We start from the raw sequence: 115,343 nt of genomic DNA, 5'->3' as shown, positions 1-115,343 counted from the left end.
ATTTTTAGATTTGTTAATTTATTTTTCACCTGATGCATTTTTAACAAGTGTTTCATAAACAATTGTCCAATTTTCCCATTCATTGGTTTCGCTTAAAGATGAATTGTGCCATAAGGATACAAATGTGCCATTAACTTTTTTAATTGTGGTAATAATTGTATTTATTTTTTCTATTGCCTGTTCAGGATTTAAATTTTCATAATTATTTAAAGTTCCATCCATTATTTGAAAAGGAGTAATTAATAAATTTTCTTCCTTGTCTTTTGGGATGTTAAAAAAGGGGAAGGTTGTACAAATACCCGCTCGAAATCCAACTTTACTGGCGTAACCCATTGTATAGTCGTGTGTTATGTTGTTTTTTAATAAATTTTCATATGTGTTTGGGAAACTTAACATTAAAAAATGTTGTCTGCTACTAGTTATTCTTTGATTAGTTAATTTCTCCAATCGTTTTTTTTCAATTTCAATTTTTATAGAATTTTTGTTTGAAGCATAGGAAGGGTGAATTCCAATCTTATTTTTTTTATTTAAAGTAATCTTTTCTATTAATTGTTGAATTTCCTTAGATTTATAATGCACATTTTTGTCGAATTTGGCATAATCTCCTAAATTAATAAAGTAATAATTTGTGGTATTGTATTTTTCTTGAAGCTTAGTTATAAAATCATAAGAATTATAAATGTCTCGTTTTTTTAATACAAACTTAAATCGGTTTTTTAGTTCACTTTTGTTAAAAGTTATAACTGATTTTACAAAACTTGCAAATAACCTAAAAACCCCTTTTCCTTTATAAGCATATGCAACATCAATATCTATAGAATTTATATAGTTGTATTTTGTTTGAAGAAAATTATAATTAGGATATATTTTCGCTATTTCCTTTTTTAAGTCTAAAGCCCAAAGGTTTACTACCGGAAGGTTTAAAAAATTATTTTTATAAGCAGATGAATCTTCGGCTTTAAATCTATTGTGATTATCTAAATTTTCTGGAAAATATTCTTCGTATCTGGTAACCATAAAAAAGGTACTTGCAAAAATGTCAAAACCAAAAAGTGAATTACCGTTAGTTTTAAAGAAATAAGGGATGTCATTTTTCCATTCAGTACTAATTAACTGTTTATTTATATCTTTTTCAAAAAGGATAGTATGAGGAATAATAGAAATACAATCTTTTAATTTTTTAGAACTGTAATTTATACAAACCTGATTTTTAGAATTTTCAAAAGTTTGAAGATCTACAATTTTATAGCTAGTTTTTAAAATATATTTAAAAATTACATTAAAAGTATAAATTAAGCGGTTTGATATGTTTTCGCTATAAATAACAATCATTTTAAATTACTGTAAATGCTTTTAAGTTTAACACTTTCTTTTTCCCAATTGAATAATTGTGCTGCTGAGTTCAAATTTTTACACCAAATAGCATATTCTTTATCATTTTTAAAAATGGAAGAAATACAATTAGCGATTTGTTTTGGATTATGAGTATTAATTACCCTGCCAATATTGTTTTTGATTACTATTTTAGAAACAATTTTTCTGTCTGAAACAAGTAGAGGAGTGCCAGCGTGTATATAATCAAAAATTTTATTAGGAAGACTTAGTTCATAATTCAAACACGTATTCTTATCTAATGAAAGACCAAGATCAGCAATTTGCGTATATTTCATTAATTTTAGATAAGGCATTTTGTTTAAAATAATAATTTTTTCTTGAAGATTAAGTACTGATATTTTTTCTTTAAGAATTTCAAAAACATCACCAGAGCCAATGATATATAAAATTATATTATCCAAATATTGCATGGCATCAACCACTTCTTCTGCTCCTCTATCAATATTAATACCAGTTCCTTGAAGAATAAGCATTTTTTTTGTGCCTTTTATTTTCCTTGAAAAATCAGTTAAATCATCAATAGTTTTATATTTGGGAGCTATATTTCTAATTACTTTAACAGGTATATTATAGGTTGAACTATAAATTTGTGCAATTTCAGTGTTTACGGTATAACAATTTTTAATATTAGGTAAAATCCGTTTTTCAATAGCCAACCAAAAATTTCTTACAAAGGGTCTGTTTATTAATTCGGGAACCTCTGTAAATAACTCGTGACTATCATAGACCAGCTTCTTTTTAAAAAGTTTACTAATTAAATAATTTGGTAATAATGTGTCTAGATCATTACTTAATAAAATGTCTTTTTTTAAAAAAAGAAGTTTAAAAAAAATGCGAAGATTATATTCAGCATAAAATAAAAAACCTTTATTAAAAATCAATTTAATTCTATAAGTATTATAAGTTCTTTTTAAGTTTTCACTGTTTTTAAGTTTTCTTCCTATTAATAAAATTTCGTAATTCAATTCTAATAAAGAAGTGCAAACCTTATGAACTCTTTGGTCATTTACTAAATCATTTGTTACGGAAACAATTATACGTTTCAATAGACTGTTTTTAATTGTTAAATGTAAAGATAATGTATCTTTTCTGTAAAAATAAATACTTACGTAAATAGTAACATATAAATAGAAACTTAAACGGAATATAAGTTAAAAAAAAGGAATTGGTATAAAAAAGAAACCTCACTCGAGATGAGTGAGGAAAATTGCTATGAAAAAGATTGGTAAATCGTAAAGACTTACCATGGACAAATATACGAATTATTTAATAAATCAAATTTTTTTTTTGTTAAAATTTTCAAAAAATAATTTATTTTTAAATAATGGTGATTAATTTAATGTTAAGTTAATGAGATTCATTTGGTTTAAATTTTAAAATTAGATTTTTATCCTTTAAATATAGAAATTCCTTAAAAATTGTACGTATTTTAGTACTATAAAAAAAGGGGCTTTTTATAAGCTTATAAAATTTGAAATTATAAAATATTTTTAGAATGAATAAAATAAATTGGATTGTTTTTTTGTTAATTGGAGTAATGACTTTACAATTAAATGCTCAAACAAATAGTATAAATGGAAAAATTACAGCTTTTAATAAATACCCTTTGAAAGGAGTTTCGATAACTACAAAAAAATCTAAAAAAACAACCCAGACAGACTCATTAGGTTTTTTTAATATTTCTTGTAAAAAAAAGGATCTTGTAAGAATTGAGTTAAAAGGTTTTAATAGTCAGTTTATTAAAATTAGTACTACAGATTCGTTAAATGTAAACTTAGTTTATCGCAACGATGATAATTCATATAAAAGTATAATTGAAAATAATAACTTAGATAAAAACATACTTGATTACTGCATTGAAAACCTAATGGTTGAAAATAATAATTTTGAAATGATGACAACAATTTTTGAAGTAATTCAAAGTGTTTATCCTGGAGCTAATTTCACTTCAGAAACAGGTAGTGAACAAGTATTGTTAGATACTCGAGGTCCAAATTCCTTTTTAGCCGAACCTTATGCATTGTTAGTAGTTGACGGTATTGTTGTTGATGATATTTCAACTATACAACCAGGACAGGTAGAGTCGGTAAAAGTTTTAGTTGGAAATAATGCAGCACATTGGGGAGTTCGAGGAGCTAATGGTGCCGTTGAGATTAAATTAAAATCGAAGTAATAATTAAAAAAATGTTTTTAAAGAATAATTTTATTTGGTTTGTTTTTGTGTTAATGGCATTATGCGCTATTGAATTAAATGCGCAAACAAATTTTGTAAATGGTAAAGTTATAGCTTTTAATAAGTTTCCTTTAAAAGGAGTAAATTTAAAAGCAAAGAAATCAAAAAATAGTGTTAAAACCGATTCATTAGGTTTTTTTAAAATTTCGTGTAAAAAGAAAGATTTAATTAGAATAGAACTTGAAGGTTTTGAAAGTCAGTATATTAAATTAAAAAATTTGGACTCTTTGTTTGTAAATTTAATATATAGTAACAACAATAATTCATATGAAAGTGTTATTGCTAATAAAAGTTTGGATAAGAGTGTTTTAGACTATTGTGTTGAGAATTTATTGGTAGAAAACAATAACTTCGAAACAATGAATTCAATTTTTCAAAATATTTATCCTGGAGCAAATATCACTTCAGATACAGGAAGTGAAAAGATTTTGTTAGATTCTCAAGGTCCAAATTCCGCTTTTGCAGATCCTTATGCGTTATTGGTGGTTGATGGAATTATAGTAACTGAGATTTCATCAATTCTACCATTACAAGTAGCTGATGTTAAAGTTTTAATTGGAAATGAAGCTGCACATTGGGGATTGAGGGGCGCCAATGGAGTTATAGAAATAACATTAAAGAAAGGGATGTTATAAGCAATAATTTAAAATAGTGGAGACGCCGGGAATCGAACCCGGGTCCAAACAAGCAACCAAAGTAGTTTCTACATGCTTAGTTTTCTTTAAATTTTCGACAAAAGGCTGATCGAAAACAATCTACCTAAAGCTTAGTTTCTTAAGTTTCAAAATACTAGCGAAACAATAGTATTTCTATGTTAACTTTTACGATGCCCAAAAATTGATCGCCGCTAACCAAGGCTATCAGAGGGCATTTAGCTTGCACACCTTGTGTGCCGAGGCTCATCCTACTGTAATTCGGATTAAGCAGCTAAAGCGTAGTTATCTTCGCCGTTTAAAAAGTTGAAATAGAGATTTACGAGTGCAATTTCATAACTCGGCATGCTTCTAGTTTAATTGACCTTGCAGTCAAAACCAGTCGTCCCCAATAAATCAAAGATCTTATTCTTTTAAAGAACGCAAATGTATTAAAAATCTATTAGATTTATTATTTGTAAGTTCTTTTAATTCATAATACCTTAGTTGCAAAATTTATACCAATTTATATTATGAAGTTAGGAATTATAAAAGAACGCAAAAACCCGCCAGATCGTCGTGTAGTTTTGTCACCCGCTGCTTGCGAAAAATTGTTGAAAATATATCCGGAACTTTCTATAAAAGTTGAAAGTTCGAACAATCGTTTTTTTACTGATGAAGACTACGAGAATATTGGTTTAGAGGTTGTAAATGACGTTTCGGATTGTGATGTTTTACTTGGTGTAAAAGAGGTTCCAATTAATGATTTGATTCCTAATAAAAAATACTTTTTCTTTTCTCATACATATAAAAAGCAATCCTATAATCGAAAATTATTGAATGCAATTCTTTCAAAAAATATTGAACTATACGACCACGAAGTAATAGTAAATAAAAAAGGTACACGTTTGGTTGCATTTGGTAGATATGCCGGTATTGTTGGTGCTTATAATGGTTTTAGAACTTACGGATTAAAATACGATTTGTTTAAAATACCAAAAGCGGAAGAGTTACACGATCAATTAATGCTAATTCATGAACTTCAAAAAATAAAATTACCAAATATAAAAGTTGTTTTAACTGGTAAAGGAAGGGTTGGAAATGGAGCAAAGGAAATGTTGAAAGGAATGAGAATGAGAGAAGTTAATGTTTCAGAGTTTTTATCAAAAACTTTTAACGAACCCGTTTTTGTGCAAATTGATGTATTGGATTACAATAAAAGAATAGATGGAAAAATAATTAATGAACAAGATTTTTTTAAGAATCCGACAAAGTATGAAAGTGATTTTATGCGATTTGCCAAGGTGGCAGATATGTATATTGCTTGTCATTTTTATGGGGACGATTCTCCGTTTATTTTTACACGTGAAGATGCAAAATCTAAAGATTTTAATATAAGAGTAGTTGCAGATATAAGCTGTGATATTGATGGTCCCGTGGCTTCAACTATACGACCTTCAACAATTGCTGAACCTATTTATGGTTACAATCCATTAACCGAAGAGGAAGATTATTTTAGAAAAGAAAATGTAATTGCAGTTATGGCGGTTGATAATTTACCTTGTGAACTACCAAAAGACGCTTCAGAAGGGTTTGGTGAAAATTTTGTAAAGAAAGTTATTCCCGCTTTTTTTAATGAAGATAAAGATGGTATTTTACAACGAGCAAAAATGACCGAAAATGGAAAGTTAACAGAACGTTTTAGTTACTTACAAGATTATGTTGATGGAAAAGAATAATCAGCATTATTTGGAACAGGTTGCAAATACAAAAATGCCGTATGGTAAGTATAAAGGAAATTTTTTAATTGATTTACCAGAGCATTATATTGTTTGGTATAATAATAAAGGATTTCCAAAAGGAAAACTAGGCGATATGCTACGTTTGGTTTATGAAATTCAGTTAAATGGGTTAGAAGATTTAGTTCGAAAACTTAGAACAAGTTAATTTTTTAATTATTACTACATAAAATATTATTAGCCAAATATTTAAAGCTAAAGGTTATTTCAAAATACAGCAACTTTTTATGTTTTGACCTTATAATTGTTATTTTAGAATATTATTGAAAATATAAAATAAGGAGATTCTAATTATAAGAACCTCCTTATGTTTTAATTGCTAATTCCAATCAATTTTTCGAGAGATATACATTACAATTGCTAAAATTGTAAATAAACCAATGCTGCCAACTAGTAACGCGTAATTTTCAAGTTGAATTATTACATAAATAAAAGTATAAAGTGCAGCTAAGGAAATACAAATAAATATTGGAAATTTATTTGTTTTAAGAATGGATTTGGAATAAATTGTAATTAAGGTTATAACGGAAAAACTTGCAATTAAATAAGCTTTTAAAAAATTGCTATGTTCTGATATGGATATTAATAAAGTGTAAAACATGGTTAATGCTAAACCAATCATTAAATATTGAAATGGATGAATTGAAATTTTACTAATACTTTGAATTAAAAAGAAAACTAAAAATGTCAATGCTATTACCAAAAAACCATATTTTGCAGAGCGTTCACTTTTTTGATATTCATCTACCGGAATCATAAAATTTACACCAAATGCATATTCATTTAAATTAGGTAATAGTTTAAAATATTCTTGTGAGAAAGGTCTATTAATATGCAAAACTTTCCATTTTGCATCAAAACCATTTTCGGTTATTTTATTGGAATTTAAAGGAAGAAATTCGCCAATAAAATTGGCAGTTTTCCAATTAGACAAAACATTTAAATTGGTTTCTTTTCCAATTGGGATAATTGTAAATTGTTTACTACCACTTACAGTAATATTTATATTAAAGGTTTTATGCTGCTTATGTTGTAAATCGTCTTTTTTTATATAGGAGGTCTCTAATTTATGAAGTGATAAAGAATTGTTGTAATTTTTAGTTAGTTGTTCTTCGTATTTGGGCACAAATTTGTAATCATTATTATTTATTTGTATTTCAACTTGATTATTAATTCCTTTTAAATTTGAAGTTTTAATTATTACTGTAGCTTTTTCCCAAAGTATATCAGAGTCTTGTGTTTCATTTAATTTAAAATTTGGTTTACTAAAATTCCCATTTATTTGTAAGTTACTTTTGTAAACAGATGTTTTATATATACCTCTTTTCTTAACTTCGGGGTTTATTTCACTTTTTATATTTAAATCATTGGGAAAGAAATAGGCATAATTTAAATGTTCAATAGTTTCCTTACTAACTTTTTTGGTAGCATTGTTGGTTATTAATTTTTCGGTATAAGTCTTATATGGAATTTTTAAAATTGGACCATAAAGTAAAACTTCATTTCCCCATTTCGCATTTATTTCATTAACGACCGATTCTTGTCTTTTAGCACGTTCATTAATAAGACTTTTAATATAGGATAATGGAATAAGGAGTATAATTATTAAAAGTCCTACCATTAACATTCTAGCTGTAATTGAAGTTTTTAGCCAACTTCCAAATTTGTTTTGTTGTTTATTCATGATTTTAGTTTTAAAAGTACTTTGAAAATCAAAGTAAAAGTTTAAATTTTTTTAGGATTTATGTATTAATTTTTCTAACGCGGCAATGTGTTTTTTAAATTCAAGTGTTCCAAGTTTTGTAATACTATATTTTGTATTTGGTTTTTTACCAATAAATTGTTTTTCTATTTTTATATACTCAACTTTTTCCAAAGCTTTTATGTGGCTCGCTAAGTTTCCGTCAGTTACTCCTAATATTTCTTTTAATGAATTAAAATCGAGAAATTCATTAACCATTAGAGCAGACATTATTCCTAGTCTAATTCTATTATCAAAGGCTTTATTAATGTTTTTAAGTATATCTTTCATAAGTTATTACTTATCGTATTTAGTATACATTAAAAAACCATAAATTATATGCAAAACACCAAATCCTAAAGCCCAGAAATATAATCCATATCCAATAAACTGAGTTGAAATTAAACCAATAATTATATTCGATATACCTAAATAATAAATATCTCCCATTGTATATTTACTAGCATTTATACATGCCAAACCATAAAAAATTAAAGTAAACGGGGCAATTAAACCAATTAAGTTATATTGGTACAATACAATACATAATAATCCGCCTGTAATTAATGGTACAATAAAGCTTCTTAACATCCTTTTAGAAACAGAAGTCCATACTTTTTCGTTATTTTTTTTTGCTTTTTTTAAGGTAAATAGGTATGCAGTACATATAGAAAGTATTAAAACTAGTGCAGCAACTCCTACTAAAATGTATTCAAAAAAATTAATTGGTAAATAAGCAAAATTACTATCACCGTTTTGATACGAATTAATTAACATATTTCCAACCCAAGCACCAATTAAAGCATAGACACCTGCTAAAATTCCAGACATTCCGCTAAGTGAAATAAACCTGGTAGATTTATTCATTATGGATTTAATTTCTGTAAGGTCTTGTAAATAATCTTTTTCGGTCATGGTTAAAGTACTTTGAAATACAAAGTAAGTGTAAAAAAAATAGTTCAACAAACTTTTCAACAATAAAATGTAGATAACTAATTTCAATTAAAGATAAAATAGGTTTAATTATTATCTAATTTTATTTCTTGAAAAACAATAAAAAAATATATCAAGCTCATGATGACAGAAGAATTAGTATTTCCCAAAATTTATGATTATAAAGAAGTGTTAGAGAGTTGTTTAACTTACTTTAACGGAGATGAACTTGCAGCCACAACTTGGATGAATAAGTATGCTGTAAAGAATAAAAAGGGAGAATACTTAGAATGTGTGCCCGACCAAATGCATAAAAGAATGGCAGTTGAATTTGGGAGAATGGAAAAGAAGTACTTGGATAAAGAAAAGAGTACTGAAGGTCTTTCAGAATATGGGAAAACACGTGATTTTTTATCTGAAGATGGTATTTATGAGTTGTTCAAGGACTTTAAATATATTATTCCTCAAGGTAGTGTTATGTCTTCTTTAGGGAATGAAAATGTTATTGCTTCACTATCGAATTGTGTTGTAATTCCACCAGTATTGGATTCTTATGGAGGAATTTTTCATACAGATCAACAATTAGCACAATTATTTAAACGTAGATGTGGAGTAGGAGTAGATTTATCTGAATTAAGACCTCGAGGAGCACAGGTTTCAAATTCTGCTGGAACAACAACTGGAGCAGTATCTTTTATGGATCGTTTTTCAAATACAACAAGAGAAGTTGCTCAAAATGGAAGAAGAGGTGCTTTAATGCTTACTATGGATATCGCACATCCTGATATTGAAGAGTTTGTTACAGTAAAGCAAGATTTATCAAAAATAACTGGAGCAAATATTTCATTAAGATTATCAGATGAATTTATGCTAGCAGTTGTCAATGATGAAGATTTTACGTTGCGATGGCCAATTGAAAGCAAAACACCTAAATATACTAAAACAATTAGAGCTAAAGAATTATGGGATACAATAATAAAATGTGCTCATAATACAGCTGAACCAGGATTGATATTTTGGGATCGTCAACATTATTATTCTACTTCATCTATTTATCCAGGATTTAAAAATAGCTCAACAAACCCTTGTTCTGAAATTGCAATGCAAGGTGGAGATAGTTGTCGTTTAATAGCTGTTAATTTGTACAGCTTTGTTGATAATCCTTTTACAGAAGAAGCGTCTTTCGATTTCGATAAATTTTACAAAGTTGTATATGAATCTCAACGATTAATGGATGATTTAGTAGATTTAGAACTTGAGGCTGTTGATAAAATATTCAACAAAATAATGCACGATAAGGAACCTAATGATATTAAACAAGTTGAAATAGATACTTGGAAATTATTATATAAAACAGGTAAAAAGGGGAGAAGAACTGGTTTAGGTTTTACAGCTTTAGCAGATGCAATGGCGGCTTTAGGTAAGAAATTTGACACAGATGAAGCAATTGCTGTTGTTGATGAAATTATGAAAACCAAGCTTAAAGGAGAGTTTGATAGTAGTATTGATATGGCTATTACTCGTGGAAAGTTTGAAGTTTTTAACCCTGATATTGAAAAATTCTCTGAATTTGTACAAATGATGGAAAAAGATTTTCCAGATGTATATAAAAGAATGATGAAGTATGGAAGAAGAAATATTTCAATTAGTACTGTAGCACCAACAGGAAGTTTAAGTATGTTGGCGCAAACTTCATCTGGAATTGAGCCTGTATTCTTATTATCATATAAAAGAAGAAGAAAAGTAAACGATGGAGATGAAAATGCAACAATAGCATATGTTGATGATATGGGAGACGCATTTGAAGAGTTTGAGGTATATCATCCAAAAGTGAAAAAATGGATGGAAGTTACGGGTAAAACAGATATTGATGAGAGTCCTTATAAAGGTGCCACTGCTCCGGAAATTGATTGGGCAAAAAGAGTTGAAATGCAAGCTTTGGTTCAAAAGTACACAACACATTCAATAAGTTCAACAATAAATTTGGCAAGTGATGTTCCTGTTGAATTGGTAGGAGATATTTATATTGAATCTTGGAGAAAAGGATTAAAAGGTATAACAGTTTATAGAGATGGCTCTCGAAGTGGAATTTTAGTAGCCAGTGAAAAAGAAGAAAACAAAGAAAAAGCTAAAGCAAAAGGAGAATGCTACGCCGAAACTATTTTTCCAAAAAGACCAAAAAGAATTGAAGCGAAGGTTGTACGTTTTCAAAATGATTACGAAAAATGGGTTGCTGTTGTAGGTTTAATTAATAAAAAACCATACGAAGTATTTACAGGTAAAATTGAAGATGCCTTTTTATTACCAACTTGGTTAGAAGAAGGTTGGGTAATAAAAAATAAAGATGAACAAGGAAATACTCGCTACGATTTTCAATTTGCCGATAAACAAGGGTATAAAATAACAATGGAAGGTTTATCTAGAACCTTTGATAAAGAATATTGGAATTATGCTAAATTAATTTCAGGAGTACTGCGCCATGGTATGCCAATTCCATATGTTGTTGATTTAATTCAAAACCTGAATATGTACGATGAAAATATTAATACATGGAAAAATGGTATTGCGCGTACATTAAAACAATTTGTTGAAGATGGAACCCAAGCAATTGATAAAAAATGTCCAGATTGTGGCGACCCAGAAGGATTGATTTATGAAGAAGGTTGTCTAAAATGTAAAAGCTGTGGACATTCTAAATGTGGATAATTTATCTGAATAGTTCTTTTTAATATTAATTAAAAACACCAAGAATATTTTATATATTGTTGGTGTTTTTTTATGAATCCAATAGACGAATATTTTTATAACCAAAAAGAACCATACCAGTCAATTATGCTTTATGTTAGAAGTGTAATACTAAAAACGTTGCCTAATGTTCAAGAAAAATTGAGTTATAAAATTCCTTTCTTCAATATAACCAAAAAGCCAATGTTGTACTTAAACGTATTAAAAGGAACCAATTTTGTTGATATTGCGTTTGTTCAGGGAATTTTATTAGAAGAAAAATACCCACAACTTAAAAACCATAATAATAGAAAGCAAGTACGCTCACTTCAAATTAAAAAATTAGAAGATTTTGACGAATTAATGTTTGTTCAATTATTAAAAGACGCAGCAGCCTCTATAGAAAATAGTGAAAAGGTGTGGTTTGTATGATTATATTGAACAATTAAAAGATTAAAAACTAAAAGGTATGACATTCTGAGCATTAGCGAAGAATCTGACATAGTAATGGATTCTTCATTTCGTTTCACTACATTCAGAATAACAAAATGGAATAGGTTCAATAATTTTTTAAAAACCATTAATAGTTTTTCTAATAGCAACTAAATTACTCAATAAACCTTCTAAATATTGTAAATCAAGCATATTTGCTCCATCGCTTTTTGCATTTTTAGGATCAAAATGAGTTTCTAAAAATAAACCATCAACACCAACTGCAACACCAGCTCTAGCAATAGTTTCAATCATATCTGGTCTTCCACCCGTAACACCGCTAGTTTGGTTTGGCTGTTGTAAAGAATGAGTAATATCCAAAATAGTAGGCGCATATTTTTGCATTTCAGGAATACCTCTAAAATCAACAATCATATCTTGATAACCAAACATTGTACCTCTATCCGTAATCCAAGCTTTTTCATTTCCGCTATCTTTTACTTTTTGTACTGCGTGTTTCATTGCGTCTGGGCTCATAAATTGTCCTTTTTTCAAATTAACCACTTTTCCTGTTTTTGCAGCAGCCACAACCAAATCAGTTTGTCGAACTAAAAAAGCAGGAATTTGTAAAACATCTACATATTCAGCAGCCATTGCAGCATCTTCATTTGTATGAATATCCGTAACTGTTGGAACATTAAAAGTTTCTGAAACTTTTCTTAATATTTTTAATGCTTTTTCATCACCAATTCCTGTAAAACTATCGATTCTACTACGATTTGCTTTTTTAAAACTTCCCTTAAAAATAAAAGGAATTTCCAATTTGTCAGTTACCTTTAAAATATGTTCAGCAATTTGTAAAGCCATTTCTTCACCTTCAATAGCACACGGTCCGGCCAATAAAAAGAAGTTGTTGCTGTTTGTATGTTTTATATTCGGAATCAGATTTAAATCCATTTTTATATTTTTATGCAAATGTACAGTTAATATTTAAAGTTTTAAAAATTAAAAGATGGCATATAATCAACATTTAGCAGATAGAATAAATAGATGTTTAACAGATAAAAATGTTAATTTTTATGAAAAGAAAATGTTTGGAGGTTTATGCTTTATGGTTGAAGATAAAATGTGTGTTGGAATTATAAAAAATGAATTAATGGCTAGAATTGGAACCGAAAAGTATGCTGAAGCATTAACAAAAAAAGGTTGTAAAGAAATGACCTTTAAAGGTAGGCCAATGAAAGGTTATGTTTATTTGGATGATGATGCACTGGATTTGGATGCGGATCTAGAATATTGGATCCAAAAAGCATTAGACTTTAATCCTTTTGCAAAGTCTAGTAAAAAAAGTGTTAATTCTATTTTAAAAAATAAATAATTTGTTTATTTGTTTATTGTAAATAACACAAAGGAAATGATAAAAAAAACACTTTTAGTTTTAACTTTTGCATTTATTATTATTGGTTGTTCGATAAAAGAATCTCCAGAATTTAGAGGTGTAAATAATATTAAGGTTATAGAATCAACGAAAACCTATATAACTATAAAAGGCGATGCGCTTTTTAAAAATCCGAATGTTATTGGCGGTGAATTAAAAGCGGATGGAATTAAGGTTTTTGTAAATGGAAATGAAATGGCAACAGTTTCTTCTGAAAGTTTTGAGGTACCAGCAAAAGAAGAATTTACCATTCCTTTAAAAGTTAATATTCCAACAGATAGTATTTTTTCAAATAAAAATTTAGGAGGTTTAATTGGCAGTCTTTTTAGCAAAAAGATAGATGTAAAATACCAAGGTAAAATAATTTATAAAGTTTTTGGTTTTTCTAATTTTTATGATGTAGATGAAACTGAAACTATTAAGATTAAGCTGTAAAATGTAATTCTGAGCGATATCGAAGAATCTAAATTTTTAAAGAGCGTAAGATTCTTCATTTCACTGTGTTTCATTCAGAATGACAGGGTGTTATTATTACGTTGTCATTCTGAGCGATATCGAAGAATCTAAATTTTTAAAGAGTGTAAGATTCTTCATTTCACTGTGTTTCATTCAGAATGATAGGGTGTTATTAGTACGTTGTCATTCTGAGCGATATCGAAGAATCTAAATTTTTAAAGAGCGTAAGATTCTTCATTTCACTGTGTTTCATTCAGAATGATAAATTTTTATTTCAAAATCAAACATTAATTATTCTCCAACCTCAATTCTTACACCTTCGCTATGGCTACTAAATTCTGGAGCGTACATACTTTGTATCGTAGTAATTCCATTGCTAAAGTTTCCGGCGTTATTTACACGTAAATCGTATTCAAAAACATATACACCTTTTGGTAAACGTTCCATAAAAAAGTTATTTGAAGCATCTTTTGAACTTTCGTAATAGCCTAAACCATCTTGCCATTTATAACTAGAGATTACATTTATTGGTTCTAAACCACTTGCTCGCATATCTTTCATATGTACAAATTCCATTGGTCTGTCGGCTTTTAATTCAACTCTAACGGTAATTAAATCACCAACTTTTAAATTTGTGTTTTCAGTTATTTCAGTTAATTCTTTACCGGTATCAGTATTCTGTTTTAAGAATAATTTCTTACCTAATTTTAAAGGAGTTTCAGCCGAAGTAATTTTGTCTAAATCTTCAAAGTATTGCCAGTATAAACCTCCCCAAGCAATTCCTTCATCTTTTTTCGAAATTGTAACTTCTCCCATTTCAGGAGTAATTTCATTTCCATTCCACGAAGTTTTATAATAACCAGTTCCTGCTTCAATTTTTACGTTTTCTAATTTTGAAGGTTCTATTTTTTGAGTTCCAACAGTAACTTCAACAGATTCATTAACCGAAAGCCAATCACTTCCTTGTAATAATAGAGCATAAACAGCTTCAGCAGTTGCTTTGGTAGTTTTCCAACTGTTGGTTTGCTTGTTTTTTAATAACCAGATTTTTAAGTTATCAATTGCTTCTAGATTCTTCGTTTCACTCAGTATGACATTTCCAGCTTCAGCGAAAACTTCTATCATTAAAGCTTGTGTTTCAATTGGCGATTGATACCAGAACCAACTTGGTGCATTTTCTTTCCAATACATTCCTAATTCTTCGGAAGTTATGCTGTTTTCTTTTAACGATTTTAATATATCAGAAGTGATTGTTTTATTCTCATTTCTATATTGAACCAATGCAATCATTCCTTTTGAATAAAGATTAAAATCTGTCCAATAAGTTGCAGATTGTTTGGTGTAATAATCCACTGCTTTTTGAACTTTTGAAGAGATTTCAACTTCATTATAAAAACTTCTCATATACAAGTAATGAAGTTGTGTATGGCCTATATTATTTTTTTCTAAATATTCTTGTTCAGCTTTAATTCCTGTAGCTTTTGTTTTGGCTTTGTCTCTTATTTTTTTAGCATTTTCTAAAAGTTTGATGTAATCGACTAAAATTTCATCATCTAAAAATTTGACAGCTTTTGTCATCATTTTAGATTCTTCACTATCGTTCAGAATGACATTAAGCTTTTTAAGGTGACCGTAACTTGAAGCAATGTGCTGTGTAATATATCGGTTCGGATATTTACTTCCTTTAAACCAAGGAAAACCACCATTGCTAAATTGTAATTCTTTTAGTTTATTGATAGCAATTTCTTGCTCGTTTTTCATTTTATTCAAATCGAATAACAAACCTATTCGTTTCTTTTGCTCGGTTTCACTTTGTGCATCACGTAACCAAGGCGTTTCTTGAATAATAATTGATTTTAATTCTTCATTCTTCTCTAAATTAGAAACCAACGCATCACTTGTTTTCCAAAGATTAAATACTTCCTGAATACGTGGATTTGAATTTGCAATATGGCTTGCCAATTTATTTGCATAATAACGCGAGAATGTTTGCTCTGCACATTCATACGGATATTCCATTAAATACGGTAAACTTTGAATTGCATACCAAGCCGGATTGGAAGTAATCTCCAAAGTTAATTTATGATTCTTTAATGTAGGTGAATTATTGTTTCTTAATTTATCTAGCGTAAATGTTTTTGTTTGGTTGGTACGAACCCACATTGGTAAGGTTTCTGTAACTAACATTCGGTTAGATAAAACTGGTAATACATTTTGTTCTCCATCAGAAAATTCACCTGCTTTAGCAACAATTTTATATTGTACAGCTTGAATATTATCAGGAATAGTTAATGTCCAATTTACATTAGTATTTCCTTTAGCATCAACTATAAAGTTTTGTGTCGTTACTTCACTATCAATTAAGTGATTGATTTCTTTTCCTGAAATAGCATCTGTTAAAACTAGTTGAGCAACGCCATTTAACGCTTTGTTCGATAAATTTGAAATTTTACTCGAAAACTGTAAAACATCACCTTCACGTAAAAAACGAGGAGGGTTAGGTAATACCATTAACTCTTTTTGGGTAACGGTTGTTAATGTTTTTGTTCCTGTAGCCAGTTCTTTTGTATGCGCTATTAGTTGTAATTTCCAGCGCGTTAAAGCTTCTGGCATTGTAAAACTAAAACTTATGTTACCTTCTTTATCTGTTTTTAAATGTGGAAAAAAGAAAGCTGTTTCTTTAAAGTTTTTTCTTGCTTGTACTTTTCCTAATTCCTTTTCTAGCTTTTTTTGTCCACTTTTTGTTGAAATAATTATTACTCCATTTGCAGCTCTCGCGCCGTATAAAGATGTTGCGGCTTCATCTTTTAAAACATTAATACTTCCTATTTCGTTAGGGGTTAAATTAGGGTTTCCTTTAACTATAACACCATCAACTATATAAAGAACTTCGGCATTGTTTATTGCGGTATTTCCTCTAATCATAACTTTTTCCTGCATATCTGCTTCGGTAGTTTCAATCGCCATTTCTTCAACTTCTGCAAATTCTTCTACTATGACAATTTCATTGGATCTTTTGGCCATAGAAGCCATTCCTCGAATTCTAATATTTCTATTCCCAAAATGAAGTCCAAACCAATTTAATTCATCAAAATTTTGAGTAGGATTGTTATAATAATTTCTAGTTAAATTATGAACTCTAAAGTTGGTGTTTCCGTAAGAGTTTAAACTATTCCAATTATTATAACTATAATAAGAAGCATATTGAATGGGATTAAAACTCCAATTATGCGATTTAAATTCGTCTAAAGATGCATCATACATACTTGCCAATATTTCTGCAGTTACTTTGTCGGTATTTTTACCTTTTATATTAAAACTCCAAGTTTCTTCTGTTCCTGGTTGTAATTTATCTCTAAAAGTTTGAGTTTCAATTTGTAAATTATTTATGGCGTGTGGTACAGGAATTTGAACAGTTCCACTTTTAAATTCGTTGTAATTAGAAAAACTATATTTAATGGCAAAACCACCTAAATCTTCTTGTGTTATAGGAATTTTAATGAATTTAACTTCATTATTTAAATTAACAATTTGCTGACTTACAATTTTATGATTCTTTTCTATCGCAACAGTTACAGCCATATTATTAGATGCTGAACCCAGTTTTAGAGAAACAAACTCAGTTGGTTTATAACTGTTTTTATCTTTTCTAATTTCAAATAATTGATTGTCTGAAATTTGTGGTTTTTTAGAGTTAAAAACTATAAAACGTGCTTTATCTTCAATTTTTTGATTGAATTTATCATTCGCTTCAACTTCGATAATATAGTTACCAACTTTCCAATTTTTTATCTTTTTTAATAGAATTTCTTTGCTTTTTTCGGTGTCAAATTTTGTTTCAAAAACAAGTGTTCCTTTTTTCCAAATAATAATGTTATTTTCTTCATCGGTATAAGGTTCGTGAGGAAATAAGGTTTGATATTCCTCTTTTGAAATAATTTGATAATCTGGAGCTTTCCAAGGTCTTTTTCTTAACACGTTTTGGGGAGCTTGTAACTTAAAGATTTTTAATGTTCCTTTTGTAGGCGCATATTCACCATTAAGGTTTATAGATTCAATTGAAATTTTGTGATTTTTACTTTTGGCATCAATTTGCTCATTTATTGAGGTGTTTAAAGTTAGCGTGTGATACCCAACTTTTACTACAGTAGAAGCGCTTCTAGTTTCACCATTAATATCAGTTATATCAGCCTCAATTTCATAATTAAAAATAGGTTTGTCTTCTTTTTTTGAGCTTTTATCTGGTATAGCATTAAAAGTAATTTCAAAATTACCTTCATTATCTGTGAAAGTTTCTCCGTGTGTAATTTCCATAGGTTCGGACCCATTAAATAAAGGTCTGTACCAATAATACCAACGTGGATACACTACTTTTCTATGAACTCTGTAAGTTACTTTTGCTTCTGAAATTGAGCTTCCAGCAAAAGCTGTTGCATTTCCTTTTATGGTTACCGAATCGTTTACTTTAAAAGTTTCGGTTACCGGGTTAAATTCAGCTTCAAATTTTGGACGTTTGTATTCTTCAACGGAAAAATAAAAATTGTTTCTAAAATTCTTATTTGTTTCTAATTTTAGATAATGTTGGCCAAGTAGTCCATTATTTGGAATTATAAAACTACCACTTACCGAACCAAATTCATTTGTTTTTAAAGGAAGTTCTTTTACTTCTTCATTATTTACATTAAATAGAGTGGCGGTAACATCTTTATTACTATAAGGAATTGATTTATCGCCAGACTTTTCAATAAAAATAGCTTTAAAATGAACCGTTTGTCCTGGTCTATAGATACTTCTATCTGTAAAAATAAATGGTTTAACAGTTATTTGGTGATTTTTATTTTTTTCAATTTGTGGATTTCTGTTTTCATTAAAATAGTAATCGCCAAAGGAGGCTTTTTCGGTATCGGTTTTTACATAAATAATTACATTTCTATGGTACTTATTAGTTTTAAAACTAAACTCACCAAATTTATTAGTTGTAAATTTTTTTGAAATAGCTTTGTTATATCTACCTGTATTATAGTTGTTAACTGAAATTTTAGCGTCAATAATAGGTTCTCCTGTATTTCTGTTAATTACCTGAAATATATTTTTTTCTGGAGTATTTTTTTGAACCAATGAAATGTTTGTGCTTTGAATAATAGAAGTAGCAAAAATTGATTCTTTATTAATTTCTGAATTAGGAGAACAAACAATTAAAAACTTGCCATTTTTTAGAGGGGATAATACAATTTCTGTGCTATGCTGTTGGTAATCTTTTTCATTTTTTAAAGAGCTACTAAAAGTGTTAAACTTTGTAAGGTTATTTATAAAATTAGCTTTTTCAGAATCATTGTATATTTTATTAAAGGTTTTAATTTCCTTATCGGTAATATTATAAATAAAAGTTTTTAAGTTATTTATATTTTGATATGAAACTAAAAATTTACTTGGTAAATTAAATGGAATATGTTTTTCAGCGGTAATTCTTAATTCGGGCTGAATAATTGTGGATTTTAGGTTTTTACATTTTTCAGATCCTTTGCTGTTCGGGAATTTTTCAATTGCCAAATTACAAATATCTAACGCTTTGGCTTTTTTAAATTGAGCTTCTTTATTCGTTTTGGAGTTATATAGTATTCCTTCTTTAAAGTGAACTGTAGCAATTTCAAAATCAATAAGAGTTGATGCTTCGTGTAATTTAAATTCACTTTTAAGGTGTGTTAATTTTTCAAAATACAACTCATTTTTTTCTTCAAAATAAGCGTGTTCATTTAAAAAATGTAGGCGATCTAGTTCTGCTAAAACAAATGCATTTGAATCTTTTGTATTATGATGAAATGAAATTAAATCTTGGTGAATTTTTAACGCATTTAATTGAAGTGATTGTTGATCTTTATGTAAATTATAGTTGGTGTTTTTTTCGTAAAAACGATCAAAATCTTTTGGATTTACTTCAAATTTATTGGCGGGTTTTGTAATTGTGTTTTCGTTAGTTTTATAAAAGTCTAAAGCATTGTTGGCAATAAAATCAAATAACGATGGTCTGTAAATTTTTGAGTCTTTTTGTAAATGTAAAATAGCATTAAATTCTTCTAAATTAGTTTGTTGAAGAATAATTCCATTTTGTAATGAGTTTTGAAAATGAGTGTGAATTTCTGTAAACAAAGTTTCCAAATCCCAAGTTCTAAAATCTATAGTATCTACTTTTTCAGAAGTTTTTGTTCTGTTGTAAAACTTCCATCTATTTTGTTGAAAATATTGCCAGTACAAGTTTGCTAAAACACTTTCTAATATATTTTTAGTTGGAGTTTTGGCTTTTTCAATTTCTGTTTTAAATTGATTTACAATTGTTAATTGGGCGTTTTCTTCTAAAATTAATGCAAACTTAGATTTATATAATAATGATTTTATTAGTTGTGCAGAGTTATTATCCTTACTGGCTTTTTTATAAATTGTTTCAACCACTTTTAAAGCCGATTTTGGTAATGACTTTTCTTCAAGTTGTTGAACATCTTTCCATAACTTGCTAAAGTCTTCAAATTGTTGAGCTTTTGATATGTTTGAAAATAAAATTATTGTCATTATAGTTAAGGCAATTTTTTTCATAATTGTAATTTTAGATAGCTAATATACTTTTATAAAGTAATTTGCATATGTAATATTGAGTAAACTACCACTACTAATTAGTAAAGTAAGTTTGTCAATTAGTGTTTTCTAATTTAATAAAAATTTTAACAGGTATTTTGTACATTTACCCTACAAAATTTTTAGAATGAATATACATTTTATTGCTATTGGAGGAAGTGCTATGCACAACCTTGCTATTGCTCTACAACAAAAAGGATACCAAATTACGGGAAGTGATGATACTATTTTTGAACCTTCTAAATCGCGTTTAGATAAAAGAGGTTTATTACCAAAAGAATTTGGTTGGTTTCCAAATAAATTACACTCAAATATTGATGCTGTTATTTTAGGAATGCACGCAAAAGGTGATAACCCAGAGTTGTTAAAGGCAAAAGAGTTAGGTTTAAAAATATATTCGTATCCAGAATTTTTATATGAGCAAAGTAAGGATAAAACACGTGTGGTTATTGGTGGTTCTCACGGAAAAACTACCATAACTTCAATGATTTTACACGTATTAAATTACCATTCTGTGGAAGTTGATTATATGGTTGGAGCTCAGTTAGATGGCTTTGATACTATGGTTCATTTAACCGAAGAAAATGAATTTATGGTGTTAGAAGGTGATGAATATTTGAGTTCGCCAATAGATTTACGCCCAAAATTTCATTTATATAAACCAAATATTGCTTTAATTAGTGGAATTGCTTGGGATCACATAAACGTATTTCCAACCTTTGAAAACTATGTAGAACAGTTTTCCACTTTTACAGATTCGTTAACAAATGGAGGAATTATGGTGTATAATGAAGAAGATGATGAGGTGAAAAATGTAGTTGAGAATTCCGAAAGTCCAATAAAAAAATACCCGTATGCAACACCAGAACATAAAATTGTAAACGGAACAACTTTTATTGAAACACCTGAAGGAGAAATGCCTTTAGAAATTTTTGGAAAACACAATTTGCAGAATATGGCTGGTGCAAAATGGATTTGCCAACATATGGGAATTGGAGAGGAGGATTTTTATGAAGCAATTGCAACTTTTAAAGGCGCAAGTAAACGTTTGGAAAAAATTGTAGAGAATAATTCAACAGTAATTTTTAAAGATTTTGCACATTCACCAAGTAAAGTTGAAGCCACAACAAATGCGGTTAAAGATCAATATACAGAAAGAACTGTGTTGGCTTGTTTGGAATTACATACCTATAGTAGTTTAAATGCGGAGTTTTTAAATGAGTACGAGGGAGCACTAAATGCAGCGGATAAAGCTGTTGTGTTTTACTCTCCACACGCTATTGAAATTAAAAAACTAGAAGAAGTTTCTATAGACCAAATTAAAGAGGCTTTTAATAGAGAAGATTTAATTATTTACACAAATCCTGAGGAATTTAGAAATTATTTATTTTCTCAAAGTTTAGAGAATACAGCTTTATTATTAATGAGTTCGGGTAATTATGGAGGTTTAGATTTTGAAAAATTCAAAGAAATAGTTCGTTAATATGACAGCCGTCATATTAGCTTAAATTTATTGAGTCTAAATTATGATAGTTAATAATTTATAAGTAATTTTGATAAAGGATAAAATTGTCTTTTATTAAAGTTTAAAATATACAATTATGACTTCATTTTCTAAAAATAAAGATATAGTTACTTTAGATGTTCGGCCTATTTTAAGTGGAGGAACTGACCCTTTTAACGTAATTATGCAAACAGTTAAAACCTTAAAAGAAGGACAAACACTACAAATAATAAACACATTTCAACCACTTCCTTTAATTACCAAATTAGAACAAAATGGTTACAAATCTTGGACAAAACAGCCAGAATCTGGTGTTTATCATACATTTTTTAAAAAGGATGCAGCCTTAGAAAAAGCAATTGAACCAACTTTAACTGTGGAAAGTTTAAAGTTTGATGCACTTTACAAAACCTTTGCAGGGAAATTAAAAAGTATTGATGTTCGTCATTTAGAAATGCCAGAACCAATGACAACAATTTTGGAAGAATTAGAACAATTACCTAAAGGTTTTGCGTTGTTTGTAGATCATAAAAAAGTACCACAATTTTTACTGCCAGAACTGGAAGAAAGAAATTTTGAAATTCATTATAAGAAAAGAAGTTTAGACCATTTACAATTATTAATTTTTAAAAATAAGTAGTTTTGAACGGTTTAAAAACAAATAATGCTCCGCATATTAGTGTAATTACACCTCATTTTATATTTGGAGCAATAAGTTTACTGATTTTAGCTGTATTGTTAATTTTAGCAGATGAAAATTTGTTGCAGGCTTATTTCAATACAAAATTAATAGCAATAACACATATTGCTGTTTTGGGTTGGGCATCTATGATTGTTTTTGGAGCATTATATCAATTAATTCCAGTAGTTTTTGAAACAGCTTTGTATAGCGAAAAATTGGCTAAAGTTACCTTTTGGTTTTCAGCCTTTAGTGTTCTCTTTTTATCTTATTCGTTTTGGGTTGGTTCATATGTTTCATTATTACCATACGCATCGGTTTGTATGTTCTTATCGTTGTTATTATTTGTGGTAAATGTTGGATTAACTTATAGAAATGCAACTTTAAAAAACGTAAAATCAACTTTTGTAATTACATCGGTTTTCTGGTTGTTAATTACCGAATTAATTGGAACTGTAATTGCTTTAAATTTTAAATTTAATTTTCTTACTGAAATACATCTTCATTACCTAAAAATACACGCATCAATTGGATTAATTGGCTGGTTTGTATTGTTAATTATTGGTGTAGGTTCAACGTTAATTCCTATGTTTTTAATTTCGCACGAGTTAAAAGAAAAGAAATTAAATTATGCTTATTATTTAATAAATGGAGGCCTTTTAATTGCTGTAGTTAATTGGTTTTTAATTCAAAAAAGTGAAATAGATTACCTAATTCCGTTATTAATAATTGGTGGAGTTTTGTTTTTTATCTCTTTTATTTACGATTCATATAAAAAGAGATTGCGTAAAAAATTAGATGTTGGTATGCAGTATTCCATGTTAGCAATTGCTGCTATTTTTATGCCTTTTATAATAATTGGTTTTATAGTTTTAAGTACTTCTTTTGAAGTAGACTTTATGTTCAGAATTATTACTTTTTACGGATTTTCAATTATTTTTGGGTTGATAACAACCTTAATTTTAGGCCAAACTTACAAAACATTACCATTTATTATTTGGCTAGATAAATATAAAAAGTTAATTGGAAAAACAAAGACACCGTTGCCAAGAGAGTTGTATTCAGAAAAAATAGCCAATATTCAAATCATCATCTATTTTGTATTTATAGCTGCGTTTGTAATTGGACTTTTATTTAACCAATTAGTATTTATTAAAATTGGAAGTTACGCCTTGTTGGTTGTGGCATTTTTGTACAATGTGAATATATTTAAAATGATTACCCATAAAGTAAAATTTAAAGAAAATGACGAAACAGGAAATCACAGAATTTGAATTAGAAACGTTAGAGCTTCTAAAAAATGTAATGGATCCAGAAATTGAAATTAATATTGTTGATTTAGGATTAATTTATAAACTAAATTTTGATGGAAAAGATAACATAGATATTGACTTAACTTTTTCAACACCTTCTTGTCCATTGGGAGAAACAATTGTTACCAGTATTAAAGAAACTATTGTTCAAAAACATCCATCATTTTGTGTCAATATAAATGTTGTATTTGAACCAAAATGGTCAACAGCATTAGTTAGTGAAGAAGGTAAAAAACTGTTAGGATTGTAAAGCAAGTAAAGTTAACAGGTCGCCTAAATATTCTAAAAGAACTCTTTAACTACAAATAAAATTATACATTACTTAGTTTATTTGTAATCTTTCTTTTTGAAAATCAACAAACAAGTTGTAAATTTAAAGTACTACTAGTTAAAAAATCGATCATAATTGGATTAGTAACCCCATTATTAATTGATTATTTTAATTAGATAGTTATGAAAAAAACTACACCTTTTAAAAATTTTCATCTCTCCATTTTACTATTTATTTTGATGGTTTTTATTTCGGAGAATATTTTAGGGCAACTAGACCCCTATAAATGGAGTCGCTTGCCATCAAATTTGGAAATAAATGAAGCAGTAAAAGATTTAACAAATCAATTAAATAAAACCATTAGTGTTAATGGAAAAGTTGTGGATAATCAAACTCCAAGAATGTCCCAACCTATAAAGTTTCACAACAAGCGGCAGGCTGGAATTTTACCTCCTCAAGACATTTCTAGAACGATTATTTATGTTGAGGTTACCGGAATAATGGGTAGTTTTATTAACGAATATAATTTATTTCAGAATAAACAAACAGGAAAGTTTGGTTTTGCAAAACATGCTTCCGTTGAACCTGGTAAAAGTTTAAATGAAAAATACAACCAATTTATTGCCTATCTTAAATCATATCCAAATAATGATTCAGGACTTGCCTTAGGTTTTGCACCATCACTAAAAAGTAATAAAAGTTCGGTAAATAAAGATGCTAAAACAAATGAAGGTTCTTCCAATAACAATGATGATATTCCGTGGGAAGTTATTATTGCCGGGGCAGCTTTAGGTGCAGCTATTGTAGCAATAAGAAAGCGGTTAAAAAAATCTAAACAGTCTAAAAATAAAAAAGAAAATAAGAAAGAAAACGAAGAAAAAGCAGGCTACATTTTACAGCTAAGTACAGAAAAATTTGATTTTTCAGAAGAAAAACAAGGTAATTTAGAGGTTAGAGTGGTGAAAGTTACAGAAACATCTCAAAAAAGTATCAATGCAGCAATTCAGATAGTTAATTCAGAGCTTGCATTACTAATTCAGCCCACTAGCGGAACTACACCTTTTAACTGTCAATTATCACTTAAAGAACAACCTACAGAGAGTCAGTTTAAAATTACCATTGTTGCCAATGCAGAGGGACATCAATATCAAAAGGATGTTACCATAAATGCCGGAGGAGAACCAAAAATTGTTTTTGAAACTGCTCCTAACAACAAGCGAAGTTTACGTCCTGATATTAACAGACTTATTACATTATACGCTCAAGTAGTTGATGTCGCTAATAAACCGATAGATAATTTAACTAAAAGCATAGATTTTACTCCTTTAGGTGATTGGGCAGAAATCTCAGAACCAGTTTGGGACGATGGTTGGGCAGGTATTAATGTGGGAGCTTCCAATCCTAATCCCGTAGCAGCATCATCACACCCTCCAGCAACTATGGAAGTATTAATGAGTGTTGAGTTGGAAGATGAAGAAGAACCTTTACAAGAAAAACTCCTTATTCATTTACTAGATTGTTATTTAGAATCGGAAATTTATCACTGTACTTTTCCTGTTACGGATGAAAAAACACAAATCCGTTTCAAAGTTTGGATAGAAAATGCAGGTGAAGAAGAAAAATGGAAGTTCACAGGCATGTACCGTATTGGAGTAGATATAGAAGATGATCCACTAACAGAAATAAATTTTGAAAAAGAAAGTGAAACCGAAATGTGGGTAATACTAACTGGTCCAATTATGGAATTGCCAAAAGGAAATCGTAGTATAACCAAAACATTGGTAATTGGAGCCTCACAAGAAGAAGAAGAACCAATAGAAAGTCATATAAGTGTAACAATTTCTAAAGAAGGACTTTATTTAGAAAGAGGTTTCGACAAAAAAAAGAGTATTCAAATATATGCCGATAAGCCTGTTGAAAAACCTATAGAATTAAGTCTGTTTAGATATGATGAAAAATCGAACACGATCCTTCCTGATAAAATTGGATTGAGCAACTTAAAATTTGAATTACTCAATAACGAAAAAGCCATTAAAAACTTAGTAAGTATACTGCAACCCGAAATCACGTTCGACCAATTGGTTTCTACCGTACCATATGCAAGATATACATTGAAAACTGCTGAGGAAATTCCTGGAGCTGGAGAAACTTACGAGCTTAATTACAGCATTTCTGCAGAAACAAGCGGAGATGAAAACCCTGAAGATTTTTATCATGAAATTACTGTCAAGGTAAAAACCAAAGATGTTGGAAAAAAAATAAAAACTTGGGAAGAGGCTTACAGAGAATGTAAGTATATGATCGATAACTATGTGCCACATAGTAATGCTCGTGAAAAACTAACTCAGATTCTTGAGATACAAAAACATTTTTTGGATACTGAAGGATTAGTGGAGCTGCGAAATAGAATAGGCCATATTGCTGCACAACTTGTGCTTGCTGAAGGAGCCGAAGGTTATAAAGAAGTTGATAAATGGGCAAATAGAATAGTAACCACTTTAGAATGGACGCAATGGGCAGGAGATCTCTGTTTTGCAGCATTGGCTAGTTATTACTTGAAAGGATTAGGAGCAACAGCTGCCGGTATGATTAAAGCCGAAATGATTGATGCAATTAATTTCTTTATATATGAAAAAGATACGGGTTGGGAAGCTTTTAAAAATCGTCAAATAGATAAGTTAATGCCTTATTTAATGTCGACAACGAAAGGAAGACTATTAAATATAGAAAATATTGAAAAGCTAGTTGGAAAAAACAAAGCACTCTGTTGGGCGGTTTATGTAAGTACTCAGTTTCTGTTTCATTTGTATCAAACTAAATCTATGATTCAGGCAGCTAAAAATACAGGAAGAGAAGTTAGAGATGAGCTACTAGTTCAATTTTTAGGGAAACAGTTAAAAAGTAGACATGGAGCCAACGACCAAAAACCTCAGAAAGAAAATTCACAGAAAGAAAATCCTCAAAAAGATAAAGTTCAAAATGAAAAAAATAAGCAACAAAAGCTTCCAAATTCTACAGAATCTGCTGCAGTAAAAAAGAAACTTGCAGAATTAGAAAGTGAAATTAGAACAAATAGAATTGGTGGTAAATTTATGGATAAACAAAAGGTTTTAGAGATAATGGAAGATCCAGCTGTTGTTCGTACTATTAAGAATCATGGAAGTCCAGAGTTGAAAAAAGCATTTGACGGGCCTCGAAAGAAGATTTATCAAGAACACGACAGAATATTAATTAACGATTTGGCACGTGAATTAAAAATGAATCCAAAAGATTTAGAAGTGGATGATTTTAGGACCCCAGGAGATACAAGTGATAATTTAAATACAGATAGAGATTACCGAGTAGTAAGAAAAGTAAAACTAAAAAATGGTAAAATAGCGAAAGTTGAAGTGTCTCGAAAAGTATTTGAAGCCAAATCAAATCGAATTTTTGGAGAATTGACAAATAAACCTCCTCATATTTCAGATGCCGACTGGGCTGCTCGCAAACAACAGCTCGCAACAGACTTCACTTGTGAAGAAGCTAACATTGATTATTCAGATCAAAAGATTGATCCTAATACAGGTAAAAGAACTCAAGGAAAAGCTAATATCATAAATGTTAAGGATGGGAAATCAGTCTTAAAAAACCCTGAAAGTATGGGAGATATGTACAAAAATAAGGTCAAAAATGCAGGTGAACGACCAGAGAAATATGCCCAAGCACAAAAAGCCACTAAAACAATTAAAAAAGTAAAACAAGGTTACGAAAAACAAAATTATAAAACCAAGCCTACAAGTGATAAACTTGAAAAAGCTATGAAAGTAATAGACGAGCAACCTACTGATGTAGATATGACTTCAGAAAAAATGGCTGAAACACATAAGAAATTACAAGATTTGGGATACGATAAAGGGTTAGAGGATGTAATGAAAGACATAGATGGCGAATTCAAATCATTAAAAAATGTAACTAAAAAAGGAATGTTTGAAAGATTATTTGGTTAAAAAAAGAACTATGGAATTATTATCGACAGAATTTAGAGATATAGCAAAAGCAGCAGGTTTAACTGATGAAAGAATAAAAAATTTGATTGGTGAAGATTTCTATGAAATGGAATTAGCTTTAGATCAAGATTTGTCTTGGCGTAAATTACCAACTTCAGAAGAACTTTTTGAGTATTTACAAATTCTAAATAAACCAGCTTTTACTGTTGAGTTTAATAAAATAAGAAGAAGAACTGTTGTTCAAACCTATAAAATGTATCTTAATAGTGTAGGTGAAAAATTAGCTCTTTTGGGTACAACTTTTAATAACACATTGCGTTTTGAGCCTTTTAAAAGTTATTTAGATTTTGAGCATTTTGCCACAAATGCTTTGGTTGATTATTCAGCTATGGATTTTAAGAATAGTTCTATAAGACATTTGTCCGCAGATGCTTTTCAAGTATTTACTCTGTTAATTGAACTTTTTATCGAAAAGTATCCTTCACCAACACAAGATTGGGCACCTGATGAGTTATTGACCTTTACCAGTAAAAGTTTAATGCGGATTATGCAAGATAGTAACCACCGAACTAATGAAAAAACCTGGTGGCAACATTGGAAAAAATTATTGCATCAAACAGAACCTTCTCAAGAAAATTTTGATATGGGTATAGCGCAACTAGCTCATAAGGAACTGATTGGGTATATGGATGAGATAGCAGGAGAAGAAGTATTTTTTATTGGAAAAAATTTGACTTGGTATTTAAGAGGAATTGTTTGGTGGGATAAAGGATTAATGCTTAAAAACACAGAAAATAATACACAATTTATTGTTATAGCAGCATCTGCTTTATTTGTTGTTGTAACAGAAGGCGATAACGATTTTAGTATTTTTAATGTAGATGGTAGAACATTACAAAAGTACTTAAAAAAGTATGTTGAAATTGCTTTAAATCCGATTCAAGAGCAAAATGTTATTCAAGGTGAAACCATTGCCAATACTCAACCTATTTTTTGTTCTCAATGTGGTAATAAATTAGAAGCAAATGCTAAGTTTTGTTCAAATTGTGGTAATAAAATAACTTAAATAAAAAAACTATGGCTTTTTGTACACATTGCGGAACAGAGATTATTAAAGGTGCTAAATTTTGCCCAGCTTGTGGAGCGAATATTTCAATAATAAAAATAGATAGTGAATCAGACACGAAAAAAGATGCTACTTATAAAGAAAAAATGCATAAAAGAGTTTCAAAATCCTTAAAAGACAACCTTAAAAGTTCATTAGAAGAGCGGCCTTCAGCAGGAACAGAAGCTAAGAAACTTATAGAAAATGAAACTAAAAAAATTATAGAAGAAGGCTTTACTAAATCTAACAGCAATACATTTAAATCTTCAGCTTCAATAGAGGATAAAGAGAATAACCAAGCAACAAGTGACACTTCTACCAAAAGTCAAAAGTGGATGCTTTTTTATATTATTGTGAATATACTTTTTGTTCTTTTTAATTCTGGAAGTGAAGAAATTACAGGGATTCTTATTTTTTCGGTAATAGTTGGTGTTATTTATTTTATCCGTAAGAAAAAGAAAAAACCAATTAATATAATCGCAAAGATAGTTTTGGTGTTGCAAGCAATTCTAGCCTTTTCAATTATAATGCAGTTGATTGAATTTATAGGATCGGATGTGTTTTATTTAATTATTATTCTATGTCTTGTGTTGTTAATTATTATAAATGCGAAACTTATTATTAGTGGAAATAAAAAAAGTTAAGAATTATGAAATCAAAAATTTGTCCAAATTGTGGAACTAAACTTTCTAAAGAAACAAAATTTTGCACGAATTGTGGTGCTACATTAAAAAGTAATAACAAACAAATTAATACTAAAATTAATGATGAAGTAAGCCTTGTAGAGGATAGTTTAAACCAGCCTAATAAAGGTAGACGACTTTCAATTGCAATAATAGGAATACTTGTTTTAACAGTATTGTTTTTTATTGGGAATTTTTTTTTAAAGGATGTAGATCCTTTAGAAAAACCATTTTCACCAATTGATGAGTTGGCTAAATTGGAAGGTAAATGGTACGATCCAACAGGAATTATTTTAGGAGAAAAAGATGCAATAATTGTTTTAACTAGAAAAGATAATATTGTTGAAGGTAAAGATGAAAATGGTTTGTTCGAAGCCAAAATAACTCCTTTCGGATCAAATAATTATCAAGCAATAGTTAATTTAAGAGGTGTAAAAGGTGATTTTGAATTGCATTTTTATGAAGATGAAAACAAATTGGTGTTTTTTAGCACCTTAACAAAAAGTAGCTGGAATATTAAAAAACTAAAGAAATAAACTTATGAAGTTTTGTACAAATTGCGGACAAGAATTAAGTGAAAACTCAAAATTTTGCACAAATTGTGGCGAAAAGATTATTAGTGTTAAAAAGATAATAGAAACACCCAAACCAATTAAGCTAAAATTAGAGAAGCAAAAATATGTTGATATAAACAAAAGTGAGTTAAATAAAATAAATCAAACTATAAAGCTTCAAAACAATCAAACATCTATTGTTAAAAAGTCATGGATTGCTGCAGGTTTTTTTGCATTTATTGTGGTATTGGCTATAATGGATTTAGATAGTTTACCAATTCATCCGGCTATTGTTATGCTTTCAATTTTCTTTTGTTTATCGGCTGTAGTAATTGGATTTATGTTTAGAAGTAGAGAGAAAAAATTACAATCTTTAATATCAGGTGAAAAATTATTAGCAGCTTGGACCTTATCTGATTTCGAAAAACAAAACTATGTTAATTTTTTATTTGAAAACGAAAAATCCAAAAATAGAGGTCTTTTAATGGTTATTTCTGTAATTTCAGTGGTAGTTTTTGGAGTCTTTATTTTAATTATTGATGAAGGAAAATTGGCTATGTTTTTTGTTTTAATAGGACTTATTGTTTTTTTATCTTTTTTCGCCTTTGGATTGCCATTTTATTACAGAAATAGGAATTTAAAAAATGATGGAAAAATATTAATTGGAAAAAACTTCGCATACATTAACGGATTTTTTCATAATTGGGATTTTCCGTTGTCGGGAATTAAAAAAGCAAAGATTATTAAACAACCTTTTTATGGGTTGTATATTAAGTATTATTACACAGATAGAACTTTAACAAATACCGAAGAATTAAATATTCCAGCATCAGAATATATTGATTTAAGGCCTCTTGTAGACGAGTTAAATATAAAGTAATACCTAAAACAAATGGCTTATTCATTAAAAATACATGATCCAGCTTTTAAGCAACATATAAAAAACACAAAAAATTATCGTTATCAATTTGGTTTTGGGTTGGCTATTGTCGCGGTTGCTGGTTTTTATTTATATGGCGAAACCAGTTCTGAAATGGATAACCCAGAAGCATTGTATATTGGTTTAGGAATTGGAGGAATGTTTTTTTTAATTGGTATTTATGCAATGTTATCAGTTAAAAAAACTCCTTCTTGGGATGGAGAAGTAGTAGAAAAAGAAATTATTGAAAAAGGAAAAAGTACTGATTTTGTTGTGTATATAGCGGATCAAAGAAATAAAAAACATGAGATACGATCAGAAAATGATGCAACAATATATAACTATTATAAAGTAGGAGAAAAAGTTAGGTTTCACGGAGAATTACAATCTTATGAAAAATTTGATAAATCAAAAGATGATATTATTTTTTGTAACGCATGTAGTTTTATGCATGAAATAGACGAGCACATTTGTAGAAATTGTGGCTGCCCATTATTGAAATAAAATTATATAGTTGGCGTTTATAATTAACATTTTTTCCAGAAAAACGGTGTAAACAGTATTAAAACAGTAAACAATTCTAATCTACCAATTAACATTAAAAACGAACACATCCATTTAGCAGGAATTGATAAATGCGCAAAATTATCAACAGGACTTACGCTACCTATTGCCGGACCAATATTACCTAATGACGATGCTGTTGCACCTAAGGCCGATAAAAAATCTAATCCAAAGAATGTTAGTATAATTGAGCTCGTTATAAATATTCCCATATACAACACAAAAAAAGATAGAATATTAAATACAATATTTTGTTGAATTCCTACACCGTCATATCTTACAGGTAAAATAGCATTAGGGTGTAGCAATTTTTTAAATTCTAAGATACTGTTTTTTATAATTACAATATGTCTAACTATTTTAACACCTCCACTTGTTGAACCAGCAGAGCCACCTATAAAAAACAAAGAAAACATAATCATTGTTGCTAAAGAATTCCACATTGTAAAATCTGCAGAAACAAATCCAGTGGTAGTTAAAACAGATACTATTTGAAACGCAGCATGTCTAAAATTACTCTCAATTTCTCCAAGAGGTTTTGGATGTGATATGGTAGAAACTAGGTTTGGATCTTGAAAATTAGAAATTAATAAAGTCATTACTAATGTTAGTCCTATAACTCCAAAAAAGTAATATTTAAATTCTTCACTTTTAAAAACTTTTTGAATTTTACCTTTCAATGCAAAATAAGTTAATACAAAATTGGCACCAGCAACAAACATAAATGCGATGATAATGTATTGAATTGCAGGAAAAGCATTGTAATGTGCTACACTTGCATTTTTTGTTGAAAAACCACCAGTACTCATAGTTGCCATTGCATGGTTAATTGCATCAAACCATGTCATTCCAGCAATTTTAAGAAGAAAAAATTCAGTAAAGGTTAATGAAAAATATATAAACCACAATCTTTTGGCTGTCTCGGTTATTCTTGGATGCATTTTGTCGGCAGAAGGTCCTGGAGCTTCAGCCATAAATAGCTGCATTCCTCCAATTCCTAATAAAGGTAAAATAGCAACTGTTAATACAATAATACCCATTCCTCCAATCCAATGAGTGGCACTTCGCCAAAATAATATTCCCTTTGGCATAGATTCAATGTCTGTTAAAATTGAAGAACCCGTAGTTGAATAACCAGAAATTGTTTCGAAAAAAGCATTTGTGTAATTTGGAATTGCTCCTGTAAAAACATAGGGTAGTGTACCTGTAAAAGAAAGCATTAACCAACCAAGAGTTACAATTATGTATCCTTCTTTTTTACCAAGGTTTTTGTTGGCGTTTCGATTAAAAAACCATAATACAAATCCAATTATTATAGTTGTTAAACCTGCTTGTAAAATTCCCCATTTTTCGGGTTCGTTATAATACAAACTAAAAGGAACAGCAATTAACATAAACAATCCATTAAGCATTGATGTTAATCCTAAAAAACTAACTATAATTTTAAAGTTGAGATGTTTCATTGTTTAATTAAAAAGTTTTTCAACTTTATGAATAGCTTCCGGTAAACAGAAGACAACAGCTTTGTCACCTGCCATAATTTGAAAATCACCAAAAGTCATCATAGCAACACCTTTTCTAATAACACCTCCAAATACTGCTTTTTTAGTAATTTTAATATCTCTAACAATATTTTTTGTTACTGGTGAGTTTTCCTTAACTAAAAATTCTAAAACCTCAGCATCTACGTTGTGTAAGTTTGCAAGTTTTAAAACTACACCTTTTCTTACATGTTTAAAAATAGCACTTGCAGCTAGTAATTTTTTATTAATTAAAGTATCTATTCCAATAGTTTGAGAAATATTGATGTAATCCATATTTTCAACTAATGCAATTGTTTTTTTTACGCCTTTTGATTTTGCAACCAAACACGACATAATATTGGTTTCTGAATGACCAGTTACCGCAACAAATGCATCCATTTCAGAGATATTTTCTTCTTCCAAAAGCTCAACATCTCTACCATCACCTTTTATTACAAGTGCCGCAGGTATTTTTTCGGCAACCTCAAAAGCACGGTCTTTATCTATTTCTATTAATTTAATATTAAAATTGTCGCAAAGGTTTCTTGCGGCTTTTACTCCAATTTTTCCGCCACCTAAAATCATAACATCTTTTACACCAAATTGAGTTTTTCCCATTAATTGGTATAATTTTTTTATACTTTCTTTTGGAGTAGAAAAGTAAATTTGGTCATTTGCTCTATATACGGTGTTACCTCTTGGAATAATAGTTTCATTACTTTTTTCGGGCTTTATAGCAATTGTAATAAAGTCTATATCTTTAAATCTATTTCGTGCTTCTTGTACTGTTAAATTAATTAAAGGAGAATTATAATCTAAAGTGCTTCCTAAAATATTTAAGGTTCCATTTTCAAATTGTATGGTATCGTTAAATGCGGATTGATTTAATAGCATTTTAATTTCATCCGAAGCTAATTCACCCGGAGAAATCATAAAATCAATTCCAATTTCAGCAAAATCTATTTCCGAATTTTGGGTAAACTCATGATTAGAAATTCGAGCGATTGTTTTTTTTGCACCTAACTTTTTTGCTAGAACAGAAATTGTAAAATTAGTGTTTTGAGATTCTGTTACAGCTAAAAAAATATCAGCTTGAGCTATTCCAACTTCTTTTAAAAGTTTTAGAGAAGTTGCATCTCCTTTTTTGGTAATAACATCTATATGGCTACTGGCATATTCCAATTTTTCACTATCAGAATCTATTAGATAAATATCTTGAGATTCAAATGAAAGTAATTTGGCTAAATGAAAACCTACGTCTCCAGCGCCAGCAATAATAATTTTCATATACTTAATATATTTACAACAAAGATATTACTCTTATCTTTGAAAAAAAAATTGATATGGATTATACTAAGAAAACCCTTTCGATAAAATCTTGGGCTGAAGATGATAGGCCTCGCGAAAAATTAGTTTTAAAAGGAAAATCTTCTTTGTCGGATGCTGAGTTGATTGCGATTTTAATAGGATCGGGTAATAGAAATGAAAGTGCAGTTGATTTGGCAAAGAGAATTTTAAATTCAATAAATAATAATTTAAATAAGTTGGGTAAACTTTCTGTTTCCGAATTACAAAAATTTAAAGGTATTGGAGAAGCTAAAGCAATTTCAATAATAACCGCTTTAGAGTTAGGAAGACGTAGAAGGTTAGAAGAAGCATTAGAAATTCCTAAAATTGGAAGTAGTAAGGATGTTTTTAATTTAATGCAGCCAATTATTGGTGAATTACAACATGAAGAGTTTTGGATTGTTTTTTTAAACAATTCAAACAAAGTTTTATATAAAGAACAATTGAGTAAAGGAGGTTTAACAGGTACTTTGGTAGATGTTAGATTGGTTTTTAAAAAAGCAATTGAATTGTATGCAACAGCAATTATTTTATGCCATAATCATCCATCAGGAAAGTTACAGCCTAGCAATGCAGATAAAATAATTACAAAAAAATTAAAGCAAGCAGGAGAAACACTTGACGTTAAAGTTTTAGACCATCTAATTATTACTGAAAATGCGTACTTTAGCTTTGCCGATGAAAGTTTAATGTAAATTTATTTGAAGCACGTAACAAATTAAAAATTGAACAGTTTAATAATAAGTAACCATTAACTAAAAATGCTATTAGTTTATACCCAAAAAATTACACCACGACTGAATTATATTTTTAAGCATTTTTTTGTTAGAATATTGCAAATTCCAGTTACTTTTTCAACTAAAGTAGACGAGTTTGTTGCTCACAATGGTCCAAAAATGACTTATGCAAAAAATCCTTTAGCTTCGGAGTTTTTTATTAGAAGTCATGATTTATTATTTGAGCAAGGAATAAATGATATTGATATAAATATTTCTAATTGGGACGAAATACCTTGCTTTTTTCCCGCAGGAGAAGCCTCAAGTATTCCGTACGATATTTTTGCAGCTAGCTTTTATTTAATTAGCAGGTACGAAGAGTATTTACCACACGTGCAAGATAAACATGAACGTTTTCCGGCTGAAGAAAGTGTAGCCTTTAAAAATGGTTTTTTAGAAAAGCCAGTAGTTGACATTTGGGCTTATAAATTTTTAGAGTTATTGAAAGCTAAATTCCCAAATTATGAGTTTAAAAATAGAAGTTTTAATATGATATCAACTATTGACGTTGATATGGCTTACGCATATAAACACAAAGGGATAGTTCGTTCTATTGGTGGATATTTAAATGATTTGGCCCATTTAAGATTTGTTAACTTGTGGTATAGGTTATTAACAAACTTAAATTTAAAACAGGACCCTTTTAATACTTTTTCGCAATTAATTACCTTTAAAAAAGAGCATAATATAAAAACATTGTTTTTCTTTTTATTGGCAGATTATACTACCTACGATAAAAATATATCGTTTTCAACAACAAAATTTATATCACTTATAAAATCGGTAGCTGATTATGCAAAAGTTGGTTTAAAACCATCTTACTATGCTGTTAGAAATGAAGAGAAACTTAAAAAAGAAAAACTTAGATTAGAAGGAATTATCAATACACCTGTCACGTTTTCTAGACAGCATTATTTAAGATTAATTATTCCAGAAACATATCAAAATTTAATAGATCTTGATATTGAAGAAGATTATTCAATGGGATATGCCAAACATATTGGTTTTAGAGCGAGTACTTGTACACCATTTTATTTTTACGATTTAGATTTTGAAATTCAAACTCCGCTAAAGTTATTTCCTATTGCAATTATGGATACCAGTTTAAAAGATGGAATGAAATTTTCAAATGAAGAAAGTTTAAATAAAATTACACAGTTAAAAAATGAAGTAATAGAAGTTGATGGTACATTTATAAGTTCATTTCATAATGATGCCTTAAGTGAAAATGATAAATGGATTGGCTGGAGTGCTATTTATAAAGAAATGTTAACGGCTAATAAATGATTCATTACTTAAAACGAAATAAAGTTAATGTTGAAAAATACGACTTTTGTATTAAGAACGCTTTAAACTCAAGAATTTATGCATATAGTTGGTATTTAGATATAGTGGCGGATAATTGGGATGTATTAGTTTTAAATGATTATGAAGCGGTGATGCCGTTACCTTGGCGACAAAAATATTTTATAAAATATATCTATCCACCAGCTTGGACACAGCAGTTAGGTGTTTTTTCTTCAAATACTATTTCAGAAGAATTAATTGTTAGTTTTATTAAAGCAATTCCAAGAAAATTTAAGAAGATTACAATTCAGTTTAATTCAGGAAATGTTTTTAAACATAAAAATATTACAGAAAGAGTAAATTATATTTTGCCTTTAAATAGGAGTTATGAGGAGGTTTATAAAGAATATAGAGCTGATAGAAAAAATCGCGTAAAACAAGGTTATAGAAATAATCTTTCAATTAAAGAAGTTAATATTCAATCATTAATTGAAATAGGCAAAAGATATTATTCATATTTAAATATTAATAATGATGATTATTTAAAGTTGAAAAAACTAGCTTTTTATGCTTTAAAGAAAAAGAACGGATTTATAACTGGAATTGAAAGAAATGATGGAAGTATTTTGGGAGGAGTATTGTTTTTAGAAAGTAAAAGTAGAATTACATATCTGTTTTCTGTTGTAACAGATGAAGGGAAAAACAAACAAGTTACTAGCTCAATTATAGATAGTTTGATTAAAGATAAAATTTCTTCAAATAAAACTTTAGATTTTGAAGGTTCAATGATTGATGGTATAGCCGATTTTTATAAGAGTTTTGGCGGAAAGAAAGAATTGTATTATTTATATAAACAAAAAAGAATTTAAAATTTAGATGTTTCAATTTGAACTTTAAACTTTAATATTGGTTTAACTGGTGATTCAAATGAAGTTGCTTTCAAATTTTCATTAATATAAATAGCGCACATTGTATTTGAAACATGATATAAGTTATTTTTATTTTGATTAGGAATACCATCAAGAATACCGCATAATACTTCAGGCCTTATCATTTCTGGATGATAAGCATAGTCATGCCAAACCACTATTGAGTTTTCATGAATTAGGTGTTTAAATATATTTTTGGTGTCATTCTTTATATATTCGTAAGTGTGATTTCCATCAATGAAAACTAGGTCAAATTTTTTGTTAAGTTTTTTAAAATCAAAATTTAAAGAGTTACCATAAAGATGTTTTATACCTTTATTCTTCTTTGATAAAACCCCATGCAAATTGGCATATTTTATTGAAAGATTATTATTTAAAATTTCTTCTTTAGATAAATTCAACGTGTAGCACTCTTTAGCCACATCAGCAACATTTATAACACTTTCTCCCCTCCAAGTACCAATTTCAAAATAGGAGCAGTTTTTAAATCGTTTAGCCAATCCTTTTAGTAATAAAATATCAGTAGGCATTGATCCTCCTCCTAAAAAAGTCACCGTATTGAGAACTTCATTGTTTAATGTAATTAAATCATTTATTTTAATTATAGGTAGCGTTTTCGGTTGAGAATTTTTCTTTAATTTTCCTTCCCACTTATAGTCACTATTAAGTATTAAATTTATTAGACTTGGTTTTTTTAGAAGTAATAATAAAGCTTTTTGTATTTTTTGAAGTTTGTTCATAGGAATCTTTTTAAATAAAATCTCTTTGGTATAAAAAAGATTAATTTAACTTTATAAACTGTTTTTAAGTCTTTATATGAACAAAATTAATGTTTTATTTATTAATTCTTGGTATCCAAACAAAGTACTCCCATTTAATGGAAATTTTGTTCAACAACATGCCAAGGCTGTTTCTAAGTATTGTAATGTGTTTTGTTTGCAAACACAGAGTAGAAATCAGAATAGTAGCTTTATTGTTTCAAAGAATAATAATGAAGGTTTAAAAGAAATTACAGTCTATTATAAGAAAATAAATTCTTCTTCAATTGTTTCTACATATAGAAAAAAGCAGCGCCAACATAAAGCTTTTCTTAAAGGTTTTGAAGCAATTATTTCTGAAAGAATAAATATAGATATTCTTCATTTGAATGTGATTTTTCCTGCTGGATTATTTGCAGTTTATTTAAATAAAAAGTACAATATTCCAATTGTAATTACAGAGCATAGCACATCATATTTATCAACTAGTTCATCGAATTTTAGTTTTATTGAAAAAATCATAATAAATAGAATTTCAAAAAAGGCTGAGATTATTTGCCCAGTATCAAAAGACTTAGAAAACTCGATGAAGAGACTTGGACTTAAGGGGAGTTATAGAGTTGTACCTAACGTTATAAATACTAATTATTTTAAATTTAAGGAGTCAAAAAACAATAATAAGATAAATATTGTCCATATTTCTTCATTGAAAGAGGAGCATAAAAATGTAAAGGGAATAATTAATGTTATTGGTAAACTGAGTAAAATTAGACAAGATTTTATATTGAACATAGTTACTGATGGTAAAATTGAATCTATAGTTCAATACGCGATAAATATAAATTTGAGTGATAGTTTTTATTCAATAGAGCAAAATAAATCAGCAGAAGAGATAGCATTAATACTTCAAAGAAATCATTTGTTTTTATTGTTTAGTAATTTCGAAAACTTACCTTGTGTAATTATTGAAGCTTTAGCTTGTGGACTGCCTGTTTTGTCTTCCGATGTTGGAGGGATAAATGAAATGATTTCTAAAAAAAATGGAGTTTTGGTTGAACAAGGGAACGAAAAACAATTACTTTATGAATTGGAAAGAATGATAAATAATTTATCTTTTTATGATAGAGAAAGTATTTCTGCAAGTGCAATTAAAAGATATAGTTATGAAAGTGTTGGCTTTCAGTTTTTTAAAATTTATAAAGAAGTTTTAAATAAACGTAAAAATCTTAATAAAATTAAATAAAATACCCTTGAAGTGTTAATTATTAAATCAGCAATTATAACGGGAAATAATTTAAGAAAGAACCATGATAGTTTTTGTAATATGTTGAGTTCTTTGGAATAATAATAAGTAATCAATTTAGGCTTTAATTCTCTTAATTTAATCAAGCGGTCATGTCTGTTAAAATTACTTCTTTTATCATATATACCTATAATTAGGTTCGTTAAGTAATGAGTATTTTTTTGATTAATAAAATGTAAATATGAATTTGAAGGAAAATAAAATGAATTAATTGGTTTTTTTCTCAATAAATTTAATTCTTTAAAAAAATTGAATCTTTCTTCATATGAGATATATTTTTTAGATAATGAATTATTTTTTCTTTGGGCATATATGTAATTGACTTTGTCAATAATGTAGATAGATGAAATGAACATTAAATAATTTAAGACAAAAATATAATCTTCGCCATAAGAAATATTAGAGTTGAACTTAATATTATTATCCTTAATAATACTTGTCTTAAAGAGCTTTATCCATGGGCTTCTTATTAATTCATTTCTTTCGGCAATTTCTATAACTTCAATTATTTGAGAATTTTTATATAATTTTTGTTTTGAGAATTTAACATCTTTAATTCTATTATCAATTTCATGCCAAATTCTTACACTTTGAATTTGTAAATCAATATCAATTTTTAGGTTAAAATGGCTTAAATAGTTTTTGGTAACCCAATCATCAGCATCCACAAAGCAAATATATTCTCCTTTTGCTTCATTAATTCCAATATTTCTGGCTGAAGAAACTCCTTTATTTTTTTGAGAAGTAATTTTAATTCGTTTATCTAGTTTCTCAAAATTATTGCATATTAAGCTTGAGTTATCAGTTGAGCCGTCGTTTACTAATATTAATTCAAAATTATCATAAGTTTGATTTAAAACACTTGAAATACATTTCTTTAGATGTTTTTCTGCGTTGTAAATAGGAATTATTATTGATATTAATGGTGTAAGATTATTCATTTAAAGCTTCTTTTATAAAATTAAAAGATTTTAATCTTTGATCTTCTAGAATTTTATTAACAGAAGTAAAATCTATATTAGATTTTAATAATTTTTCATCTAATTGATTGGTCGTTGAAACAAATCGGTTTTCTAAATTAAATAGTTTTAAAAGTGATGTAAATCTAGTGAGTCCTCTATTAGAATTTCCAATAGCAATAAAGGGTTTATTAAATAATATAGAGAAAATTGTACCATGGTAAGAATCAGTAATTACAAAATCACATTGATAAAAACCTTTAATCCAATCCTCAACAGAAGAGTGTTGGTATTTAATCATCTCGTTTTTTGGTAATGTTTTATATTTATTACCAAAATTGACTGAAAATGATTTTAAACCTAAATTTTGTTCTGCCAAATGTATGATTTCGTTTTTACATTGTGTATCATCTAATATATATGTATAAATATTTCCAAATTTTAAAGATGGTTGAGTTTTATTGATAATATTTATATAGTCTTCTTTTTTTAGTAATAGAGCTGGGTCTAGATTTAATTCTGAATAAACAGAGAAAATATCCTTACAAATTTTAACCGCTGAATCTTCCCTAACAGAAATTTTGTTAAATTTATTCAATAAGTTTTTTATTTCTACTGTATAATTATGGTTTACCCATTCATTATTGCCGAATGAAGCGGCATATGCTATTTTTTTTATTTTTTTATTTTTAATAAAATCAAGAAAAAAAGTTTTTTTGAAATTTTTAGAATATTCGAATCTCCAAACTTGATCACTTCCAACTATAAAAGCAGAATAATTGTATTGATTTATATTATTTAATTTCTCAATTGAACTAATTACAGAAGTTTTTGGGTTTATATTTTCATCTTTAAATTTTTGAATAGGTAATTCAACAGTTGTTTTTATTCGATCAATATAGAACTTGTTAAAATAAACTTTGTACAAAAAATTTCTTAGTTTATAAGGAAATGAAAAAGAAGGTCTTATTTTTAAATTAATAAATTCAACATTATGCCCTAAAGAAGATATATAGGTGAGTAGGGCATAGGCTTGAATAATTCCTCCATAATTTAGATTTAATGGAAGTGTTAAAATACCAATTTTTTTTATTGCTGATTTATTTTTCATTTTTCAATAAAAACCTTATTGAGTTCTTTATTAATGTTTTTTCTTCTTTATTAATGCCAATTGCATTAATAGTTAGGACAATACAAATTATTGAAGATACCGTAACTATAGCGAACCTCATAAATCCTTCATCAAGATTTAACTTTAAAAATAATGGTAAAATAACTGAAAAAATAATAATGTAAAGTATTTTTAACAATACTTGTGATATGAATTTTTTAATTGAAATATTTATAAGATTCTTTAAAATAATTAGTCTTAAAAATAGTGCTACAATTGATGTGAAAATTCCAATATATAACGTTATTTCGGGCTTATATCCTAGTTTTAAAAAAAGGTATGAAATAGGCAAACTTAAAATAAGGCTGCTTCCAACAATTATTTGATAATTTTTTATTCTTCCAGAAGCATGCGCCGCTGTTATTAATGATCCAGAAATACTGTCAACCAAAATATTTATAATCCCTAAAAAAGTAAAAATAACAGCAAATTCAGGAACGATTCCTAGCCATAATTTAAGAATATAATTTGTTTCAATTAGTACAGGAAGAGATAAGAGAAATAATAATAAAAAAGAAAATTTGGAGCTTCTATAAATTAAATTCATCATAAAATCTATTTCCTTAGAAGCATAAGATTTTATAATTTGAGGATTAGCTGCCATTTGAAAATTTAAAAAAAATGAATTAATTGCATTGCTAACTTGGTTGGCAATACCCATAGCTGCATTCAAAATTGGCCCATAAAATAGATTGAGTAAAATATTAACGGCATGACCTTTGGCTATAACTGAAATATTTCCAAATAAACTCCATCCAGAATATGAAATTAGTTGTTTGTATAATTCCTTATTAAAATAAAATTTGTAATGACATTCACTAAACGATTTTTTACAATATACTCTATAGCCATAGGCAACCCCAAGTTTTAATAGAAAAACAAGAATTGCATATAGTTTAAGTTTATCATATTCAATTAAAGTAAGTATATAAACAAGTATTAAGTTTAACGAAACCTCTATTATACTAAAATATGCTATAACCCCCATTTTTTCATGTGATTTTATTGAAGCATTATATGGAACTTGAATAATTGCTATTAAAGCAGAGAATACTGAAAATTGATATACCCAAAGAGAAGCAGATAATCTATCATTTGGAATATTTAATTTATTATATAGAAACCAAAGACCTAAGGTTTCTGCTAAAATTAAAATTAATAATGCAATTACAATATGTATATTTAAAACAGAACTAAATAACTGAATTAGTTTTTCATGATTTCCTTTACCTAATTCAAAAGACAAAAAGCGCTGAGTAGTTGCGGCCATTGACATGTTGATAAAGAGAAAAGTTGAAATTACACTTCCAACAACATTAAATAACCCAAAATCTATTACTCCTAAAGTATTTAAAATAATTCGAGAGGTAAATAATGAAACAGCCAAAGTAAAGAACATCCTTACATATAGAAGCCCTGTATTTTTAATAATAGTGTTGTTTTTATATGTGGCTGAGGGCATTTATTTTGTTAGAATTAATTATTGAAAAGATTCCTAATTTTGGTAGTTTTTCAAATTCAAATATAAGACAATAATAAAATTCGAACTTTGAAAACTGTTTAATTTTATAGTATTTTTACAAGATGAATAATATCAACCACATTTTTTTCGATTTAGATCATACCTTATGGGATTTTGAAACAAATTCCGATTTAGCATTTAAGTCTATATTTCAAAAACACAAACTAAACATAGATTTCCAAAAATTTGCTAATTACTACAGGCCAATTAATCAAAAATATTGGAAAATGTATAGAGAAGAACGTGTTTCAAAAGAAGACTTACGCTATGGACGTTTAAAAGAAACATTTACCAAAATAAAATTTGAAGTCAGTAATCAAACCATCAATAGTTTAGCAATCGATTATATTGATCATTTACCTCTAAATAATTATTTGTTTGATGGTACGTTTGAAATTTTAGATTATTTAATGCCTAATTATTCAATGCATATAATTACAAATGGCTTTAATGAAGTTCAACATGAAAAAATTAAAAAGTCGGGTTTACAAAAGTATTTTAGTAAAATAATTACTTCCGAAGAAGTAGGTGTTAAAAAACCAAACCCTATAATTTTTAATCAAGCATTAAAAATAGCAAATGCGCAATCTAAGGAGTCAATTATGATTGGCGATAATTGGGAGGCCGATATAATGGGAGCAAAAAATGTTGGTCTCGATGTTATTTTTTGTAATTTTAGCAACCATCCAGTTTCCGAAAACATTAAATCGGTAAACAATTTATATGAAATTAAAAAATATTTATAAAAATAATCAAATGAAAAAATCATTTTTAGTAGTATCCTTTTTATTATTAACTATTAGCGCATTATTTGCTCAAAAAAATATTAATAATTACAAATACGTGTTAGTTCCAAAACAATTTGAATTCCAAAATGAAGAGGATAGTTATCAAGTAAATTCATTAACTAAATTTTTATTTGAAAGAGCAGGTTTTACAGCATTATTTACGGACGAATCTTATCCTGAAGATTTAGCATTGGATAGGTGTTTAGCCTTAAAAGTTAAAATAAAAACAATTCCGGCTTTTTTAAGTACTCGAATTGTTATTCAATTACTTGATTGTACAAATACAGCGGTATTCGTTACAAAAGAAGCAAAAACAAAAGACAAAGATTTTAAAAAGGCTTATCACGGTGTTATTAGAAAAGCATTTGAAGATATTGAGGCTTTAAATTACAAGTACGAACCACTTCAAAAAACAATTGTTAAACAAGAAGTTGAACAAATTAAAGAAAGTCCGAAAAAGGTTGTAAAAGTAGTTGAAGCAGAAAGTAAAGCAATTGTTGAAAAAGCTCCTAAAAAGGAAATTGAAAAAGCAAAAGAAAAACCGGTTAAAATTAAAAAAGAGGCAACCGCTGTGTTAAAAAAGAAAGAACTAGAAGTTAAAAATATAAATGTTAATTTAGAAGGTAGTTATACTTTTGGAAATTGGGGGAGAAGCACCATAACTAAAGATGGTGATGAATATTCTGTTATTGGAGGTGACGAAAACTTTCAATTCGCAACAATTTATAAAACATCAAAATCTAGTATATATATTATAAAATGGGCGGCTTTTAAACAACCACAATTATTACAAGTTGATGCTCAAGGAAATTTAAATGTTGACTCAAAAAACGGAACAGAAGTATTTAAAAGAGTTAATTAATATTAATACTTATATTTAGTTTTCCATCGCTTTTTTAGAAATTCTCTAAGGCTATTTTCGCGCGGATTATTTCCAGGATTAAACAACTGTGTGTTTTTTAATTCATCGGGCATAAATTCTTGTTCTATAAAGTTGTTTTCATAGCTATGCGCATATTTGTATTCTTTTCCATAATCTAGTTCCTTCATTAATTTTGTAGGAGCATTTCGCAAATGTAATGGAACTGATAAATCACCTGTTTTTCTAACCAATTCTTGCGCTTTTCCTATAGCTTCATAACTTGCATTACTTTTTGGAGAACTTGCTAAATATACAGCACACTGACTTAAAATAATGCGTGATTCGGGAAAACCAATAGTATTTACTGCCTGAAATGTGTTATTTGCCATTATCAATGCTGTAGGATTTGCATTTCCAATATCTTCTGAAGCTAAAATAAGAAGCCTCCTAGCAATAAATTTAGCATCTTCTCCACCTTCAATCATTCTAGCTAACCAATAAACTGCCGCATTGGGATCACTTCCTCTTATCGATTTTATAAAAGCAGATACAATATCGTAATGTTGTTCCCCTGTTTTATCGTATAAAACAGTGTTTTTTTGAATTTTTGAAAGCACTAATTCATCAGTAATATGGATGGGTTCGTCTTCGGAATTTACAACCAATTCAAAAATATTCAAAAGTTTACGAGCATCACCACCTGATACTCTTAGCAAAGCCTCGGTTTCTTCAATTTTAATTTCTTTTTTAGAAATATGAATATCTTTTTGTAGTGCTCTTTCTAATAAATCCTCCAAATCTATTTTACTAAAAGAATTTAAAATATAAACCTGACACCGAGATAGGAGGGCAGGAATAACCTCAAAACTTGGATTTTCTGTTGTAGCACCAATTAAGGTTACCCAACCTTTTTCAACAGCTCCCAAAAGAGAGTCTTGTTGAGATTTACTAAATCTATGTATTTCATCTATAAAAAGAATTGGATTTTTATCGGTAAACAAACCACCACTTTGTTTTGCTTTAGCAATAACATCTCTTACGTCCTTTACTCCAGAACTAATTGCACTTAAAGTGTAAAATGGTCTTTTAGATTCTTTGGCTATAATGTTAGCTAATGTTGTTTTACCAATTCCTGGAGGTCCCCAAAATATAAGAGAAGGAATAATGCCTCTTTTTATATGTTGCGTTAATGCACCATTTTTACCAACTAAATGTTGTTGGCTAATATAGTCGTCTAAATTTTTTGGACGTATTCTTTCAGCTAATGGCTCATTCATAGGGTAAAAATAATAAATAAATGAAAGTAACTTTATAGTAACTGACATTATTTCAATTTAGAATTATTGGGCTTATATTTGATATAACGTTTATTATATGGAAGATGGTAATTTTAAATACAAAAGAAGCATTGTAACAATCCCAATTTTAGTGATTTTTATCCTTTGGGTTATTTATTTTATTGAAATTAAATTTGGTTATAATTTTAATAAGTATGGTATTTACCCAAAAAGAATAGTGGGTTTAAGAGGAATTATTTTTTCACCTTTTATTCATGGAGATGCAAAACATTTATTTAATAACTCTGTACCTTTACTAGTTATGCTTATAAGCTTATTCTATTTTTACAGAAAAATTGCGTTAAAAGTATTGCTTTATGGCGCATTTTTAAGCGGATTGGTAACTTGGGTTATTGCAAGGCCATCATATCATATTGGAGCAAGTGGTGTCGTTTATTTATTAGTAAGTTTTGTTTTTTTTAGTGGAATAATAAGGAAATATTATAGGTTAGTAGCTTTGTCTTTCGCTGTTGTTTTTTTATATGGGAGTATGATATGGTATATTTTCCCAACTACTGACAGAATTTCTTGGGAAGGTCACTTATCTGGTTTTTTAACAGGATTACTGTTTGCTGTAATATTCAGAAAAATGGGGCCTCAACCAGAGTCCTTTCAATTTTCGGAAAATGAAGAGTTTGATAATTATTTTGATGAAGACGGTAATTTTAACCCTCCAGAGGAGGAATCTGAACCTTTGGGTGAGGGAACTGATAAATTTTAATTCTCAATGTCATTCTGAACGATAGTGAAGAATCTCACGATTTACTAGCGGCAGATTCTTTATTCCGTTACACTTCTTTCAGAATGACAAGGTTTTAGAATAAAAAAATTACAATCGTTGTCTTGTTGCTTCATACAAAAATGCACCACAAGCAACACCAACATTAAGCGATTCAATTTCTCCTAATAATGGTAATTTAGCTTTAACGTCAACAATTTTTAAAATTGAAGGATTAATACCTCTATCTTCAGATCCCATAATAATAGCAGTTGGTAAAGTTAAATCAACATTATAAATAAGATTATCTGTTTTTTCTGTTGCAGCTACAATTTGAACTTCCGCTGCTTGAAATTGAAAAATAGCATCTTTAATATGGTCAACCTTGCAAATAGGCAATTTAAATGCTGCTCCTGCAGAGGTTTTAATAGTATCGGCGCTTATAGGAGCATTTCCTTGTTTTTGAATAATTATGCCATCAACTCCAGTACATTCAGCAGTTCTAATAATAGCACCAAAGTTTCTTACATCCGAAACTTGATCTAATAATAAAAATAATGGTGCTTTAGACTTCTCTAAGGTTGAAGTAATAAGTGCATCTAAATCGGCAAAGTCAATTGCTGAGGTTTGCGCAACAACACCTTGATGATTACTATTTTTAGATAACCTGTTTAGTTTTTCAACCGGAACAAAACTAGTAGCAATATTATTTCTTTTAATAAGAATGTTTAATTCGGAAAATAATTGACCGCTTAAACCTTTTTGAAGGTATACTTTACTTATTGTTTTTCCAGAGTCTATAGCTTCTATAACAGCTCTAATACCAAATATTTTTGAAACTTCGTTTTCCATGCTGCAAATGTAATAAATTTTGTTGCCAGCATAACGTATAATTTAATTCAACTTTATAAAATAAAAAAACCTGCAAAGTTATTTGCAGGTTTTTTAACTAAATATTTATTAATATTATCTCGATTCTTTTTTATAAAGTATCATATCGTCATAATAAACTTTACAAACTCCAACCGGTATAGGTTGAATTCTTAAAATATCATCAACAGATCCACCAGTATAGGTAAATTCATATGAAACTTCTTCCCATACTCCAGTTGCTGCTCCACCATATTGTTCTGGGTCTGGTTTAATTTGCGTACCTCCTAAGTATATTTTTGCAAATGCTGTAGTGTGCTCAGCAAAAAGGTATCTTTTGAATTTTAAGATATAAGTTACACCTGATTCGTAAGAAAATGTACCAGTAGATCTTAAATCTGCCTTTTTCCCGTCAATAGCTTCAATAAACATAACAGTTCCTGTGTCAGGCGAATTAGGTACTGAAGGTGTTACAACCGATATGTTCGAATCAACACCTGGAGTATTACCTGCATTAGTCCACTGTGCACCATCATTAAAACTTCCATCTCCATTTAAAATATCAATGATGTTCATTTTTACTGGTAAATTTGAAAATGGTGTTACTGCTCCATCTCCTACGGCGTAAATTGATCCTGAACCGTCATATGAAACGAAAATTTCATCTGTATTAATAATAGGATTAGTTAATTTAATGTTTATTGTTTTTGGATTTCCTGCATCTAATGTTACAGTTGAAATAGCAAAAGCTGATCCATTTACCAATACTTCAAACCCTGTTACTGCATCACCAAATGAAGCTGCATCAATGGCATCTTGGAAAGATATTTGAATAGTTTCATTTTCTAACTCAATAACATCTCCAGTTTGGAATGTTGGAGTTGGAACATAAACATCTATTGGTAAATTAGTAAATGCTTCTAATAAACGTTCGTCATATGATCTTAAATCTGCATTTCCTCCATCATATGAAACGGTAACTGTTTTGGTTGCATCTTGCGGAACTATTGGGTCAACTAAAGCTATCAATAATTTTGTACCATTGCTATTTCTAGAAACAGATTCGATAGTTTTTGCAACACCATCCACTTTAACACTAAAGTTACCAGCAACATTTTCTGTTATCGGTCTTATTTTATGACTTAAGTCTATTTGAATAATATCTGCATTGGACTCAACAACATCACCAATATATGTAAATGGTTCGTTTAAAGGAACTACCGTAAATACAGTTGGAATATCGTAAACTTCAAAGTTTTGTTTAAGTCTTTCAGTTCTTTCTCTTGTTGCTCTTAATTCTACTTGATATTCACCAAGATCATCAAAAGTTATGGTGTCTATAACTCTATCTCTTAACTCAACTCTAGTAATTGTATTATTATATACGTTTGTTTGATTTGTAGTATCAGTTTCACGAGTATGAACACGCCATTTGGTAGTTTCAGGACGAGCATTATTATCTAGTTGTAAACCACTTAAATCTTCAAAGATTAGTTTGTCTCCAAAAGTTAAAGTAACGGCATCTGTATTTTCATGATCAAGTACTGTTCCATCCATATATCTTACTTCAGGAACTGCAACAACTGTATCATAAACATCAATTATAAATGTGTAATCAGCTATCCATTTACCATTAATGTTAACAGTTTTAATGGTATCTTCAACATCACTTTTTAGTTCGGTATCGTAGTATAAATTAAATCTAAACGAAGTAGAATCATTAAATATACCGTAATATTTCACTTCTGTAAGTGAATCTCCTTTTTTCCATAATACGTGAACCGTTTTCTCACTTGATACTGTATCTCCTGGATTTACAATATAGGCATCATGATTATCTAAATTATTAGGTATTGGACCTTGTAAAAAGAAAGCATTTGATGGTATTCGCCATTCGCTGTATTCTGCTCCTGCAGAAATATCACTGAAAGAGAAGAATCTATTAACCTCTGATTCTCTCGCCGAGGAAGCACCTGAAGTCCAGGTAATAGATAAATCTGTAAAAGATCCTGGAGCTACATATTCATCATCATCACAACTAATAAATAAAAGTGTTAAGAGTGATAATGAAAACATTGTTTTTATTAGTTTATTTATGTTTTTCATATTTTAATATTTTAGTTTAAAATCTCAGTTTTTACTCTGATTTTTTAAATTATTGATTCCAGTTTAAGTTAGCATTAATTTCATCTTGCGGTATTGGTAGATAACTATGTAAATCTTCAATAAAGTTTTGAGAACCAGTTAATACATCTCTTAAATGCGGTTCTTTTGCTCTTCTGTTTCCGTTAACAAAAAGATCAGCTGGATTTTCTTTAGGTTGTCTAAATGCATAAGGAGGAAGATTCGGATCTGAATATGTTGGAATCTCTCCAGTTGGCATTGGAAAACATCTCCATCTAGTTGGGTTTTTTCCCATGGCGTTATTTTTATAATTCCAACTATCATATTCAAATGATGCAAGATGTATTAATTGATCTTTCCACACACCCCAACGTCTTAAATCAATGGTTCTATCACCTTCTAAAGATAATTCTAATGGTTTTTCTGTAAATCTTAAGTGCTCCATTAAATTACTTAATGTTACAGGTTGTGCTCCGTTTGAAGTATCTAAATCAATATCGTCCATATAAGTTGTAGTTCCACTTGCAAATTCTGCACTCGATTCAGTAGATTTACCTAACAAAATAAGATGAGAACGTTTTCTAATACGGTTAATATATCTTAAAGCTTCCGATAAATCTCCTTTTTCAATCATACATTCAGCATATAAAAGATAAACTTCGGCTAAACGCATAATAGGAATGTTTATATCCGATCTGTCATTTTTTTCAGGGCTTTCATCTTCTCCGGCTCCACCATTATTAACATTCCAACCAGTAAACTTTTTAATAAAGTTAGGATATTGCCTTGCGTGCACTGCGGCGCTCACTGCAGTTCCATATATTGCATTGTTTTCGCCATACATTGTACCATCTCTATCATCAACAGAAGACATAGAGTTATTCATACGATGACTATAATATCTTACAACATTTTCTTGAATGCTATCTAGTTCTCCATTAGATTGGTAAATATTTCTATTTACTAAATTTGCTGGATCTAAAGGATCGGCTCTTTCATTTCTGTATTTAAGTGTAAGCCAAGTAGAAAATTGTACAACATTTCCATCATTTAATCTATGAGAAATTCTTTGAGAAAGATTTTGCTCTCCTAATCCAAGCGGGTTCGCATCATATGAATAATTGATTTCAAAAATAGATTCTTCATTAAATTCGGCCATTCCAGTTAAACATTCCGCTAAATCAGAAGTTAGGTTGTAACCGTAATTATCTATTACGTTTTTTAAGTAAATTTCTGCTGTAGCAAAATCATTTTCGTTGATATAACTTTTAGCAAATAATGCTTCGCAAAAACCACCAGTTATACGTCCTAAATTACCATTACCAACTTCAGATTGCCAAGCGTTATAGGTTCCAGGTAAATTTTCCATTCCAAATTGTAAATCGGCTCTGTAAAAAGCTAGCACTTCTTCTGAAGTAGAAAAAGCTTTTTGAAAATCAGCAAGATCTACAGGAACTGAATCAAATAAAGGTAGAGAACCATTGTTAAATGAATGGTGTAAAACATAGTAAAAGTAACCTCTTAAAGCTCTAGCCTGAGCAACAATTAAAAGAGCTGATACTTTAGCGTCTTCTGATACAAATGTAGATTCTATTTTTTTATATCCATCAATTACTTGATTTGCTCTAAAGATTCCTTTGTAACAAGCATCCCATTTATTTTGAACTTGATTTGTAGTTAAATCAAATGTTTGCTCGTAAATAGGGTTACCCGTAGATTTACTTCTTTGAGAAGCCGGTACCGCAATATCTGTACGTGTATATTCCCATTCTATTCCTAAAATGTTTTCGTCTCTTAGTGAGGCATAAACAGCATTTAAACCACTATTTAAATCACCTGCATTTTGCCAAAATGTACCAAGTGTTAGCGCATTTGGATTCAGTTGTTCCAATTCATCAGAACAGGATTGAAACGAAAAGGCGATTACAACTAGTGTAATAAATCCTTTATAAAATGTCTTATTAATCATTGATATATTTTTTTTATATTTTCTGTGTATATTTTTCATCTTCAGTCTGATTTAAATTAAAATTGAAGTTGTATACCTGCTTTGAATTGAGAAGATATTGGATATCTTCCTTGGTCAATTCCACGCGTACTTAATCCGTTACCACCTACTTCTGGATCAAATCCTGTATAGTCGGTAATAGTAATTATATTTTGAGCTTGAGCGTAAATTCTAAATTTACTAAACCCTAATGTTTCAATCACCTTTTTAGGTAATGAATAACCCAAAGATATATTTCTTAATCTAATAAAATCACCATCTTCTAAGAAATAGTCAGAACCACCTCTATAAGATCTTGTTCCACCACCGTCGTACCAAGGCACATCTGAAGTAGTGTTGTGTTCTGTCCAAGAATAAAATAAATCTTTATGAACACCAGCTTGGTATGCATAAGCTTTACTTCCATTCATAATTTCAGCTCCAAACGACCCATACCATTGCATTGAAAAATCGAATCCTTTGTATTTTGCTGAGAAATTTAAACCTCCTTCAAAATCTGGAGAACCACTTCCTTGATATATTCTATCAGCGTCATCTATTTTTCCATCCGCAGCGTCAGGAATGCCATCGCCGTTTGTATCAACTGTTAATTGATCTACATACATCAATTCTCCTAGTTTAGCACTTGGATCTATAACTTTATATTGGTCTAATTGCTCTTGAGTTTTTATAACACCTGCCGTTTCTCGTAAAAAGAAAGCTGCGGCTTCATATCCTTCAGTAATAACAGTTACAATTTCTCTGGTACCTTTAGTAGAAATATAACCGTTGTTTAAATAAATAATTGGGTTATTTTCACTTGTTCTTGTTACCATATTTGTATTTTGTGTAAAAGTACCAGAAACATTCCAGCTTAAAGGGCCTTTACTTTTGTGGCGGTAATTAACACCTAGTTCAACCCCAGAGTTTTCCATATTACCTACATTAAATACAGTACTACGATTTCCTCCTGAAACACCTGTTGATGGTGGGTTTACAATTTGGTATAATAAATCTTTCTTTTCATTTTTATAGAAATCTCCAGAAATGGTTAATTTGTTTTTAAGTAAACCAAGGTCGAAACCAAAGTTTTGTTCAATGTTTGTTTCCCATTTTAAGTTTGCATTTGAATATGCTAATTGAGTTGTACCAAGTGCTCCTGATTCTGTGGATGGATTATTAACGTCTCCAGAAGGACTATTACTTCCAAAAACATAGTCGTTTCCTGGTTCTACAACTGCTTGGTTGCTGTAAGGTGTAAATCTATCATTACCTGTAGTACCATAACTAGCTCTAATTTTTAAGGAGTTAGCCACACCTTTTAATGAATTCCAAAAGTTTTCATCAGATACATTCCATCCAACAGAAACTGAAGGGAAGAATCCCCATCTATTGTCTTTTCCAAATTGCGATGATCCATCGTAACGTCCACTAGCACTTAATAAGTACTTTCCATCATAATTATATTGTATCCTGGCTAAGTTACCAATCAATGTTTTAGTAAAATCAAATCCTCCAGATTCAATATCCCAAAGCAATTCATAATTATCTAAAACCGTAATTGCCGGGTTTAAGTTATTTCTAACTTCTAAGCTGTAACGCTCACTTTTTGATTCCTCAAAAGAGGTCATTGCTAAAACTCTTAAACTATGCAATCCAAATGTTTTACTATAATTAGCAAAAAACTCAGAAGTTAGTTTAGAAGTAGTGATATCTGTTACTTGTTGTGATGTAATATTTGCAGGGTTTGTAATTAGATTTCCCTCTGTATTATAAATGTCATATCTAGGCACTGTTCTTACCCATTTGTTGTCTCCATATTGAGCTCCAAATCTACCAGTTAATTTAATTGATTCTGTTAAATCAAAATCTATTTGAATATTACCTGTGTGGCTATTACCAGCTCTTTTATCCTCTGTTTTAATAGTTCTTAAAGAATTAGCCAAATTTCTAGCTTCATTAAGTCTCCAGTCAGATAAAGGGTCTTCAGTACTTACCTCGGAAATGTTTTCAAGTACATTAGCATCTAGATTAACAGCAGGTTTAAAAGCTTGGTATTCATAAATTCTATTCATCATTCCACTCCAAGGCTTTAATTGATCATCTCTTTTAAAAGTTAATGCAGTGTTTATTTTCCATTTACCTTTTGTAAACATAGTGTTTGCACGCACATTAAATCTTTTGTAGTCTGAGTTGTAAAAAGATCCTTCTTGTTGAAAATAGTTGGCATTAAAGTTAAAAGTTAACCCGTCTTTACCACCAGAAACATTAATACGGTGGTTTTGGATTGGTGCGTTGTCATTTAATAATACATCTCCAATGTTAGTATCATTTGTAAAGTAGCTCGAGTTTCTGTGAATATCACCATCAACTCCACCTTGAGCTTTATCAGAATTTAAAGCTCCTCTTAATAAGTGAAGGTATGTATATTCTTCTTTATTCATTTGATCAAAATTCGAAGTAATATGTTGCACTCCATATTCAGAATCAACAGAAATTTTCATTTGACCAACTTTACCTTGTTTAGTAGTAATTAAAATTACCCCACCTGCACCACGAGTACCGTAGATAGAAGCAGAAGCTGCATCTTTTAATACATCAACAGATTCAATTTCACTAATACTTAATTGAGGGTCAGAATCGTAAGGAATACCATCTACAACGTATAATGGGCCACTTTGTCCGTCCATTAACGAACTAAATCCACGAATTAAGATATTTGCCTCTTCTCCCGGAGCACCAGAACTTGATGCTACGTTAACCCCAGCTATTTGACCTTGTAAGGCTGTACCAATATCTGAAGTCGTAGTCTTGGCAAGTTCTTCAGCTTTTACCTGAACAACGGCACCAGTTAATTCTTTCTTTTTCTGAGTACCATAACCAATTACAACTACTTCTTCAAGAGCAGCTACATCTGGTTTTAATACAATATTAATGGAGGTTCTAGAATTTATTCTTGCCTCTTGAGCAGCAAAACCCATAAAACTATACTGTAATACATCTGTCGGTTTTGCTTGAATTACATAATTCCCATCAAAATCGGTTGAGACTCCATTTGAAGTTCCTTTAACAAGAACTGTTACACCTGGCAGTGGTTGCCCATCTCCAGTAACTGTACCTTTTACGGTAACTGTCTGCGCTTGAATTGCACTAAAACTTAGAAATAACATACATGTTATAAAATAAGTTTTGAGATTCCAATTAACAAGTAAATTGAATTTCATATTAAATTTGTTTTAAGTTTAGATGTTACAAATGTTTAAATAAATTAAGGTTTACGGGATAACATATGTTTTTTAAGGTGTAACATATGTGCTTATTCTTAAAATAATGTTAAAATACCCAAAGTATGGTTAAATAAGGTGTTTAGAAATTTTTAGAAAAGTTTTGTAAAGTGTAGAAAAGTTTTTTTTTGAGAAGTATAATGCTATCCAATTTTTTGAATGATTGGATTAAGTGCTTTTGCAGAAACTACAATTTTATCTCCTGCTTTTAAATGTTCTCCTTCGGTTTCATCTGCAACAACTTTAACTAAATCTTTTCCAATTCTTATACTTAGAATGTAAAGGAAGTCTTGTTTGCTAATTTCTATAATGGTGCCTGTAAACTGAAATTTGGCACTTAAACCTGTATAGTTAAAAACCTCATTAGGCTTCCCTTGTCTAGTTATTTTTCCATGTTCAATTTGAAGAACCTTATCTGACATTCGAATTATTTCAGAAATATCATGGCTTATTAGTAAGGTGGTAAGTTTATATTCTTTATGAACATTTAAAATGTATTGTTGTAATTTAAAACGAATTTCAGAATCTAAAGCGGAAAGAGGTTCGTCCAACATAAGTATAGATGGTTTTTGAACCAAAGCGCGAGCCAATGCAACCCGTTGTTTTTGTCCTCCAGAAAGCGTTTGTGGTTTTCTGTTTTGTAATTCTCCTAATTCAATAATTTCAACCAAATGGTTTACAATGCTATTATCTTCACCTTTATTTAATGCAAATAGTAGATTTTCTTTAACTGTCATATTTGGAAAAAGTGCATAATCCTGAAAAACAAAGCCTACTTTTCTTTTTTGAGGTTTTAAATTAATTTTTTTTGCTGTGTTTAGCCAAGTTTTACCATTAACGTTTATTTTTCCAGAATCGGGTTGTAACAATCCGGCAACTATTCTTAATATAGAAGTTTTTCCAGCACCTGAATTACCATAAAGTGTAACAAGATCTCCTTTTTTAATAGTGGTTTGAATGTTTAATAACATTTCACCTTGAGAAGATTTTAATTTTTTATGTATATCAATTTCAATCATCACTTTTGCTGTTTTAAGTAACCGCCATTAATTACATATACCATTAATAAAATAACAAAGGTTAACGCAAATAATATTAAAGAATAGGTGTTAGCGGCGGCATAATCTAAAGATTCAACTTTATCATAAACGGCTATTGATGCTACTTTTGTTTTACCTGGAATATTACCGCCAATCATTAAAACAACGCCAAATTCACCAATAGTATGCGCAAAGGCAAGTACAATTCCGGTTAATAACGATGTTTTTATATTTGGTATTAATACCTTAAACAAGGTTGTAGTTTTTGATTTTCCTAAAACATATGACATGTCAATCAACGATGTTGGTAAATTAGAAAAACCTGCTTGTATAGGATGTACCATAAAAGGCAAACTATAAATTATAGATGCAATTAACAATCCTTCAAAAGAAAATACCAGTTGCAATCCAAGCCAGTTATTTAACCAATCTCCAAATGCGTTTGAAGGACTAAATGCCACCAACAAATAAAACCCTATTACAGTTGGAGGTAACACCAATGGCATACTAACAAACGTTTCGAAGATGGGTTTAAGTTTAGATTTGGAATATGCCAACCAATATGCTAATGGAATTGAAATTACCAACAGCAATATTGTTGTAATAAATGCCAATTTAAATGTTAGTATAAGCGGCTCCCAATCAATCATTCCGATAACATTATTTCGTTTGTTTTAACCATAGCAGTAACTTCGATATTTTTTTTTAACTGCAATTGATTTACAGCATTTGTTGTAATAATCGATTTTATTTTTCCCACGGAAGTATTGATAGTTAATTTAGATAATATTTCATTGGTTTCAATTTTATCAATTGTTCCATAAAATTTATTTCTAAGACTTATTTGGTCTGTATTACCAGTTGCCATAATTACTTCTGTTTCCTTAAATAATACTGTAATTTCATTTCCGGTTTTTAAATAAGGAGCGGTATCGGGAGTGTCTATAACAATTGCCGACATTAAGACGTCTTTAACCTTTAAATTAATTAAGGTTAATTTTCCATGAATTGTCAATTTTTCAATAATACCTTTTAATATATTCATTTAGAAGTCAGTTGAATAGCCAAAATTATTTAAAATAGCTTTTCCTTTGTTTGAAAAAAGAAATTTATAAAATAATTCTTTCTTTTTATTGGAACTTGGTCCTTTTTTTAAAATTACAACACCTTGTTCAATTGGTGTATATGCGTTTTCATTAATATCTATCCAATTTCCTTTTCCTTTCATATTAGGTGATAACACAACGGATTTTGCAGTAAAACCAATTTCTGCCGCCATTGTGGTTATAAATTGGTTTGTTTGGGCGATACTTTCGCCGTAAACAAGTTTGTGTTCAATTTTATTAAATAGCTTATAATATTTTAAAACTTGTTCGGTAGGGATTCCATATGGTGCTATTTTAGGATTTGCTGAAGCAATATGTTTTACGTTTTTATTAAGTAATAAATTTATTGATGGTTTTAGGCTGTCAATCATTGTCCATAAAACAAGTTTACCTAGGGCATAAACTTTTGGCTTTTTTGAACTGAACCCGGAAATATTTAACTCGTTGGGGTATTTCATATTTGCTGAAACAAAAATATCATACGGAGCGCCTTCTTTTATTTGGGCAGTTAATTTTCCTGATGAACTAATTATAGATTCACATTTTATTCCTGTTTCATTTGTAAAAACGGTTATCAATTCTTTCATTGCAAATTGCATATTAGCAGCCGTGGCAATATATAGTTTTTGTTCTTTAGGTTTATTACAACCAAAAAGAAGTATTAAAATTAAAAAAATAAATATCTTTTTAAACAGAAACTTTCTATTAACTACCATAAAATAATATGTAATGTTTCAAAATTAAGCTAATATAATACCTCAAAAATTAATAGTATGATTTTAATCATAATAATTTAGCTTCATTTTTTCGAACTTTAATGGAATCGAAAATATAAAATTATGAAACGTCTTGAGCCGGTATCTAAAATAATGACTAAGGACCTTATTACGTTAAGCTTGAATGATGATTTATATAAAGCTGAAAAAATGTTTAAAGAAAATCACATTCACCATATTCCTATTGTTAAAGATGAACATATTGTTGGTATGCTAAGTTTAAATGATTTGAAAAGAATTAGTTTTTTGGATTCTTATGATGCAAAAGAAATTAAAATAGACAACGCAATTTATGATATGTTAAGTATTGAACAAATAATGGTTAAAAATCCAATTAAGATTAATTCTTCAATAACAGTAAAATCTGTTGTTGAAATTTTATCGAAAAATGAATTTCATGCGCTTCCTGTTGTAGAAAACGATATTTTAGTAGGAATTGTAACTACTACAGATATTTTAAAATACTTATTAACTCAATATGAGTTAGATGAGGTTTAACTTGGGGAAACCAAATCTTTTAAATTGGCAATTGTATTGGTTGGGTTTTCACTTTTAAATACAAAACTTCCAGCTACAAATGCATCAACACCAGCTTCAGAAAGTTGCTCAATATTCTGATCTGTAACACCACCATCAACTTCAATTAAGGCTTTTGAGCCGCTAAACTCAATCAATGCTTTTAATTGTTGCACTTTTTTATAGGTGTTTTCAATAAAACTTTGTCCGCCAAACCCTGGATTAACACTCATAATTAATACCAAATCCAGATCTTCAATAATATCTTCCAAAACAGCAATAGGAGTATGGGGATTTAAAGAAACTCCTGCTTTCATTCCTTCTGCTTTTATAGCCTGCACAGTTCTATGTAAATGGGGACAAGCTTCATAGTGAACTGTTAAAATATCAGCTCCAACTTTTTTAAAAGTAGAAATATATCTATCTGGATCAACAATCATTAAATGAACGTCCATTGTTTTGGTTGCATGTTTTTTAATTGTACTAATTACAGGCATTCCAAATGAAATATTAGGAACAAACATTCCATCCATAACATCAATATGAAACCAATCGGCTTTACTGTTGTTAATCATTTCTATGTCGCGTTGTAAGTTGGCAAAATCTGCAGCTAAAACGGAAGGAGCAATAAGTTTAGTCATTTTAATATTTGTGTTGTTTTTTGCAAAAGTATCATTTAAAAAAGAAAAACGCTCGATAATTCGAGCGTTTTTTATTCAGTATTAAAAAGTTAACTTTAAAAATAAAGATTAACCTAAATAAGTTTTTAATATTTTACTTCTAGAAGTGTGTTTTAATCTTCTAATTGCTTTTTCTTTAATTTGACGAACACGTTCACGTGTTAAATCAAAAGTTTCACCAATTTCTTCAAGAGTCATTGGGTGTGCATCGCCTAAACCAAAGTATAATTGAACAACATCAGCCTCTCTTGGAGTTAATGTTTCCAAAGCACGTTCAATTTCAACTTTTAAAGATTCGTGTAATAATGATTTATCTGGGTTTGGAGACTCATCAGTATTAAGTACATCATAAAGGTTTGAATCTTCACCTTCAATTAATGGAGCATCCATTGATACATGACGACCAGAGTTTTTCATAGACTCTTTTACGTCATTTACGGTCATATCTAATTTTTTTGCAATTTCTTCAGCAGAAGGAGGTCTTTCGTTCTCTTGCTCCAAAAATGCATACATTTTATTAATTTTATTGATAGAACCAATTTTATTTAAAGGTAAACGAACAATACGAGATTGTTCTGCCAACGCTTGTAAAATAGATTGACGAATCCACCAAACTGCGTAAGAAATAAATTTAAATCCACGAGTTTCATCAAAACGTTTTGCAGCTTTAATTAAACCTAAGTTACCTTCGTTAATTAAATCTGGAAGTGTTAATCCTTGATTTTGATATTGTTTAGCAACCGAAACAACAAAACGTAAATTTGCTTTTGTTAAGCGTTCCAATGCAACTTGATCTCCTGCTTTAATTCGTTGAGCTAATTCAACCTCCATTTCGGCGGTAATTAAATCAACTTTTCCTATTTCTTGTAAATATTTATCTAATGATGCGGTTTCTCTATTAGTAACCTGTTTTGTTATTTTAAGCTGTCTCATTTAAAAACTGAAAATTTTTGTGTTTATTTATAGCGTACATAATATATACGTAGTATTTTTGTAAATGTTACAAAATAAATCATAAATTAATCTTTTGTGACTAAATATGTATTTAAGTGTCTTAAACAATATTAACCCAAAGTAATTTTTTGAAACAACAAAAAGAAATATCGTTATTATCGGATAACGAACTTATTAATAAAATAGTGCAAACTAACAATACACAATTGTTTGCAGTATTGTATGATAGGTATGCGGGTGTTGTTTATAATAAGTGTTATGGGTTTGCGTCTTCAAAAGAAGAAGCACAAGATTTAACTCATGACGTTTTTATTAAGCTTTTTGTTAAGCTTAGGACATTTAAAGGAAATGCGAAGTTTTCTACTTGGCTGTATTCTTTTACTTATAATTTTTGTGTTAATTATGTAACACGAAATAATTATAAGAAAAATGAAAAGAATTTTGAAGGAGAATTACAAGATTCTGAAGAATTAGACTCAAGTGATGAAACTATTTTTAGTATGAAATCCGATAAGCTAAAAAAAGCATTAGAGATAATTGATCCAAATGAAAAAATGATTTTATTGTTAAAATATCAAGATGATTTTTCAATAAAAGAAATTCAGGAGGCGATGGATATTGGAGAAAGCGCAGTAAAAATGCGATTAAAGAGAGCAAAAGAAAAATTAATAAGTGTATATAAAAATCTTAATTAATGGATAATCCGTTTAAGAAAATATTACATAACGAAGAAGTTCCTAAAATATTGAAGGAGAAGATAATTAATGATATATCATTAATTAAACTTTCTATTGATATGGCAGACCTATTTGTTGTGAAATACCCTAATACAATAGGGGAATTTTTAGATACAGATAATAAAAATACCAAAAAGAAAAAAGAATAATTACTAACCCAAAATTAATAAAATGAAATTTTTTATTCAATCAAGTCAAATGAATTTATCGTTCGCAGAAGATTTATGGAATAGGTTTTTAGGAGTATTGCCAAAAATATTATTAGGAATAGGATTAATAATATTAGCAATTATTATTTTAAAAGTTGTGAACGTAATTCTGAAAAAATTATTAAAACTATCAAATATTGATAGCTTAACAACAAAATTAAATGAAGCTGAATTATTTGGTAAAAACGATTATGATGTAGTACCATCAAAAATTTTATTAAAGTTTGTAAAATATTTACTTATTTTAATTTTTGTTGTTATTGCCTCAGATATGTTAGGCTTAACTATGGTTTCTAAAGGAATTGGTAGTTTTATAGCTTATTTGCCAGTTTTAATTAGTTCTTTATTAATTTTTGTTATTGGAGTTTATGTTGGGTCAATGATTAAAAAGGCCATTCATAATTCATTTAAATCAATGGAAATTACTGGGGGGAACTTAGTAGGTAACATTGTTTTTTATTTAATAGTTATTTTTATTTCAATAACATCATTAAACCTTGCGGGTGTAGATACAGACATTATAACTAGTAATATTACATTAATATTAGGATCTATTTTAGTTTCTTTTACAATAGCATTTGGATTAGGAGCTAGAGATGTTGTAACTAGATTACTGTTTGGTTTTTATTCAAGAAAAAACTTTGAAATAGGGCAGCATATTAAAACAAAAAATATTGAAGGAGAAATTCAGCAAATAGATAATATTTGTATTACAATAAAAACAAAGGAAGGAATTGTTGTGCTTCCTATCAAAAAATTTGTAGATCAAAAAGTTGAAATAAGCTAGTTGTTTTATTAAATATAATGTTAGAATATTATGGGTTAGTATTTCTAATATAAAAAAAGCGTCTCATTTCTGAGACGCTTTTTAATTTTATAATAGTTGAGAATTAATAAATTAATCTCTAGATCTAGGTTTTCTATCTCTATCACCACCACGGTTATCTCTTCCTCTATTGTCACGTCCTCTATTATTATCTCTTGGAGGTCTTTCAACAAATCCTTCAGGTTTAGGTAATAATGCTTTTCTAGACACTTTGTCTTTACGAGTTTTAGGATCTTTTCCAAAGTATTTTACATCAAATACATCACCCATATTTACAACATCTGTAACGTTATTTGTGCGTTCCCAAGCTAATTCAGAAATGTGTAATAAAACTTCATTTCCTGGAGCTTCAACATATTCAACAACAGCACCAAAATCAAGCATTTTAATTACTTTAACTTCGTAAACACTACCAACTTGAGGTTTAAACATTAACGAGTCAATTTTAGCTAATACAGCATCAATACCATCTTGGTTTGTTCCTAAAATTTCAACAATACCTTCTTCAGTAACTGGATCTTCGTTAATAACAATAGTACATCCAGTTTCTTTTTGCATTTCTTGAATTACTTTTCCTCCAGGCCCAATTAAAGCACCAATAAAATCATTAGGAATTACTCTAGTAACCATTTTAGGTGAATGCGCTTTTACATCTGCATTTGGCTGTGCAATTGTATCTGTAATTTTCCCTAAAATATGTAAACGGCCGTCACGAGCTTGTTTTAATGCATTTACTAAGATTTCATATGATAAACCTTTGATTTTAATATCCATTTGGCAAGCAGTAATACCATCTGCAGTACCAGTTACTTTAAAGTCCATATCTCCTAAATGATCTTCATCACCTAAAATATCACTTAAAACAGCATAACGATCACCATCAGAAATTAATCCCATTGCAATACCTGAAACTGGTTTTGTCATTTGAACACCAGCATCCATTAATGCCATTGTACCAGCACAAACTGTTGCCATTGAAGATGAACCATTAGATTCTAATACTTCAGATACAACTCTTACAGTATAAGGGCAATCTGCCGGAACCATTCCTTTTAAAGCACGTTGTGCTAAATTTCCATGTCCAACTTCTCTTCTAGAAGTTCCTCTTAACGGACGAGCTTCACCTGTTGAAAAAGGAGGAAAGTTATAGTGTAAGTAAAATCTTTCTTCACCTTCATAAGTTGCCGAATCTAAAATGTTAGCATCTCTTGAAGTTCCAAGAGTAACTGTTGCTAATGCTTGAGTTTCTCCACGTGTAAAAATTGAAGATCCGTGTGTAGATGGTAAGTAATCAACTTCACACCAAATTGGACGAATCTCTGTAGTTTTTCTTCCGTCTAAACGTAAACCTTCTTCAAGGGTTAAGTTACGAATAGCACTTTTTTCAGCTTTAGAATAATATGTAGATATTAAAGCTCCTTTTTCTTCCAATTCTTCTTCTGAAAAAGTAGCTTTAAATGCTTCTTTAATTTCGGCAAATGCAGCACTACGTTCATGTTTAGAACTTCCTGCTTTTGCAATGTCATAAACTTTTTGGTATGCAAAGTCGTGCGCTAATTTTTCTAAAGCTTCATCAGTAACAGCTTTTTCATATTCACGTGTTTCTTTTTTTCCAAAAGATTCTGCCAATGCAATTTGAGCTGCACATTGAATTTTAATAGCTTCGTGAGCAAATTTAATTGCATCAGCCATTTCCTCTTCACTACATTCATCCATTTCACCCTCAACCATCATTACGGAGTCTGCAGATGCACCAACCATCATATCAATATCAGCATCGGCTAATTGAGCTCTACTTGGGTTAATTACAAATTCACCATTAATTCTTGCAACACGTACTTCTGAAATTGGAGTTTCAAAAGGAAGGTCGCTCAATTGAATGGCAGCTGAAGCGGCTAAACCTGCTAATGCATCAGGCATAACATTTGCATCATGAGACATTAATTGAATCATAACTTGTGTTTCGGCGTGGTAATCTTTTGGGAATAATGGACGTAAAACACGATCTACTAAACGCATTGTTAATACTTCATCATCGCTTGGTCTTGCTTCTCTTTTAAAGAAACCTCCAGGATATTTTCCCGCAGCTGCAAATTTTTCTCTGTAATCAACAGTTAGTGGTAAAAAATCAATTCCTGGGCTAGCAGAATAGTTTGATACTACTGTACAAAGCAACATTGCGTTACCCATTCTTACAACAACCGATCCGTGCGCTTGTTTTGCTAGTTTTCCTGTTTCTAAAGAAATGGTTCTTCCATCTCCTAAATCAATAGTTTGTGTATGTACCTTCGGTATCATAAATAATTTTTTAAAATTTAATTAAACAATTGGTCGTTGTTGTGTTGTTGTTTACCAATGAAAAGTTTAATTTAAGCTTTCTTTGAAATAAGAAATTACAAAAAAAAAGAGGCAAAATTTGCCTCTTAATTTGTTGAAATTATTTTCTTATTCCTAATTCTTTAATTATCTCACGGTATCTTACGATATCCTTTTTAATAAGATAATCAAGTAGGTTTCTTCTTTTTCCTACTAATTTTACTAACGAACGCTCAGTATTATAATCTTTACGATTATTTTTTAAGTGTTCAGTTAAGTGGTTAATTCTAAAAGTGAATAAGGCAATTTGTCCTTCTGAAGACCCAGTGTCTGTTGCTGATTCTCCGTGTTTAGCAAAAATTTCTGCTTTTTTTTCTTTTGTTAAGTACATGCTAACATTAATTTATTTAATAATTTTTATGTATTGTTAGTGCAATTGCAAGCTAACAGGCGGCAAATATACTACTATTATTTTGAATAACAATTGATTGGTGTTATTCTTATTGCAAGTATTTTATAAATAACTTTATTTTTTTGTAAAAAAAAGGGAAGTAATAGTTTTATTTATGCGATTATTAAAAGATAAAAAAAAGCGAGCATAATGCTCGCTTTTTTATTAGTTTCTAATTGGTAAATTTTGAATTAAATCTATATATAGATTTATTTGGTGCTTTAAGTTTTTTCGTTCTATAATTTTATCTAAAAAGCCATGTTCAAGCACAAATTCAGATTTTTGAAACCCAGGAGGTAAATCTTTTCCCGTTGTGTCTTTTACAACTCTTGGTCCGGCAAATGCTACTAATGCATTAGGTTCTGCAAAGTTTACGTCGCCTAACATCGCATAAGAAGCTGTTGTTCCACCAGTTGTTGGATCTGTGCATAAAGATATATATGGTATTCCAGCATCAGATAATTGAGCTAATTTTACAGATGTTTTTGCCAATTGCATTAAAGAATAAGAAGCTTCCATCATTCTCGCTCCTCCAGATTTTGATATCATTAAAAAAGGAACCTTATTTTTGATAGAGTAATCAATAGCTCTACAAATTTTTTCTCCAACTACAGCTCCCATAGAACCTCCAATAAAAGCAAAATCCATGGCAGCCACTACTAAATCTTTACCATTAGATTTACCTACAGCTGTTCTAACAGCATCGTTAAGTTGTGTTTTTGCTGTTGCTTGTTTTAATCTTTCGGTATATTTTTTAGTGTCGGTAAATTTTAACGGGTCTTTAGAGACCATATCTTTATCGAATTCTTTAAATTTATTATCATCAAAAAGAATTTCAAAATATTCTTTACTACCAATTCTAACATGGTAACCATCTTCTGGGCTCACATAATAGTTTTCTTTAAGCTCGTCTGTGTCAACAACTTTACCACTAGGAGTTTTATACCATAAGCCTTTTGGTACGTCTTTTTTGTCTTCAGTAGGGGTTTGGATTCCCTTATCTTTTCTTTTAAACCAAGATGACATATATATATTGTTTTAGTTGAAAATTGGAGTGCAAATTACTAAAAAAAATAAAGAGAACATATAAAAATATGTTCTCTTTATCCTTTTTTGAATTATTATAGTATAAATTATAAAGTATCTACACAGTTTAAATCTTTAAAAGCTTCAATTAAACGAGTTTTTAAAGTAGCTTCACCTTTACGTAACCATCCGCGTGGATCGTAGTATTTTTTATTAGGTTGGTCAGCACCATCAGGGTTACCAATTTGAGTTCTTAAATACTCAATTTTTTCGTTCATATAATCTCTAATTCCTTCAGTAAAAGCAAATTGTAAATCTGTATCAATGTTCATTTTTATAACACCGTAACCAATTGCTTCTCTAATTTCTTCTAATGAAGAACCTGAACCACCATGGAATACAAAATTAACTGGATTTGGTTCTGTTCCGTTTTTTTCTTCAATATATTTTTGAGAATTATCTAAGATTTTTGGAGTTAATTTTACATTTCCTGGTTTGTATACACCATGAACATTACCAAAAGATGCTGCAATTGTAAAATTGTCACTTACTTTTTTTAGTTCGTCATAAGCATAAGCAACTTCTTCAGGTTGTGTATAAAGTTTAGATGCATCAACGTCTGAATTGTCTACACCATCTTCTTCACCACCTGTAATACCTAACTCAATTTCTAAAGTCATACCCATTTTAGCCATACGAGCTAAATAAGTTTTACAAATTTCAATATTTTCTTCTAATGGTTCTTCAGATAAATCAATCATATGTGAAGAGAATAGAGGAGAACCTGTTTCTGCAAAGTGTTTTTCACTAGCGTCTAATAAACCATCTATCCAAGGTAATAATTTTTTTGCAGCGTGGTCTGTATGTAAAATTACTGGAACACCATAAGCTTCTGCTAAAGTGTGAACATGTTTAGCACCTGCAACTGCGCCAGCAATAGCAGCTTTTTGTCCATCGTTAGATAATCCTTTACCTGCATTAAATTGTGCACCTCCATTAGAAAATTGAATAATTACTGGAGAGTTTAATTCTTTTGCTGTTTCTAAAACGGTGTTCATACCGTTTGAGCCTATAACATTTACAGCTGGTAATGCAAACCCTTTAGATTTTGCTAATTTAAAGATTTCTTGAACCTGGCTTCCTGTTGCTACTCCGGGTTTAATTGTGTGACTCATAATATTTTATTTGTGTTAATTGTGTTTAATATGATAAAACAAAATTAATGAATAATAAGTGTTTATTTGTTTTTTGGCTAAAAAAAAACGAAAACGAAATAGTATAAAATAGATTTTAAAAAGGATAACTTATACCAAAATTGTATACATTATTTTTAAAGTTTGCATGTTGAAACCATTTATTATTATCTAAATATGGTTCGTAAGTTTTAAAACCAAGGTCTAAGCGAAGTAAAATAAAGCTTAGGTCGTAACGTAATCCAAATCCTGTTCCTACGGCAATATCTTTTAATGAATTAAAACCGTTAAATTTTGAATCGCTAGAAGTTAATTTGGAGTTTGAAATATCCCAAATATTTCCTGCATCAATAAATAAAGCTCCTTTTACACTATTTATAATTTTAAATCGGTATTCTAAACTGCTTAAAAATTTAAGGTTACCCACATTGTATTCTAGTCCGGTTTTTGAGGTTCCTGGACCTAAATCATAAATTTTCCAAGCTCTTAAATCGTTTGGTCCTCCAATAAAATAACTTCTACTAAAAGGTATTGTGTTTGAATTGCTGTAAGGAAAGGCAATTCCTATAAAAGTTCTAAAGGCAACAACATTTTCAAATGAAGGATTCCAGAATTTTTTATATTCTAAGTCGGTTCTTACGTATTGGGCAATTGGTGTGTTAAATAAAAGTTTAGTGCCGTCTTTATCTTTTTTAGAAGTTAATAAAGTTGTTAAATTACCAGAAGAAACAAAGCGTGCTCTAAAAAACGAAAAATCGGTATCCTTGTAATTTTCACTATTATTATAGGTAAATGTATAAGTAGATGATGGAATTAAAACATCTTCTGTAATAATATCGTATCTACTTTTAATATTTTGGGCTGTATTATATTCTGTTGGATTTGAGCTTTCGAAGGTAGCGTTAATATTTGAATTTATAAAGTCAATTACATTGGAAGAAGAAATATCCTCACTAAAATAGGTTGATGCAATATTTTTAATATCTTCAAATTCTGAATTGTAAATATCAAAGTAAGAATTTACATTTAAATTTTGAATAAATTGTGCGCTTAAAAGCTGAAAACTATGTTTTTTTTTAGGTGTTGATTCCCAAGTATAATCTATAATTCCTGTAAATTTTTGTTTATCTAGCCCTATATTTTTTTGTAAGCTTGTACCAACAGAAAAAGTTGTTTTTGGAGACATACTTTTTGAAATAATATTGTCCGGTTTAAAAGGAAATAAAATTCGGGGTAATTCAAGAGCTACTTCACCTCCAATTTCCCAGGCATTAAGTAGTTTTTCGTTGTCTGCAGCATCTTTGGAATCTAAAAACGATCCTTGAACTGAAAATTTTAATATTTCGGATCCTTTAAAAATATTACGATTTAAAAATGAAAGTTTTGTAGAAACTCCAAGTTGTCTAATATTAGAGTGGGTGAGTTCTGAACTAATTGAAATTGAATATTTTTTAAGAGGTGTAAGATAGATGGAAGCCTCTAAATAGTCATCCTCCAATTCGTTATATTTTATATCAACTGTTCTAAAATTATTTAATCTTCTTAAATTTTTACGAGTTAGCTCTCTGGTTTTGTCTTGGTATATTGAGTTTGGCTCAATAAAAACTGCATTCAGTAATAGTTTAGGATTGTATTTTAGGTTTGTTTGCGAAAGAAATTGAAACCCTTTAAAATTTAAACTATCTTTAATTGGGTTGTCTTTTGTGTTGTAAGAATAATCTGTGTAAATATTTATGTTTTTAATTTTTTGAATTTTAAATGGTACATTGGCAATACTATCATTTATAATTAAATCAATGTCCGATTTATAGTTAGCAGTATCTGCATCTACTAAAATGGCGTTTTTATTGAAACGATATATGCCAGAGTTTCTAAACAATTCTGTTATTCTATCTTGCTCTTCAATAAATGTAGAATACTTAAATTGTGCACCTTTTTTTAATAAAGATTCACTTTTTTTAGCGGTGTAAATAGAATCTAAAATAGCTGATTCTATGCTGCTTTTAATAGAATCTAGTTTGTATGGTTTACCGGTGTTAACAGTATAGTTTACAACGGCTTTATTGTTTTTTAAATAATCAACTGTATAGTTTGTTTTAACATTAAAATATCCTTCATTATGAAAATGACTGGTTAAATTATTTGCAGTTTGTTTTGCTTTTTTATTATCGAAAATAACAGGTTCTTCTCCGTTTGTTAACCACCATTTGTGTGTATTTTTTTTAAAGTTGTATAATCCTAAAGTTTGTTTTTTAGAGAAAACTTTGGTTGTAAAATTATAAGATTTTGGATGATTTTGTTTCCATTCTTCAAAACTAGATTCAAATTTAGTATTACCAATATTGTAAAAATATAAAGGAAAAGGAATTCCAAAAACCAATTGATTAGGTCTTTGAACTATATAATCAGTAATTTCATCATCAACATTTTTCTTGTCATTAAGAATTATATTGTTTTTAGTAAGTAAATAGTCATTTTCAGAAACATACTTAACAGAATTACACGAGGAAAAACTAAAAGTTATACTTAATAAGATTATTAATATTATAAAATTGTTTTTCAAATAATAAGAGTTTAAATTTGTTTCAAATGTAAAACTTTTCAAGGTATTACCCAATTACTATTTTTATAATTGAAATAATGAGTCTAAGCAAGAATCAATTAAAATTAATAACGAGTTTAAGACAAAAAAAGTACAGAGTAAAGTATAATTTATTTATTGTTGAAGGAACAAAAGTTGTTAATGAATTTTTAAACTCTAATATAGAATTAGAGCATCTTTACTATACCGAGAATAGTACATTTAATAATGTTGAAAATCGAACGTTAATTTCGGCGAGTGAATTAAAAAAAGTAAGTTCATTAAAAACACCAAATAATGTATTGGCAATTTTTAAGATTCCACAATTTAAGATTCAAGAAAATGATGGTCTTGAACTTGTACTAGACGCGATAAACGATCCTGGAAATTTAGGAACAATAATTAGATTATGCGATTGGTTTGGAATTAAGCAATTGGTGTGTTCTTTGGATACTGTAGATTGTTTTAATCAAAAAGTTGTGCAAGCTTCAATGGGCTCTTTAACCAGAATTAATATTTTATATACCAATTTAGAACTTTATCTAAGTAAATCAAAAAAACCGAAATTTGCGTCATTAATGGATGGTGTAAATGTTTACAAATCAAATTTGCCACAAAATGCAATTTTGGTTATGGGGAATGAAGCAAACGGAATTAGCAATAAAATTTTAGATTTATTAGATAACACTGTTTCAATTCCACGATTTGGAGATTTACAACAAACAGAAAGCTTAAATGTAGCTACTGCAACTGCAATTTTATTAAGTGAATTTAAACGGGGAAGTTAGTGAAATGCAAGTTTTATAAAAATACCACGAGTTCCAAAATAATCTATATTACCAGTCCACGGACTATTGGGATCATTATCATTTACTAACTCTTTATTTATTGCAAAAACACCTCTTATAGATGGTGAGAAAATAAAATAAGGTAAATAAAAATCAACACCAACACCAAATTCATAAGTAAAATTATTCTTTTTCATTCTAAATTCACCATCATAATTATCATCTGGATTGTCTTGATTACTAGAAAAGTTATAGTCATATGAAACGCCTCCAATAAGGTAAGGGCGTAAATTGTTTAATCTATCTGTACTTAATTTAACCAATAGTGGTATTCTTAAGTACGTTCCATTTACATCTCTAATGCTATCTTTTGCGCCATTTAAATGTGTAAATGTTAGTTCTTTAGTGTTACTAGAAAGACCAGGTTCCAATCTAAGATTAACGTTTTTATGAATTCTTAAATCACCTATTAAACCAACATTAAAACCTGTAGATTCTTTTACTTGTATAAAAGTATTTGGGTTGTATTGGTTATAGCTAATTTTAAAACTTTTTTGGTTTAAACCTAAATAATATCCCCAAAAAATAGTTTGTTTATCCCAATTTTGCTTATACCGAACAACATCTCTCTTTTGAGCGCTTAGTGTAGATACTATAAATATTAGAATTATTGCTGTAATTATTTTTTTCATAAACTATTTCTTACCTATATAAATAGATGCCACTCCAAAAGTTTGTGGTCTATTTTCAATATCTATAAACCCAATTTTAGCTAAAATATTGTTGAAAGCTTTACCATAAGGAAAAGAAGCAGCAGAATCGGATAAATATTTATATGCCGATTTATCTTTTGAAAATAGTTTTCCAATAGTTGGCATTATAGATTTAGTGTAAATATTATAGCCCTGTTTGTAGGGAGTTTTAGTAGGTACAGATGTTTCTAAAACAACAAAGGTTCCATTAGGTTTAAGTACACGATAAATTTCAGACAGGCCTAATTCTAAGTTTTCAAAATTTCTTACACCAAAAGCAACTGTAATTGCATCGAAGTAATTATCAGTAAATGGAATTTTTTCTGAATCGGCCAAAACCATTTCAATTTTATTGTTTAACCTAAGTTTATCAATTTTTTGTTTACCTACTTCTAACATTCCTTTTGAAATATCTAAACCGATTATTTTTGAAGCATTTGTTTTTGCTAAATTTATAGCTAAATCTCCAGTTCCAGTTGCTATATCAAGTACAGTTTTAGGGTTTGATTCCGCAACTATTTTTACAACCTTTTGCCTCCACTTTACATCAATTCCAAAAGAAATAACACGGTTTAATCCGTCGTATTCTTTTGAAATAGTATCAAACATTTTAGCAACTTGTTCCTTTTTTCCTAGATTGGAATCTTTATAAGGTTTTACTTTTTCAGACATAAAATAGTTTAGTAATTAACAGCAACAACTTCTTCAATTTTACCAGGAATTAATTGTTTTAACATATTTTCAATTCCATTTTTTAAAGTTATTGTTGAGGAAGGACAACCACTACAAGCTCCTTGTAAAATAACACTTACAATTTTTTCTTCAGAATTGTATGATTGAAACAAAATGTTTCCACCATCAGCAGCAACTGCAGGTCTTATATATTCATCTAAAATTCCAATAATTTGTTTAGAAACATCATCTAAATCATCTGTGTTGTTATTTTCAATATCTTTTTTATCAACTGCCGAAGTTTGTGTGCTTTTTTCCACAATTGTTTTACCTTCAGCAATAAATTGCTTTATAAAACCTCTTATTTCGTTTGTAATTTCGCTCCACTCTACAATGTCAAACTTAGTTATTGAAACATAGTTTTCCGAAATAAATACCTCTTTTATAAATGGGAATTTAAATAATTCTGTAGCTAAAGGAGCGTTTTTGGCTTCTTCTATGTTTTTAAATTCAAAATCTTGATCAACTATTTTTTTGTTAGAAACAAACTTTAATACCGCTGGGTTTGGAGTTACTTCAGAATAAACTTCAACAGGAATTATTTTTTTAGGTTGTTCCTCAATTAATAACTCACCACCATTGTTTAAATAACTTTCAATTTGTTCTTTAACTTCCTCTTGCACATCTGCCCATTCTACAATTGAAAATCGTTCTAAAGCAATAAAATTAGCAGATATTAAAACGCGTTTAATAAATGGTAAATGAAATAGTTGTTGTGCTAAAGGTGAATTTTTTGCTTCGTCTACATTATTATATTCGTAGCTACCACTAGTTAAAACACTAGTAGAAGTAAGCTTAATAATAGTTTCAGATGTTGTTGTATTTATTGTTAAAGAAATTGGTTTCATTTTTTTTATTTATTTGTGCAAAAGTACTAAAACAAATTTAGGTTTTTCATAAAAATGAAAAAACGTCTCTTTTTACGGAGACGTTCTTATTTATGTGTAAATAAATTTAAATATTTAAAACTAAGGTGGCTGTAATTTTCGAATTATCAATGTTTAATTCTGCAGCATCTATTGTGTTGTATTGTGGGTAAAAATTGTATGGGGCAGTATATGAGCTGTTTTGATAAGAAATATCAATTTTTCCTCCTCTAAATTTATAACCTGCTCCCAGTGAAAACCCTTCTAAATTATCCGTTTCTAATGCGTTTTTATAAGGGGAAGTTTCTAAATAATAACCACCTCTAAGTGAAATGTTGTCAAAACGCCATTCGGTTCCAATTCTAAATTCACCAGTACTTTCTAAATCTGTTTTAAAGCTATTATTTTCGTTTGAAAATTCGGCATTTGTTAATTTAATATTGCTATAATTTTTATAAATATAATCAATACTTATTAAACCTTGTTTTTCAAAAATGTAAGCGAAACTACCCGTAAGTTTACTAGGTGTTTTTAATTTGTAGTCAAAAGCACTAATACCTGAGAAATCCGAAATTAATTCATTTGTATTACTGTAGTAAACTTCAACATCATAGTCTAAATAATCTTCTGATAAATTATACCAAACTGGAGATTGGTATGCTAAACCTAAACGAACATTATCACTTGGTTTAGAAATTAAACCAAGATTAAACGAAACACCATCTCCAAAGGTATATAATTCCTGAATTAAAGATGCATCTAAATTATTTCCGTTTCCATCATTATTATTTTCTTCTAGCAAAGTTCTTTGATAATGTTCAATATCGTAAGTAGTAATAGAAGCTCCCAGGTATAAATTATTGTTATATTCTGAAGCAAAAGTAAATGAGTACTTATTGTTTTTTCCATTGGTCAAATTTTCGAAATACTGGCCTGTTGAATTTAAATAAGCAATATTTATATCATTTGCATCATCAATCCAAGTAGGGTAGTTGCTATTTCCGTTAGCAATCCAGAAATCTTCAAAATCGTTAGCAATTCCAAAATTAAACCCTAATGCAATTTTTCCCCAATCAGATCCTCTATTGTTGGTTTTAAAAACAAATACACCTCCAGCTTGTGTAATATCAGAATTACTATTGTCTGTTAATACGCTATTACCGTAATAATTAGATGAAGTTTCGCTATCATTAATACCAAATGATAGAGAAAACTCACTTTTCATAAAAACAGCTGCTCCCGCAGGGTTTGCTTCCATTGCAGATAAATCTCCACCTAATGCACCAAATGCTCCACTCATAGCATTGTAGCGTGCTGTTCCATTAATTTTTTCCTTTGAAAACAGAACACCAATATCATTATATCCTAATGTTTGAGCGTTTGAAATAAACGCAATGCAACATATTATTGCAGCTAAAAATATTTTTTTCATAATGCTAAGTATTTTATATACGTTTTTTAATTATTGCCTTCTTGATGTTCCTCGTGAAGACGATCCAGAAGACGAACTTCTAGAATAGGATGAACTAGATGAGCTCGATGAACTATAAGTTGATGAACTAGGAGTAGAATATGATCTAGAATTACTGCTAGAAGAATAACTACTCGATCTTGGCTGAGAATAACTTCTTGTTGCACGCGAATTAGACGATCTTGAAGCTGTTCTACTCGAATTTGCAGAAACACTTCTTGAATTTGATGTAGACCTACTTTTAGGTACATAATTTACATTAACATTTCTATTTCTTACATTATTAGAAGAATATCTAACTGTTGATGGACTAAAATTATAAGATGTATTTCTTCTTGATGAAGATGATTGTCTTGTTGGATACGAACGACTTGGAGTGTAACTTCTTTGAGAAGCGCCATTTGTTGACCTCGAAGGAGTTCTGTTGTAATTTCTACTGCTAGAATTTATATTTTGGTTGCTAGATCTAGTTCTTCTTGCTGTTGAAGATGATCTTCTTGTTGATGTAGAATTAAGGTTTTTGTTAGCACTAGATGTACTAGATCTTCTACTTATGGTTGAGTTATTTGAAGTTCCTCTTCTAGAGTTTGTATTGTAAGATGATCTTTTACCATACGAATCATATCTATTAAAACTGTTTCGAGCATAATTATATGGGTAATAATTATTGTAGCCATAATATCCAAAAGGAGAATATCTATAAGGATAATAATTGCCATAAAAACCACCATAAAAAGGATAATCATAAAAGCCATTTCCAAATCCAAACCCGTTTCCAAATCCAAATCCATATCCATAACCCCAAGGACGATAATTTCTCCAAGGGCTGTAATAATTGTAATAAAATGGGAAATAATTATATGAATAATCGTAATAAAAAGGATTATGCCAATAGTAACCCATACTTCCAAATCCAGAGTCAACATTAATAGTTACATTATTTGTATGTTCCCAAGGTTCATAATAATTAGAATTTATCGAGTCATTTTCATAAGTGTCATCATAATAATACTCTTCTATGTCTGTAAAAATGTCCTCTTCACCTACATTCTGAATTTCTTCAAGTTTATATGAAAAATAATTTTTATCAAACTCTTGCTTATCTACTACAACTATATCTTCATTATTGTATTGTTGATTACTAGAAGCATAAATACCGTCATCATCATAGTTATAAGCACTTTGATAGGTACCACAAGAATACAAACTAACAAACAGCAATAAAAGCAAAGCTATTTGTGAGCCTTTTCGATTTAAGATTTTTGAAACTTCCATAATCAATTAAAATTTTTATTGTTAACTATTTAAAAAAAACTAATTTTGTCGAAATTAGCATTTTCCATTAGAAAAGATGCAATATTTATGCCAAACTTTTATTATGAGTAAGAATTTAACAAAGAGAGAAATAGATTATTCCAAATGGTACAACGAGTTAGTTGTTAAAGCTGATTTAGCTGAAAATTCGGCCGTTAGAGGATGTATGGTAATTAAGCCATACGGATATGCAATTTGGGAAAAAATGCAAGCAGAATTGGATAGGATGTTTAAAGAAACTGGTCATGAAAATGCCTATTTTCCATTGTTTGTGCCAAAAAGTTTATTTGAAGCAGAAGAAAAAAATGCAGAAGGATTTGCCAAGGAATGCGCAGTTGTTACACATTATAGATTGCAAAATGATCCTGATAATGAGGGAAAGCTTCGTGTTGATCCTGCAGCTAAGTTAGAAGAAGAATTAGTTGTACGTCCTACTTCCGAAGCAATTATTTGGAATACTTATAAAGGATGGATTCAATCGTATAGAGATTTACCTTTACTTATTAATCAATGGGCAAATGTAGTTCGTTGGGAAATGCGTACACGTCTGTTTTTGCGGACAGCTGAATTTTTATGGCAAGAAGGCCATACAGCACATGCAACCAAAAAAGAAGCGCTTAAAGAAGCAATGCTAATGCAAAAGGTTTATGCTGAATTTGCAGAGAACTTTATGGCTATGCCCGTTATTAAAGGAGCAAAATCTGAAAGTGAACGTTTTGCAGGCGCAGATGAAACTTTTACCATTGAAGCCTTAATGCAAGATGGAAAAGCGTTGCAAGCAGGTACTTCTCACTTTTTAGGGCAAAACTTTGCTAAAGCTTTTGATGTAAAATATACTTCAAAAGAAGGAAAACAAGAATATGTTTGGGCAACTTCTTGGGGTGTTTCAACCCGATTGATAGGAGGTTTGATTATGACGCATTCGGATGATTTCGGATTGGTATTACCTCCAAAATTGGCACCAATACAAGTTGTTATTGTTCCAATTTATAAAGGAGAAGAGCAATTAGAAGCCATTTCGGAAAAAGTTGATGTATTTGTAAAAGAACTTAGGTCCAAAGGAGTTTCAGTTAAATTTGATGATAGGGATACCTACAGACCAGGAGCGAAGTTTGCAGAATATGAGTTAAAAGGAGTTCCAGTTAGAATTGCTATTGGAAAAAGAGACTTAGAAAATAATACAGTAGAGATTGCAAGAAGAGATACTTTAGAGAAACAAACTGTATCTCAAGATGATGTAGTTGAGTTTGTAACAGGTTTGTTAAATGATATTCAGGAGAATTTATTTAATAAAGCCATTGCTTACAGGACTGAACATACAACAGTAGTTGATACTTTTGATGAATTTAAGGATGTTATTGAAAATAAAGGAGGTTTTGTTTCTGCACACTGGGATGGCACAATAGAAACAGAGGATAAAATCAAAGAATTAACAAAAGCAACTATAAGATGTATTCCTTTAGATAATAAAATTGAAGAAGGAAAGTGTGTATTTTCGGGGGCTAAGTCAATGCAAAGAGTATTATTTGCAAAATCTTATTAAATTTTTCGAAAAAAGTTTTGCGAATTGAAAAATAGTTGTATTTTTGCATCCGCAATGACGAAATAATGTCATCGAAAAACAATAATGGTCCGTTCGTCTAGGGGTTAGGACGCCAGGTTTTCATCCTGGTAACAGGGGTTCGATTCCCCTACGGACTACAAAAAATTAAACAAAGAATTAATAATGGCAAATCACAAGTCAGCTTTAAAAAGAATTAGAAGTAATCGCGCTAAGCAATTAAGAAACAAGTATCAGCATAAAACTACACGTAATGCTGTAAGAGACTTACGTGCTACAACTGAAAAGAAGGAAGCTGAAGAGTTATTTCCAAAAGTTGTTGCTATGGTAGATAAATTAGCTAAGAATAATATTATTCACAAGAATAAAGCTAGTAATTTAAAATCTAAATTAGCAAAACAAGTTGCGGCATTATAAGTTTTTTAATTAAAAACTATAAAAGAAAGCATCCATTTTTATGGATGCTTTTTTTTTGTAAAACGTTTTTTATTTATATCAAAGCAAATAGTTTACAATTACGATTAATTAGATTGGTTGTTATCTAAACTTGATAAAAAAGGGATATGAGCGCAAAAAGTACCTATAAGGCAAACCCAACTTAATAGGTACGGCAAATGAATGCAGATTTGATGTAATATTTTTAAAGGTATTCTTAAGTTGTTAGCAAAACAAGTTGAAGTATTATAAGATCTTTAGTTAAGCACAAAAAAGGCATTCATTTTTACGATTTACAAATGCTTTTTTTTAAAACAAATTAAAAACTGTACTATTACCATTCGTAGGAGCGGTTGGCATCTAATCTAATAAAAAGAAATAAAAGCACGGTAAAACCCCATAAAGCGGAGCCTCCATAACTAAAAAAAGGTAAAGGAATTCCTATTGTTGGCAATATTCCTATTACCATACCTATGTTTATAGTGAAATGAGTAAAAAATATAGCTGCGATGCTGTATCCATAAACTCGGCTAAATTTGGATTTTTGACGCTCTGCAACTTGAAGAATTCTAAGTAAGAAAATTACAAACAATAGTATTACAACCACGCTACCTATAAACCCCCATTCCTCACCAACTATGGTAAAAATATAATCTGTTTGATTTTCAGGAACAAAATTTCCTTGAGTTCGTTCTCCTTCCAAAAATCCTCTACCTGTCATTCCTCCAGAAGCAATTGTAATAACAGATTGATTTGTATTATAACCAATACTTTTAACATCCGTAGTTTTTCCTAGCAGAATATTAAATCGATCTCTGTGTCTTTGTTCAAAAACATTATTAAAAACAAAGTTAACACTAAAAATAAATAAAGCTGAAATTAAAAATATACCAGAAATTTTCATCCAACCTTTTTTAAGTGCCTTTTTTCTGTATAAAACAAAATATAATAGAATTACTAAAAACAGTAAAAAAGAGCCCAATAATGTATATAAGAAACCAAAATATAGGGTGGCAACAAATAAGAATGCAGCAATAAATCCAATAGTAATATAATAAAAAGGAAGTCCTTCTCTATATAAAACAAATACAAATGCCGAATAGACTAAAGCAGATCCAGGATCTGGTTGTAATGTTATTAAAGTGGCTGGAATAAATAAAATTAATAGGGCCTGTGCTTGATTTGTTATTTTATTTAAGTTAAATTGTTTTTCACTTACTAATTTAGCAATTGCTAATGCCACAGCGGCTTTCACAAATTCTGAAGGTTGTAGGCTAAAAACTCCAAAATCGTACCAAGAAGTGGCTCCATTTATATTCTTTCCAACAACAAACAATCCCACTAAAAATAGTAAGCTCACTAAATAAATAAGCGAAGCGTATTTTTCATAAAATTTTGCTTCAAAAAGTAGTATTAATAGTATTATTGGGATGCTTAGACAAATCCAAACAAGTTGTTTTCCATATTCGGTTGAGAAATTTATAATACTTATATCTTCATTTGTAATAGTTGCAGAATATATGTTAAGCCAACCCACAAAAATGAGTAAGAAATAACATAAAACTAATAGCCAATCTATTCCATAAAATATGTTAGTTTTTCTACTCCTCAATTTCAGTTGTTTCTTTTAGTTGTTTATTATATTCTTCTTGTAAACTACCATTAAACATTTCTTGCTCTTTCCAAGGTCTAATAGTTTCTCCTTTTAAATATTTCTCTATCATTAAACTAGCAATAGGACCTGCCCATCGTGATCCCCAATAGCCATTTTCAACAAAAACTGAAATGGCTATTTTTGGGTTGTCTTTTGGTGCAAATGCTATAAATATGGAATGGTCTTGTCCGTGAGGGTTCTCTGCTGTACCTGTTTTTCCGCAAATTTCAATTCCTTTAACTTTTGACCAGCTTGCTGTTCCTCTTGGGTTCTCAAATACATTAAACAAACCTTCGATTACGGGTTCAAAATATTTTTCATCTATAGAAGTATATTTTGGAGTTGTATATTTTTCGTCTAATTTTTTATCTTTAATTTGTTTTACAATATGTGGCGTGAAATAAAACCCTCTGTTAGCTACAGCTGCAGTCATATTAGCAAGTTGTATAGGTGTTGTTAATACTTCGCCCTGGCCAATGGCATTTGAAATACTGTACGTTGCTGTCCACCGCGAATTAGGATACCATTTATTGTAAAAATTAGCATCAGGAACAAGTCCTTTTTTTCCAACTGATAAATCATTGTTTAAATAGTTTCCTAGTCCAAAACTTTTTACATGATTACTCCATACATCCATACCTTCACGAGCTGTTGGATATTTTTCAATAGTTTTTCTATAAGCATTTGAAAAATAGCTATTGCACGATCTGTATATAGCCTTATTTAATTCTACAGGACTGCCGTGCGTTCCGCAATGACATTCCATAAATGCTCCTTTTCCCGAACCATAACGGTAACCTCCAAAACATTTTATGGTACTGGTAGTAGTAATAACATTCTCTTGCAGTGCAGCCAGTGCCGTAATTACTTTGAATGGTGAGCCTGGAGGGTATTCTCCTTGTAATCCTCTGTCTAATAATGGATTACTTATGGTGTCTAAAAATAATTTAGAAAATTGTTTAGATCTTTCTCTTCCTACTAATAAATTAGGGTCAAAAGTAGGAGTGGAAACAAGTGCTAAAATTTCTCCAGAAGATGGTTCTATAGCGACAATTCCACCTCGCTTATTAATCATTAAGGCTTCTCCATATTGTTGTAGTTTGCTATCTAAGGTTAAAGTAATATCATTTCCTGGCACTGGAAGAGTATCGTAGATTCCGTTTTTATAGGGTCCAATTTCTTTATTAAACCTATCTCTTTGTATGTATTTTACACCTTTTGTCCCTCTTAAAGTTTCTTCATAAGTTACTTCAACTCCTGCAGTTCCAATTAATTCTCCTAATTGATAATTAGGATTGTTTTTTATCATTCTTTCATTTACCTCACTAATATATCCAAGTACATTTGGGGCTGAATTTAAGGGGTATTCTCTTAAAGATCTTTTAATAATGTAAAAGCCTTTGAACTTATGCATTTTTTCTTGTAAATAGGCATAATCACTTTTAGATAATTGAGGTAAAAATGTGGATGGAATTCTTGTTGAATAGCGTTTTGCCCTTTCAAATTTTTTTATAAAATCTTCTTTTGTGATTTTCAATAATTTACAAAAATCTAAAGTGTCTAAAGGTTTCACCTCTCGCGGAATTATCATAATATCATATGAAAGCTGATTGGCAACTAAAAGCACTCCATTTCTATCGTATATATAGCCTCTTTCAGGGTAATCGTAGGTTACTTTTACTGCTGAACTATTTAAGGTGGGAATTGTATATGAATTATTTAGTATTTGTAAATAAAACAATCGACTTATAAATATTATTGCAATAAGAATAATTAAAAAGGCTAATAATCCTGATCTTTTCATTTATTTCTTTTTTGTAAATAATATAATACCTAAAATACTTAAAATTATTGTAAAAATACTTGTTAAAATTGTGTTAGAAATTATTGTTTGATACGAATTGATACTAAAATATTCTAAACTAAAAACCGTGACGTGATGAATTAAGGTTAAGATACTTATAAATAAAAAGGCTTTTCCAAAGGAAATGGTTCTTAAATTAAATAATAAAAAATCGAAATCATATTTTTTTAATACAGCTCTTAATATTGGAAGTCTTAAATATGCAATTAAAAGAGTTGCACCAGCATTTATACCACCTGAATTTGAGAAAAAATCTACGGTTAAACCTAATAAAAAGCTTAAAATTAAAAAAGTACTTTGATTTTTTCTTATTGGAAATAAAATAACCCAAATTATGTAAACCATTGGATTTATAAATCCAAACAAGTTTAAATTATTGAGTATTAGAACTTGTAAAAGCACTAACCCCAGAAAGCGAACTGAATTATTTAGTACTAAATTAGTCATTTGTATTTTCTTTTTCTAAGAGTAACTGTTCGGTTCTTTCAAGGTTTTTAATTATTTGAACATAACCCAAATTACTCATATCATTAAATAATTCAATATTTATAGTTTTGTATTGGTTATTTTCAAAGGAGAAATCTTTTATTGTTCCTATATTAATTCCTTCAGGAAAAATAGCCGATTTTCCACCAGTTATAATTGTATCTCCTACTTTTAGTTTTGCTTGTCTAGGAATATCAATTAATTGAAGAATATTAAAATCATTTCCATTCCAAATTAATGTTCCAAAGTGATTACTGCTTTTTAAACGTGCATTAATTTTAGAATTGTTATTTAAAATTGAAAGAACAGTTGTATAATTATTTGAGGTGTTTTTGGTAACGCCAATAATTCCCTTACTATTTATTACACCTAAATCAGATGTTATTCCTTGTTTTATTCCTTTATCAATAGTTAAAACATTATTTCTTTTGGTATAATTATTATTAATAATTTTGGCAAAAGTATATTGGTATTTTTGTCTAAATTTTTCCGATTTATTTATATTAAAACTGTCTTTTTCAATAGATAAATTATTTATAATTACAGTGTTTTTTAAATTAGTAATTTCTTCAATTAACTGTCGATTATCTTTTTTTAATTGAAAAAATTCATTTATTGAATTAGTAGTATTATATATCCCTCCAGTAATGGAGTTTGCCGAATTTACAAACTTACTTTTGTGATAAGAGTGATGTTGAATTGTAAAAAAAAACGCAACTACTTCTAGTAGAATAAATAGCAGAAAATATCTAAATTTTCTAATGAAATAAATTAATTGCTGCATATATTAAATAGAACTCTAGTAGGTGTTATTTCATTAAAACGTTTTTGTATTTTTCAAGATCTTTTAAAGCAATTCCTGTACCTCTTACTACTGCTCTTAATGGATCTTCGGCAACATATACAGGTAAGTCTGTTTTTCTTGATAATCTTTTATCCAATCCACGCAACATAGATCCACCACCAGCTAAATAAATTCCTGTGTTATAAATATCTGCCGCTAATTCTGGTGGAGTTTTAGATAAAGTTTCCATAACTGCATCTTCAATACGTAAAATTGATTTATCTAAGGCTTTAGAAATTTCTCTAAACGAAACTTGAACCTGTTTTGGTTTTCCACTTAATAAATCCCTACCTTGGACCAGCATATCTTCTGGAGGAGTTTCTAGATCTTCTGTAGCAGCACCAATTTGAATTTTTATTTTTTCTGCAGTACGTTCTCCTACATATAAGTTATGTTGAGTTCGCATATAATATGCTATATCAGCGGTAAATACATCACCAGCTACTTTTACAGATTTGTCACATACAATACCTCCTAAAGCAATAACAGCAATTTCAGTTGTACCACCTCCAATATCAATTATCATATTACCTTTTGGCTGCATAGTATCAATACCAATACCAATAGCTGCTGCCATTGGTTCATGAATTAAGTATATTTCTTTGGCATTCATATGTTCTGCAGAGTCTATTACGGCACGTTTCTCAACTTCAGTAATTCCAGAAGGAATACAAATAACCATTCTTAAAGACGGAGTGAAAAAACGTTTTTTTATACTTGGAATATTTTTGATAAATTCTTTTATCATTTGTTCCGAAGCTTCAAAATCTGCAATTACACCGTCTTTAAGTGGCCTTATTGTTTTTATATTTTCATGAGTTTTTCCTTGCATTAAACTGGCCTTTTTACCAACTGCAATTATTTTTCCTGTTGATCTATCTCGAGCAACTATTGAAGGAGCATCAACTATGACTTTACCATCATGAATTATTAATGTGTTGGCCGTTCCCAAATCAATGGCAATGTCTTCGGTCATAAAGTCGAAAAAACCCATATTTTTTTATTTTTTTTAAATTTTTATATGTAACCTTTCAAAGTTACTAAAATTAGTGTTTGAAATGACGTGTTCCTGTAAAAACCATTCCAATATTATTTTCATCACAATAATCAATTGATAATTGATCTTTAATTGAACCTCCCGGCTGAATTACAGCTTCTATTCCAACTTTTCCTGCTATTTCTACACAATCTGGAAAAGGGAAAAAAGCATCACTAGCCATTACAGCTCCTTTTAAATCAAAATTAAAAGTTTTTGCTTTTGTAATTGCTTGTTCTAAAGCATCAACTCTACTTGTTTGGCCAGTTCCTCCAGCACACAATTGTTTATTTTTTACTAAAATTATAGTATTTGATTTTGTGTGTTTACAAATTTTTGATGCAAATAATAGATCTTCAATTTCGGAATCAGAAACAATTCTTTTTGTAACGTTTTTTAAACCTTCTTTAGTATCTGTAATATTATTTGGCTCTTGAGCTAAAACTCCATTAAGTGCTGTTCGATAACTAATATTTGGAAATTCAACTTCTTTTTGAACTAAAAGAATTCTATTTTTCTTTCCTTTTAAAATTTGCAAAGCCGCTTCAGAGTATGAAGGAGCAATTACAACTTCGCAAAATAAGCTATGAATTTCTTTAGCAGTTGCCTCATCAATTTCTTTATTTGCAATTAATACACCTCCAAATGCCGAAGTTGGATCACCAGCTAAAGCATCTAAATAAGCTTGTGCTAATGTCTCTCTTTGAGCAAACCCACAAGCATTGTTATGTTTTAAAATTGCAAAAGTTGGTGCTTCTCCTTTAAACTCTTTAATTAAATTTACCGCTGCATCAACATCTAATAAATTATTGAACGAAAGTTCTTTACCGTGTAGTTGATCAAATAATTCATTTAGATTTCCATAGAAAAATCCTTTTTGATGTGGGTTTTCTCCATAACGCAATTGTTTAGAAACATTAAAACTTTGTCTAAAAACGGGTTCGTCATCATTTAAATAATTAAAAATTGCAGTATCGTAATGACTTGAAACTGCAAACGATTTTGCCGCAAATGATTTTCGTTGCGCTAAAGTTGTTGCTCCATTATTTTCTGAAATAATAGATAAAAACTCGTCGTACTGTTCCATTGATGAAACACATATTACATCCTTAAAGTTTTTTGCAGCAGCTCTAATTAAAGAAATTCCTCCAATATCAATTTTTTCTATAATATCTTGTTCAGAGGCACCACTTGCAACTGTTTTTTCAAAAGGGTATAAATCAACAATTACAATATCCATTTCAGGAATCTCAAACTCTTTTAATTGTGCTTGATCACCTTCATTATCACGTCTATTTAAAATTCCACCAAATACTTTTGGGTGTAAAGTTTTAACACGTCCACCTAAAATTGAAGGATACGAAGTTAAATCTTCAACAGGAACCACTTCAATTCCTAAATTTTTTATAAAAGTTTCAGTTCCACCTGTAGAATAAATAGTTACACCAAGGTCATTTAATTTTTCTACAATAGGACCTAATCCATCCTTGTGAAATACAGAAATTAATGCCGATTTTGCTCTTTTCATTATGTTTATAAGTTGATTTATTGCTGTGGCGCAAAGCTAATAATAATCAACAGTTTAAACAATATAATTTACATTGAATTTTAAGGGAGTTTTTTAACAATTGAATAAAATATTTCAACAAATTCGTAATTGTTTTTGAAAGAAATTTTATTTTATTGAAGTTTATATAATAAAAAGTTGTTTTTTTATGAAAAACGAAGTGTTTTTAGTACCTAAAAAAGGTGGTTGTTAACTATTTTTAATACAACCTTTTTTTTAGCTTCTTTTAAACTAATACAATGTGAAATGTTATAATAATTGTGCAACTCCAGCACAAATAAATTCTAGTAATTTCTCATCTTCATTAGAAAATGGATTAATAGAGTGCGAATCTATATCTATTTGACCAACGTTTTCATTATTTACAAAAATGGGTATAACTATTTCACTTTTTACTTTCCAACCACAAGAAATATAATTGTCCTGGCTACTTACATCTTGCACAACAAAATTTTTATTGCTTACCGCTACCTGTCCGCAAATTCCTTTGCCAAAAGGAATAATAGTATGTTCTGTTGGTTCTCCTGCAAACTGGGCTAATTTTAATTCGTTTTTATCACCATTTTTAAAATAGAATCCAACCCAATCATAATAGGGTATTTCTAATTTTAATAAATCACATATTTGTTGAAGTGTATTTTCAATATTTGTATTTTTTTCAAGAATACTATTTATGGACTTTTTTAGTTGAGTGGTGTTCATTTTAATTTGTAATTTTAGGCAAAAATAAAATTCTTTCGGTGCAAAATAATAAAACAGTTATAATTTTTTTAGTTAAGTTTTTTGGAACTTATAGTTTGTTATTTTTGTTATACTCGTTTTATTTAACAAAAAATCAAAAAGCTATTGAGGTGTTTTCATGTGCGCCAATTACTCAATTAGTAGCGGAACAGTCAAACAGTTTGTTAAATGTTTTTGGTTTTGAAGGCAAAATTGAACAATCCCAATCAGAATTATCAATAAATTTATTTGTAGATAATGTTGTTGTGGCAAAAATTATAGAAGGATGTAATTCCATAAGCATTATTATTTTATTTATTTCTTTTATTGTCTCCTTTGCTTCGGGAGTAAAAAAAACATTGATTTATTTAGTCTTCGGAAGTTTGTTAATTTACGCCGTAAATATTTTAAGAATAGTGGTAATTGTTATTGCTATTTATAAATATCCACAATATCAAAATGTGCTGCATTCAATAATTTTTCCTAGTATTATTTATGGAATTACTTTTTTACTTTGGTTTTTGTGGGTCCAAAAATTTTCAAATATAAAAAGATGAAAAAACAGGTTAGAATTATATTAATTTTAATATTAGTTTCTCTTTTAATTGGGGTAAGAGCTTTTCTAGAACCCTTATTTTACGACCCTTTAATTGAGTATTTTAAATCTAGTGTAGCTTCAAATCAAATACCAGAATTAGATTTTTCGATATATTTTTTTAATATTTTTTTAAGATATTTTATAAATACCGTTATTTCAATAGCAATTATTTATTTGGTTTTTAAAAAACTGAATACTTTAATTTTTGTATTAAAGTTTTATGTTGGTTCCTTCTTTGTTTTATCAATTTTACTTTTTTGCTTATTGTATTTTAAAAGCCTTCATAATGATCTTTTTATATTTTATGTAAGAAGATTTTTAATACAACCATTATTTTTATTTGTTCTATTACCAGCATTATATTACCAAAAATTAAAAATAAAAAAATAGAAATCCGTAATTTTTATTATTTTAGGCGACAAAGCTTATTAAACAAATTAAAAACATTAAAAATGAAGAAAGGAATTTTAATTTTAACTACAATATTTTCGTTTGCTGTTTTATTTGCATCTTGTAAGGATGCAAAAAAAGAGGGTGAGAAAATGGAAAAACATGAAGGTCACGATCATTCTATGGAGGAAAGTGCTTCAAATGCAAATTTTCAATGTCCTATGGATTGTGAAAAAGGAAAAACTTATGCAGAAAAAGGATCTTGTCCAGTATGCAAAATGGATTTAAAGAAAAAATCGGGAGAAAGTGATACTATTCATGCTGATGGATGTAAATGTAAAGAAGGAGGAGAGTGCAAATGTGAAGCAGGAAAATGCGAGTGTCAAAAAGAAATGGCCTGCGCAAAATGTGAACCTGGTAATTGTACTTGTAAAAAAGAAACTGCAATAATGGAAAAAGAATGTTCACATTGTGAGCCAGGAAGCTGTGAATGCAAAGCGTAATTTGAATTTAAATATAAAAAAAGAGCCTTTTTATTTTTAAAAAGGCTCTTTTTTTATGCTTAAAAAGTTAACAGAGCTTTTATTTTATGGTCATCAACATATTTTTGAAGTACTTTTCTTCCTGGTAAAAAGGATAAATCCATTATAAAATTAAAGCCTGCTATTTCTGCGCCACATTTTAAAATGATTTCTGCTGCAGCTCCGGCTGTTCCTCCTGTTGCTAATAAATCATCATGAATTATAATTTTATCTCCTGGTTGTATTAATCCTTCTTGAACTTGAATTTCATCAAAACCATACTCTTTTTCAAACCTTTGGGTAATAACTTTCCCTGGAAGCTTTCCTGGTTTTCGTGCTAAAATCATTGGAGAATTTGAAGCTTTGGCTAAATCAAATCCAAATAGAAATCCCCTAGCATCAAAACACAAAATTTTATTAAATGAGAAATTAGACGAACCTTCTCTAGGAAGCATTTCTTTTAAAAATTTTGATGTTAATATGGCAAGTTCAGGTTTAAATAAAATACTTTGAACATCTTTAAAATTCACTCCTTTTTCTGGCCAATCTGGAAATGTTTTAATTTCCTTTTTTAAAAGGTTTCTACATTCTTCAATAGTTGTAATCGCTTCAATCTTCATTTTTTCTATTTAAATAAAATTATTTTCAAAAGTACTTAAAATTTATATTTTGCTATATGATAATTTGTAAAATCATTACTGTTTTAACAAAAAAAACCACCTGAATTTAATCAAGTGGTTTTAGAAAATATAGTTATAATTTTTTACATCATTCCTGGCATTCCACCACCCATTGGAGGCATTCCCGCTGCAGGAGCATCTTCTTTAATATCAACTAAAGTACAAGCAGTAGTTAAGATCATACCTGCAACTGAAGCGGCATTTTCTAATGCAACTCTAGTCACTTTTGTAGGATCGATAATACCAGCTTTTAGCATTTGTGTATATTCATCTGTTTTTGCGTTGTAACCAAAATCATCTTTACCTTCAATTACTTTTGCAACAACTACAGATCCTTCACCACCAGCATTTTCAACAATTTGACGTAGTGGTTCTTCAATAGCTCTAGCTAAAATTTTAATACCAGTTACTTCATCTAAATTATCTGTAGTAATTGATTTCAATACTTCAATAGTTCTTACCAAAGCAACTCCACCACCAGCAACAATTCCTTCTTCAACAGCTGCTCGTGTTGCGTGTAAGGCATCATCAACTCTGTCTTTTTTCTCCTTCATTTCAATTTCACTTGCAGCACCAACATATAATACGGCAACACCACCAGCTAATTTAGCCAATCGTTCTTGAAGTTTTTCTTTATCGTAATCAGAAGTAGTTGTTTCGATTTGAGTTTTAATTTGAGCAACTCTAGCTTTAATCATTTCAACATCACCAGCTCCATTAACAATAGTTGTGTTATCCTTGTCTATAGTAACTCTCTCGGCAGTTCCAAGCATTTCTAAAGTAGTTTTTTCTAGAGTTAAACCTCTTTCTTCAGAAATAACAGTTCCACCTGTTAAAATTGCAACATCTTCTAACATTGCTTTTCTACGATCACCAAAACCAGGAGCTTTTACAGCTGCAATTTTTAATGCGCCACGTAATTTATTCATTACTAAAGTTGCTAAAGCTTCACCTTCAACATCTTCAGCAATAATTAATAAAGGTTTACCACTTTGAGCTACTGGCTCTAAAATTGGTAATAAGTCTTTAAGGTTTGTAATTTTCTTTTCGAATAATAAAATGTAAGGATTTTCTAAATCGGTTAACATTTTGTCAGCATTTGTTACAAAATAAGGAGATAAATACCCTCTGTCAAATTGCATTCCTTCAACAATATCTACATATGTAGATGTTCCTTTTGCTTCTTCAACAGTAATTACACCTTCTTTTCCAACTTTTTCAAAAGCTTGAGCAATTAAATCTCCAATAGTTTCATCGTTATTTGCTGAAATAGAAGCTACTTGTTTTATTTGATCAGATTTGTTACCAACTTCATGCGATTGCTCTTGTAAATTTTTAACAATTGATTCAACTGCTTTGTCAATACCACGTTTTAAATCTAATGGGTTTGCGCCAGCAGCAACATTTTTTAATCCTTCTTTTACAATTGCTTGGGCTAAAACGGTTGCAGTAGTTGTTCCGTCACCAGCTAAATCATTTGTTTTTGAAGCCACTTCTTTTACCATTTGAGCTCCCATATTTTCTAAAGGATCCTCTAATTCAATCTCTTTGGCTACAGTTACTCCATCTTTTGTAATTACGGGTCCTCCAAAAGCTTTACCAATTACAACATTTCTTCCTTTTGGTCCTAGCGTTACTTTAACTGCATTTGCCAATGCATCAACTCCACGTTTTAATCCGTCACGAGCTTCAATATCAAAAATTATATCTTTTGCCATTTTTTCTTATATTTTTTAACAATAAGTGTTTAGACATAAGCCCTTTCACTTATTACGTTATTAAATTTTTTATAAATATTTACTATTAGTTTAAACTATTAGTTTTTTTAAACAATTGCTAAAATGTCACTTTCTCTCATAATTAAATATTCCGTACCATCTAAAACAAGTTCAGTACCTGCGTATTTACCATATAAAACAGTATCTCCAACTTTAACAGTCATAGGTTCATCTTTTGTTCCATTACCTACTGCTAAAACAGTTCCTTTTTGTTGTTTTTCTTTTGCTGAATCTGGAATAATTAATCCTGAAGCTGTAGTTGTTTCTGCTTCAACAGCTTTAATTAAAACTCTATCGGCTAAGGGTTTAATATTAATTTTACTCATTTTTATAATTGGTTTAAAATTATTAATTCGGTGAATTAACTTGCTAAAAGTGTGCCAATTCAATAAAACTGACAAATGTACTTTTTGAAGAAAAAAAACTAAAAAAAAATGCCAATGTGAGTGACACGTTGGCATTTTTTTTTAGATGTTGTAATTATTATTGAACACTATCTTGTGTAGTAGGAGCAACAGGTTCTGCTGGAGTATCCTGAACTTCACGATTTTCAATTGTGTTTTCAATTTCTGAACTTGTATCAACTGCATTTATTTTTGGAGCAGCGAAGTTAGATAATAATATAAGCGCTAATAAAACTATTGAAAGTGTCCAAGTACTTTTATCTAAAAAATTAGTGGTGTTTTGCACACCTCCTAATGATTGTGAACCACCACCACCAAATGATGAAGATAATCCTCCTCCTTTAGGGTTTTGAACCATAATAATTAATATTAGCAAAAATGCTACTATCATAATCAGAACTAAAAATAATGTATATGTCATGACTTACTTTTTTTGTAATTTTTTTATTGCTTTAATTTGGTCTGCAAAGAAACCACTTTTTTCTGGATATTTCAAACTTAAAATACGGTAAGCTTTAATAGCTTTTTCAAATTTATTTTGTTCAAGATAAACTTTAGCTAAAGTTTCGGTCATTAAGCTTTCGTTTTCCGATGAGCTTTCGTGTGAAATGTCTTTATTTAAAGCGTTTTTATCTACAGGTTTAATTTTTGGGTTTGATTTAATAAATTTTTCTATTAAGCTTTTTTTATTTGGTTTAGAAGGTTCTTTTTTTACAATTTCCTTTCTAATTATTGGTTTTTGAGATATGAGTTGCATCCATTCATTAAATGAATGTGGTTCTGAATTTTTAAAGTTTAGAGGTTTTCCAATTTCTAATATTTCAGAAGGTTTTTCATCTGCTGAAATAATTTCGGGTTTAGAATTTTCAATTACCTCTTTATTTTTTTCATTAAAAGAAGCTGTTATTTTTTTATGAAACGATTTGATTGTTTCTGGTTCAATTAATTCAATTTCTTCAAGAATTATTGGCTCGTTTGTGGTGGTTTTTGAAAAACTTTTGGTGGTAATAAAATCAAATAAAACAGATCTGTCAATAGTGTAAGCAGCAGTTTTTTTTAAAGCCTGATTGTATTTAAAGCTGTTTGTTTTATTTAATCCTTTTAATTGAAGTGCTTTGGCTAATTGAAAGTAAGGATATTCATTAATAACGGCATCTAATTGGGATGTTTTTAAAGCATCAATTGTTGCTGTGTTTTGCATTAATTTATAAAAATCATTACTGTTCATAAAATTACCATTTCGCTACAGAAGCATTAAATATATCTTGTGTTATACGGTCAATAATTTCTTTAAAAGCATCATCCATTAGTCCACCTACTAATTGTTCATTTGCTCCAAAGTCGTAAAAATGTGAAAAAGAAGTTTCAAAATTATCTTCTTCATTTTTATTATTATAAAAACGAACATTTACAGTAATGGTTAACCTATTTTGAGCGGCAGTTTGTTGTGCTGTAGCTGTCATAGGGTTAATTTTATATCCTGTAATTTCTCCTTCAAATTGTAAATCTCCACCCGAACTAACTGAAGTTAAATTAGTTTGTGTATCAAATAAATCTCTAAAGCTAGTTGTGAAAGTTTGACTTAAAGAGGGCTCAACAAGAATGGCTGTATTTTGAAAAAAATCAATTTGTATAGTTTTTACATCGGGACTAATATTGGTTCCAGTAAATGAGTAAATGCCACATTGAATAAATGTATAACTTACAAGAAATAAGAGTAAGAGGTTAATTTTTTTCATTTTCTATTTTAATGATTTTATAAATAGGAGTTCAAAGTTAGTTATTTAAACTACAAATCGTATTGTTTTATTTTACGATACAAAGTTCTTTCTGAAATTCCCAATTCTTTTGCTGCAAGTTTTCTTTTTCCGTTGTTTCGTTCTAACGATTTTTTTATGAGTTCAATTTCTTTTTCTTGAATAGATAAACTTTCGTCGGTATCTATTGTTTCTGCAAATTGAAAATCTTCGTTGGTATTATAATCCTCGTTAATTTGAACAACTTCAACATGGTTGTCTTCTTCATCAAAAGTTTTTTCTTGATATATTTTCTGAATTAGTTTTTTATTTTCTTCCTTTACTTTAGATGTGTCGTTACCTTTCATTAAATCTAAAGTAAGTTTTTTTAGATCGTTGATATCATTTCGCATATCGAACAATATTTTATACATAATTTCTCGTTCACTTGCAAAATCACTTTTTTTATTTTCTCCATTTATTACCGAAGGTAAGTTTGTACCTTTACTTGGTAAATATTGTAAAATTCTATCGGCAGAAATAATTCTATTTTCTTCAACTACCGATATTTGTTCGGCGATATTTCTTAACTGACGAATATTTCCGGGGAAGCTATAATTTAATAATATTTTTACAGCATCATCGGTTAATCTAACGGTTGGCATTTTATATTTTTGAGCAAAATCTGAAGCAAATTTTCTAAATAATAAATGAATATCGTTCAATCGTTCGCGCAGTGGAGGTAGATTTATTTCAATGGTGCTTAACCTATAATATAAATCTTCTCTAAATTTACCTTTACCAATAGCATCGTGCATTTTTAGGTTTGTAGCCGCAACAATGCGAACATTTGTTTTTTGAACTTGAGATGAACCAACTTTTATAAATTCTCCATTTTCTAAAACACGTAATAATCTTACTTGGGTAGTTAATGGCAACTCTCCAACTTCATCTAAAAAAATTGTTCCTCCATCCGCAACTTCAAAATAGCCATTTCGGCTTGATGTTGCCCCAGTAAAAGCGCCTTTTTCATGTCCAAAAAGTTCACTGTCAATTGTTCCTTCTGGAATTGCACCGCAGTTTACAGCAATATATTTGGCGTGTTTTCTATGAGAAAGATTGTGAATGATTTTCGGGATATTTTCTTTACCCACACCACTTTCACCAGTTACCAACACCGAAATATCCGTTGGAGCAACTCTAATAGCTTTTTCGAGTGCTCGGTTTAAGTGAATATCATTTCCTATAATTCCAAAACGCTGTTTTATTACTTGTAATGATTCCATATTTTTATGCTCTTTTTCCTAATAGCGTTGCTGATGTACAATTCTCTACTAAAACATTTATAAAATCTCCTACTTGTTCATCTCCTTTTGGAAATATAACAACTGCATTTTGTGAGTTTCGGCCTTTCCAATGTGCATCAGATTTTTTAGAAGTACCTTCTATTAAAACTTCAACTGTTTTTCCAATAAACTGCTCCATTCTGTACAACCCGTGTTTTTGTTGTAGCTGAATAATTTCGTTTAGTCTTCTTTTTTTATCGGCATTAGGCACATCGTCCTCCATACGTTTTTCTGCTGGTGTACCTGGTCTTTCAGAATAAGCAAACATAAATCCAAAATCGTATTTTACATATTCCATTAAGCTTAGCGTATCTTGGTGTTCTTCTTCTGTTTCACCACAAAAGCCAGCAATCATATCTTGAGACAAGGAACACTCTGGAATTATATTTCGAATATTATCAATTAATTCCATGTATTCTTCACGTGTATGTTGTCTGTTCATTCGTTGTAAAACGGAGGTGCTTCCAGATTGAACTGGTAAATGAATGTATTTGCAAATGTTATCATGTTTTGCCATAGTATGAATTACATTCAAGCTCATATCTTGTGGGTTTGAAGTTGAAAACCTAAATCGAGTTTGAGGAAATTCAGTTGCGGCTAAATCTAATAATTGTGCAAAATCAACAGCAGTAGCTTTTGCAATTTCTGAAGCATTTTTAAAATCTTTTTTTAAACCACCTCCATACCAAAGGTAACTATCTACATTTTGACCAAGTAATGTAATTTCTTTATAATTACTATCCACAAGTTCTTTAATTTCTTCTAAAATACTTTTTGGATCTCTACTTCGCTCTCTTCCTCGAGTAAAAGGAACCACACAAAATGTGCACATATTATCACATCCTCTTGTAATTGAAACAAATGCAGAGACACCATTGCTGTTTAACCTCACAGGAGAAACATCTCCATAAGTTTCTTCTTTAGATAAAATTACATTTACAGCATCTCTACCAGCGTTTACTTCTTGCAGTAAATTGGGTAAATCTCTATAGGCATCAGGGCCAACAACCAAGTCAACAATTTTTTCTTCTTCAAGAAATTTTGCTTTTAAACGTTCTGCCATACAACCTAAAACTCCCACTTTCATAGTTGGATTTATTTTTTTTACAGCATTGTATTTTTCTAAACGTTTACGAACTGTTTGTTCGGCTTTTTCCCTTATTGAGCAAGTATTTACAAGTACTAAATCGGCATCCTCCAATAAATGAGTAGTGTTATATCCTTCTGTTGAAAGAATAGACGCTACTATTTCGGTATCATTTAAATTCATTTGACAACCATAACTTTCTATATAAAGTTTTTTATGGTTTCCAGATTTATTTTCTGTTAAAAGTGCCTGTCCTTGCTTTTTTTCTTCTATAACTTTTTCGCTTCCCATACTTTTTAATTGGATTGCAAAGATATAACCAATTTTCGAAAAATATGACAGATTGGCAGAAATTTAACAATTTCAATTGATTGATTTTACAATAGATATTTGAGCATTAAATTTATCAATACTATTTTAAAATTTACTTAATTGTAGCGTTTTACTACTTTTACTCGTATTAGTGATATGGGTTTATTATAAATTAATAACAAACTTTAAATACTAACATTTAAATTAATTAAAATGAAAACTAAACATATTTTTTTATTTATTACAGCCTTATTTTTTATGGTTTCCTGTGATAAAACAGAGGATGAATTAGAAACGGTTAATGTTGCTAAAGCAGAATATATGTCTTTAAAAGCTTTACGTTCATCTACAGATATTATTGCACCAAAGCCTATTATAGAATCTGGAAAAATATATGCCTATAAGGATATGGTATTAGTGAATGATGTTGATGAAGGTATTCATATTATTGATAATTCGAATCCTGAAAATCCAGTAAAAAAAGCATTTATTAAAATAATTGCTAATAAAGATATGGAGGTGAAAGGAGATTATTTATATGCCGATAGTTTAATGGATTTATTAGTTTTTGATATTTCAGATTTAAATAATATTCATGAAATAGCACGATTAGAAGATGTTTTTCCTTGGTATGTTCCAATGCCTTTTGTTGATAATTTAGTAGTAGAATATGGAGATAATGGAAATTATCAAGAAGATGTTATTGTAGGATGGAATATTACTCAAGAACGTAGAAAGATTGAAGATGTTAGAAATAATTGGGAAACTGGAGGTATATTTTTCGATATGGTAGCAACAGCATCATCAGAATCAACAGGACAAGGAGGTTCTTTAGCCAGATTTAAAATTGTAAACGATTATTTGTACGCGGTTGATAGTCATAATATTAATATTTTTGATATTTCAAACTTAGAGAGTCCACAAGAATTAAATGATGTACATGCTGGATTTGATATAGAAACCATTTTTAATAGAGGTGATCAATTATTTTTAGGAAGTATGAGTGGTATGTATATATATGATATTACAAAACCTGCTACTCCGCAATTTGTTTCTGAATTTCAACATGGAACAGCTTGTGATCCGGTAGTAGTAGACGACCAATATGCTTATATTACCTTACGTGCTGGTAACTTTTGTGGAGCTTTTGAAAGTAGTTTAGAAATTGTAGATGTATCTGACATTTATAATATTGAACACGTAAAATCGTACTCAATGGATAATCCTTATGGTTTGGGCGTAAAAGACAATTTGTTATTTATTTGCGATGGAACTTCAGGATTAAAAGTTTACAATAAAGAAAATGTTGAAGAATTAGAGTTAATTAATACCTTTAAAAATATTACAACTTTTGATGTAATTCCTTTGGAAAGTCATTTACTATTAATTGGTGATAACACATTGTTTCAGTATAAATATTCTGGCGAAAGTATTGGTTTACTTAGTGAATATTCATTAAATTAAAAATTAATTTCCTTAGTAAAAGCAGGCTCTACGGCCTGCTTTTTCGTTTTTTTACAAATAGTATTTGATAAGTTTTAAAAATCTTATATACATTTGCAAACCGAAATCACCTATTATATATAAGGTGTGTTTTATGAAAAAAGACAATATTTATGGCAAAGAATCTGGTAATAGTTGAGTCACCTGCAAAAGCAAAAACAATTGAAAAATTTTTAGGAAAAGATTTCCAAGTTGAATCAAGTTTTGGGCATATTGCAGATTTACCATCTAAAGAAATAGGAATTGATGTTGAAGGTGATTTTATGCCAAAATATAAAGTTTCAACAGATAAAAAAGCAATTGTTAAAAAACTTAAAGATTTAGCAAAAAAAGTTGATACAGTTTGGTTAGCATCTGATGAGGATCGCGAAGGAGAAGCTATTGCTTGGCATTTATATGAGCAATTAAAATTAAAAGATGCCAATACAAAACGTATTGTTTTTCATGAAATTACAGAAAAAGCTATTCTAAAAGCTGTTGAAAACCCAAGAAGTATTGACTATAATTTAGTAAATGCCCAACAAGCAAGAAGAGTTTTAGATAGGTTAGTGGGGTACGAATTATCACCTGTACTTTGGAGAAAAATAAAAGGAGGGTTATCAGCAGGAAGAGTACAATCTGTTGCTGTAAGATTAATTGTAGAAAGAGAAAGAGAAATAATTAATTTTAAGCCTGTAGCGTCTTACAAAGTAGTAGCTGAATTTTCAAATTCTGAAGGTAAAAAGTTTAAAGCGAGTTTGCCTAAAAATTTTAAAACTAAAAAAGCGGCTGAAGCATTTTTAAATTCTTGTATTGGAGCTAATTTTAAAGTTGAAGATTTACAGAAAAAACCAGCTAAAAAATCACCTGCAGCACCTTTTACAACATCAACATTGCAACAAGAGGCTTCAAGAAAACTATATTTTCCTGTAGCAAAAACAATGATGATGGCGCAAAGATTATATGAAGCTGGTTTGATAACTTATATGAGAACAGATAGTGTAAATTTATCTGATGATGCTAAAGCAGATGCAAAAGAAGAAATAATAACATCTTTTGGAAAGTCATATAGCAAGCCAAGAAATTTTAGTAATAAATCAAAAGGAGCACAAGAAGCTCATGAGGCAATTAGACCAACTAATATGAGTACGCAATCTGTTTCTGTAGATTATGACCAAGATAGATTGTACGATTTAATTTGGAAAAGAACAATTGCTTCACAAATGAGTGATGCTCAATTAGAAAGAACAAACGTTAAAATATCAAATTCGAATAATCCATCAATTTTTACTTCTAATGGTGAAATGATAAAATTTGATGGGTTTTTAAAAGTATATTTAGAAGGTACCGATAATGAAGATGAAGAGCAAGACGGAATGCTTCCAAATTTAACCAAAGGAGATGCACTTTCAAATGAAATTATTAATGCAACAGAGCGTTATTCAAGACCTCCATATAGATTTAGTGAAGCTGCATTGGTTAAGCGTTTAGAAGAATTAGGTATAGGTAGACCATCTACATACGCGCCAACAATATCTACTATTCAAAGAAGAGAATATGTAGAAAAAGGTACAATAGAAGGAACCGAAAGAAACTACACTCAAATTACTTTGAAAAATGAAAAGGTAGTTTCAGAAACACTTACTGAAAAAGTTGGATCAGATAAAGGAAAACTTGTACCAACAGATATTGGAAATATTGTGAATGACTTTTTAGTTGAAAATTTTTCAAATATTTTGGATTTTGGATTTACTGCAAAAGTAGAATCTGAATTTGATGATATTGCCGAAGGAAAAGAAGATTGGATTGAGATGATTAAAGATTTTTACAAAACATTCCATCCAATTGTTGAAGATGTTGCAGCAAATGCAGAAAGAGCTAAAGGAGAAAGATTACTAGGTATAGATCCAGATAGCGGAAAAAATGTGTATGCACGATTAGGTAGATTTGGAGCGATGGTACAAATAGGTGAGGCAACAGATGAAGAAAAACCTAAATTTGCTAGTTTGCAAGGTGATCAGACTTTAACATCAATTACCTATGAGGAAGCAATGGATTTATTTAAACTTCCTAAAACTATTGGAGAATTTGAAAATAATGAGGTAATAGTTGCAAGCGGTAGATTTGGACCATATATTAAATTTGACAAAATGTTTGTTTCTATCCCAAGAGACGAAAATCCAATGTCTATTGATATTAATAGAGCAATCGAGTTAATTAAAGAAAAACAAAAAGCAGACGCTCCAATTGGCACATATGAAGATATGCCTATTCAAAAAGGAGTTGGAAGATTTGGGCCATTTATAAAATGGAATAACATGTTTATTAATGTTAATAAAAAGTACGATTTCGATAATTTGTCTCATGAAAATTTGGTGGAATTAATTGAAGATAAAAAAAGAAAAGAAATTGAAAAAGTAATTCATAATTGGGAAGAAGAAGGGATAAGAGTTGAGAAAGCTCGATGGGGAAGATCTAATATTATAAAAGGTAAAACTAAAATTGAACTACCAAAAACTGTTGATGCTAAAAAGTTAACATTAGAGGAAGTTAAAGGGATTATCGAAAAAAATGCACCAAAAAAGAAAACTACTAGAAAAAAAACGAATAAAAAATAAGATTTTTAATTATCTTGGCACTTTAAAAGTGTTATTCAACCCCAAACAATGAATTTCGATTATCTCAATCCTGTAGACAATACATTATTATCATACAGTAAAATGCAGTCTAATACTACACTTGGACAATGCATTGAAATTTATTCAGATAAAAATCAATTTCCAAATATCTTAGATAAGAAAATAGCCATAATTGGTGTTTTAGAAGGAAGAGGTGCGGTTGGTAACTATGGAACTGGAACGGATTTTAGTGAAATACGAAAAGAATTGTACAAACTTTATCCAGGAAACTGGCCCGTTAAAGTTGTAGATTTAGGAGATATTGTTGAAGGTCATACAATTGAAGATACATATTTTGCTCTAGGTGAAATATTAAACTTTTTAATAAAAAATAAAGTTATACCAATTATAATTGGAGGTGGCCAGGATATTACTTACGCAAATTATAGAGCCTATGATAAGTTGGAACAAACAGTTAACATAGTTTCGGTCGATAATAAATTCGATTTAGGGTCTATTGAGGATGAGTTAACCTCAGATTCTTATTTAAGTAAGATTGTTATGAATCAGCCAAATAACTTATTTAACTTTTGTAATATAGGTTACCAAACTTATTTTAATTCTCAAGATGAAATAGATTTGTTGGATAGCTTGTTTTTTGAAACACACAGATTAGGCGAATTATTAGGTGATATTCAAATAGTTGAGCCTGTTTTAAGAGATGCGGATATAGTAAGCGTTGATTTATCTTCTATAAAAAATGCTGTAGCGCCTGGTAATAATAAAGCTACTCCAAATGGGTTTTCAGGTACAGAAATTTGTGCCATTTCAAGATATGCAGGAATTAGTGATAAAGTTTCTTCATTTGGTATTTTCGAATATAACCCTAAATTAGATTTAAAAAATCAAACAGCTCAGCTAATTGCTCAAATGATTTGGTATTTTATTGAAGGATTTAATTATAGAGCAAACGATTACCCTTTTGGATTAAAAGATCAATATAAAAAGTTTATTGTTCCAATTGAAGAGCAATTATTAAATTTTTATAAAAGCCATAAAAGTGGAAGATGGTGGATGGAAATAGATATAAGTAATAGTAATAAATTTAAAAGACATGCGTTAATACCTTGTACATATCAAGATTATATTAGTGCAAGTAATCAGGAAATACCTGAAAGATGGATAAGAACATTAAAAAAATTAGTTTAATTTTTTTTGTAAAAATATAATAAATAGCATTTTTTTAAGTTTAAACAGTTTGAACTTAATTATTGTATTTTAAAATAAATAGTAATACGTTTGTCATAACAGAACAAAAGATTAATATGAAGAGAGTATCATTGTATATTTTACTGGTTATTGGAGTGCTTAGCTGTGGATCTAATGAACAAGGTGAATTAGTTGGAGTAGGTTCTTCAAGTAATTGGCATTCTGAAAGACCATTAGGTATGACTTTTATCCCTGGAGGATCGTTTACAATGGGTAAACAAAGTGAAGATGTTGCCGGGTCACTTAATTCCCCAGCTAGAACTGTAACCGTGCGTCCCATTTATATGGACGAAACTGAAATAACGAATAGCGAGTATAAAGAGTTCGTCTATTGGGTAAGAGATTCTATAGTTAGAACCGAACTAGCACTTTATTCCGAATTAATGTCCTTCGATGGTGAGCCAGTATTAGAAGATTATCGTTTTTTAAATATAGACTCAACAGATATGTCTCCTTATCAAAAATATATGATGAAGACCTATGGAAGTTTGGGAGATCTCAATTCTCCAACGCAAGGAAAAATGTTAAATTGGGATGAAGATATTATTTGGAATGTGAATGAATTTCCAAGTGAAGAATATGCCGAGGTTATGATTGATTCTATTTTCACACCTATAGAAGATAGTTTTGAAGGAAGAAGAATAATAAATGTTGATAAGTTAAAATTTACATATTATTGGTTAGATCAAGAAGCGGCGGCAAGAGCAAAAGGAAGAAGAAGAGATTTTATTCAAAAAGAAGTTATAAAGGTATATCCCGATACTACTGTTTGGGTTAGAGATTTCAATTACTCGTATAATGATCCTATGCATCAAGATTATTTTTATCACCAAGCATTTAACGATTATCCAGTAGTTGGAGTTTCTTGGATTCAGGCTAAAGCATTTTGTAAATGGCGAACTAAAAAGAAAAATGATTTTTTAAGTTCAACAAGAAGGCCTACTCAAGTTCCTCAGTTTAGATTGGCTACAGAGGCAGAGTGGGAATATGCTGCAAGGGGAGGTTTAGAAAATGCAACATATCCTTGGGGAGGACCATATACTACTTCAGATAGAGGTTGTTTTTTAGCGAATTTTAAACCTAGCAGAGGTAATTATGCCGTTGACGGTGCGTTATATACGGTTGAAGCAAAATCTTATCCACCAAATGATTACGGCCTATATAATATGTCAGGAAATGTTGCGGAGTGGACTAATACGGCTTATAGTGAGGCGTCATATTACATAGGTTCAACAATGAATCCAAATGTAGAAATAGATAAAAATCATAGAAAAGTAATTCGAGGAGGATCTTGGAAAGATGTAGCTTACTTTTTAGAAGTGAGCACAAGAGATTATGAATATGCCGATTCAGCAAGAAGTTATATTGGCTTTAGAACAGTTCAAGATTACTTGGGTACAGAATTAAACAAAGAATAAATCAACTATATAACAAACATTAATATTTTTATTATGGCACAAAAAAATACTAAGAAATTATTTAATATGGCTTATGGCCTTGGGGCATCAATTGTAATTATTGGAGCTCTTTTTAAAATAATGCATTTTAAAATAGGACCTTTAACAGGAGGAGTAATGCTTACAATTGGTATGGCGGTGGAAGCACTTGTTTTCGCTATTTCGGCTTTTGAACCAGTTGACGAAGACTTGGATTGGTCATTAGTATATCCAGAATTAACAGGTGGTAAATTAAGAGACAAAGATAAAGCAGAAGCAAAAGAATCTCAAAGTATGTTATCTCAAAAATTAGATGATATGCTTAAAGAAGCGAAGTTAGACGCAGGTTTAATGGCGAGTTTAGGCGAAAGTATTAAAAACTTTAAAGGAGCTGCTGAAAACATTGCCCCAGCTGTAGATTCAATTGCTGCAACTAGTAAATATAGCGAGCAATTATCAATGGCAGCTGCTCAAATGGAATCATTAAATAGTTTATACAAAGTACAATTAGAAAGTACAGGAAGACAAACAGAAATTAATGAGCAAGTTGCTTTAAATGCAGGTAAACTTAAAGAACAAATGGAGTCATTAACTACCAATTTATCGTCTTTAAATGGAGTTTATGGTAATATGCTATCTGCTATGTCAAGTAAAAGTTAATTAGTTAGTTAACTAATAAATAATTATTAACAAAAAAACTAATTAATATGGCTTCAGGTAAATTATCACCAAGGCAAAAGATGATAAACTTAATGTATTTAGTTTTCATTGCAATGTTAGCAATGAATATGTCTAAAGAAGTTTTATCGGCTTTTGGTTTTATGAATGAAAAGTTGGTTGAAAATAACACAACTGCTACACAAAAAAATAACGAAACACTTGCTAATTTAGCAACCAAAGCTCAAGAACAGCCAGAAAAATATGGCGAATTGTCTAAGATAGCAAAGGAGGTAAGTCAACTTTCGAAAGATTTTAGTGATTATTTAGAATCTAAAAAAACACTGTTTTTAGCAGAGCAAAAAGATATAAAGGATTACGAAGCAATGGATAAAACTAACATTGTGGATGAACACTTTTTCGTAAGTGGAAAGTTTACTCCAAACGGACAAGAATTTTTAGATAAAATTTCTGGTTTTAGAGATGGAATAAAAGGTTTACTTGGTGAAAACAATCCTATAAGTGAAGTTGTAAATAAAAGATTTGATACATCAGACCAAAAAATTGAGGATGGAAAACAGCCATGGTTAAAAAACCGTTACGAGGGTTTTCCTTTAATTTCAACAATAACCAATTTAACATCCATGCAAATGGATATTAAAACTACAGAATCTGAAATTTATAGTAGTTTATTAGGTGGGCAATTAGAAAGTGATGTATCCTTAACAAATTATGAAGCCATTGTGGTTTCTGATAAAACGGCCTTTTTTCAAGGAGAAAAATTTACGGGTAAAATTTATTTAGGTAAAAAAGACCCAACTTTAAAAGCTGATGTTGTTGAAATAGGTGGAAGAGCATTACCAAAAGAAAGTATTCAGGCTGGACAAGTTTTATTAGATTTTCCAGCAGGAAATGTAGGTGAACATAATATTAAAGGTAAATTTGTTTTTACAGAAAACGGAGAACCTGTAGAAATTCCAATTTCTTCAAGTTATGCGGTTATTCCAAAACCAAATAGTGCGGTTATTTCAGCAGACAAAATGAATGTTGTATATAGGGGAGTGCCAAACCCTATGACTATTTCAATACCTGGAATACCGGATAATTTGGTACAAGCTAACGCAAGTGGTTTAAGAAAGGGAAGTGGATCAGGAAAGTATATTATGACTCCTTCATCAGGAAGAGAGGTTAAAATAACAGTTTCTGGAAAACTACCAAATGGACAAACAGTTAGTTCTTCTCAAAATTTTAGAATTAAAGATATACCTTCACCACAAGGTACTATAAGAAAACAAGGAGGGCATGTAAAAATGCCAAAAACAAGTTTAGGAAAAGCAACAGTTGGTGCAATGCTACCAGATTTTGATTTTGACTTAACTTTGAATACTACAGGTTTTACACTTAAAGTACCTGGACAAGGTGCTGTTGTAGTAAGAGGAAATAGAATGGATGCTGCGGCATCAAAAGCAATTGCAAAAGCTAAAAGAGGTGATGTTGTTACAATATTTGATATAAAATCCTCGTTAGTAGGAAATACATCTTATAAAATTAAGAATGCATCTCCGGTAAGTATTGAAATTCAATAAACAGTAATAAATGATGATTAAGAAAAATATTGGAATTTTTATTTTAGCACTAGTTGTGGTTCAAGCAACATTTGCTCAATCTGGTAATCCGTTGAACGCCAAAAGACCTTCTGATATTGGAAAGAAAACTATTGAGCAACAAGCAGCCGATAATGATAAACCTTTAGAGTATGGGTATGTAGATGATAGAGATATTTTATGGTCTAAAGTAGTTTGGGAATATATTGATTTGAATGAAAAAATCAATTTACCGTTATATTATCCAGTTGATACAACTACTGTTTCGGGAAATAGAAGATCTTTATTTGATACGCTGTTAAAAGGAATTAAGAATGATGAAATAACTGAAGTTTATGACGATTCCTACTTTACGGCTAAAATGACCAAAGCAGAAATAAACAGAAAGTTGTTTAGAGTTGATACCACTGACGCTGGTTTTGATGAAATGAATGCCGGGGCCACGAATATTGATGAATATGTAGATAAGATAAATTTAACTTCACAAGATATTGAAGGATTTAAAATTAAAGGTCTTTGGTATTTTGATAAAAGACAAGGTGAGTTAAAATATAGATTATTAGCACTTGCTCCTATTGCTCCAGATGTTCAAACAATGGGAAGAGAAGATATTGATATTACTGAGCAATTACCATTGTTTTGGGTTTGGTTTCCAGATGCAAGAAATCTATTACACAAAATGAAAGTTTTCAACCCTAAAAATTCAGCCTTTCCTATTTCATTTGATCACGTTTTAAATGCAAGAAGATTTAGCTCAATTATTATTAGAGAAGAAAATATTTATGGAGATCGTGACGTTTCAGAATATGTAAAAGGAAACTCATTGTTTCAGGTGTTAGAATCAAATAAAATTAAAGATCAAATTAGAAATAAAGAACTGGATATGTGGAATTACTAAATTCGGTTAAATATTATTATAAAAAAACTCTTGCCAAAGCAAGAGTTTTTTGTTTTAATAAGTAATTTTGAAATATGAAAATAGATTATATTATTGTTGGATTAGGCTTAGCAGGACTTTCATTTTCTAGAGAATTAGAAAAAAATGGAAAATCATATATTGTTTATGAAGATAATTCACAAAACTCATCTATTGTTGCAGGAGGAATGTATAATCCAGTAATTTTAAAAAGATTTACACCTGTTTGGAATGCAATTGAACAGCTAAATTTAGCTTTGCCTTTTTATAAAGATTTAGAAAAAAAATTCAATAAAAAGTATGATTATTCTGTTGATATTTATCGAATATTTAAAACTATAGAAGAACAAAATAATTGGTTTATAGCAAGTGATAAACCTAGGCTTTCAAATTATATGGTTTCTGAAATTTTACATGAAAAGTATGAAGGTATACAATCGAATTTTGGATTTGGGAAATTAATAAATACCGGCAGAATTGATACAAAATCTTTGATAAATGATTATAGAAATTATTTATTAACCATGGGATTGCTTAAAAATGAAAGCTTTAATTATGAAAAATTGAAGCTAGATCAATCTAATTGCACATATGAAGAATTCCAAGCAACAAAAGTTGTATTTTGCGAAGGTTTTGGCTTAAGTACCAATCCATTCTTTAATTATTTACCAATGAAGGAGGCTAAAGGTGAATTATTAGTAATACATGCACCTAAGTTAAAAGTGGATTTCTTAATTAAAGCGGCTGTGTTTGTTATGCCTTTAGGAAATAATTATTATAAAGTGGGTGCTACTTTTAATTGGAAAGATAAATCTAAAAATCCGACACAAGAAGGTAAAAACGAGTTAATAAGTAAGTTAGAATCTTTTTTAACGGTTCCTTATAAAATTGTAGAACATGTTGCAGGTATAAGACCAACTATAAAAGATAGAAGACCTTTATTAGGAAAGCATCCAAAACACAACAATTTAGCTGTCTTTAACGGATTGGGCACTCGAGGTGTAATGATTGCTCCATTAGCTGCTAAAACACTTTACAACCATTTAGAAAAGGGTGTAGAGCTAGATAATGATTTTACAATTAATCGTTTTTAGAATCTTTTAGCTTTGGATTATATTTAACAAATATATTTATCCAAATAATTCTTGAAAAACGAAGTGTTATTGGAGATGTTAAAATTAGGACTACTACTATTGGTATAAAACACTGTAATAAGTTTAGTTTAAAAATAAGGTTAGAAATTATAAACGTGGCTACTGAAATTCCTACTGATAAGGCATAGGTAATATACATAGCGCCGTAATAAAACGAAGGTTCCATCATGTATTTTAAGTTGCAATTTGAACAACTTTCCTTCATTTTATTAATGTTTTTAAAGCTAAAAATATTATTTCCTTCCATAAAACTTCCTTTATGGCATCTAGGACATTTATTAAATAATACACTATATAATTTTGTTCCTTTTTTAATCATTGTTGATTGATTGCGAGTTAATAAGTTAAATTATTAATATGAACTTTAATTGAGTACCAAACATTTTTATAGTAAGTTTGTACGATTTTTGAAATAAAGACAAATTTACATTTAATTATAAAATATAAATGCTTAACGTACATAATTTATCGGTTTCTTTTGCCGGTTCTGATTTATTTTCAGAGATAACTTTTAAGTTAAATAAAGGAGATAGAATTGGTTTAATAGGAAAAAATGGAGCAGGAAAATCTACACTCTTAAAAGTAATTTCAAAAGATATTGAAAGTTCATCTGGAACAATGGCCTTTGATAAAGATGTGCGTATTGGATTTTTACGTCAAGATATTGATTTTGTTGAAGGAAGAACTATTTTAGAAGAAGCATATGAAGCTTTTGAAGAAATAAAGAAACTAGAATTAAAGCTAGAAGAAGTAAATCTTGAATTGGCAGAAAGAACCGATTATGAAAGTGAATATTATCATGATTTAATGGTTAATCTTAATGATTATACCCATAGATACGAATTGCTTGGAGGTTATAATTATCAAGGAAACACAGAAAAAATATTACAAGGTTTAGGATTTCAAAGAGAAGATTTTGATAAACTAACAGATACTTTTTCCGGAGGTTGGCGAATGAGAATTGAGTTAGCAAAATTATTACTTCAAGATAATGATATTTTATTATTAGATGAGCCAACAAATCACTTAGATATTGAATCAATTGTTTGGCTAGAAAATTTCTTAAAAAATTATTCTGGCGCAATTGTGCTTGTTTCGCACGATAAAATGTTTTTAGACAATGTTACAAATAGAACCATTGAAATATCTTTGGGTAAAATTTACGATTACAAAAAACCATACTCTCAGTTTTTACTTTTAAGAGGAGAAATAAAGGAAAAACAGCTACAAGCTCAAAAAAATCAGGAGAAAGAGATTAAAGCTACCCAATTGTTAATTGATAAGTTTAGAGCAAAAGCCAACAAAGCAACTATGGCTCAATCTTTAATTAAAAAGTTAGATAAAGTAGAACGAATTGAAGTAGATAATGACGATAATGCTGTTATGAATATTCGTTTTCAAGTTTCAAAAGATCCTGGTAAAATTGTGGTTGAAGCTGAAAATTTATCAAAAAGTTATGGCGACAAGCATGTTTTGGAAAATGTAGATTTACTTATTGAAAGAAATAGTAAAATTGCTTTTGTAGGTCAAAACGGACAAGGAAAATCTACGTTAGCAAAAATATTAGTTGGAGAAATTCCTCACGGAGGTCATTTAAAATTGGGGCATAATGTGCAAATTGGTTATTTTGCTCAAAATCAATCGGAATATTTAGAGCCGGAGAAAACAGTTTTAGAAATAATGGAAGATGCTGCAACTGACGGCAACCGAGCTAGAGTTAGAGATATGTTGGGTTCCTTTTTATTTGGAGGAGATGCAGTTGATAAAAAAGCTAAAATGCTTTCTGGAGGAGAAAGAAATAGGCTAGCACTTTGTAAATTGTTGTTGTTGCCTTTCAATGTTTTAATTATGGATGAGCCAACTAACCATTTAGATATAGCTTCCAAGAATGTGTTAAAACAAGCACTTAGTAAATTTGATGGAACGCTTATTTTAGTATCGCATGATAGAGATTTTTTACAAGGTTTAGCTACAACGGTTTATGGATTTAAGGATAAAGTTATTAAAGAATACTTAGGTGATATTGATTTTTTCTTAGAACAACATCAAATTGAAAACTTACGTGAAGCTGAAAAAAGAACTGTAGTAAACAAAACTGTTGATGTATCTAAAAAGAAAAAAAATCAATTATCTCGAGAAGAAGAAAAGGAGTTGAAAAGAATGAAAAATCAATTATCGAAACTTGAATCGCAAATTGATGAATGTGAAAAGAAAATATTAGAAATGGATGCAGCATTGGCTCAGGACTATGAAGCTACTTCAGCTAATACAGATTTCTTTAAAAACTATGAGGAAGCTAAGCTAAAGGCAGAAAGATTAATGGAAGAATGGGAGGCTTTAGAAGAAAAAATTGAAGCGTGCTCTTAAAAAATAAACATAGCAGAACTCAAAAAATTACTTTTTCTGAAATTGAAGGAAAAGAAGTAGAACTATTTATTAAAAGAGAAGATGAACTTCACCATTTTATTTCAGGTAATAAATATCGAAAATTAAAATATAATTTAGAAAAGGCCAAGGAATTAAACCATCATACATTTTTAACTTTTGGAGGTGCCTACTCCAATCATATTGCTGCAGCAGCTGCTGCTGGTTTTGAATTTGGTTTTAAAACTATTGGTGTAATTAGGGGAGATGAACTTGCAAATAATTTACAGGAAGTTATTGAAAATAACCAAACGTTAAAATTTGCTTCTGATTATAAAATGCAATTTGAATTTGTTTCTAGAAGTGAGTACAGAAATAAAAATTCAGAAGGTTTTATTCAATTTTTAAAAGAGAAATATGGGGAGTTTTATTTGGTTCCGGAAGGTGGAACCAACGAACTGGCGGTAAAAGGCTGCGAAGAAATTTTAACCGAAGAAGATTCAAAATATGACATAGTTTGTTCTGCTATTGGAACGGGTGGAACTATTTCGGGATTGATAAATTCTTTAAAACCTCATCAAAAAGTAATAGGTTTTCCAGCTTTAAAAGGAAATTTTCTTCATAATGAAATTAAAAAATACATACTAACGGACAATAATTGGAGTTTAAATACAGAGTATCATTTTGGAGGTTATGGTAAAGTGACAGACGAATTAATTAAATTTATTAATAAATTTAAAAAAGAAACAGGTATTCCGTTGGACCCAATTTATACTGGAAAAATGATGTTTGGAATTGTTGATTTGATTAAAAAAGATTATTTTTCGGAAAAGACAAAAATAGTAGCGATTCATACGGGAGGTTTACAAGGAATTGAAGGGATGAATACTTTTTTGAATAGAAAAAATAGATGTGTTATTGAATAAAATGAAAATGAAATATTTTATATATAGTATAATTTTGGTAGGATTATTAGCAAGTTGTAAATCTAAAAAAAAGATAGCTCAAAAATCCAACAAGGCTCAACAAGAAATTGTAGCTAAACGCAGTTCTAATAAATCAAAAGTTGTAACAGCTAAAAAAGTTACAAAAACCACTACACCAATTCAAAATAAAACCCTTGAGTATATACAACTGTACAATGAAACGGCAAAGGAGAAAATGCGCACGTACAAAATTCCTGCTAGTATAACATTGGCTCAAGGTATTTTAGAATCGGGAAGCGGTTACAGTCAGTTAACTCAAAAATCGAACAATCATTTTGGAATAAAATGCCACAAAGGTTGGAATGGAGGTAAGGTTTACCATGATGATGATGAGAAAGGAGAATGCTTTAGAAAATATAAGGACCCAGCAAAATCTTTTGAAGATCATTCTTTGTTTTTAGTAGGTAGATCTAGATATGCAAAACTATTTAAATTAAAACAAGGTGATTATGTTGGTTGGGCAAAAGGTTTGAGCGCTGCAGGTTACGCTACAGATAGAAGATATCCAGCTAAATTAATTGCTTTAATTGAAAAGTATAATTTAGATAAATACGATACAGAGGTTTTAGGAAAACCTTTTAAAAGAAATATTGATCCTTCAAATAATATTTCAAATTACACGGTAAATAAAGGGGATACTTTATATTCTATATCAAGATCCTATGGATTAACAGTTGATGAATTAAAGCAACTTAATGATTTGAAATCGAATGACTTAGCAATAGGTCAAGTTTTAATTGTAAAATAAGAAAAGCAGAGATTACTTATTTAACCTAAAGTTATAAGGAAATTAAACAATTTTGTTTTCCTATTTTTTTGAGAATAAATGATAGTATAATTTTCTAAAAAAAGCTCCAAATAAAATATAATTATTTGGAGCTTTTTAATGTTGATTTTCAACGAAATTTATTTTTCTTTATCTTTTATTTGAGTAACAAATCTATCCAGTTCAGCTCCGTATTTTGATGCCTTAATTTTTTTAGTTAATGAATTATTAACTGTATCTAATAGCTTAATATTTGCATAGTATAACTCGGTTAAAGCAATATAAGGTGCAACTTCTTTATTTTTATGTTGAATAGCAAAGTTGGTAGTGTAGTAATATTTTCTTTTAATAAGGTTGCTTTCTTTTTTTTGAATTTCTAAAAAAGCCTCTTGGTCATCTTCTTTTTGAGCTTCAAATCGATCTTTAATAAAATCTAATTCAGCACCGTTAAATTTAACCATCATTGCTTCGTACTCATTTAAGATATCCTGGTTTTTTGAACCAGAAATTTTAGCAGAAGTAGCAAACTTTTCCAATTTGGAATTTATTGTGATTTCACCTTTTTCACCAAAGAAGGTTATTTTTTCGTCTTCAATATTATTTAACATTAAAAAGTATATTTCAGGACTTTCAACATTATCGGAAAGTATAAAATTACTTTCACCGTTAACGCTAACAGAATCTACAGATACTAATAAAGTGTCAACATATTTTTGTAAATAAAGTGTTCCTTTTTTCAATCCATCAATATTTCCATTTACTTTCATATTTCCGGATTTATTATTACCGCATGAAGCTAAAATGGTTACTATAATTAAGAGGCCAACTATTTTTTTCATTAAATTAAATTTATACAGACAAATATCTAATTTTTATTTGAATAAAAACAATAATTAAGGTGCTACTATTCGCATTAATTCAGTAGTAAGCATAGCACCGTAAGTTCCAACAACGTAACCAAATACAGCTAATAAAACACCAACGGTAGCTAATGAAGGGTGAAATGCCGCAGCTACAACAGGAGCAGAGGCTGCACCTCCAACGTTGGCTTGGCTTCCAACAGCAAGAAAAAAGTAAGGAGCTCTAATAATTTTTGCAACAATAATTAATAGAACAGCATGTATGGTCATCCAAACAAGTCCAATAAATATTAGTCCTGGGTTTTCAAATATTTTACCCAAATCCATTTTCATACCAATAGTTGCAACTAAAATATAAATAAAAACACTTCCTATTTTACTCGCTCCGGCCCCTTCGTAATTTTTTAACCTAGTAAAGGAAGCTATAATTCCTAAAATTGTAGCAATACTAATCATCCAAAAAAATTGAGAACCAAATGAAGATAAAGCTGAACTTTTATCACTAACCGCTTCAAAGTTTTCTTTTAAAAACATAGATATTGTATTGGCTCCAAAATGTGAAAAACTAACAATTGTAAATGCAATGGATAAAATAATTATTAAATCAGAGAGTGATGGATTTCTTGAAATTTTTGAAGCATATGTAGAAACTTTTTCTTTTAACTCTTCAATAGCTGAAGTATCTGATTTTAGCCATTTATCAATTTTTTCAGATTTTCCAATCCCAATTAAAACAATTGCCATCCATAAATTTGCTACAACTATATCAACTAATACCATTCCACCATATTTTTTTGGATTGTATTCATATATTTCTAGCATTGCAGCTTGGTTAGCTCCTCCACCAATCCAACTTCCAGCTAAAGTGGCTAAACCTCTCCAAACAGCATCTGGTCCAACACCACCAACTGTTTCAGGCGAAAAAGTAGATATTAATAGAATTGCTATGGGACCTCCAATTATAATTCCAATGGTACCTGTAATAAACATAATTAAAGCTTTTGGACCTAAATTAAAAACTGCTTTTAAATCAATACTTAAAGTCATCAAAACCAATGCCGCAGGTAGTAAAAACCTACTTGCTACGTAGTATAGTTGGGAACTATGTTTGGTAACCATTCCAACCTCATTTACACTTTCCCATTCAGGAGCAATAATTTTTGCTGAAGTAAATAGTGCGGGCAGTAAATAAGCCATTAAAAGAGCTGGAACATATTTGTAAAATTTAACCCATCCTTTTGTTTTACTTGTTGAAGTATAAAAAACAAAGCCAAGCGTAAGCATTAATATTCCAAAACTTATTGTGTCTTGTGTAAAAAATGGTGTAGTATCCATATATTTTTTTTGAATTTCGGCTAATTTAATATTTTTTATTTTGTTATTCGTAATTTAAGATTGATGGGTTTCTTATATTTGTTGCATTAAATTTTAATGAAATGAAATATATAATACCTTATTTATTTGTTGCTTTACTAATAGTTTCATGCAAAACTATTAAAGAAACAACTGAAACGCAGCACAATACAATTTCAAAAACGGTTGATACACGAGAAATTCAAGGAGGAATGTGGATCCCTTCATTGCTTGAAGGTGTTAATGAAGTTGAAATGCAGCAGTTAGGAAGTAAAATGACTGCCAAGGATATTTATGATGTTAATAACTCTAGTTTAAAAGATGCCATTGTTCATTTTAATGGAGGTTGTACTTCTGAAATTATATCCCCAAATGGATTGTTACTTACCAATCATCATTGTGGATACGGAGCTATTCAATCGCATTCTTCAGTTGAACATGATTATTTGCAAAATGGTTTTTGGGCTATGAGTTACGACCAAGAATTAGCAAATCCAGGTATGACAGTAACTTTTATAAAAAGAATTGACGATGTTACTGCTGAGGTTTTTGCAGGTGTTACAAGTGATTTAGATGAAGCTTCAAAATTAAAGAAGATAAATCAAAATATTTTAAAAGTTGTAAAATCGGCAAATAAAGAAACTTGGCAAGATGCAAATGTTAAGGCAATGTATAAAGGAAACCAATACATGTTATTTATAACCGAAGAATATAAGGATATTCGTTTGGTTGGTGCACCTCCAACATCTATTGGTAAATTTGGGTCAGATACTGATAACTGGATGTGGCCTCGTCATACTGGAGATTTTTCTATGTTCCGTATTTATGCTGATGCTAATAATCGTCCTGCAGAATATTCTAAAGAAAATGTACCATACAAGCCAAATCATTATTTGCCAATTTCATTGGATGGGGTTGAAGAAAATGATTTTACATTAGTTTTCGGTTTTCCTGGAACTACTAATGAATATTTACCGGCCGTTGGTATTGATCAAACGGTAAATGTGTTAAACCCTGCTAAAATTGAAGTTAGAGAAAATGCGTTAAAGATTGTTGACGGTTTTATGCGCTCAGATGCCGAAATTAAAATAAAATACGCATCTAAATATGCTTCAATTGCTAATTATTGGAAAAAATGGATTGGTGAAAATCAAGGAATTGAAAAATCAAAAGCTATTGAAAAAAAGAGAGCTTTGGAAGCCGAATTTTCAAAAATTGTAAAAGAAAAAGATTTAGTAGGTTATTCAACTTTATTGTCTGATTTCGAAAATTTATATAAAGAAATTGAAAGTGTTTCTTTGGCTCGTGATTATTGGATTGAAGTGGCTTACCGAAATGTAGAATTATTAGGAATTACCTTTAGAGGATATCAATTAGAGCAAGCTTTTTTAAGAGGAGGAGAAGAAGCTTTTAATAGTGCAAGAACTACAATTTTAAGCAGATTGAATGGGACTTTTAAAAATTATAGCGCAAAAGTAGATAAACCAGTTTTCGCTAAATTAGCGAGTCTTTATGCAGAAAAAGCGCCAAGTGATTATGTTCCTTTAAATATGAAAAATGTTAATTTTAATGAGCTAGCAAATCGTATTTATTCAAGGTCAAAGTTAACTTCTTTAGAAAGTGCAACCGAATTACTTGCTGGTTCCGCCACAGAAGTTATTGAAAAATTGAATAATGATGAAGCTTATAAATTTGGAAAAGAATTACATACTATTTTTTATAATAAAATAGAGCCTAAATTTCAGCAATTGAATATGCAATTAGAAGCGGTTCAAAAAAAGTATATGAAAGGTTTAATGGAGGTTTTTCCTAATAAACGCTTTTTTCCAGACGCCAACAGTACACTTCGTGTAACTTACGGTCAGGTTAAAGGTTACGAACCAAAAGATGGAGTTTATTTTAATACCACAACCTATTTAGAGGGTGTAATGGAAAAATATATTCCTGGAGATTATGAGTTTGATGTTCCTCAAAAATTACAAGAATTATACAAAAACAAAGATTACGGACAATATGCCGAAAACGGTAAAATTCCGGTTTGTTTTATTGGAACTAATCATACTACTGGAGGAAACTCGGGAAGTCCAGCAATTGATGCCGAAGGAAATCTTATAGGTTTAAATTTTGACAGAGTATGGGAAGGAACAATGAGTGATATGAATTACGATCCAGATATTTGTAGAAATATTATGGTTGATGTTCGTTATGTATTATTTATAGTAGATAAATATGCAGGAGCAAAAAATTTAATTAAAGAAATGACTTTAGTTCATCCTAAAAAAAATAAATAAATACAATTATATAAAAGAATGAAATATTTTAAACTTTATTTGATAGCAGCATTGTTAGTTGTTTCATGTAAAACCGTACAAGAAACTACTCAAATTGCGAAAAAAGTTGAAGTTCCAGTAGCTCAACAAGATACTCGAGACATTCAAGGAGGAATGTGGATACCATCTTTATTAGAAGGTATGAACGCAGATGAGATGGCTCAATTGGGAATGAAAATGTCGATAAATGATATTTATGATGTAAATAATTCGAGCTTAAAAGATGCTATTGCGCATTTTGGAAACGGATGTACTTCTGAAGTTATTTCTCCAAATGGTTTATTATTAACTAATCATCACTGTGGTTATGGTGAAATTCAATCGCATTCAACTATAGAACATGATTATTTAAAAGATGGTTTTTGGGCATTGAGTTATGAAGAAGAACTTCCAAACGAAGGGGCAAGCGCAACTTTTATCAAAAGAATTGATGATGTAACTGCGGAAGTTTTTGCTGGAGTTTCTGACGATATGGATGAAGCAGCAAAATTGAAAATTATCAATCAAAATATATTAAAAGTTAATAAAGCTTCAAAAAAAGAAGCTTGGCAAGAATCATATATTAAATCTTTTTTCAAAGGAAATCAATATTTATTATTTGTAATTGAGAAATTTACAGATGTTAGATTGGTAGGTGCTCCTCCAACTTCAATTGGAAAATT

The 115,343-nt window shown here is 29.6% G+C and carries 100 protein-coding genes, 1 tRNA gene and 1 other RNA gene (1 of these 102 only partly in view); 49 read left to right on the top strand and 53 right to left on the bottom strand.

Annotation, left to right across the window (positions count from 1 at the left end; all coding sequences use genetic code 11):
• Positions 1 to 18: 18 nt before the first annotated feature.
• Both Q0776_RS10870 and Q0776_RS10865 read right to left on the bottom strand, forming a co-directional pair.
• Entirely contained in the window at positions 19 to 1,332 is a 1,314-nt protein-coding gene (locus tag Q0776_RS10870) for a polysaccharide deacetylase family protein (RefSeq protein ID WP_298368039.1), read from the bottom strand.
• A complete protein-coding gene (locus Q0776_RS10865; protein ID WP_298368037.1) occupies positions 1,329 to 2,441 on the bottom strand; it encodes a glycosyltransferase in 1,113 nt (370 codons plus the stop codon). The genes Q0776_RS10870 and Q0776_RS10865 overlap by 4 nt, the downstream gene beginning before the upstream one ends.
• Positions 2,442 to 2,890: 449 nt before the next feature.
• Here Q0776_RS10865 and Q0776_RS10860 point away from each other — a divergent pair, with 449 nt between their 5' ends.
• Complete coding sequence (locus Q0776_RS10860; protein WP_298368035.1) at positions 2,891 to 3,568, top strand: Plug domain-containing protein; 678 nt, start codon at positions 2,891 to 2,893, stop codon at positions 3,566 to 3,568.
• Positions 3,569 to 3,579: 11 nt separating this feature from the next.
• Positions 3,580 to 4,263 (top strand): hypothetical protein, encoded by a 684-nt coding sequence (locus Q0776_RS10855; protein ID WP_298368033.1) that lies wholly within the window; start codon positions 3,580 to 3,582, stop codon positions 4,261 to 4,263.
• Positions 4,264 to 4,277: 14 nt separating this feature from the next.
• Here the strand turns inward: Q0776_RS10855 and ssrA are convergent.
• Positions 4,278 to 4,671: a transfer-messenger RNA gene (gene ssrA / locus Q0776_RS10850) on the bottom strand.
• A 122-nt stretch (positions 4,672 to 4,793) separates the two neighbouring features.
• On the opposite strand from ssrA, the gene Q0776_RS10845 reads away from it, so the two are divergent.
• Entirely contained in the window at positions 4,794 to 5,999 is a 1,206-nt protein-coding gene (locus tag Q0776_RS10845) for an NAD(P)-dependent oxidoreductase (RefSeq protein WP_298368030.1), read from the top strand.
• Positions 5,986 to 6,207, top strand: a complete 222-nt coding sequence (locus tag Q0776_RS10840; protein WP_298368028.1) for a DUF3820 family protein — start codon at positions 5,986 to 5,988, stop codon at positions 6,205 to 6,207. Before Q0776_RS10845 ends, Q0776_RS10840 begins: the two co-directional genes overlap by 14 nt.
• Positions 6,208 to 6,378: 171 nt before the next feature.
• On the opposite strand, the gene creD is transcribed toward Q0776_RS10840, so the two are convergent.
• The 3 genes from creD to Q0776_RS10825 are packed head-to-tail and all read right to left on the bottom strand — an operon-like array spanning position 6,379 to position 8,715.
• The gene (gene creD, locus Q0776_RS10835; RefSeq protein ID WP_298368027.1) at positions 6,379 to 7,743 is read right to left on the bottom strand and encodes a cell envelope integrity protein CreD; all 1,365 of its coding nucleotides are present in this window, start codon (positions 7,741 to 7,743) and stop codon (positions 6,379 to 6,381) included.
• A gap of 51 nt (positions 7,744 to 7,794) precedes the next feature.
• Positions 7,795 to 8,091, bottom strand: a complete 297-nt coding sequence (locus tag Q0776_RS10830) for a transcriptional regulator (protein ID WP_298368026.1) — start codon at positions 8,089 to 8,091, stop codon at positions 7,795 to 7,797.
• Positions 8,092 to 8,097: 6 nt separating this feature from the next.
• Complete coding sequence (locus Q0776_RS10825) at positions 8,098 to 8,715, bottom strand: hypothetical protein (RefSeq protein WP_298368024.1); 618 nt, start codon at positions 8,713 to 8,715, stop codon at positions 8,098 to 8,100.
• Between the two features lie 159 nt (positions 8,716 to 8,874).
• On the opposite strand from Q0776_RS10825, the gene Q0776_RS10820 reads away from it, so the two are divergent.
• Both Q0776_RS10820 and Q0776_RS10815 read left to right on the top strand, forming a co-directional pair.
• Positions 8,875 to 11,439 carry an adenosylcobalamin-dependent ribonucleoside-diphosphate reductase gene (locus Q0776_RS10820; protein ID WP_298368022.1) on the top strand — a complete coding sequence of 855 codons (2,565 nt, stop codon included), beginning with the start codon at positions 8,875 to 8,877 and terminating at the stop codon, positions 11,437 to 11,439.
• 72 nt (positions 11,440 to 11,511) lie between these two features.
• Positions 11,512 to 11,889, top strand: coding sequence for a DUF1801 domain-containing protein (locus Q0776_RS10815; RefSeq protein WP_298368020.1), 378 nt, complete (start codon positions 11,512 to 11,514; stop codon positions 11,887 to 11,889).
• Positions 11,890 to 12,027: 138 nt separating this feature from the next.
• On the opposite strand, the gene kdsA is transcribed toward Q0776_RS10815, so the two are convergent.
• Complete coding sequence (gene kdsA, locus Q0776_RS10810) at positions 12,028 to 12,846, bottom strand: 3-deoxy-8-phosphooctulonate synthase (RefSeq protein ID WP_298368018.1); 819 nt, start codon at positions 12,844 to 12,846, stop codon at positions 12,028 to 12,030.
• A 55-nt stretch (positions 12,847 to 12,901) separates the two neighbouring features.
• On the opposite strand from kdsA, the gene Q0776_RS10805 reads away from it, so the two are divergent.
• Positions 12,902 to 13,267, top strand: a complete 366-nt coding sequence (locus Q0776_RS10805; RefSeq protein ID WP_298368016.1) for a TfoX/Sxy family protein — start codon at positions 12,902 to 12,904, stop codon at positions 13,265 to 13,267.
• Between the two features lie 36 nt (positions 13,268 to 13,303).
• Complete coding sequence (locus tag Q0776_RS10800; protein ID WP_298368014.1) at positions 13,304 to 13,762, top strand: LEA type 2 family protein; 459 nt, start codon at positions 13,304 to 13,306, stop codon at positions 13,760 to 13,762.
• A gap of 312 nt (positions 13,763 to 14,074) precedes the next feature.
• On the opposite strand, the gene Q0776_RS10795 is transcribed toward Q0776_RS10800, so the two are convergent.
• Entirely contained in the window at positions 14,075 to 20,371 is a 6,297-nt protein-coding gene (locus tag Q0776_RS10795; RefSeq protein WP_298368012.1) for an MG2 domain-containing protein, read from the bottom strand.
• A gap of 166 nt (positions 20,372 to 20,537) precedes the next feature.
• Between Q0776_RS10795 and Q0776_RS10790 the strand changes: the two genes are divergently transcribed.
• The 10 genes from Q0776_RS10790 (at position 20,538) to Q0776_RS10745 (ending at position 31,928) form a co-directional block, all read left to right on the top strand.
• A complete protein-coding gene (locus tag Q0776_RS10790) occupies positions 20,538 to 21,893 on the top strand; it encodes a Mur ligase family protein (protein ID WP_298368010.1) in 1,356 nt (451 codons plus the stop codon).
• Between the two features lie 118 nt (positions 21,894 to 22,011).
• Positions 22,012 to 22,554 carry a DUF2249 domain-containing protein gene (locus tag Q0776_RS10785; protein WP_298368008.1) on the top strand — a complete coding sequence of 181 codons (543 nt, stop codon included), beginning with the start codon at positions 22,012 to 22,014 and terminating at the stop codon, positions 22,552 to 22,554.
• A 2-nt stretch (positions 22,555 to 22,556) separates the two neighbouring features.
• On the top strand, positions 22,557 to 23,867 hold the full coding sequence (locus Q0776_RS10780) for a hypothetical protein (protein ID WP_298368007.1): 1,311 nt from the start codon (positions 22,557 to 22,559) through the stop codon (positions 23,865 to 23,867).
• Positions 23,839 to 24,156, top strand: a complete 318-nt coding sequence (locus Q0776_RS10775) for a metal-sulfur cluster assembly factor (protein ID WP_298368005.1) — start codon at positions 23,839 to 23,841, stop codon at positions 24,154 to 24,156. Before Q0776_RS10780 ends, Q0776_RS10775 begins: the two co-directional genes overlap by 29 nt.
• A 203-nt stretch (positions 24,157 to 24,359) precedes the next feature.
• The gene (locus Q0776_RS10770) at positions 24,360 to 28,163 is read left to right on the top strand and encodes a hypothetical protein (RefSeq protein WP_298368003.1); all 3,804 of its coding nucleotides are present in this window, start codon (positions 24,360 to 24,362) and stop codon (positions 28,161 to 28,163) included.
• 10 nt (positions 28,164 to 28,173) lie between these two features.
• Positions 28,174 to 29,229, top strand: coding sequence for a zinc ribbon domain-containing protein (locus tag Q0776_RS10765; RefSeq protein WP_298368001.1), 1,056 nt, complete (start codon positions 28,174 to 28,176; stop codon positions 29,227 to 29,229).
• 11 nt (positions 29,230 to 29,240) lie between these two features.
• On the top strand, positions 29,241 to 29,912 hold the full coding sequence (locus Q0776_RS10760; RefSeq protein WP_298367999.1) for a zinc ribbon domain-containing protein: 672 nt from the start codon (positions 29,241 to 29,243) through the stop codon (positions 29,910 to 29,912).
• Between the two features lie 5 nt (positions 29,913 to 29,917).
• Positions 29,918 to 30,487, top strand: coding sequence for a zinc ribbon domain-containing protein (locus Q0776_RS10755; protein WP_298367997.1), 570 nt, complete (start codon positions 29,918 to 29,920; stop codon positions 30,485 to 30,487).
• A 4-nt stretch (positions 30,488 to 30,491) separates the two neighbouring features.
• Positions 30,492 to 31,385, top strand: a complete 894-nt coding sequence (locus Q0776_RS10750; protein ID WP_298367996.1) for a zinc ribbon domain-containing protein — start codon at positions 30,492 to 30,494, stop codon at positions 31,383 to 31,385.
• A gap of 12 nt (positions 31,386 to 31,397) precedes the next feature.
• Entirely contained in the window at positions 31,398 to 31,928 is a 531-nt protein-coding gene (locus Q0776_RS10745; RefSeq protein WP_298367994.1) for a hypothetical protein, read from the top strand.
• A gap of 23 nt (positions 31,929 to 31,951) precedes the next feature.
• On the opposite strand, the gene Q0776_RS10740 is transcribed toward Q0776_RS10745, so the two are convergent.
• Both Q0776_RS10740 and trkA read right to left on the bottom strand, forming a co-directional pair.
• A complete protein-coding gene (locus Q0776_RS10740; RefSeq protein WP_298367992.1) occupies positions 31,952 to 33,451 on the bottom strand; it encodes a potassium transporter TrkG in 1,500 nt (499 codons plus the stop codon).
• Positions 33,452 to 33,454: 3 nt separating this feature from the next.
• Positions 33,455 to 34,798 (bottom strand): Trk system potassium transporter TrkA, encoded by a 1,344-nt coding sequence (gene trkA, locus Q0776_RS10735; RefSeq protein ID WP_298367990.1) that lies wholly within the window; start codon positions 34,796 to 34,798, stop codon positions 33,455 to 33,457.
• A gap of 56 nt (positions 34,799 to 34,854) precedes the next feature.
• On the opposite strand from trkA, the gene radC reads away from it, so the two are divergent.
• The 3 genes from radC (at position 34,855) to Q0776_RS10720 (ending at position 37,790) form a co-directional block, all read left to right on the top strand.
• The gene (gene radC / locus Q0776_RS10730; RefSeq protein WP_298367988.1) at positions 34,855 to 35,553 is read left to right on the top strand and encodes a DNA repair protein RadC; all 699 of its coding nucleotides are present in this window, start codon (positions 34,855 to 34,857) and stop codon (positions 35,551 to 35,553) included.
• A gap of 66 nt (positions 35,554 to 35,619) precedes the next feature.
• A complete protein-coding gene (locus Q0776_RS10725) occupies positions 35,620 to 36,921 on the top strand; it encodes a polysaccharide deacetylase family protein (RefSeq protein ID WP_298367986.1) in 1,302 nt (433 codons plus the stop codon).
• On the top strand, positions 36,918 to 37,790 hold the full coding sequence (locus tag Q0776_RS10720) for a hypothetical protein (RefSeq protein ID WP_298367984.1): 873 nt from the start codon (positions 36,918 to 36,920) through the stop codon (positions 37,788 to 37,790). The genes Q0776_RS10725 and Q0776_RS10720 overlap by 4 nt, the downstream gene beginning before the upstream one ends.
• Here Q0776_RS10720 and Q0776_RS10715 read toward each other — a convergent pair.
• Positions 37,787 to 38,590, bottom strand: coding sequence for a class I SAM-dependent methyltransferase (locus tag Q0776_RS10715; protein ID WP_298367983.1), 804 nt, complete (start codon positions 38,588 to 38,590; stop codon positions 37,787 to 37,789). The two genes, Q0776_RS10720 and Q0776_RS10715, sit on opposite strands and share 4 nt — an antisense overlap.
• 76 nt (positions 38,591 to 38,666) lie before the next feature.
• On the opposite strand from Q0776_RS10715, the gene Q0776_RS10710 reads away from it, so the two are divergent.
• Positions 38,667 to 39,851, top strand: a complete 1,185-nt coding sequence (locus Q0776_RS10710; protein WP_298367981.1) for a glycosyltransferase — start codon at positions 38,667 to 38,669, stop codon at positions 39,849 to 39,851.
• Here the strand turns inward: Q0776_RS10710 and Q0776_RS10705 are convergent.
• The 3 genes from Q0776_RS10705 to Q0776_RS10695 are packed head-to-tail and all read right to left on the bottom strand — an operon-like array spanning position 39,803 to position 43,503.
• Positions 39,803 to 40,852, bottom strand: a complete 1,050-nt coding sequence (locus Q0776_RS10705) for a glycosyltransferase family A protein (protein ID WP_298367979.1) — start codon at positions 40,850 to 40,852, stop codon at positions 39,803 to 39,805. The two genes, Q0776_RS10710 and Q0776_RS10705, sit on opposite strands and share 49 nt — an antisense overlap.
• Entirely contained in the window at positions 40,845 to 41,981 is a 1,137-nt protein-coding gene (locus Q0776_RS10700; protein ID WP_298367978.1) for a polysaccharide pyruvyl transferase family protein, read from the bottom strand. The genes Q0776_RS10705 and Q0776_RS10700 overlap by 8 nt, the downstream gene beginning before the upstream one ends.
• Complete coding sequence (locus Q0776_RS10695; RefSeq protein ID WP_298367976.1) at positions 41,971 to 43,503, bottom strand: lipopolysaccharide biosynthesis protein; 1,533 nt, start codon at positions 43,501 to 43,503, stop codon at positions 41,971 to 41,973. The genes Q0776_RS10700 and Q0776_RS10695 overlap by 11 nt, the downstream gene beginning before the upstream one ends.
• A 122-nt stretch (positions 43,504 to 43,625) precedes the next feature.
• Here Q0776_RS10695 and Q0776_RS10690 point away from each other — a divergent pair, with 122 nt between their 5' ends.
• Positions 43,626 to 44,309 (top strand): YjjG family noncanonical pyrimidine nucleotidase, encoded by a 684-nt coding sequence (locus Q0776_RS10690; protein ID WP_298367974.1) that lies wholly within the window; start codon positions 43,626 to 43,628, stop codon positions 44,307 to 44,309.
• Between the two features lie 10 nt (positions 44,310 to 44,319).
• Entirely contained in the window at positions 44,320 to 45,213 is an 894-nt protein-coding gene (locus tag Q0776_RS10685) for a hypothetical protein (RefSeq protein WP_298367971.1), read from the top strand.
• Positions 45,214 to 45,215: 2 nt separating this feature from the next.
• On the opposite strand, the gene Q0776_RS10680 is transcribed toward Q0776_RS10685, so the two are convergent.
• A complete protein-coding gene (locus Q0776_RS10680) occupies positions 45,216 to 46,490 on the bottom strand; it encodes a replication-associated recombination protein A (RefSeq protein WP_298368543.1) in 1,275 nt (424 codons plus the stop codon).
• Positions 46,491 to 46,587: 97 nt separating this feature from the next.
• Here Q0776_RS10680 and Q0776_RS10675 point away from each other — a divergent pair, with 97 nt between their 5' ends.
• Entirely contained in the window at positions 46,588 to 47,271 is a 684-nt protein-coding gene (locus Q0776_RS10675) for a rhomboid family intramembrane serine protease (protein ID WP_298367968.1), read from the top strand.
• Between the two features lie 108 nt (positions 47,272 to 47,379).
• Here the strand turns inward: Q0776_RS10675 and rlmB are convergent, their stop codons facing one another.
• The 8 genes from rlmB to modA all read right to left on the bottom strand — a co-directional run bounded on the left by rlmB (position 47,380) and on the right by modA (position 58,395).
• Positions 47,380 to 48,120, bottom strand: a complete 741-nt coding sequence (gene rlmB, locus Q0776_RS10670; RefSeq protein ID WP_298367966.1) for a 23S rRNA (guanosine(2251)-2'-O)-methyltransferase RlmB — start codon at positions 48,118 to 48,120, stop codon at positions 47,380 to 47,382.
• 114 nt (positions 48,121 to 48,234) lie between these two features.
• Entirely contained in the window at positions 48,235 to 50,244 is a 2,010-nt protein-coding gene (locus Q0776_RS10665) for a SwmB domain-containing protein (RefSeq protein ID WP_298367963.1), read from the bottom strand.
• A gap of 49 nt (positions 50,245 to 50,293) precedes the next feature.
• Positions 50,294 to 52,231 (bottom strand): RagB/SusD family nutrient uptake outer membrane protein, encoded by a 1,938-nt coding sequence (locus Q0776_RS10660; protein ID WP_298367961.1) that lies wholly within the window; start codon positions 52,229 to 52,231, stop codon positions 50,294 to 50,296.
• 56 nt (positions 52,232 to 52,287) lie between these two features.
• A complete protein-coding gene (locus Q0776_RS10655; RefSeq protein WP_298367958.1) occupies positions 52,288 to 55,473 on the bottom strand; it encodes a TonB-dependent receptor in 3,186 nt (1,061 codons plus the stop codon).
• A gap of 203 nt (positions 55,474 to 55,676) precedes the next feature.
• Positions 55,677 to 56,552, bottom strand: coding sequence for an ATP-binding cassette domain-containing protein (locus Q0776_RS10650; protein WP_298367955.1), 876 nt, complete (start codon positions 56,550 to 56,552; stop codon positions 55,677 to 55,679).
• A complete protein-coding gene (gene modB / locus Q0776_RS10645; protein WP_298367952.1) occupies positions 56,552 to 57,223 on the bottom strand; it encodes a molybdate ABC transporter permease subunit in 672 nt (223 codons plus the stop codon). The genes Q0776_RS10650 and modB overlap by 1 nt, the downstream gene beginning before the upstream one ends.
• A complete protein-coding gene (locus Q0776_RS10640; protein WP_298367951.1) occupies positions 57,220 to 57,618 on the bottom strand; it encodes a TOBE domain-containing protein in 399 nt (132 codons plus the stop codon). Before Q0776_RS10640 ends, modB begins: the two co-directional genes overlap by 4 nt.
• Positions 57,619 to 58,395, bottom strand: a complete 777-nt coding sequence (gene modA / locus Q0776_RS10635; protein WP_298367949.1) for a molybdate ABC transporter substrate-binding protein — start codon at positions 58,393 to 58,395, stop codon at positions 57,619 to 57,621.
• 123 nt (positions 58,396 to 58,518) lie between these two features.
• Between modA and Q0776_RS10630 the strand changes: the two genes are divergently transcribed.
• On the top strand, positions 58,519 to 58,953 hold the full coding sequence (locus Q0776_RS10630; protein WP_298367946.1) for a CBS domain-containing protein: 435 nt from the start codon (positions 58,519 to 58,521) through the stop codon (positions 58,951 to 58,953).
• Here the strand turns inward: Q0776_RS10630 and rpe are convergent.
• Entirely contained in the window at positions 58,950 to 59,612 is a 663-nt protein-coding gene (gene rpe, locus Q0776_RS10625) for a ribulose-phosphate 3-epimerase (protein WP_298367944.1), read from the bottom strand. The two genes, Q0776_RS10630 and rpe, sit on opposite strands and share 4 nt — an antisense overlap.
• A 108-nt stretch (positions 59,613 to 59,720) precedes the next feature.
• On the bottom strand, positions 59,721 to 60,584 hold the full coding sequence (locus Q0776_RS10620) for a sigma-70 family RNA polymerase sigma factor (protein WP_298367942.1): 864 nt from the start codon (positions 60,582 to 60,584) through the stop codon (positions 59,721 to 59,723).
• 149 nt (positions 60,585 to 60,733) lie between these two features.
• On the opposite strand from Q0776_RS10620, the gene Q0776_RS10615 reads away from it, so the two are divergent.
• The 3 genes from Q0776_RS10615 to Q0776_RS10605 are packed head-to-tail and all read left to right on the top strand — an operon-like array spanning position 60,734 to position 62,338.
• Positions 60,734 to 61,300, top strand: a complete 567-nt coding sequence (locus tag Q0776_RS10615; protein ID WP_298367939.1) for a sigma-70 family RNA polymerase sigma factor — start codon at positions 60,734 to 60,736, stop codon at positions 61,298 to 61,300.
• The gene (locus Q0776_RS10610) at positions 61,300 to 61,491 is read left to right on the top strand and encodes a hypothetical protein (RefSeq protein WP_298367937.1); all 192 of its coding nucleotides are present in this window, start codon (positions 61,300 to 61,302) and stop codon (positions 61,489 to 61,491) included. The genes Q0776_RS10615 and Q0776_RS10610 overlap by 1 nt, the downstream gene beginning before the upstream one ends.
• Positions 61,492 to 61,513: 22 nt before the next feature.
• A complete protein-coding gene (locus Q0776_RS10605; RefSeq protein ID WP_298367934.1) occupies positions 61,514 to 62,338 on the top strand; it encodes a mechanosensitive ion channel domain-containing protein in 825 nt (274 codons plus the stop codon).
• A 111-nt stretch (positions 62,339 to 62,449) separates the two neighbouring features.
• On the opposite strand, the gene Q0776_RS10600 is transcribed toward Q0776_RS10605, so the two are convergent.
• From Q0776_RS10600 to Q0776_RS10580, 5 genes are all read right to left on the bottom strand, one after another.
• Positions 62,450 to 64,675 (bottom strand): polyribonucleotide nucleotidyltransferase, encoded by a 2,226-nt coding sequence (locus tag Q0776_RS10600; protein WP_298367931.1) that lies wholly within the window; start codon positions 64,673 to 64,675, stop codon positions 62,450 to 62,452.
• Between the two features lie 139 nt (positions 64,676 to 64,814).
• Complete coding sequence (gene rpsO / locus Q0776_RS10595) at positions 64,815 to 65,084, bottom strand: 30S ribosomal protein S15 (RefSeq protein ID WP_298367929.1); 270 nt, start codon at positions 65,082 to 65,084, stop codon at positions 64,815 to 64,817.
• Positions 65,085 to 65,309: 225 nt separating this feature from the next.
• Complete coding sequence (accD, locus tag Q0776_RS10590; protein WP_298367926.1) at positions 65,310 to 66,170, bottom strand: acetyl-CoA carboxylase, carboxyltransferase subunit beta; 861 nt, start codon at positions 66,168 to 66,170, stop codon at positions 65,310 to 65,312.
• Positions 66,171 to 66,277: 107 nt separating this feature from the next.
• Positions 66,278 to 67,345, bottom strand: a complete 1,068-nt coding sequence (gene fbaA, locus Q0776_RS10585; protein ID WP_298367924.1) for a class II fructose-bisphosphate aldolase — start codon at positions 67,343 to 67,345, stop codon at positions 66,278 to 66,280.
• 115 nt (positions 67,346 to 67,460) lie between these two features.
• On the bottom strand, positions 67,461 to 69,926 hold the full coding sequence (locus Q0776_RS10580) for a BamA/TamA family outer membrane protein (protein ID WP_298367921.1): 2,466 nt from the start codon (positions 69,924 to 69,926) through the stop codon (positions 67,461 to 67,463).
• 77 nt (positions 69,927 to 70,003) lie between these two features.
• Between Q0776_RS10580 and Q0776_RS10575 the strand changes: the two genes are divergently transcribed.
• Positions 70,004 to 70,732: an RNA methyltransferase gene (locus Q0776_RS10575; RefSeq protein WP_298367920.1), complete on the top strand. Its 729-nt coding sequence runs from the start codon at positions 70,004 to 70,006 to the stop codon at positions 70,730 to 70,732.
• On the opposite strand, the gene Q0776_RS10570 is transcribed toward Q0776_RS10575, so the two are convergent.
• From Q0776_RS10570 to Q0776_RS10550, 5 genes are all read right to left on the bottom strand, one after another.
• Positions 70,729 to 71,424 (bottom strand): porin family protein, encoded by a 696-nt coding sequence (locus Q0776_RS10570; RefSeq protein WP_298367918.1) that lies wholly within the window; start codon positions 71,422 to 71,424, stop codon positions 70,729 to 70,731. The genes Q0776_RS10575 and Q0776_RS10570 overlap by 4 nt on opposite strands.
• A gap of 3 nt (positions 71,425 to 71,427) precedes the next feature.
• Complete coding sequence (ubiE, locus tag Q0776_RS10565) at positions 71,428 to 72,156, bottom strand: bifunctional demethylmenaquinone methyltransferase/2-methoxy-6-polyprenyl-1,4-benzoquinol methylase UbiE (protein WP_298367917.1); 729 nt, start codon at positions 72,154 to 72,156, stop codon at positions 71,428 to 71,430.
• 8 nt (positions 72,157 to 72,164) lie between these two features.
• The gene (locus Q0776_RS10560) at positions 72,165 to 73,064 is read right to left on the bottom strand and encodes a NifU family protein (RefSeq protein ID WP_298367914.1); all 900 of its coding nucleotides are present in this window, start codon (positions 73,062 to 73,064) and stop codon (positions 72,165 to 72,167) included.
• Between the two features lie 106 nt (positions 73,065 to 73,170).
• Entirely contained in the window at positions 73,171 to 74,514 is a 1,344-nt protein-coding gene (locus Q0776_RS10555) for an outer membrane protein transport protein (RefSeq protein WP_298367911.1), read from the bottom strand.
• A 30-nt stretch (positions 74,515 to 74,544) separates the two neighbouring features.
• On the bottom strand, positions 74,545 to 75,828 hold the full coding sequence (locus Q0776_RS10550) for a hypothetical protein (RefSeq protein WP_298367910.1): 1,284 nt from the start codon (positions 75,826 to 75,828) through the stop codon (positions 74,545 to 74,547).
• 103 nt (positions 75,829 to 75,931) lie between these two features.
• On the opposite strand from Q0776_RS10550, the gene proS reads away from it, so the two are divergent.
• The 3 genes from proS (at position 75,932) to rpsT (ending at position 77,845) form a co-directional block, all read left to right on the top strand.
• Positions 75,932 to 77,410 (top strand): proline--tRNA ligase, encoded by a 1,479-nt coding sequence (gene proS, locus Q0776_RS10545; RefSeq protein ID WP_298367908.1) that lies wholly within the window; start codon positions 75,932 to 75,934, stop codon positions 77,408 to 77,410.
• 86 nt (positions 77,411 to 77,496) lie between these two features.
• Positions 77,497 to 77,568 (top strand) — tRNA-Glu (locus tag Q0776_RS10540).
• A 25-nt stretch (positions 77,569 to 77,593) separates the two neighbouring features.
• Positions 77,594 to 77,845 carry a 30S ribosomal protein S20 gene (gene rpsT / locus Q0776_RS10535; RefSeq protein WP_298367906.1) on the top strand — a complete coding sequence of 84 codons (252 nt, stop codon included), beginning with the start codon at positions 77,594 to 77,596 and terminating at the stop codon, positions 77,843 to 77,845.
• 352 nt (positions 77,846 to 78,197) lie between these two features.
• On the opposite strand, the gene rodA is transcribed toward rpsT, so the two are convergent.
• The 7 genes from rodA to Q0776_RS10500 all read right to left on the bottom strand — a co-directional run bounded on the left by rodA (position 78,198) and on the right by Q0776_RS10500 (position 86,016).
• Positions 78,198 to 79,475 (bottom strand): rod shape-determining protein RodA, encoded by a 1,278-nt coding sequence (gene rodA, locus Q0776_RS10530; protein WP_298367903.1) that lies wholly within the window; start codon positions 79,473 to 79,475, stop codon positions 78,198 to 78,200.
• Positions 79,465 to 81,321, bottom strand: coding sequence for a penicillin-binding protein 2 (gene mrdA / locus Q0776_RS10525; protein WP_298367900.1), 1,857 nt, complete (start codon positions 81,319 to 81,321; stop codon positions 79,465 to 79,467). Before mrdA ends, rodA begins: the two co-directional genes overlap by 11 nt.
• Positions 81,322 to 81,828: a rod shape-determining protein MreD gene (gene mreD, locus Q0776_RS10520; RefSeq protein WP_298367897.1), complete on the bottom strand. Its 507-nt coding sequence runs from the start codon at positions 81,826 to 81,828 to the stop codon at positions 81,322 to 81,324.
• Positions 81,821 to 82,651 (bottom strand): rod shape-determining protein MreC, encoded by an 831-nt coding sequence (gene mreC / locus Q0776_RS10515; RefSeq protein ID WP_298367894.1) that lies wholly within the window; start codon positions 82,649 to 82,651, stop codon positions 81,821 to 81,823. The genes mreD and mreC overlap by 8 nt, the downstream gene beginning before the upstream one ends.
• A gap of 25 nt (positions 82,652 to 82,676) precedes the next feature.
• Positions 82,677 to 83,705, bottom strand: coding sequence for a rod shape-determining protein (locus tag Q0776_RS10510; RefSeq protein WP_298367891.1), 1,029 nt, complete (start codon positions 83,703 to 83,705; stop codon positions 82,677 to 82,679).
• A 52-nt stretch (positions 83,706 to 83,757) separates the two neighbouring features.
• Entirely contained in the window at positions 83,758 to 85,275 is a 1,518-nt protein-coding gene (gene purH / locus Q0776_RS10505) for a bifunctional phosphoribosylaminoimidazolecarboxamide formyltransferase/IMP cyclohydrolase (protein ID WP_298367889.1), read from the bottom strand.
• A 288-nt stretch (positions 85,276 to 85,563) separates the two neighbouring features.
• The gene (locus tag Q0776_RS10500) at positions 85,564 to 86,016 is read right to left on the bottom strand and encodes a GAF domain-containing protein (protein ID WP_298367888.1); all 453 of its coding nucleotides are present in this window, start codon (positions 86,014 to 86,016) and stop codon (positions 85,564 to 85,566) included.
• 38 nt (positions 86,017 to 86,054) lie between these two features.
• Here Q0776_RS10500 and xrtF point away from each other — a divergent pair, with 38 nt between their 5' ends.
• The 3 genes from xrtF (at position 86,055) to Q0776_RS10490 (ending at position 87,525) form a co-directional block, all read left to right on the top strand.
• The gene (gene xrtF, locus Q0776_RS10495) at positions 86,055 to 86,591 is read left to right on the top strand and encodes an exosortase family protein XrtF (RefSeq protein WP_298367885.1); all 537 of its coding nucleotides are present in this window, start codon (positions 86,055 to 86,057) and stop codon (positions 86,589 to 86,591) included.
• Complete coding sequence (locus tag Q0776_RS17815; RefSeq protein WP_366139221.1) at positions 86,588 to 87,022, top strand: exosortase F system-associated protein; 435 nt, start codon at positions 86,588 to 86,590, stop codon at positions 87,020 to 87,022. The genes xrtF and Q0776_RS17815 overlap by 4 nt, the downstream gene beginning before the upstream one ends.
• Positions 87,023 to 87,084: 62 nt before the next feature.
• Positions 87,085 to 87,525 carry a heavy metal-binding domain-containing protein gene (locus Q0776_RS10490; RefSeq protein WP_298367882.1) on the top strand — a complete coding sequence of 147 codons (441 nt, stop codon included), beginning with the start codon at positions 87,085 to 87,087 and terminating at the stop codon, positions 87,523 to 87,525.
• Between the two features lie 59 nt (positions 87,526 to 87,584).
• Here Q0776_RS10490 and Q0776_RS10485 read toward each other — a convergent pair whose 3' ends face one another.
• From Q0776_RS10485 to miaB, 8 genes are all read right to left on the bottom strand, one after another.
• Complete coding sequence (locus Q0776_RS10485) at positions 87,585 to 88,163, bottom strand: adenine phosphoribosyltransferase (protein ID WP_298367879.1); 579 nt, start codon at positions 88,161 to 88,163, stop codon at positions 87,585 to 87,587.
• 143 nt (positions 88,164 to 88,306) lie between these two features.
• Complete coding sequence (gene groL / locus Q0776_RS10480; RefSeq protein ID WP_298367877.1) at positions 88,307 to 89,941, bottom strand: chaperonin GroEL; 1,635 nt, start codon at positions 89,939 to 89,941, stop codon at positions 88,307 to 88,309.
• Positions 89,942 to 90,048: 107 nt separating this feature from the next.
• Positions 90,049 to 90,327, bottom strand: coding sequence for a co-chaperone GroES (locus tag Q0776_RS10475; RefSeq protein ID WP_298367874.1), 279 nt, complete (start codon positions 90,325 to 90,327; stop codon positions 90,049 to 90,051).
• Positions 90,328 to 90,484: 157 nt separating this feature from the next.
• Positions 90,485 to 90,826: a preprotein translocase subunit SecG gene (secG, locus tag Q0776_RS10470; RefSeq protein WP_298367873.1), complete on the bottom strand. Its 342-nt coding sequence runs from the start codon at positions 90,824 to 90,826 to the stop codon at positions 90,485 to 90,487.
• 3 nt (positions 90,827 to 90,829) lie between these two features.
• The gene (locus Q0776_RS10465; protein ID WP_298367870.1) at positions 90,830 to 91,633 is read right to left on the bottom strand and encodes a hypothetical protein; all 804 of its coding nucleotides are present in this window, start codon (positions 91,631 to 91,633) and stop codon (positions 90,830 to 90,832) included.
• Positions 91,634 to 91,637: 4 nt separating this feature from the next.
• The gene (locus tag Q0776_RS10460; RefSeq protein ID WP_298367868.1) at positions 91,638 to 92,144 is read right to left on the bottom strand and encodes an LptE family protein; all 507 of its coding nucleotides are present in this window, start codon (positions 92,142 to 92,144) and stop codon (positions 91,638 to 91,640) included.
• A 50-nt stretch (positions 92,145 to 92,194) separates the two neighbouring features.
• Entirely contained in the window at positions 92,195 to 93,427 is a 1,233-nt protein-coding gene (locus tag Q0776_RS10455) for a sigma 54-interacting transcriptional regulator (protein ID WP_298367865.1), read from the bottom strand.
• A 4-nt stretch (positions 93,428 to 93,431) separates the two neighbouring features.
• On the bottom strand, positions 93,432 to 94,865 hold the full coding sequence (miaB, locus tag Q0776_RS10450) for a tRNA (N6-isopentenyl adenosine(37)-C2)-methylthiotransferase MiaB (protein WP_298367863.1): 1,434 nt from the start codon (positions 94,863 to 94,865) through the stop codon (positions 93,432 to 93,434).
• A gap of 234 nt (positions 94,866 to 95,099) precedes the next feature.
• Between miaB and Q0776_RS10445 the strand changes: the two genes are divergently transcribed.
• The 8 genes from Q0776_RS10445 to Q0776_RS10410 all read left to right on the top strand — a co-directional run bounded on the left by Q0776_RS10445 (position 95,100) and on the right by Q0776_RS10410 (position 105,962).
• Positions 95,100 to 96,350 carry a hypothetical protein gene (locus Q0776_RS10445; RefSeq protein WP_298367860.1) on the top strand — a complete coding sequence of 417 codons (1,251 nt, stop codon included), beginning with the start codon at positions 95,100 to 95,102 and terminating at the stop codon, positions 96,348 to 96,350.
• A 152-nt stretch (positions 96,351 to 96,502) separates the two neighbouring features.
• Positions 96,503 to 98,986: a type I DNA topoisomerase gene (gene topA / locus Q0776_RS10440; RefSeq protein ID WP_298367859.1), complete on the top strand. Its 2,484-nt coding sequence runs from the start codon at positions 96,503 to 96,505 to the stop codon at positions 98,984 to 98,986.
• Positions 98,987 to 99,034: 48 nt separating this feature from the next.
• Positions 99,035 to 100,195, top strand: coding sequence for a formimidoylglutamase (locus Q0776_RS10435; protein ID WP_298367857.1), 1,161 nt, complete (start codon positions 99,035 to 99,037; stop codon positions 100,193 to 100,195).
• 116 nt (positions 100,196 to 100,311) lie between these two features.
• Positions 100,312 to 101,673 (top strand): gliding motility lipoprotein GldK, encoded by a 1,362-nt coding sequence (gene gldK / locus Q0776_RS10430; protein WP_298367855.1) that lies wholly within the window; start codon positions 100,312 to 100,314, stop codon positions 101,671 to 101,673.
• A 33-nt stretch (positions 101,674 to 101,706) separates the two neighbouring features.
• Positions 101,707 to 102,351, top strand: coding sequence for a gliding motility protein GldL (gene gldL / locus Q0776_RS10425; protein WP_298367853.1), 645 nt, complete (start codon positions 101,707 to 101,709; stop codon positions 102,349 to 102,351).
• Between the two features lie 47 nt (positions 102,352 to 102,398).
• Positions 102,399 to 103,934, top strand: coding sequence for a gliding motility protein GldM (gene gldM / locus Q0776_RS10420; protein WP_298367850.1), 1,536 nt, complete (start codon positions 102,399 to 102,401; stop codon positions 103,932 to 103,934).
• A gap of 10 nt (positions 103,935 to 103,944) precedes the next feature.
• Entirely contained in the window at positions 103,945 to 104,850 is a 906-nt protein-coding gene (gldN, locus tag Q0776_RS10415; protein ID WP_366139213.1) for a gliding motility protein GldN, read from the top strand.
• Between the two features lie 74 nt (positions 104,851 to 104,924).
• A complete protein-coding gene (locus tag Q0776_RS10410) occupies positions 104,925 to 105,962 on the top strand; it encodes an FAD-binding oxidoreductase (protein WP_298367846.1) in 1,038 nt (345 codons plus the stop codon).
• Here Q0776_RS10410 and Q0776_RS10405 read toward each other — a convergent pair.
• The gene (locus tag Q0776_RS10405; RefSeq protein ID WP_298367844.1) at positions 105,949 to 106,341 is read right to left on the bottom strand and encodes a DUF983 domain-containing protein; all 393 of its coding nucleotides are present in this window, start codon (positions 106,339 to 106,341) and stop codon (positions 105,949 to 105,951) included. The two genes, Q0776_RS10410 and Q0776_RS10405, sit on opposite strands and share 14 nt — an antisense overlap.
• Positions 106,342 to 106,469: 128 nt before the next feature.
• Between Q0776_RS10405 and Q0776_RS10400 the strand changes: the two genes are divergently transcribed.
• Genes Q0776_RS10400 through Q0776_RS10390 form a run of 3 tightly spaced genes read left to right on the top strand, consistent with a single transcriptional unit; the run spans position 106,470 to position 110,120 of the window.
• Entirely contained in the window at positions 106,470 to 108,389 is a 1,920-nt protein-coding gene (locus tag Q0776_RS10400) for an ABC-F family ATP-binding cassette domain-containing protein (RefSeq protein ID WP_298367842.1), read from the top strand.
• The gene (locus tag Q0776_RS10395) at positions 108,380 to 109,312 is read left to right on the top strand and encodes a pyridoxal-phosphate dependent enzyme (RefSeq protein WP_298367840.1); all 933 of its coding nucleotides are present in this window, start codon (positions 108,380 to 108,382) and stop codon (positions 109,310 to 109,312) included. The genes Q0776_RS10400 and Q0776_RS10395 overlap by 10 nt, the downstream gene beginning before the upstream one ends.
• Before the next feature lie 7 nt (positions 109,313 to 109,319).
• Positions 109,320 to 110,120 (top strand): glucosaminidase domain-containing protein, encoded by an 801-nt coding sequence (locus tag Q0776_RS10390; protein ID WP_366139210.1) that lies wholly within the window; start codon positions 109,320 to 109,322, stop codon positions 110,118 to 110,120.
• A gap of 158 nt (positions 110,121 to 110,278) precedes the next feature.
• On the opposite strand, the gene Q0776_RS10385 is transcribed toward Q0776_RS10390, so the two are convergent.
• Together Q0776_RS10385 and Q0776_RS10380 are read right to left on the bottom strand one after the other, a co-directional pair.
• Complete coding sequence (locus Q0776_RS10385) at positions 110,279 to 110,977, bottom strand: DUF4369 domain-containing protein (RefSeq protein WP_298367836.1); 699 nt, start codon at positions 110,975 to 110,977, stop codon at positions 110,279 to 110,281.
• 54 nt (positions 110,978 to 111,031) lie between these two features.
• Complete coding sequence (locus Q0776_RS10380; protein ID WP_298367834.1) at positions 111,032 to 112,333, bottom strand: DUF819 family protein; 1,302 nt, start codon at positions 112,331 to 112,333, stop codon at positions 111,032 to 111,034.
• A gap of 101 nt (positions 112,334 to 112,434) precedes the next feature.
• On the opposite strand from Q0776_RS10380, the gene Q0776_RS10375 reads away from it, so the two are divergent.
• The gene (locus Q0776_RS10375) at positions 112,435 to 114,642 is read left to right on the top strand and encodes a S46 family peptidase (RefSeq protein ID WP_298367832.1); all 2,208 of its coding nucleotides are present in this window, start codon (positions 112,435 to 112,437) and stop codon (positions 114,640 to 114,642) included.
• A gap of 18 nt (positions 114,643 to 114,660) precedes the next feature.
• Positions 114,661 to 115,343, top strand: partial view of a S46 family peptidase gene (locus Q0776_RS10370; protein WP_366139207.1) — the start only. 1,525 nt of this gene lie beyond the right edge of the window; only the first 683 of its 2,208 coding nucleotides appear in the window; the start codon lies at positions 114,661 to 114,663; the stop codon falls past the right edge of the window.

Source organism: uncultured Lutibacter sp. (genome assembly GCF_947495725.1).
Taxonomy (GTDB): domain Bacteria; phylum Bacteroidota; class Bacteroidia; order Flavobacteriales; family Flavobacteriaceae; genus Lutibacter.
This window is presented reverse-complemented; position numbering and strand designations above follow the sequence as displayed.

What these genes read in the sequence shown, in the direction of transcription:
- Q0776_RS10870 (WP_298368039.1), bottom strand. Translation starts at nt 1,332, where the DNA reads ATGATTGTTATTTATAGCGAAAACATATCAAACCGCTTAATTTATACT.
- Q0776_RS10860 (WP_298368035.1), top strand. Translation starts at nt 2,891, where the DNA reads ATGAATAAAATAAATTGGATTGTTTTTTTGTTAATTGGAGTAATGACT.
- Q0776_RS10855 (WP_298368033.1), top strand. Translation starts at nt 3,580, where the DNA reads ATGTTTTTAAAGAATAATTTTATTTGGTTTGTTTTTGTGTTAATGGCA.
- Q0776_RS10845 (WP_298368030.1), top strand. Translation starts at nt 4,794, where the DNA reads ATGAAGTTAGGAATTATAAAAGAACGCAAAAACCCGCCAGATCGTCGT.
- Q0776_RS10840 (WP_298368028.1), top strand. Translation starts at nt 5,986, where the DNA reads ATGGAAAAGAATAATCAGCATTATTTGGAACAGGTTGCAAATACAAAA.
- creD (WP_298368027.1), bottom strand. Translation starts at nt 7,743, where the DNA reads ATGAATAAACAACAAAACAAATTTGGAAGTTGGCTAAAAACTTCAATT.
- Q0776_RS10830 (WP_298368026.1), bottom strand. Translation starts at nt 8,091, where the DNA reads ATGAAAGATATACTTAAAAACATTAATAAAGCCTTTGATAATAGAATT.
- Q0776_RS10825 (WP_298368024.1), bottom strand. Translation starts at nt 8,715, where the DNA reads ATGACCGAAAAAGATTATTTACAAGACCTTACAGAAATTAAATCCATA.
- Q0776_RS10820 (WP_298368022.1), top strand. Translation starts at nt 8,875, where the DNA reads ATGATGACAGAAGAATTAGTATTTCCCAAAATTTATGATTATAAAGAA.
- Q0776_RS10815 (WP_298368020.1), top strand. Translation starts at nt 11,512, where the DNA reads ATGAATCCAATAGACGAATATTTTTATAACCAAAAAGAACCATACCAG.
- kdsA (WP_298368018.1), bottom strand. Translation starts at nt 12,846, where the DNA reads ATGGATTTAAATCTGATTCCGAATATAAAACATACAAACAGCAACAAC.
- Q0776_RS10805 (WP_298368016.1), top strand. Translation starts at nt 12,902, where the DNA reads ATGGCATATAATCAACATTTAGCAGATAGAATAAATAGATGTTTAACA.
- Q0776_RS10800 (WP_298368014.1), top strand. Translation starts at nt 13,304, where the DNA reads ATGATAAAAAAAACACTTTTAGTTTTAACTTTTGCATTTATTATTATT.
- Q0776_RS10795 (WP_298368012.1), bottom strand. Translation starts at nt 20,371, where the DNA reads ATGAAAAAAATTGCCTTAACTATAATGACAATAATTTTATTTTCAAAC.
- Q0776_RS10790 (WP_298368010.1), top strand. Translation starts at nt 20,538, where the DNA reads ATGAATATACATTTTATTGCTATTGGAGGAAGTGCTATGCACAACCTT.
- Q0776_RS10785 (WP_298368008.1), top strand. Translation starts at nt 22,012, where the DNA reads ATGACTTCATTTTCTAAAAATAAAGATATAGTTACTTTAGATGTTCGG.
- Q0776_RS10775 (WP_298368005.1), top strand. Translation starts at nt 23,839, where the DNA reads ATGACGAAACAGGAAATCACAGAATTTGAATTAGAAACGTTAGAGCTT.
- Q0776_RS10770 (WP_298368003.1), top strand. Translation starts at nt 24,360, where the DNA reads ATGAAAAAAACTACACCTTTTAAAAATTTTCATCTCTCCATTTTACTA.
- Q0776_RS10765 (WP_298368001.1), top strand. Translation starts at nt 28,174, where the DNA reads ATGGAATTATTATCGACAGAATTTAGAGATATAGCAAAAGCAGCAGGT.
- Q0776_RS10760 (WP_298367999.1), top strand. Translation starts at nt 29,241, where the DNA reads ATGGCTTTTTGTACACATTGCGGAACAGAGATTATTAAAGGTGCTAAA.
- Q0776_RS10755 (WP_298367997.1), top strand. Translation starts at nt 29,918, where the DNA reads ATGAAATCAAAAATTTGTCCAAATTGTGGAACTAAACTTTCTAAAGAA.
- Q0776_RS10750 (WP_298367996.1), top strand. Translation starts at nt 30,492, where the DNA reads ATGAAGTTTTGTACAAATTGCGGACAAGAATTAAGTGAAAACTCAAAA.
- Q0776_RS10745 (WP_298367994.1), top strand. Translation starts at nt 31,398, where the DNA reads ATGGCTTATTCATTAAAAATACATGATCCAGCTTTTAAGCAACATATA.
- Q0776_RS10740 (WP_298367992.1), bottom strand. Translation starts at nt 33,451, where the DNA reads ATGAAACATCTCAACTTTAAAATTATAGTTAGTTTTTTAGGATTAACA.
- trkA (WP_298367990.1), bottom strand. Translation starts at nt 34,798, where the DNA reads ATGAAAATTATTATTGCTGGCGCTGGAGACGTAGGTTTTCATTTAGCC.
- radC (WP_298367988.1), top strand. Translation starts at nt 34,855, where the DNA reads ATGGATTATACTAAGAAAACCCTTTCGATAAAATCTTGGGCTGAAGAT.
- Q0776_RS10725 (WP_298367986.1), top strand. Translation starts at nt 35,620, where the DNA reads ATGCTATTAGTTTATACCCAAAAAATTACACCACGACTGAATTATATT.
- Q0776_RS10720 (WP_298367984.1), top strand. Translation starts at nt 36,918, where the DNA reads ATGATTCATTACTTAAAACGAAATAAAGTTAATGTTGAAAAATACGAC.
- Q0776_RS10715 (WP_298367983.1), bottom strand. Translation starts at nt 38,590, where the DNA reads ATGAACAAACTTCAAAAAATACAAAAAGCTTTATTATTACTTCTAAAA.
- Q0776_RS10710 (WP_298367981.1), top strand. Translation starts at nt 38,667, where the DNA reads ATGAACAAAATTAATGTTTTATTTATTAATTCTTGGTATCCAAACAAA.
- Q0776_RS10705 (WP_298367979.1), bottom strand. Translation starts at nt 40,852, where the DNA reads ATGAATAATCTTACACCATTAATATCAATAATAATTCCTATTTACAAC.
- Q0776_RS10700 (WP_298367978.1), bottom strand. Translation starts at nt 41,981, where the DNA reads ATGAAAAATAAATCAGCAATAAAAAAAATTGGTATTTTAACACTTCCA.
- Q0776_RS10695 (WP_298367976.1), bottom strand. Translation starts at nt 43,503, where the DNA reads ATGCCCTCAGCCACATATAAAAACAACACTATTATTAAAAATACAGGG.
- Q0776_RS10690 (WP_298367974.1), top strand. Translation starts at nt 43,626, where the DNA reads ATGAATAATATCAACCACATTTTTTTCGATTTAGATCATACCTTATGG.
- Q0776_RS10685 (WP_298367971.1), top strand. Translation starts at nt 44,320, where the DNA reads ATGAAAAAATCATTTTTAGTAGTATCCTTTTTATTATTAACTATTAGC.
- Q0776_RS10680 (WP_298368543.1), bottom strand. Translation starts at nt 46,490, where the DNA reads ATGAATGAGCCATTAGCTGAAAGAATACGTCCAAAAAATTTAGACGAC.
- Q0776_RS10675 (WP_298367968.1), top strand. Translation starts at nt 46,588, where the DNA reads ATGGAAGATGGTAATTTTAAATACAAAAGAAGCATTGTAACAATCCCA.
- rlmB (WP_298367966.1), bottom strand. Translation starts at nt 48,120, where the DNA reads ATGGAAAACGAAGTTTCAAAAATATTTGGTATTAGAGCTGTTATAGAA.
- Q0776_RS10665 (WP_298367963.1), bottom strand. Translation starts at nt 50,244, where the DNA reads ATGAAAAACATAAATAAACTAATAAAAACAATGTTTTCATTATCACTC.
- Q0776_RS10660 (WP_298367961.1), bottom strand. Translation starts at nt 52,231, where the DNA reads ATGATTAATAAGACATTTTATAAAGGATTTATTACACTAGTTGTAATC.
- Q0776_RS10655 (WP_298367958.1), bottom strand. Translation starts at nt 55,473, where the DNA reads ATGAAATTCAATTTACTTGTTAATTGGAATCTCAAAACTTATTTTATA.
- Q0776_RS10650 (WP_298367955.1), bottom strand. Translation starts at nt 56,552, where the DNA reads ATGATTGAAATTGATATACATAAAAAATTAAAATCTTCTCAAGGTGAA.
- modB (WP_298367952.1), bottom strand. Translation starts at nt 57,223, where the DNA reads ATGATTGATTGGGAGCCGCTTATACTAACATTTAAATTGGCATTTATT.
- Q0776_RS10640 (WP_298367951.1), bottom strand. Translation starts at nt 57,618, where the DNA reads ATGAATATATTAAAAGGTATTATTGAAAAATTGACAATTCATGGAAAA.
- modA (WP_298367949.1), bottom strand. Translation starts at nt 58,395, where the DNA reads ATGGTAGTTAATAGAAAGTTTCTGTTTAAAAAGATATTTATTTTTTTA.
- Q0776_RS10630 (WP_298367946.1), top strand. Translation starts at nt 58,519, where the DNA reads ATGAAACGTCTTGAGCCGGTATCTAAAATAATGACTAAGGACCTTATT.
- rpe (WP_298367944.1), bottom strand. Translation starts at nt 59,612, where the DNA reads ATGACTAAACTTATTGCTCCTTCCGTTTTAGCTGCAGATTTTGCCAAC.
- Q0776_RS10620 (WP_298367942.1), bottom strand. Translation starts at nt 60,584, where the DNA reads ATGAGACAGCTTAAAATAACAAAACAGGTTACTAATAGAGAAACCGCA.
- Q0776_RS10610 (WP_298367937.1), top strand. Translation starts at nt 61,300, where the DNA reads ATGGATAATCCGTTTAAGAAAATATTACATAACGAAGAAGTTCCTAAA.
- Q0776_RS10605 (WP_298367934.1), top strand. Translation starts at nt 61,514, where the DNA reads ATGAAATTTTTTATTCAATCAAGTCAAATGAATTTATCGTTCGCAGAA.
- Q0776_RS10600 (WP_298367931.1), bottom strand. Translation starts at nt 64,675, where the DNA reads ATGATACCGAAGGTACATACACAAACTATTGATTTAGGAGATGGAAGA.
- rpsO (WP_298367929.1), bottom strand. Translation starts at nt 65,084, where the DNA reads ATGTACTTAACAAAAGAAAAAAAAGCAGAAATTTTTGCTAAACACGGA.
- accD (WP_298367926.1), bottom strand. Translation starts at nt 66,170, where the DNA reads ATGTCATCTTGGTTTAAAAGAAAAGATAAGGGAATCCAAACCCCTACT.
- fbaA (WP_298367924.1), bottom strand. Translation starts at nt 67,345, where the DNA reads ATGAGTCACACAATTAAACCCGGAGTAGCAACAGGAAGCCAGGTTCAA.
- Q0776_RS10575 (WP_298367920.1), top strand. Translation starts at nt 70,004, where the DNA reads ATGAGTCTAAGCAAGAATCAATTAAAATTAATAACGAGTTTAAGACAA.
- Q0776_RS10570 (WP_298367918.1), bottom strand. Translation starts at nt 71,424, where the DNA reads ATGAAAAAAATAATTACAGCAATAATTCTAATATTTATAGTATCTACA.
- ubiE (WP_298367917.1), bottom strand. Translation starts at nt 72,156, where the DNA reads ATGTCTGAAAAAGTAAAACCTTATAAAGATTCCAATCTAGGAAAAAAG.
- Q0776_RS10560 (WP_298367914.1), bottom strand. Translation starts at nt 73,064, where the DNA reads ATGAAACCAATTTCTTTAACAATAAATACAACAACATCTGAAACTATT.
- Q0776_RS10555 (WP_298367911.1), bottom strand. Translation starts at nt 74,514, where the DNA reads ATGAAAAAAATATTTTTAGCTGCAATAATATGTTGCATTGCGTTTATT.
- Q0776_RS10550 (WP_298367910.1), bottom strand. Translation starts at nt 75,828, where the DNA reads ATGGAAGTTTCAAAAATCTTAAATCGAAAAGGCTCACAAATAGCTTTG.
- proS (WP_298367908.1), top strand. Translation starts at nt 75,932, where the DNA reads ATGAGTAAGAATTTAACAAAGAGAGAAATAGATTATTCCAAATGGTAC.
- rpsT (WP_298367906.1), top strand. Translation starts at nt 77,594, where the DNA reads ATGGCAAATCACAAGTCAGCTTTAAAAAGAATTAGAAGTAATCGCGCT.
- mrdA (WP_298367900.1), bottom strand. Translation starts at nt 81,321, where the DNA reads ATGAAAAGATCAGGATTATTAGCCTTTTTAATTATTCTTATTGCAATA.
- mreD (WP_298367897.1), bottom strand. Translation starts at nt 81,828, where the DNA reads ATGACTAATTTAGTACTAAATAATTCAGTTCGCTTTCTGGGGTTAGTG.
- mreC (WP_298367894.1), bottom strand. Translation starts at nt 82,651, where the DNA reads ATGCAGCAATTAATTTATTTCATTAGAAAATTTAGATATTTTCTGCTA.
- Q0776_RS10510 (WP_298367891.1), bottom strand. Translation starts at nt 83,705, where the DNA reads ATGGGTTTTTTCGACTTTATGACCGAAGACATTGCCATTGATTTGGGA.
- purH (WP_298367889.1), bottom strand. Translation starts at nt 85,275, where the DNA reads ATGAAAAGAGCAAAATCGGCATTAATTTCTGTATTTCACAAGGATGGA.
- Q0776_RS10500 (WP_298367888.1), bottom strand. Translation starts at nt 86,016, where the DNA reads ATGAACACCACTCAACTAAAAAAGTCCATAAATAGTATTCTTGAAAAA.
- Q0776_RS17815 (WP_366139221.1), top strand. Translation starts at nt 86,588, where the DNA reads ATGAAAAAACAGGTTAGAATTATATTAATTTTAATATTAGTTTCTCTT.
- Q0776_RS10490 (WP_298367882.1), top strand. Translation starts at nt 87,085, where the DNA reads ATGAAGAAAGGAATTTTAATTTTAACTACAATATTTTCGTTTGCTGTT.
- Q0776_RS10485 (WP_298367879.1), bottom strand. Translation starts at nt 88,163, where the DNA reads ATGAAGATTGAAGCGATTACAACTATTGAAGAATGTAGAAACCTTTTA.
- groL (WP_298367877.1), bottom strand. Translation starts at nt 89,941, where the DNA reads ATGGCAAAAGATATAATTTTTGATATTGAAGCTCGTGACGGATTAAAA.
- Q0776_RS10475 (WP_298367874.1), bottom strand. Translation starts at nt 90,327, where the DNA reads ATGAGTAAAATTAATATTAAACCCTTAGCCGATAGAGTTTTAATTAAA.
- secG (WP_298367873.1), bottom strand. Translation starts at nt 90,826, where the DNA reads ATGACATATACATTATTTTTAGTTCTGATTATGATAGTAGCATTTTTG.
- Q0776_RS10465 (WP_298367870.1), bottom strand. Translation starts at nt 91,633, where the DNA reads ATGAACAGTAATGATTTTTATAAATTAATGCAAAACACAGCAACAATT.
- Q0776_RS10460 (WP_298367868.1), bottom strand. Translation starts at nt 92,144, where the DNA reads ATGAAAAAAATTAACCTCTTACTCTTATTTCTTGTAAGTTATACATTT.
- Q0776_RS10455 (WP_298367865.1), bottom strand. Translation starts at nt 93,427, where the DNA reads ATGGAATCATTACAAGTAATAAAACAGCGTTTTGGAATTATAGGAAAT.
- miaB (WP_298367863.1), bottom strand. Translation starts at nt 94,865, where the DNA reads ATGGGAAGCGAAAAAGTTATAGAAGAAAAAAAGCAAGGACAGGCACTT.
- Q0776_RS10445 (WP_298367860.1), top strand. Translation starts at nt 95,100, where the DNA reads ATGAAAACTAAACATATTTTTTTATTTATTACAGCCTTATTTTTTATG.
- topA (WP_298367859.1), top strand. Translation starts at nt 96,503, where the DNA reads ATGGCAAAGAATCTGGTAATAGTTGAGTCACCTGCAAAAGCAAAAACA.
- Q0776_RS10435 (WP_298367857.1), top strand. Translation starts at nt 99,035, where the DNA reads ATGAATTTCGATTATCTCAATCCTGTAGACAATACATTATTATCATAC.
- gldK (WP_298367855.1), top strand. Translation starts at nt 100,312, where the DNA reads ATGAAGAGAGTATCATTGTATATTTTACTGGTTATTGGAGTGCTTAGC.
- gldL (WP_298367853.1), top strand. Translation starts at nt 101,707, where the DNA reads ATGGCACAAAAAAATACTAAGAAATTATTTAATATGGCTTATGGCCTT.
- gldM (WP_298367850.1), top strand. Translation starts at nt 102,399, where the DNA reads ATGGCTTCAGGTAAATTATCACCAAGGCAAAAGATGATAAACTTAATG.
- gldN (WP_366139213.1), top strand. Translation starts at nt 103,945, where the DNA reads ATGATGATTAAGAAAAATATTGGAATTTTTATTTTAGCACTAGTTGTG.
- Q0776_RS10410 (WP_298367846.1), top strand. Translation starts at nt 104,925, where the DNA reads ATGAAAATAGATTATATTATTGTTGGATTAGGCTTAGCAGGACTTTCA.
- Q0776_RS10405 (WP_298367844.1), bottom strand. Translation starts at nt 106,341, where the DNA reads ATGATTAAAAAAGGAACAAAATTATATAGTGTATTATTTAATAAATGT.
- Q0776_RS10400 (WP_298367842.1), top strand. Translation starts at nt 106,470, where the DNA reads ATGCTTAACGTACATAATTTATCGGTTTCTTTTGCCGGTTCTGATTTA.
- Q0776_RS10390 (WP_366139210.1), top strand. Translation starts at nt 109,320, where the DNA reads ATGAAATATTTTATATATAGTATAATTTTGGTAGGATTATTAGCAAGT.
- Q0776_RS10385 (WP_298367836.1), bottom strand. Translation starts at nt 110,977, where the DNA reads ATGAAAAAAATAGTTGGCCTCTTAATTATAGTAACCATTTTAGCTTCA.
- Q0776_RS10380 (WP_298367834.1), bottom strand. Translation starts at nt 112,333, where the DNA reads ATGGATACTACACCATTTTTTACACAAGACACAATAAGTTTTGGAATA.
- Q0776_RS10375 (WP_298367832.1), top strand. Translation starts at nt 112,435, where the DNA reads ATGAAATATATAATACCTTATTTATTTGTTGCTTTACTAATAGTTTCA.